Raw genomic sequence first — 109,446 nt, forward strand, 5'->3', positions numbered from 1 at the left:
ACTTTAGTCTGTCAACTGCTTAGCGGGCAGTTAATGTGATGGGTTAACAAACAGCTGTGGCGGGTATTATTTTTTTCGGTATTTGTGCTGTTAACGGTTAAATTGTATTTAACTTGTTGGACTGAAGTCCAACCTACAAGGGCCTATGGGTGTCATGTGGTGTTGGGCTTTTTTTTGTGATTTTTTTGTGATTTTTGTAGGACGGACTTTAGTCTGTCAACTGCTTAGCGGGCAGTTAATGTGATGGGTTAACAAACAGCTGTAGCAGGTATTGTTTTTTTTGGTATTTGTGCTGTCAACGGTTAAATTGCATTTAACTTGTTGGACTGAAGTCCAACCTACAAGGGCCTGCGGATGTTATGTGGTGTTGGGCTTTTTTTTATTATTTTTCTTATGTGCTTTTTGTAGGACGGACTTTAGTCTGTCAACTGCTTAGCGGGCAGTTAATGTGATGGGTTAACAAACAGCTGTCGCGGGTATTGATTTTTTCGGTATTTGTGCTGTTAACGGTTAAATTTCATTTAACTTGTTGGACTAAAGTCCAACCTACAAAGGGCCTGCGGGTGCTCATTTGGCGTTGGGTGATTTTTTTAGAACGGTATTTTTGTTGTTGACGGTTAAATTTCATTCAACTTGATTGCCTAAAGTCCCCCCCCCCTACAAAGTGCCTAGCGCTTTTTATTCCTACCTGTTTGCATGACTAATGTTAGAATAAGTTCTTTCCTTGTTTTCTCTCTCCAGTGTTAGGTTTTTGTTGTAAATGAAATATATCCCTTCAAGTATTTTTGGCCGTTTTATGGGTAAAAACACGACAATTAATATCAATGAAATTGGCTTGTCTTTTGATGTTGAAAACAGTTTAATTGAAATTAAATGGCAAGATCTTCTAGTCCCTCCAATGTTTTGTCTCAGTTTTTTTGGGCAAATCGTCACCTTAAAAACGGCCAATAAAAACTATGTTTTTACCATGCTAGCTTATAGTTCTAGGCTTATGCAGCAGGGCCATTGTCAGCAACTTTGGGTCGCGGCTAACATGCCACGGCTTGACACATTATTAAGTGCGATAAAAAAAATTACTCATGAGAAATATCTACGACAATCGACTATTAAACGCGTTCAATTAGCCGTTAATCAAGAGTTTACGCGTTGGTTTTCTTGGATCAACAAGAGTAAAGCAAAAGTAATGGTGACTGAAAAACTGCAATTGCTTAACCATTACCAACATTGGCAAGCGCAGGATATAGACGATTGTCGTGAACGCTATATCAAGCGGCAGCTGCAAGTTCATCAACACTTTTTTGATAATGTTGAGTCTAATCCTTTAACACTACATCAGCGCCGAGCTTGTATTATCGACAATGATAATAATTTGTTGCTAGCGGGCGCTGGCACGGGCAAAACCAGTGTTATGGTAGGACGCGCCGGTTATTTACTTAATAGCCAACAAGCGCAACCTAGTGAAATGTTATTACTGGCTTATGGCCGTAAAGCTGCTGACGAAATGGATGAAAGAATAAAAGACAAACTGGCGACCACTGAAATAAGTGCGACAACTTTTCATAGTTTAGGCCTAAATATTATTGCTCAGGTGGAGGGGGCTAAACCTAGCTTGTCGGTATTAGCCACAGATGAAAAAACTAAGGTTAAGTGGATCCAAAGCTGTTTTGAACGCTTAATTGATCAGCATGCTCAGTATCGATATTTGGTCATTGAATATTTCACTCAGTATTATTATGTTGAGCGAAACGATTTTGATTTTAATAGCTTAGGTGAGTACTACCAATATTTAACCGACAACGATATTCGTAGTTTAAAAGGCGATAAGGTTAAAAGCTTTGCTGATCTCACTATTGCCAATTGGTTATTTAATCACGGTATAGAATATCAATATGAGGCTAGCTATGCACACAAGCTAAAAACCATAGCGGGTAGGCAATATCAACCAAACTTTTTTCTGCCTGAATTGAATGTTTATATTGAATATTACGCTATAGATGAGCAAGGCAATACCGCGCCTTTTATTGATAAAAAGGCCTACCATGAGGCGATAACATGGAAGCGCAATACTCATCAGCATTATCAAACTCCTTGTCTTGAATTAAGCTACGCGCAGCATAAACAAGGGCGGTTACTTAGCACTTTAGAAGCGTTTTTTACTCGCCAAAAAATTGCCGTTGAATTACTGCCCGATGAAGCGATACTGGAAAGTTTAAAAGAAAGTGGACAAATAACCGCACTCGCTAGCTTGTTTTGTCAGTTAGTTGGGCTTTATAAAGCGGCTGATGTTGACTCTACCTTAGAGGCCGCGTTAGAGCATAGCTTAAAAGATAAGGTTATTGCCCATTCTGCTGATCCACAGCAAACCGCCAAGGCACTGGTGTTACTTAAGCCGATTTTAACTGCCTATGAGGCCCATTTAAAACGCCAAGCAGAAATTGATTTTGAAGATATGATCAATAAAGCGCTAGCGTATGTTCAAACGGGGCAATTTAAATCGCCGTGGCGTTATATTATGGTGGATGAATTTCAAGATATATCAGTGCCACGGGCGCGATTAGTTAAAGCATTACGTGATAATAATAAAGCCTGTTCAATTTTTGCCGTTGGTGACGACTGGCAAGCTATTTATCGTTTTAGTGGTGCAGACCTGAGGTTAACCACAGGTTTTGCTGATTTTTTTGGCGCCACCACGCAATCAGTATTAGATAAAACTTTTCGCTTTAATAATCAAATTAGCAAAGTCGCGACAAATTTTATTGGTAAAAATCCGGCACAAATTCATAAAAAAATTAACGCCTTTAAACAGGTTCAAGGCCCTGCGGTTTCACTGCTTAAACGTGAGAATGCTGCTTTTAATTCATCAAATAAAAATGTGATTGATGAGCTGGAAAATGGCGCGGTTGATGAGGCTTTAGCTGCTATTTCAGCTAAAGTATCTCAGCCAGTGAGCGTTTACTTACTGGCGCGTTTTTGGTTTCAGTTACCTAGTAAAGCAGCGTTAAAGCAGTTAAATAATCAATACTCGTTATTAAACATTGAAGCGCAATCTTTTCATGCTTCAAAAGGTAAAGAGGCTGATTATGTGATTATTATCGGACTGAAAAAAGGCGCGCATGGCTTTCCTTCTGAAAAAGCAACGCCCGCACTGCTTGATGCACTGCTCGCTAAAAAAGAAGCTTTTGCTTATGCAGAAGAGCGGCGATTATTTTATGTCGCGCTAACCAGGGCTAAAGACAGAGTTTATATTATTGCCGATATGAGCAATGCCAGCTGCTTTGTTCAAGAGCTTATCGACGAACATAGCCTTGATCTTGAGCTAGATGAATTTGGCAGTGCCACCAGCCAAGCATTTATTGACCAGCTAAACTGTCTGGTTTGTGAAACTGGCACATTAAAAAAACGTGCCAGTCAGTATGGCGCTTTTTATTCCTGTTCACACTTTCCGCGCTGCGAGCATACAGAACAACCGTGCGTTAAATGTGCAAGCCCCATGAGCCAAAAACGCCATAAAGGTTTTAAAGTTTGTTTAAATCCATCATGTCAAAATGTGATACCCACTTGTGAAAAATGTAATGCAGAAATGGTGTTACGTGCCAGTAAAAATGGCGAGTTTTGGGGCTGTAGAAACTATAAAGGTAATGATCCCTTGAGTTGTAAAAATGGTATTGATGGCTCAAAAATAAACTGGCCTAAAGTAGCAGCTGAATAAAGTTGGAAGCATCTCAATAAATATGGCAACACCCAATAGGTAAAATCAACTAACGTTGGAAGCTCACAATGCTATGTGTTGAGCGGAAGCTAGCTATCGATTGTTTCTTAGGTCAGCTGACTAAGGTTTATCACAATAAATAGTCGGCTTAGCAACCATATAGTTATGAGTTGAATTGGGATGACTTAAAGTGCGTAGTGGCTACATTAGTAGCGAGTTTTGGCTAACGTCCGCCCTAAACCATAATCGCCGTTCAGTCAGAGATGGCTAGTGAGCTTTTCACAACAAGTCTTTACGCTATAGTTACTTGGGCTGATTTTTTATCCGTCAAAGCTCTACTCCCCACCCCGCTACTGATTTTTACTTGATTAATGGCACGTAATGGGTAGGCCTCATCACATGAGCTAAGATGCCCCCTATTTTACCAAGATGATTAGATGGGGTCTCATTAATACGGCGCTTAATCAATTTATTTGTATTTAAAGTGCAAGTATAATGCATTACAAAGTGTAAGCTAATGTACTAAGAATGTAAGGTAATGTATTATATATAAAATGAAGGAGTGCAGTGCACAGTATAATATAAAGCTCCTAGTTTACTCTGCTTGCTGCAGGTCTTTAAAACGCAAACTCACGGATATATATTTATATATTTCAAGATAAGGCGTTACTGATAAATGTCGACATTAAATGAATTCCCTTTGCTCAATAGTGTCCCACCCCAAGTCTAGCCGACCTGTCGGTAGACCAAGGTATCACGACATTATTAGATACTATTTCGGCCATCACACTCGTAGATGCGACCTGGCACAAAGTCACTTTAATCAGACCCTTGCCATTCTTGAGGCATAGCCCAATAAGGTCTGGGGCAATTTACAATGGGGCAATTTACAATGGGGCAGTGATACCTAGAGTAGCGCTACCGAGTAGCAAGACAACGGCATGAAATTATAACCTAAAAAAATTAATTAACATTTAATGTCAGTCACACCAATAAGGTAAAAAGATGAAGAAAACACCGATAGGCATACCCGTCCTCGCTATTTTGAGTGTCTGTATCTCACTGGCAGTCACACCCGCTTTGGCCGGTGATTTAACGGTTTTTAGTAATGGTAGTGTCGCTAATGCCAACGATGTCAATGCTAACTTTAATGAGCTAGAAACACGCATTGAAACAATCAGTCTAACACCGGGTACTGCTGGAGCCACGGGTGCTCAAGGTATCCAAGGTGCTCAAGGCTTACCCGGTAATGCGGGTGCCGATGGGGCATTGGGTTTAGTGGGTGCGCAAGGTATACAGGGTGACGCCGGTACTACTGGCGCGCAGGGTGCTAAAGGTTTACCCGGTAATGCGGGTGCCGATGGGGCATTGGGTTTAGTGGGTGCGCAAGGTATACAGGGTGATGCCGGTGCTACTGGCGCGCAGGGTGTTCAAGGTTTATCCGGTAATGTGGGTGCCGATGGGGCATTGGGTTTAACGGGTGCGCAAGGTATACAGGGCGACGCCGGTGCTACTGGCGCGCAGGGTGTTCAAGGTTTATCCGGTAATACGGGAGCTACTGGCGCAACGGGTCTGCTGGGTTTAAAAGGTGCCGATGGTGCAATGGGTTCAGCGGGTGATCAAGGTATCCAGGGATTAGCTGGAGCTGATAGCATCGTTGCTGGCCCTGAAGGTATTCAGGGTGCCACTGGCGCGTCGGGTGTTCAAGGTCTAACCGGTAATACGGGTGCAGCTGGTGCTGATGGCATCATGTATAATGGTGCGTTTGAGGGTGATATGCAGTACTGGAACGGCAATGCTTGGATGATGATATCTGCTCCGGCTGAAGATGCCAGTAGTTTGTCATTCTGTGATGGTCAGCCTACCTGGACGCAAGGAGAATGCCCCGTGTTTTATGAAATAGGTGACGTAGGTCCTGCAGGCGGTTGGATATTTTATATTACCGATGGCGGGCTTCATGGAATAGAAGCGGCCCCCTTGGACCAGGATGAATATTATGGCACAGGTGCCGAATGGGGATGTTATGGTGAGATTGTGAGTGGGGCGTTTGGCACATCTGTAGGCGAGGGGAAGACTAACACAGCTACTATATTGGCTCACACATGCACTAACGAACCAGATATGGGGAATAAACCTCATAGGGCCGCGATATTGGCTAGTAGTCATAACTATAATGGCTTCGAAGGTTGGTTTCTCCCTTCAAAAGATGAGTTAAACTTGATGTACGAAAACTTACATATCAATGGGGTTGGCGGTTTTGCCGATACCAGCTATTGGAGTTCGTCGCAAATTAACAATAATTTTGCTTGGCAGCAGTACTTCACGAACGGGTCCATGGCTTCAAATGGTAAGGGTTATAGTCAAAGAGTGCGAGCCGTTAGGGTTTTTTAATTATATATTTATTTAACTGTGACTTTATCCGCGAAACGGTCGATTTTTATGGCGCTATATTATGATTTGCCGATGTACCAGGAAATTTTAGGGCGAACACAATACGATTTTGTTCGTCATTATCGCCCCCCTGGTAAGGTTAATCATAATGCCCGTTAAGCCTTTGGCAGCCCATTACTGCTAACGTTTTACATACCAACCTAAGGTCAAAACCATCTCATCTGAGGAGGGTTTTTTCATGTTTAGTTGCTCATAAGGCTGTCAGTAATGCAAAAGGTGTTTTTCTACCGTCTTTGCTGTCACGGTTAAGTGTTTGCTATCAAAATGGTAACCGAGAAAGTCCCAGCCCCGACTAATTTTATCGATAAAGGTTTTATCCGGTGCTTGGCTACTTTTAATTGATTATTTTGTTAACTCATCACGTTAATTGCACGTTAAGCAGTTGACGGACTAAAGTCGAACTTATATAGAGCCTAGCGCTTTTAATCCTGTCTGTTGATATGTCAAAATGCCATACCCACTTGTGAAAAATGTAATGCAGAGAGGGTGTTACGTTCCAGTAAAAATGGCGAGTTTTGGGGCTGTAGAAACTATAAAGGCAAGGATCCCTTGAGTTGTAAAAAGGGTCTTGATGGCTCAAAAATACACTGGCCTGAAGTAGCCGCTGAATAAAGTTGGAAACATCTAAATAAAGTTGGAAGCATCTCAATAAATATGGCAACACCCAATGGGCAAAATCAACTAATGTTGGAAGCTCACAATGCTATGTGTTGAGCGGAAGCTAGCTATCGATTTTTTCTTAGGTCAGTCGACTAAGGTTTATCACAATATATAGTCCGCTTATCCACTATATAGTCATTGAGTTACCATGAAGTCAAATGCCTGTTTGAATTACTGATGCTCGTTTTAAACACTATATTGCATTAAAAATATAACAGAGAATTAACTATCGTAATTTACCCACAACGCCCCCTCTGTTAGCTTTATTTTTGGCGACAAGTTGAAGTCAACCTCACTTGCTGGGGTTTTGGTGTGAGGTAAGCTATTTCATTCAGTATGTATTGTTCAGTATGTATCGCCGAGTTTTGAGTTAGGTATATTCCAAATATTTCTATGCTTAGTTGCTGTCTATTTTCATTTTTCTGATGGCTACACTACGGCAATGTTGCAAAAAGTATTACCAATGTCGTTTAAATGATTTAGATGTGTTAATGGCTCTTTTGATCTAAATCAATGATATATAAAAGTTTTAAGGTATGGTTACGACTTAGCGTTGATAAGAACGTAATTGATAATAAACCTCGGAGACATAATGATGAATCCTTTTAAAAAATTAGCCCTAAGTATCGCAGTTACTACAACACTGGTAGCCTTTTCGGCAGGGTCATATGCAGGTAAGACACTTGATACTGCTAAAGTAGGCATTGCATCACAAGCGCAAGGACTTGAGCGCGTAACACAAATATTAGTAGCACCACCATTTTTACCTAAGCATGAGCAAGTGGCTAAGGGTGGCCCTAAAATTATTGCTATGACTATGGAAGTGGTTGAAAAAGAGATTGAAATATCACCCGGCGCATTTGTCCAAGCAATGACCTTTGAAGGTTCAAACCCGGGTCCAATGATTGTCGCGCACGTAGGGGATTATGTAGAGCTAACCCTGAAAAATCCTAAAACAAATACACTTCTCCACAACATAGATTTTCATGCGGCAACAGGTGCTTTGGGTGGTGGTGCTTTAACCGATGTATCTCCTGGCGAACAAGTTGTACTTCGTTTTAAAGCCACTAAAGCCGGTGTGTTTGTTTATCATTGTGCACCCGGTGGTGTCATGATTCCATTCCACATTGTTTCAGGGATGAATGGCGCTATTATGATTTTACCCCGTGAAGGTTTAAAAGATGAAAAGGGTCAATCTGTAAGCTATGACAAAGCCTATTATATCGGCGAGCAAGATTGGTATGTGCCTAAAGATGACCATGGTAAATACAAACGTTATAACTCACCGGCAGAGGGCATGGCTGACACTATGGCTGTAATGCGAGGTTTAATTCCGACACATATTACCTTTAATGGCAAAGTGGGTGCTTTAACGGGTGAAAATGCCATGACAGCCAAAGTGGGTGAAACGGTTTTATTTCTACATTCAGAAGCAAATCGTGACACCCGTATCCATTTGATTGGTGGTCACGGTGATCTTGTATGGCCAGGTGGTTCATTTAATGACACACCGATCACTAATCAAGAAACATGGTCAGTACTTGGCGGCTCAGCTGTTGCAGCAATGTATACCTTTAAACAACCTGGTAGTTATGCTTATGTTAACCATAACTTAATTGAAGCTGTTATGTTGGGTGCTTTAGCGCATGTATCGGTAGAAGGAAAATGGAATAATGACTTAATGGAACAGGTTTCTAAGCCTAGTCCTATTAAATAAAACCTAGTAATGAAACTGAATAATAAGCTGTAGAAAAAGTCATGATGAAATCTATTTTAGTCATGACGCTATTTTCTTTAGGTGCTGCAAGTGCCACGTCCACAAAGTAGAACAACGAATTGCATACACCTGATGAATATATGTTTAAGCGGTAAATTTGTTAATTCACCGCTTTTTTAAACGATAGCTTTGTTAACCTATTAGTTTCTTAAGTTACTGGTTTTTAAGTTATAGGTTTGTTGCTACCAAACAGGCTTAAAGTGAATGTAAAAAATCATCGTGGCTTGGCATTGTTTCTACCGTACGATTGATTAATATTTTTAAGTTTTTCATTAAATCGTCCACCTGTTCTGTTGATAAGGTATCGACTAATGGGTGATGATCTTCAGGTATATTACCTTGACCTATCATGACTTGTTGCCATGCTGTTTCAGTAAATAAATCGTCAGGCTGACAAAATACTTTCCCTGTTTTTTTGAATAACTGAATTTTATTCATTAATGACTCAGGTACATCCATGCGCTGACAAGCCCGCCAAAATTCACTATCGCCGCGGTTATTAAGTTTGTAATGTAAAATAATGAAATCGCGAATACCTTCAGACTCCGTCTTTGATTGACGATTGAATTCGTTCACTTCTTCAAGGTTAATACCGTAGTGAGGAAAAAATTTAACTAAGCGCGTAGCAGCTGTTTGAATTAAATGAATATTAGTGGCTTCTAAGGGTTCAAAAAAGCCACTAGATAAACCAATGGCAATAACATTTTTATTCCATTGTTTACGGCGGCGACCGGTTTTAAATGAAATGATTTTTGGCTCGGCTAGCGCTTTACCGTCAATATTTTTGAGTAATAACGCTTTAGCCTCTTCATCACTCATGTGTTTACTGGCATAAACTAAGCCGTTTCCTGTTCTATGTTGCAGTGGAATGCGCCATTGCCAGCCAACTTTATGGGCAGTTGAGCGGGTGTAAGGTTCAATATGATCGGTTTTTTCACAGGGTACGGCGATGGCACGATCACAGGGCAACCAGTGAGAATAGTCGTCATAACCGGTACTGAGTGTTTTTTCTATTAAAATAGCCGCTAGGCCCGTACAGTCAATAAATAAATCACCGCTAATACTGGTGCCATCTTCAAGTGTTACGCTGTTGATATCGCCTGATTTATCATCTTGCGCTATGTCGGTAATCGTTCCTTCAATGCGCTTTACCCCTAAGCCCTCTGCGTGTTTACGTAAGAATTTAGCGTATAAACCAGCATCAAAATGATAAGCGTAGGCTAACCCAGGTAAATTGGTATTGGGAATTTGTTTAATTGGCGCGAACTTACCTTGCTTAGCGGCTTGGTAGTTTAAGGAATAATCCCAGAAACTGTTACCGTCAATATTGTCGCTGCCACTTTGTAATTGTTGATGTTTTTGCCAGAAATGATGAAAATCACAAAAAGGGAATTTTTTACCTATGCTGCCAAAAGCATGCATATAGCGCTCACCGTCTTTATGCCAGTGATTAAATTCTATCCCCAGTTTTATGGTGCCTTTAGTGGCTTTAATAAACGCTTTTTCGTCAATGCCAATAGCGCGGTTAAAGTTAACGATAGGAGGTATGGTGGCTTCACCAACACCCACAATGCCAATGTTATCTGATTCAACTAACGTAATATTGAGGGTTTTACCTAGTACTTTGGCGAGTAGTGAAGCTGTCATCCATCCAGCGGTACCACCACCCACAATAACGATATTTTTTATCTGACCTTGAGTGTTATTTTTATGCATAATATTTCTCGAGCGTGATACCAATGTAGGTTAAATAAAAAAGCCCTTGCAAGAGATTATCACAAGGGCTTTACTTTATCGCACTAGACTAAAAAATTACATTTTGTAGCTAAAGCCTAATAAATAAGAGCTTCCGTAGTCTTGGTAATCACGTACTTGTAGTGCATTTTCACCTTGTAATGAGGTGAATGGCTCTTCAGTTAAGTTATAACCTTGTAAGAAGATAGATAAACCTTCTAAGCTTTCAAAACCACCTTCAGCGAAGTCATAACCAATTTGTGCATCAACAATAGTTTCACCGACAATATCAACTTGTACTGTATTGAAACCTAGGCCGTAAACATCACCTTTAAAGGCATCACGCTTACGCATACTGGCACGAGCAGAGAAACCATTTTTGTCGTAATAAAAGGTTGCACTGGTAATAGTTTTAGATAAACCAGGTAACTCGTAGTCATTATCATTTTGATCTTTCATATCAGATTCAATGCCAGTATAACTCGCAATAATTCCGAAACCATCAAGATGTTCTGTTAGCATGTTAAGGGGTAAAGTGGCCGATAATTCATAACCCCAAAGCGTGCCTTCACCACCATTGACTTTACCATTACCAGTACCTGATGTGGTTGCCGGTATTTCACCTGTCGCTGGGTTTGCTACGCCAGTCATATCCACGGCGTAACTACCATCAAAGATCCAGTTTTGTAAATCTTTGTGGAAAAGTGCTACGGAAAAGTAACCTTCAGCACTGAAGTAATTTTCATAAGATAAATCAAGTCCAATGGCTTCTTTTGGTTCAAGTGAAGGGTTACCCCCTGAGACACTCCAGTAGTTACCTTCGGTATCGGGTTGTTGATTATATGAGGCGTTAAATGACGCATTCATTTCATCTAAACGCGCACGAGAAATAGTTTTTGCAGCACCAAAGCGTAATGTTTGAGTATCGTCAATTTGCATCGACAAGTTTACACTCGGTAAAAAGTGACTATAGTCATGGCTCACGTCAGTCGGTTGAGTAACCACTAAACCATCAACCGTGTTAAAAGCATTGCCTTGTGACGATTGGTCGGTATAAACATAACGCACACCAAAATTACCGGTTAAGGGCATACCCGCAATTTCAGAAGATATTTCAGCTTGTACAAAAGCAGACATTACTTTTTCATTGACCATCCAAGACTTGGTAGCATGCGTTGGGTTAGTTAAGCTTTCTTGCATTAGGTTATAATAACCATCTTTGATTAAGCCCATAGTGTCATAAGCGATCATATCGCCCATACCAATAAAGTCTAAATTAGCAGTGCCTTCACGGTATTCTTCTGGTACAACTTTCATGCCTGGATTATCAAGAGAAAAATCACTTAAGGTCATGAAATAACCTTCAGACTGCTTGGTTTTTTCACGTTCGCGATAAGCAACGCCGTAAGTTATTTCAGTGATGAAGTTAAAATCAAGTTCTTGGTTAGCAGCAAACTTTAATGACATTAGCTCATCATCAATGCTTGGGGTATTGATAAAGCCATCTTGTAATTGGTTTTCGTACTCAGTACCGGTAACGCCATACTGGTCATTTAATGCGCCACTCCAACCCCAACTTAATGGACCGCCGAGTTGCATTAGGTTGTAATCGCTATAATCTAAGCCGTGAGAGAAAGTAGCACCGGTATTGCCTGAGTTAAAAGTGTAACCTAAATCATCACCAGCACCTCGACTATCACCACGACCCGTACCAGCATAACTTTCAACACTGTAAACATCACGTTCAACTTTTGAATAAGCCACATCAAAATCTAATGTCCAACCATCCGTTACGGCCCAGTTAGTATTAAAACCCAATGACATTAATTGTGCTTCACGTTCTTCATAGTCATTACGTACTACAACGCGTTGATCTTGTGTGATTGCACTGGTAACAAAGCCTGTTGCCGCGTCAATTACCGCGGTATCAGCCGAAATAGAACCTTGACCCCATGCGAAAGGTATTTCAATACCACGTAAAATTTTGGTATCTAAAAAGTCGACATAAAGTGCATCAAAGGTCATTTTTATGTCGTCGGTTGGCGTAGCTTCAATCACTAACATAGCTGAGTCACGCTCTAAGTTAGATGAGCGAACGAATGGCTTAGCACCCCCTAAGATAGAACCTTTTGAGCCATCTTCATATTCAAACTCAGGATAACCCCATGAATTCCAACGTTTCTCTTGGTTAGGTGATGCCATGGTGGTGTAGGCAAAAGCTACACCTAAGGTATCATCAGCAAATTGATCCATATAGAAGAAGGTGCCTTTTAAACCATCATCATCACCATCAGGGTTTAATTTATCAAAACTGGTGTTTTCATAGGTACCATTAAATTGAATAACACGACCGTCTTGGTCTAACGGTTTAATGGTTTGTAAATCGATTACACCGGCAATACCTTCACCTTCAAGGCTAGCATTGGGTGTTTTATAAACGGTAACGCCGCTCATAATTTCAGAAGGGTACAGGTCAAATTCAACGCCGCGGTTATCACCAATGGACACTTGCTCACGACCATTTAAGGTGGTGCCACTTTCATTTTCGCCAAAACCACGAATACTGACTTTGCTCGCACGGCCATCAATACGCTGTGCTGCTAGGCCCGGTAAACGAGCAATGGATTCAGCAATTGAAGAATCTGGCAATTTACCTATATCTTCTGCTGAAATAGCTTCAACTACGTTTGATGAATAACGCTTAAGGTTGATAGATTCGACAATACTTTTACGAAAGCCACTAACTTCAATAACTTCAATTTCTTTTTCGTCAGTCTTTTTAGCTGCTGCAACTTCTTCAGCTGCAAACGTTGGTGTGCTTAAGGCGATAAGGCCACTTGAAATTAACGCTAACGTCATTTTACTTGGTTTAAAATTTAACATTGAAAGGTTCCCCTGGCTGATTTTTAATTAATTTTTATAAGCCATTTTCCCATTAGCTTAATAATTATATTTTTTATTAGTCTTGTCACGTCATCTTGCTAAATAAAGCTAAAAAGACGGTAAGTTGTGAACAACTTTAATATAAAGGGCAGACTGGCAGATGAATAGCGTATGCATACGTATTCACCCGATGTATTTATCCAAAAAATCGATTGAATACGTATGCAAGGATATTTATGAAAATAAGTAGGTCACTCTGTTGATGAGAATGTGATGAGAAAATCAATAACCAGGTATAAATTGTTCTAGTCCGATCAGAGACCGGTTTGAGCCAAACCATTTTATGGTTGCGTCAACGCCATAGCAATAAGCTAATTTAATTTACACAACTTTAATTTACACAGCTTTAACTAATACAGCTGAAATTATACTCCTCAAATTGACCTGACTGATTCAAGTTGAATAGAGCAGGTTCAATGATACTCAGTAGCTATATAGCAGCCATACAGTCGCCATACTAGCGGCTAATATTAAACTGAATACGTATGCAAAATAGCAAAATGGGTTTTTTTATATGCCCTTAACAAGTAAGTTAAGGGCAAGGAAAACTTACTAGATTGGCCACAATGAAAAAGCACCCTAGATCACTTTTTATTTATGCATCATGTTTTGCTGCGCTACTGTTAACGGCTTGCAGTGAACAGTCGAAAAAGAGCTATTCGCCTACAGCGGTAGCTGAAGCAAACTCACTTGTACCTGCTGAGCTAGTTGCCCAAGCGAGTGATAGTTCAGTTCACTGGCTAACGCCAAATTTATTGGTTATGCCTAAAGCTAACCAGCAGGTAGATTACCAGTTACTCAATTTAGCAAAAGCAGATATTGCGGCCCTTGATTTATTAGCGGTTAATTTGCCTGATTATTTAATGAAAAAATTTCCACATCTTGCTGACTTTAAAGCCTATAAAGTTGAGTTGTTACCTTCGCAAGCTAAAGCATGGTTAAAGCAGTCATTAGTGGTTGTTGGGCTGGCGCAAAGTAAGCAAATACAAGATGTACATTTTGTACAAACGGGCGCGGTGTTAGACGCCCTTTATACGAAAGGTGAAAATGACGCCAATGAAGAAACAAACTTAGGCACAAAAATCACTGAAAATGGTGTGAGCTTTAAGTTATGGGCTCCAACAGCGCAAAAGGTCAAATTATTACTTTTTAATGACGATTTATCTCCCTCATCAACCGCTAGCCTAACAATGCTTGAAGATACCAAGTCTGGTATTTGGTCTGTTGTGGGCGATAGCTCACTCGATGGCGCTTACTATCAATACCAAGTTACTGTTTATCATCCTCAATCAAAGCAAATAGAAACACTGATCACCACAGACCCATATTCACTCAGCTTGTCTGTTAATAGTCAATATTCACAGGTAGTTGATTTAAATGATGCTAGTACGCAACCGCTTAACTGGCAAAACCAGACTGTGCCTAAGGTTGCAAATATTGAAGATAATATATTTTATGAAACGCACATTAGAGACTTTAGTTCTGATGATAATGCGCTGTCGAATAATAAATTTCGAGGAAAATACAAAGCGTTTAGCGAGCAAAACTCCAGTGGTATACGCCATTTAAAGGCCCTGAAAAAAGCGGGCTTAAACAATATTCATTTACTGCCCACTTACGATTTAGCCTCTATTAATGAAGACGACAGTCAGTCGGTAGATATCAATGATACTCTTGCTCAAGTAAAGGTAAAAGTATGTGATATTGCGCCAACGAGCGATATTTGTAGTACTGACTTTTCTTATTTAAATGATTTCAGTGAAGAACAAAGCTTGAAATCACTACTGGCTAGTTTTGATGCTAGCAGTGCTCAAGCGCAAAAAATGGTGAGTGAACTGCGTCAATTTGATAATTTTAACTGGGGTTATGACCCTTTTCATTACACGGTACCCGAGGGGAGTTATGCACTCAGTCCAAAAGGTAAAAGCCGTTTAGTTGAGTTTCGTGAAATGGTGCAAAGTATTCACCGCCTAGGTTTTCGCGTCATTATGGATGTTGTTTATAATCATACTTATCAATTTGGTTTAAAAGAAAAGTCGGTGCTTGATAAAATTGTGCCGCATTATTATCACCGGCTTAATATCATCACAGGTGAAGTCGAACAGTCAACCTGTTACACCTGTGGCAATACCGCGACCGAGCGGGTGATGATGGCCAAGTTAATGTCAGATTCATTGGTGACTTGGGCGCGTGATTATAAAATAGATGGCTTTCGTTTTGATTTGATGGGTCATCAAACAAAAAGTGCCATGCTGGCAGCGCGAGAAGCGGTGCGAGCAGTGGATGCGGATACTTATTTTTATGGCGAAGGTTGGAACTTTGGTGAAGTTGCGAACAACACTCGCTTTGTTCAAGCCAGTCAACTAGAGCTAGGCGGCAGTGAAATTGGTACTTATAGCGACAGATTGCGTGATGCCGTGCGTGGCGGTGGTAATAATACGCGCGATTCACAAGGGCTAGGTAATGGTTTACTGATGCAGCCAAACGAACGTCAAACACAAAACATTTCAGCACAAAAAAATAATTTGCAAGCATACCATCTTCACATGGATCAGCTACGCATTGGTTTAACGGGGAATTTATCAAACTTTCCGCTTTATTTTATTGAGGGTAAAGCGATACTGGGTAAAGATATTCCTTATGGTGATCAGCCAACAGGCTACGCCTTAGACCCTGCGGATACTATTAATTATGTCTCCAAGCATGATAATCAAACACTGTGGGATAACAGCCAGTATCGTTTGGCTTTTGATGTATCAACCGCTGATCGCGTCAGAATGCATTTACAAAGCTTGTCGTTTGTTCTCTATGCTCAAGGTATTCCCTTTTTGCATATGGGCAGTGAATTTATGCGCTCAAAATCTTTTCTTAGAGACAGTTATGACTATGGCGATTGGTTTAATCGTGTTGATTTTACTCAGCATAAAAATTACTACCATGTTGGTTTGCCGCCCAGTGATAAAGACCAAGAGAACTGGCCGTTAATTAACCAAGTACGTAAAGGTCATCAAGGGCGAGATCAGGTTAGCGCTCAAGACATTAGCTTTAGCGCTAATATATTTGAAGAGATGATCGCGCTGCGCATGAGCTCGCCATTATTTAGATTAACAACCGCTGAGGATATTATCGCCAAGGTAAGTTTTCTTAACCTAAGTCAGCATTCAGTGGCTAATCACCCCTTAGGTTTGTTGGTAATGAAAATAGATGACACACTTGGCCAACGCGTTGATGCAAATGTTGAAGGTTTACTGGTGATTTTTAATACCAGTACTAAAGCACAAACATTCGCTTACCCTCAAGCTAAGGATTATCAACTGCATCCCATTCAACAAAATAGCGTGGATGGTGTGCTAAAGCAGAGTAAAGCCGATGAAAAAGGTTTTACTGTACCGGCATTATCAAGTGTGGTGTTTGTTAAGTACTAACGGTTGCTTTGGCAATGTGACAGGCTTTGTGGGCTTTGAATTGTTTGCTTTTGCTATGCTTATCAGCCGTATTGGTTTTGATCTTATAAAAATGTCCTTATTTGATAATTAAAGGTAACTAATCCTTTATCTTAAAAGGGAAAGCAATTAGAGTTGCATTATAAAAGACGGCAATAAAAACAAAGATAAAACAAAGAGATAGGTTTATGTATTTAGGAATCGATTTAGGAACTTCTGGCGTTAAAATTGTGATACTTGCAGAGAACGAGCAGCTTATTGGGCAAGCTTCGTCCTCATTAACCATATCTCGTCTAGAAAACTTATGGTCAGAGCAAGACCCTAAACATTGGTGGCAGGCAACAAACTTTGCCATGGCTCAATTAAAAGCTGAGCATGGTAAAGCGCTCTCTGACGTAAAGGCCATTGGCTTGTCGGGGCAAATGCACGGTGCAACCTTACTCGATGATAATGACCATATTATTCGTCCAGCCATTTTATGGAATGATGGTCGTAGTTATACTGAATGTGCTGAAATAGAGCAACGAATAACCCATAGTCGTGATATTACCGGCAACATTGCTATGCCAGGCTTTACAGCACCGAAACTGGCGTGGGTGAAAAAAAATGAACCTCATCTATTTGATAAAATTAAAAAAGTTCTCTTACCCAAAGACTACCTTCGTCTATTAATGACCGGTGATTATGCCTCAGATATGTCAGACAGCTCTGGCACGCTATGGCTAGATGTTGCAAATCGACAGTGGTCAGATGAAATGCTAACCGCAACTGATTTAGATAAGTCTCATATGCCTGAATTATTTGAAGGCACAGAAGTTACTGGAATATTGCGTGCTAGCGTAGCTAAGCAGTGGGGGGTTAAGCAGGTGCCGGTAGCGGCTGGTGCGGGTGATAATGCCGCTGGAGCAGCAGGTATTGGTGTGATTAATCCGAACGAAGCCTTTTTGTCTTTAGGCACGTCAGGCGTTTTCTTTGTCGCTAATAAAGACTATCAGTCGAACACCGATGGGGCAGTTCATACTTTCTGTCATTGTATTCCTGAAACTTGGCATCAAATGTCAGTTATTCTTAGCGCCGCGAGTTGTTTAACTTGGGTAACTAAACTGACCGGTGCCGCTAATGAAAAAGCCTTATTAGATGAAGTGGCAAATGAGGATTTTACTCAACCCTGTGCGGTTACTTTTTTACCCTATTTATCAGGTGAGCGTACGCCCCATAATAATCCTGATGCCAAAGGTGTATTTTTTGGTTTATCACATAACTCTACGCGCAGCACATTAGGGCGTGCCGTTTTAGAGGGCGTCGCATTTGCTTTTGCCGACGCACAGCAAGTGTTGTTGGACGGTGGTACTGAAATAGCTCAAGTGTCGGTAATTGGTGGTGGCGCCCGAAGCCAATTATGGGGAAAAATATTAGCAAGTGTACTTAATCAGCCACTGATATATCGAGAAGGGGGCGAAGTGGGTCCTGCTTTTGGTGCTGCGCGCTTAGCACGAATAGCTATATCAAAAGAGTCACCGCAAAGTGTTTGTCAGCCAGGCAAGATCACTAAAGTTATTGAGAGTGACAGTGCCATGTCTAGTTACTATCAGCCGCAATATCAAACATATCGCAAGCTTTACACTAGTTTGAAAGGTTATTTTTAACCAAGTAACTAGCCGGTAGTAAATAAAAAAACTTAGCGTTTGCTCAGTAAGGCTAGAAAAAAATTAGGGGATTGTCTTGAACTTAACTTCAAGACAATCTCGATGTTCATCCATCAATCCATTTATTTATTGTTTTTTTAGCTTAAGCTTTGTGCTTAACTGCTCTGTTAATTAATGATTAATACAGCCCTCTAATTGCACTATAATGGTGCGCGTGCATTAAGAGTAAGCATCAGATAAAAACTTAATACATAGACTTATTGCTATTTAGTGTTAACTTATTGAATTTAAATAATTAATTGCATAGCTTAGTGCGTTACTGGTGTGCTGCTTTTGTTTTTTTAGTGGCCTGTAATGTGCATGTAAGTTATCAGATAAATTTTTAATTTCTGATATAAATATTCAGGTTAATTTAAGGACTTAGATGGACTCCATACTTGTTATTATTGCTGTATCCTTGGCGCTGGCGAGCGTTATCAATATTGTATTAACCAAATTCTCTATTTCGCATATTATTGGTTATATTATTACTGGCACTATTGTTAGTAATTTTTTTGATTTTAATGGCAGCACCACACCTCACTCTCTTGAGCTGATTGGAGAGTTTGGTATTGTTTTTCTTATGTTTACTATTGGTTTAGAAATGTCATTTTCTAAGCTGGGTAAAATGAAAGAGCTGATATTTTTTAATGGTTTTATACAAGTTGCTTTTAGCTCTATTGTTATTTTTATTATTGCCTTTTATGGCTTTAATGTTGAACCCATATCGTCATTAATTATTGCGCTTTCATTTAGCTTATCCTCAACGGCTATCGTATTACCCTATTTGAAAAAATCAAAAGATATTGTTACCCCTTATGGTAAAAAGTCAGTTGCTATCTTAGTTTTTCAAGACTTGGCGGTGATCCCTATTTTATTATTAATGGGCTTCTTATCCAATAATGAATTATCCCTGGTTGATATTTTATTAAAAACGCTTTTGTATGCCAGCCTTATTATTATTTTCATGTTTACTATTGGCAAAAAAATCATTACTTGGTTACTGCATTTCTCAGCAAATGCCCGCATGGAAGAGCTGTTTTTAAGTTCGGTATTTACCATCGTTTTGGGTACTTCACTGATTGCTCATGAAATGGGCTTTACGTATTCTTTAGGCGCATTTATTGCGGGTATGATCATCGCAGAAACTAAATTTCACATAAAAGTAGAATCAGATATATCCTCATATAAAGATTTATTATTAGGGGCGTTTTTCTTTTCTATTGGCACAAAAATCGATGTGTTATTTTTTATCAGCAACTTACACTGGGTACTGGGTATATTAGCCTTGGTGATGATAATAAAAGCTATTATCGTTTATTTTCTAATGAGAGCAAAAGCGAATAAAAGTGAATCGATAAAATCGGCTATCGCTTTGTGCCAAGTTGGAGAGTTTTCTTTCGCTATTTTTGCCTTGGCGATCAGTCAAAATATTCTCTCAGAAAACTTAGGCAGTTTCCTCATATTGATCACAGTGTTATCTATGATATTAACGCCTTTTATGGTCAGCAATATTTATAAGTTAGCCGCCATTTTTGTGGTTGAATATTTTGAAGCAGACAAAATAACCGCGGTAGATGCCAGCAACCATACCATTGTTTGTGGTTTTGCTATTTTGGGCAGAATTGTTGCGAAAGAACTGACCAGTAAAGGTGTTGATTTTTTAATTATTTCTGATGATTTACAACATGTATTACTGGCAAGAAAGCGTGGTTATAACGCCTATTTTGGTCACTTAGACAAAAAGCCTGTATTAGAGTCATTAAAAGTAGAACAAAGCAGTAGCATTATTGTTACTGCTAATTCTTTGAGAAACAAACAAATTATTTGTGAGGCTGTGCTTAATTACTCTCCTAAGGCAAACTTAATAGTGAAAGTTAATACCTTAGAAGAAAAAAGCGAATTGGCGGGTATTAACATTAGCTCGTTTGTCTATGCACAACATGAAATAGCGGCGCTATTAGTTAAAAAAAGTATGTCTGCAAGTTAAGCGGCAGGTTATAAATAGTAATCGGCAGGTGTAACAGGGCAGGTATTACTGTAAATTAGGCACCTGCTTACTCTTTCATACGAGACATCATGACAAAAATTCGCTTGACTCAATACTCACACGGCGCAGGCTGTGGCTGCAAAATTTCACCATCGGTACTTGACGTGATGCTAAAGTCATCACTTACTTTGCCGGTGAATAACGCACTTTTGGTGGGTAATAGCACCAAAGATGACGCCGCTGTTTTCGATATTGGCAATGACCAAGCCGTGATCTCCACTACCGATTTTTTTATGCCTATTGTCGATGACCCCACTGACTTTGGTAAAATTTCTGCCTGTAACGCTATTAGCGATGTTTACGCCATGGGGGGTAAACCCCTGATGGCGATAGCTATTTTGGGTTGGCCGGTTAATCTTTTAGCACCAGAAATCGCCCAACAAGTACTAGATGGCGCTAGAGCTATTTGTGCTGAAGCCGGTATTCCATTAGCGGGCGGTCATTCCATTGATGCGCCAGAGCCTATTTTTGGCTTAGCGGTTACTGGCCTGATTAATAACGCGCAAATTAAGCGAAATAATACTGCCGAGGTTGGAGACCTTTTATATTTAACTAAACCCTTGGGTATTGGTATTTTAACCACGGCGGAAAAACAAGGTAAATTGTTACCTGAACATGCCGATATAGCGCCGCAAGTGATGAAAGCTTTAAATACTATTGGGCAAAAATTTGCAGCACTAGAGACAGTAACCGCTATGACAGATGTGACCGGTTTTGCGCTGTTAGGGCATCTTTTGGAAATGTGTCAAGGCAGCGAGGTTTCGGCTGTGATTGATTTTGAGCGAGTACCCCGTCTTGATTTTGTTGATGACTACATCGACCAAGGCTGTGTACCGGGTGGCTGTGAACGAAACTTTACCAGTTATGGCGAACATGTTGGGCCGTTAAGCCCCAAACAGAAAATACTCTTGTGCGATCCTCAAACCAGTGGCGGGTTACTCGTTGCCGTCAAGCCAGCAGGCAAGCAAGCTTTTGAAGCCTTATGTCAAGAAAATGGTTTGAACCTTCAAGCTATTGGCGAAGTTGTTACCGCCACTTCACCCACGGTAAGCTTATTGTAATGGCCATCAAGAGTTCAGCAACAGCGCGCGCCGATAGCGCTGATTTTCGCACTATTATTGCTAATAAACTGCCTTTAATGGATGTGCGCGCACCGATTGAATTTGAAAAGGGCGCTTTTGGTCAGTCGATTAATCATCCACTAATGAATAATGATGAACGCGCTGAAGTCGGTCTTTGTTATAAAAATAAAGGCCAAGCCGCCGCTATTGCTTTGGGTAATGCCCTTGTTTGTGGACAGAGCAAAGCAAGCCGACTAGCACACTGGCAAAACTTTGCCCAGGAAAACCCACAAGGTTATTTATATTGCTTTCGTGGTGGTTTACGTTCACAAACGGTACAAGGCTGGTTAAAAGAGTCAGGGGTTAACTACCCATTGATTACCGGAGGTTACAAAGCACTGCGTCAGTTTTTACTGAACGAATTGGAGCAACTTGCCTTACATCCCTTAACGATTTTAGCGGGTAATACCGGCAGTGGAAAAACGCCTTTTCTGGCCCATTGTGCGAACAGTTTAGATTTAGAAGGCGCAGCCGGTCATCGAGGCTCAAGTTTTGGCGGTTTTGTTACCGCGCAAGCCAATCAAATAAATTTTGAAAATAATTTGGCTGAACAATACATCCAAGGTAAGTTTTCTGTAGCGCAAAGGTTAGTCTTGGAAGATGAAGGCAGATTAATTGGTAGCGTACATTTACCTGAAAGTTTACGCCAAGCAATGACGTTAGCGCCAGTCGTGGTGATTGAAGAAAGTTTAGATTATCGACTTGAGCAGATATATCAAGAATATATCATCAAAATGACCGGCCAATACCAACTCGCCTATGGTGAAGAACAAGGTTTTGTTGCCTTTAGTGAGTATTTAGCCCAAGGTTTATTTAAAGTACGTAAACGCCTAGGCACAGAACGTTATGGCCAATTAAAGCAAATACAGAGTATGGCCTTATCTCAGCAGCAAAAAGGTCAACTAGCGTATCACTTAGATTGGTTAAAACCCTTGCTTAGTGAGTATTATGATCCTATGTACCAATATCAGTTAGGATTAAAAGCTGACCGAGTTATTTTTCAAGGTAACAACGCACAATGTTTAGCTTTTATACAGGATAAATAAAACTGTAATGGTCAACTAAATCTGGAGTGTACTTAAACCACTTTTTAACTCGTTTAATTTTTGATGCGGTGTTGTGTAATCAATAGCAGAATGTCGAGGTTTATAATTATAAAACTGAATGTAATTTTCACCTTCGCTCATCACCGCTCGAGAATTGATAAAAGTAATAGCATTCAGACATTCAGTTTTTAAACGTCTAAAAAATTGTTTCATTATTCCAAAAATTTCCTTGGCAGCTCACACTGGCCGTTATCTTAATTTTTTGCTAACGCATGTTTAAACTCAAAGGCAGAATATTGAACATCTTGATTTTAATGGAACATTAACAGGTTAGTCTTTGGCTGCTGACGCTTATCGCATTCATTAATGCCTCTTTTGCTAATTGAGCATTAGGTGATTGTGATATGGCATAACCAACAATTTTTTTGTTGATAGGTCAAGAACGCAGGCCAAATAACCCCAACCTTGATGTCTGGCAATATAAGTAATATCACCCACCCAATGCGTGTTGTGAGTGATAGAATTAAGTACGATTGAGGCTTTGTACCAAGGTGACTAACTTTAGTATTTAAAGTAAAACAGCAATAGGTTTGCTAGAGGTAGATGTGCAAAACCTTTAGTCATTTATTGTTGTAACTTAAGTTGTAATTTATAGCCTTAATTTATCATAGTCACTTATTATTTTTATCGGAAAAACAAAGTATTAGCAGTAAAGAAGATGTAGAGTAGTGCTGTTAAACTTGAACACTAGGAGATGGAGTAACTAATGATTTTTGATGTTTCAGTATTAGAAAACCAAGAAAAATATCGTCTACTCAATGGCGGCGTAACGCCCAGACCCATTGCATGGATTAGCACGCGCTCCCCCGAGGGTATTGATAACTTAGCACCTTATTCATTTTTCACTGTTGCCAGCTGTAATCCTCCTGTGCTGCTTTATACTGAGGTAACGCAGCGAAGTGGTATTGAAAAAGATACCTTACAAAACTTAATGGCAACCGGCGAATGTGTGGTCAATATAGTTAACTCCACTTTATTAGAAAAAATGAACCTGACCAGTGCCAGTCTTCATAAAGATGAAAGTGAATTTGATTTCGCTAACGTTGAGCGCTGCGCTAGTGAGCAAGTAATGCCTCGCTCAGTGAAAGACTCCCCCATACGTTACGAGTGTAGCTTAAGAGAAGTAATTCCGATTAGTGATTTGCCTACGGGCGGCACGGTTATTCTTTTGGATGTAAAGTGCATTTATGTCAGAGATGACTTATATGAAGATGGCAATATAAAGCAAAAATCAATTGATTCTGTTGGTAAAATGGGTGGAAATCACTTTAGCCTAACAGCTAAAAATATAGAGCTTAAGCGTCCTTAAAATGCTTACTGTCTATTGTTGTTACCTATTATTCGCTCTTGGCTGAGCTTTTTTAAGAACTATTTTGGAGAACTATTTTGGCAACTAAGCAAGAAATTGAAGATTTTATGAAAACAGAATTCCCTCAGGCTAAGTGCACTGTTGAAGCCGTTGGAGCGCAGTCAGCAACGGTAAGGCACACGGTTGGGTTTGATGAATTAAGGCCAGGTGGTACGGTGTCTGGTCCCGTTTTAATGACAGTTGCTGATTGTGGTTTATACGTCGCTATTCTAGGTGAAATAGGCATAGTTGCACTTGCGGTTACTACCAGCCTGACGATTAACTTTATGAGAAAACCCTCATCAACGAAAGATATTATTGCTAAATGTACTTTGTTAAAAGTAGGGAAGTCACTGATCGTTGGTGAAGTTTCTTTATATTCTGAAGGTGATGAAAAAGCGGTTGCACATGTGGTTGGCACATATTCAATACCAAAACTCAAATAAACCTTATCATAGTGAGCATTAGCTAGTTAATGTTCAGCACCTTTACATTCGCTAAATATAATAGATTAAATATGTGCGGTGATTAAAGTGTTGTAAGGGTTTTTATCCTTCTTTAATGACCTAGTAATTGAATGAACATTCCCTTTAAAAATTATATAGACCCACTATTTAGGTCACGGGTGAGCATGAAGTGGTCAAGTAAAATTGGTCAGGGTTTTGTAGTTTAGCCAGTACATTCGCCCTTATTCCTGTATTGACAGGGGTAGGTGTAGGAGAACAATAAAGTTATTTACCAACCCTGTAGTGAATAACTCTGTGCCAATAGCCGAGCAATAAAGTTCTTTACTATAAATCAAGGTTGGGGTCACTAATAATGACCATTGCCCCCTACGAAGTAAGGCTAACAATTACCATATTCGAGACATTAGCTTTTGTATCGGTAACGCCTTAATAGGAGCGTATTTTGTCCTTATTTAAAAGCTTGTATGGAGTACGTAGCTAAGGTGTTACTTCATGTTTTAATGATTTTAGGCCTAAGTAAGAAGCCAATAATACTACCAAAGAGATGCTTGTACATTGCTTCTATCTCTTCTTTACTGATACTGCCGCCAAATATAAGCATCTCAAGTTTTTCTCCGGGTTCTTTCACAATATAACCGGATGAACTAAAGCCATTTTTTTTATAAAAATCTTTACGCTTGATTCTTTGCTGGTAGTTTTTTTCATGCTCATCGATTTTTTCAATATTCAGTACAATTCTTTTTCCAGAGTGCATGATTTTTATTGAATCCATTACTTTACTGCCATATCCATCTGAGCGTATAGCTTCTGATATAGCTAAAAAGTGTACCAAAACAATGTCTTTAAACTCAGTGGTATATATAAGGCCAATCCATGTATCATCTGCATAAAGTACGTTAAAGCCTACCTTACCTTTTCTCAGTTTAAATCTGAGGACCCACGTTGGAATACGTTGAACTGTGGTAAACGCTTCCTGATACAGATCGATAACCTTCGAGTAGTTATTATCATTTTTATTTAGCGGTCGGAAATTAATGCTCAAATTCATTACTCATAGGCCTCACTAAGAGGCAAATAATAGTTGGTTAAAATAAGCGAAGAAGAAGCAAAAACCAACTGTTATTTGTCCTTTTGAGTGACTAAAGTTACGATATTAAAAATAGATAGCATAAAATTTGATACTAGTTTCTTTAATGCCCAGCTTGAAGCCATATTAATAAAAGTAGGTAAACGACTTAACGTGTGGCTCTTGGGTTGATCATGTTGAGGAACATCATAGTTGATAGGTTTATACCTACAACAAGCTAAAAGAGACATTCATTTTCTATTTTGTATGTTATTTCTAAGGCAATATCAATCTAGTGTACGAGATTCTTGTTAGGTAAGTTTTCTATTCTTTTTCCCTAAATATCTCATCGTATTTTCATGCCTTTGAGAACCTAATAACAGTGACACACTCTCAATTTTCTAGTCAGAACCAACATCTTTTCCGTATAAATTACTGATAACTCTAGGCGATTTGCGGTAGAAAAACATCAATACCATTCATACTTATTCTCTGCATCAGTTTTTTTTGATATCTATAGCAGTATAAGTGATGAATACTTCAAAAAACAACAACAACATTTAAATTTTTTATATAAACAACAATACCTTAGTATTTCAAGTTGTGGTTTTCCACATTTGCTTAGGTGTCATCACGAATAGTCTCGCCTGAGCACTTAGCCTAGAATAATGGTACACGCGTTTCTAAGCGTTATGTATTTTAATATTGAGAGCTTTCAAAGTCTTATTCGTTAACTAAGGGAATTATCATGGCTTATGCAACAACAAATCCATATACAGGAGAAGTGCTAAAAACTTTTCCTGATGCTACAGACGCTGACATTATCAAAGCGATAGAAAATTCCGACACAGCCTTTGCATCATGGAAACAAACGTCTTTTGCTTCTCGTGCCAAAATAATGCAAAAAGCGGCTGATTTATTACGTGAAGATTTAGCGGGTTATGCCAAATTATTAACGTTAGAGATGGGTAAAATAACATCAGAAGCAAAAGCTGAAGTTGAATTATCTGCGGCTATTTTAGAGTATTACGCTAACAATGCTGAGCGACTGCTGGCATCAGAAAAGTTAGTTGTTGCCGACCCGGCGGAAGGCGAAGCAATCATTGTGCACGACCCTCTTGGTGTATTGCTTGCGGTTGAGCCATGGAACTTTCCGTATTATCAAGTGGCGCGTATTATTGCGCCGCAATTATCAGCAGGTAATACCATGCTATTAAAGCATGCTGGTATTGTTCCACAATGTGCAGCAGCATTTGAAGCGCTGATGCTAGAAGCTGGACTACCTAAAGACGTTTTTCAAAATTTGTATGCCGCACATTCACAAACAGAAATGATCATCTCTCATCCGTTGGTTCGCGGTGTGGCACTGACTGGCTCTGAAGGTGCTGGTGCCATTGTTGCGTCTACCGCGGGTAAAGCACTTAAAAAATCGACATTAGAGCTTGGTGGAGCTGATGCCTTTGTTGTGCTTGCTGACGCTGAAATGGAAAAAACCGTTAATTGGGCTGTATTTGGTCGTCATTGGAACGGTGGACAAGTTTGCGTATCGTCTAAACGTATGATTATCGCAGATGAAGTTTATGATGACTTCCTTGAACAGTACACTGATGGTGTTGCTCAATTACAAGCAGGCGACCCATTTGATCCCGCAACAACATTAGCGCCATTGTCGTCACAAAGTGCAGCAGACGAGCTCAAAGTTAAAATTAATGACGCAATAGCACTTGGTGTAACCGCGACTGAAGTCGGCCCTAAAGTTCCTAGCCAAGGTGCTTTTGTACAACCCACCATTTTAACCAATATTAGTGAGGATAATCCGGCTCGCAATTGGGAGTTTTTTGGCCCAGTGTCTATGCTGTTTCGTGCAAAAGATGAAGCCGACGCCATTAGAATTGCCAACGACTCTCCATTTGGTTTAGGCGGCTCAGTATTTACCTCGGATCCGGAACATGGCTTAGAGGTTGCCAAACAAATATCTACGGGCATGATATTTATAAATCATCCAACCATGGTGAAAGCTGATTTACCTTTTGGTGGCGTTCGTCATTCTGGCTATGGTCGAGAGCTTATTGGTTTAGGCATTAAAGAGTTTGTTAACCATAAACTTATCAACGTTGTTGATATTGACGCACCATTTTAACTCGCCGTATTTTGGGCTGCTATGCGTTAAATAGCAGCCATTAAAGAACCGATAATTGAAAATAATGTATAGGAATAATGATGAGTAATAAAATGAAAGCCGCTGTTGTCGAGGAATTTGGCAAACCTTTAGTGATACGTGAATTAAATGTTCCATCGCCAGCTGCAGGACAAATATTAGTTAAAACAGAAGCTTGTGGTGTATGCCACACTGACTTACACGCTGCAAATGGTGATTGGCCATTAAAACCGACGCCGCCATTTACGCCAGGTCATGAAGGTATTGGACTTGTTACAGAAATTGGAGAAGGTGTTACCAGCGTAAAAGTGGGCGATAGAGTTGGTGTTCCATGGCTTTATTCCGCTTGTGGTCATTGTGAGTTTTGCTTAAGTGCTTATGAGCCAGTCTGTCCTGATGCTGAATTTGGCGGTTACACCAAAGACGGTGGCTTTGCTGAATATATTATTGCCGATCCAAATTATGTTGCTCATGTTCCTGCTGGCTTATCAGCAATACAAGCGGCCCCTATTATTTGTGCAGGTATTACAACCTATAAAGGCATTAAAGAAACCGAAGCTAAACCGGGTGAATGGGTTGCCATTTCAGGTTGTGGTGGCCTTGGCCATTTAGCGATTCAATACGCTAAAGCGATGGGACTTAAAGTCTGCGCGGTTGATATTGACGAGGGCAAGTTAGAACATGCTAAGGAAGTTGGTGCTGATGCCGTGGTTAACGCTAAAACAGAAAATGCTGCTGAAACGGTTAAAGAAATAACCGGTGGTGGCGCTCATGGTGTACTGATCACCGCACCTTCGCTACCGGCATTTGAGCAAGGGGTTAATATGACCCGCAAACATGGCACCTGTGTGTTAGTGGGTTTACCGCCAGGTGAGTTCCCAACGCCATTGTTTGATGTGGTCGCAAATTGCATCACAATTAAAGGTTCGTTTGTTGGTAACCGTAAAGACATGGCCGAAGCGCTTGCTTTTGCCGCGCAAGGTAAAGTTAAAGCGGATATTGAGTTACAACCTTTAAGCGCTATTAATGACATTTTAGAAAGACTTGAGCATGGCAAAGTACCATCGCGTGTGGTTATTGACTTCACGCTTTAGGTTGTCATAAGTTGTCACAGATACAATGGCTAATTGTTTGATTTTATGGGCTTATCTATAAAAAAAACGATGCCATTGTACCTTTCATTTTATTGTTTCTATTACCACGTCTAATAAATCTTGTTATACCAGTTTCATTAATTAAGTGATCTACTTTATACGCAGGGAAAATGACCAAAAACGAGGCGTTTGTTTTAATAACTAGTTGTTCTAATTATTAAATAAATAACGAAGTGGTTGGTTATTTTAACCGGTAGAAATGATTACATAGTTAGTGAGATGGGTATTACAAAGTGCTAGACCCTATTCCTGTCGTTAAAATTGGAGATTCTTAAATGAAAATCGGTGTTCCAAAAGAAATTCTCAAGGGCGAACGACGCGTTGCCACAACCCCTGATGTGGTAAAAAAATTAACTAAGCTTGGTTTTAATGTTGCCATTGAAACGGGAGCCGGAGACGCGGCTAATTACACTGATGACGCATACGCTCAAGCAGGTTGTGACATAGTGAACTCAGCAAAAGCGTTATGGCAGCAGTCTGATATTGTGCTTAAAGTACAAGCGCCAGAAGCTGAAGAACGTGCGTTATTAAAAAGCGGACAAACATTGGTTAGTTTTTTATGGCCAGCGCAAAATCCAGACATGCTAAAAGAATTAACGGAACGTGGCGTAACCGCCATCGCGATAGATAGCATTCCGCGTATTTCTCGTGCACAAAAAATGGATGCACGTAGTTCGATGGCTAATATTTCGGGTTATCGGGCAATAGTAGAAGCCGCACAACATTTTGACCGATTTTTTACCGGGCAAATTACTGCGGCTGGAAAAGTAGATCCCGCTAAAGTACTTGTTATTGGCGCGGGTGTTGCTGGGTTAGCGGCTATTGGCGCAGCAAAAAGTATGGGAGCGATTGTGCGCTCGTTTGATACCAGAGCGGAAGTTAAAGAACAAATTGAAAGTATGAACGCCGAGTTTTTAATGCTCGACTTTACAGATGAAGACGGCTCCGGCGAAGGTGGTTACGCCAAAGTCATGAGTGACGAATTTATCCAAGCCGAAATGGCCTTGTTTGCTGCGCAAGCTAAAGACGTGGATATTATTGTTACCACAGCACTCATTCCAGGAAAACCTGCCCCTAAGTTGATCACCCGCGACATGGTTGCCTCAATGAAAAAAGGCAGTGTTATTGTTGACCTTGCTGCAGAGCAGGGCGGTAATTGTGAATTAACTGTGCCTGGCAAAGTTGCGGTTGTTGATGGTGTATCTATTATTGGGTACACCGATTTACCCAGTCGTCTTGCCGCGCAGTCAAGCCAACTCTATAGCAACAATTTACACAATTTGTTAGCCGAAATGACACCTGAAAAAGATGGAAATCTGCTTGTTGATATGACAAATGACGTTGTCTTAGGGGCAACTATTTGTCTTGAAGGAAAAACAACTTGGCCGCCACCAGCACCTAAGCTTTCTGCTGCACCTAAAAAGCCTAAAGCTCAAAAAGCAGTCGCTATTCCGGTCGAGAAAAAGAAATCAATCGTTGGTCCTATTATTGGCGCTACCCTGGGTGCTTTAGCATTGCTTGGACTTGGCGGGTTTGCTCCGGCTAATTTTATGTCGCACTTTACTGTTTTTGTATTGGCTTGTTTTGTTGGCTATATGGTGATTTGGAGCGTATCGCCAGCATTGCATACGCCATTAATGAGTGTAACTAATGCTATTTCAAGCATCATTGTTATCGGTGCCTTGATTCAAATAAGTTCGACGGACGATACAATTAAATGGTTTGCCGTTTTTACGGTGTTAATTGCCAGCATTAATATTGTTGGCGGGTTTGCTGTAACACACCGCATACTTAAAATGTTCCGTAAGTGAGGTTGTCATGATTAGTACGGGTATTGTAACCGTGGCGTATATCGCTGCGATGGTTCTTTTTATTTTAGCTTTAAGCGGATTATCTAATCAAGAAACGGCTCGAAAGGGTAATTGGTATGGTATTGCGGGAATGGTTATTGCGTTTTTGGCAACCGTTTTAGGTGTGGTCAGCAATAATTATATTGAGTTGATGATGGCATTGTTGATTGGCGGTAGTATTGGCATGTTAGTCGCCAGACACGTGCAAATGACTGATATTCCAGAGCTTATTGCTATTTTACACAGCCTTATTGGGCTAGCGGCTATTATGGTGGGCTATGCTAATTTTGCTGATGCCTCAACTAGTTTTTCCGGTATTGATTTAACCATTCATGACATAGAAACCTATGTTGGCGTGTTGATAGGTGCGGTTACTTTCTCAGGTTCAATAACGGCTTACGGCAAGCTTTCAGGCCGAATAGGCAGCAAGCCATTGATGTTACCCGGACGGCATATATTTAACCTCGCCTTATTGGTTGCAGTGGTTTGGTTTGGTCAACAATTTGTTGCTCAGTCTGCCATTGGTGGTGGTCTGTTACCTTTAGTCATTATGATAGCGATTGCCTTAGTTTTTGGTATTCATATGGTTATGGCGATTGGCGGTGCTGATATGCCGGTGGTTATATCTATGCTAAACAGCTATTCAGGTTGGGCTGCAGCTGCCACAGGCTTTATGTTGAATAATGATCTGCTCATTGTTATTGGTGCACTCGTGGGTTCAAGTGGCGCTATTTTGAGTTACATTATGTGTAAAGCAATGAACCGAAACTTCTTATCTGTCATCGCTGGTGGTTTTGGTAGTGGCGCTAGCGTAAAAGCATCGCCTTCAGGCGAACAAGAGCAAGGTGAAGTGATAACAACGACAGCAATTGAAACCGCTGAACTGCTTAATAACGCCAAAGAAGTGATGATCATTCCAGGTTACGGCATGGCAGTGGCGAAAGCGCAGCAGATTGTCTTCGAGCTCACAGAGAAATTACGTGATAAAGGCGTTAATGTTCGTTTTGCAATACATCCAGTGGCAGGGCGTATGCCAGGGCAAATGAATGTGCTACTAGCTGAGGCAAATGTACCTTACGATATTGTGTTTGAAATGGATGAAGTAAACGATGACTTTGAGCAAGTTGATGTTTCCTTGATCATTGGTGCTAACGATATCGTTAATCCCTCAGCGCTTGATGAGCCAGACAGCCCAATAGCCGGTATGCCAGTACTTGAATGTTGGCATGGTAAAACAGCTATTGTGTTAAAACGCAGTATGGCAACGGGTTACGCTGGCGTACAAAACCCCTTGTTTTTTAAAGAGAATACACAAATGTTATTTGGTGATGCCAAAGCAACATTAACCGAGGTGGTTGCGGCGCTATAAAGGGTTACAAAAGGGCTATAAAAGAATATTTTATAGCCCGCAGCAATAACATCATAATCAATATGTAATTAAAGTAGAAAATATCTGCTGCTGAATTAATTCACGCAGCGGAAGTCGCTTAGCCAGAAAGAGCTTAATCAGTATGAGTTACTGACTAAGTAACAAATTGCTTGGCTTTAGCCTTTAATCATTCAAGAATGGCTTGGTTGTAATAGCAATCGTGTAAAGGCTATTACTTACTTTAATTCGGCTGTACGTTATGGTGCTATTGAATTTATTAGCACTCATTGATTACTTTATTCTTGCCACTAAAAAATCTACTGCTGCTTTTACTTTTGGTACTAAGTAGCGTTGTTTTTGATATAACAAATAAACGGCCATATCAGAATGTTGAGTTATCGCTAACTCATGTTCAAACTTAAGCTCTTGCAACTTGCCTGACTCAAGATAGGAAGATAACGCCCATCGCGTTGACATTAAAATGCCTTCACCGTCACACGCTTTTTTCGCTAACCAGGGGCCGTTATTTGAAATTGCTATCGCTGGCCCCGAAACATCATGCCATTGACCGTTCATATTGCATAACCAAGGCGTTGGTCCTGTTGGGGTTTTAAAATACACGCCATTATGTTCTTTTAGTTCCATTGCGTTACTAGGTACGCCGTGCTTTGCTAAATAACTTGGCGAAGCGACAGGAATAAAGCCATTGTCCATTAACCTTATGGCTAACACGCGCTCATTTGGCGCGTAACCACCGCGAATAGCAATATCGACATCATCACGCCCTAGTGTCGATAACTCGTCACTTAAACTAATATCTAAGACAATTTCAGGGTATAACGCACTGAATTCATCAAACAAAGGCAGTAATATTTTTTCGCCAAAACCGACCATTGAACTGATAGACAAACGACCCATGGGGGTTGTTTGATAACTACGAACCGTTTCATTGCTTTGTTCTAGTTGATTCAATATTTGCTGGACATCGTTATAATAAATTTGTCCTACTTCTGTCAGTTTAACGATTCGAGTTGAACGCTTTAATAGCGTTGCTCCTAAACTCTTTTCTAAATCAGCCACGCGTCTCGACAACGATGAGGGCGGCACATTTAAAGTATTCGCCGCTTTGGTAAAACTGCCCGTTTCGACGACCTTGCTGAAATAGCGTATTGCACGTAGTTGATCCAACTGGCTTCTCCATTAAATAAATACTGAATGCTTTTGCTTGATTGTTGCTTTAAAAGCAATAGTGATTCGCATTTTCCCTTATATATAACCAAATTAAAACAAGTAATAATACGTTTAACTTAAAGATTACCACCTTACTCTTATGGCAAGGTATTAAAAACAGAGGCTTTAATTGCACTTTCGGCAATTGAGCATAATTAAACAGAGCTAAACACAATTTTCACATTAATGACGGGACACTTACTTATGATAATTTTGCACGGTTTTGCCGCTAGTAACTACTACAACCTAGTGAAACATGTATTGCTACACAAAGAATTGCCATTTAAAGAAAACCTACTTTACGCGGGTAGTGAGGAATTACTCGCAATGAGTCCTGCTGGCAAAGTACCCGTTATCACAACGGCTGAAGGCCTTGAACTTTCAGAGTCGAGTGTTATTTGTGATTTTATCGAAGAGACTTACCCTGCAACTCCGCTATATCCTGAAAATGCAGGAGAGCGTGCTGTTGTCCGCCAAATGATGAAAATAGCAGAGCTTTATTTTGAACTGCCAAGCAGACGACTGATACCTTATGCATTTTCAGGCACAGCAGTGCCTGATGCTATTAAAGTTGAAGTACGTCAAGTATTAACGCGTGGCATTACAGCTTTAAGTCGCTTGTGTCAGTTTTCACCTTGGGTGGCAGGTGAACAATTAACCATGGCAGATATCTATCTTCATTATGTAAACACTATTGTTAGCGCTTTTGGCGCTAGCCAGCTTGAGTGGGATGTACTGGCAGAAGTACCAGGAATGAAAGAATGGAACAATGCCATGAGTCAATCTGCCATTGCCCAAAAAGTAGAGGCCGACCGTCAGGCAAACATGCCTGAGTTTATGCAAAAGGTGACCGCTCAAATTAAAGCGGCAAACGCCGGATAACATGTAGTTGCGATCAAAGCAGTCAATACCACATTTTTACGTGAATTCAATTACGAACAAAGTATAACCAATACAATAAAGTTATTGGTTGAAAAAATTTATTATTTGCAGGAGCAAACATTATGACAACGTCAAATATCCAACTTACTTCAACCATCAGTGAAGACAATAAATTAACACTTGCCTTAAAAAACATCGAAATACCACAACCTGGTGTCGATGAAGTGGTTATTCGTCTTGAAGCTGCACCATTAAACCCGTCTGATTTAGCCGTTCTTTTTAGCGCTGCAGATATGACAAGCGCGCAGCAATCAGGCACTGAACAAAGTCCAGTGATTACGGCAGATGTTCCCGCTAAGTTTATGCCTGCGGTTAAAGCGCGTGTTGGTAAAGCAATTCCTGTTGGTAATGAAGGCGCAGGAACCGTTATAGCGGCGGGTTCATCGCCTGCGGCACAAGCATTAATGGGTAAAACCGTTGCCGTTATTGGCGGTGGCACGTATCGTCAATTTATCTCCGCCAACGTACAAAGCTGCTTACCATTAAAAGAAGGTACTACAGCTAAAGAGGGCGCCTCTTCTTTTGTTAACCCACTTACGGCATTAGCTATGGTTGAAACTATGCGTGCTGAAGGTCATAAAGCCATTATTCATGCGGCGGCGGCGTCTAACCTTGGCCAAATGCTAAACCGTATTTGTATTGCTGATGGCGTTGATTTAATTAACATTGTCCGTAAAGCCGAACAAGAAACATTATTACGTGATATGGGCGCAAAATATATTGTTAATTCTAGTAGTGAGACTTTTCTTGCTGACTTAACGGCGGCAATTATTGAAACAGGCGCAACTATTGCGTTTGACCCTATTGGTGGTGGTAAGCTAACAAGTGACATTCTTAATTGTATGGAAGTTGCTGCGGTTCGTGATATGAAAGAACACAGCGTTTATGGCTCTGACACGTTCAAACAAGTGTACATTTATGGCGCATTAGACCGTGGCCCTGTAACACTCAATCGTAACTTCGGTTTTGCTTGGGCTGTCAATGGCTTCTTATTATTCAATGCGCTAGGTAAGTTAGGCACTAAAACGGTAATAGCGATGCGTAAACGTGTTGCAGATGAAATCACGACAACATTTGCTAGTCACTACACACATGAAGTGTCGTTGGCAGAAGTATTACAATTAAAATCGATGGCAGCTTATTCAAAACAAGCGACAGGTGAGAAGTTCTTAATCACGCCTCAAAAGTAATTGCCCCCAAAAGTAATTAATTTAACTGATTGATTGTAAAATATGTAAAAGCAGATACCGATGATGGTATCTGCTTTTTTATTTACTGGCTCGTTAGAGAAAGCATCAAGCTATACATTGTTTACGCTAATAGTAAATTCATTAGAAAATATATGGCAATATTTTTAGCTAGAATGTCAGGAATGCGCACAAAGCGCTCATTAAAATATTGTTAATAAAATTCCCCAAAATAAATAAAACAGCTTTAGTAAATAACTTTCTTGTTCTCCTACAGCAGGTCTATAATCTGCAAACTTGTCCCTGCGATTATGTTGTAAACCTAAGCGGACTTGTAGGTTTCATAATCAGTATAACCTTTAGCGCCGCCACCATACCAATCACTGGTATCGTCAGATGGCGCCAATGGCCAGTTATTAAGCATACGCTGAGGTAAATCGGGGTTAGCAATATAGGGGCGACCAAAAGCCACCAGATCAGCTTTGTCTGAACCAATTACCGCTTCAGCTTTTGCCTGGTCGTAGCCACAATTCCCTATAATAAGGCCATGATATAAACTTCTGAAATCTTCCAGTATCATTGGCTCTCCCAGTGCGTGAAAACCAAAAGCTAAGCCATCCATAATATGCGCAAAACCAAGCTGGTAATGAGTAAAACGCTGTATAACATGGGTATATAATTCTCTGTAGTCATCACAGCCCATATCATTGAATACGCCATTGGGCGAAATTCTGCTGCCAACATTTTCCGCAGGCCATACTGTTAATACCGCTTCAATTATTTCGTTTAAAAAGCGCGTACGATTTTCAATGCTACCGCCATATTCATCGTCACGCTGATTGGTGCTAGCATCAAGAAACTGATTAATGAGATAGCCGTTTGCGGCATGAACTTCAACGCCATCAAAGCCTGCTGCCTTGGCATTTTCAGCTGCTTTGCGAAAGTCTTCCACTGTTCTTTTGATATCTTGCACTGTCATAGCGCGTGGCACTTCGTAGTCTTTTTTAGCTTCAGGGGTATGAATTTGATCGCCATTAATTTTTAATGCTGAAGCTGATAGCGGCAATTCACCGTCATGAAAGTCACTATGAGATGCTCGTCCGGTATGCCAAAGCTGAAGAATAATTTGACTGTCTTGCTGATGCACGCGCTCAGTAATTTTTTTCCAACCCTCGACCATTTCCTGGCTATAAATACCGGGTGAGTTTACCCAACCATTGCCTTCTTCAGATATAGCGGTCGCTTCAGCAATTACTAAGCCAGCCGTACTGCGCTGCTGATAATACTCTGCCATTAATTCATTGGGGACGCGAGTTGGACCTGCACGACCGCGAGTTAACGGTGCAAGAACGAAACGATTTTTTAGGGGCTTTTTAGCGAATGTTGTTGTCGAAAAAAGTGTAGTTGTAGACACGTTATTGTTTCCTTATTCATTTATGAAGATAATTTATCTAGAAAGCTATTTCATAGGTCAGGTTAATAGGTCACTAGATGTAGATCTCAGTTATTAATATGATTGTCTCATATAATATAAATGTATTATTTTATATTTTGTAATAACTTGTAGTTATATGTAAATGTAGCATTCGTATTGAAATGTAATGTTAAGTGCGAGTTAAATTGACTAAGTCACTTTCATTTTACAATCAACTCTCACTCAATTTCAAAAGATACATTTTGGCTTTTGTATAGCTTGCTTTTAATTCATTTAAAAGCGGCTATCATCCTTTGCTTTTGAATATTAAGTTTCAAAAGTAAGGGTGGTAGCGTAAAACCACCCCCTCATTCATTGCTCAGTACAGCGATTTTGTAATAAACGCTTTTAACACTTAGAAAATTATTTATTGACCACTCAATCTTTTACCAAAAGAGATAGCATAAGCAGGTGAGCGCATTCTTAATATAGGATCAGCACTGGGTATAAAGCCTGCCGACATCACATTAGGATCAAAGTTAGTATTATTACAGGCATCGCCACCACTTGTTTTAACGGTTACCGTACCAAGCGTCACTTGAGGGCGTTCACTAGGCCATTGTTGTGAAGGGTCAATGTCGCTATCTTGTGCTTCACCTAAGCTCGCCATAATATTAAAACTAACGGTTTCATCTTTAAGTTGTTGCGCAAAAGTATCAGCTAAAAACTCAGTTGGCATGCTATCAGCCTCAGCTTTTTCTAGTGTTTTTACCCCTAAGCTTGGCTTGATATTCCAGCGAAACTTAGTTTGTTGTTTATTGGCTTGGTCAAAGTAAAAGGTGTGCAAACCAAAAAACTCAGTATTGGCGAATGACGCGGCTGTTTTAGCGTTTTGATTCCACATAACGTGAGCTTGTAAACTTGGGTTCTGCTGGACAAATGCCATGGTTTTAGCGGGGTCAGATTTACCATTTTCATCAGGCAGTAAAGTCGATAAGAAGCCATGAAAAATTTCTGGATTTTTGCCAGCAAATACGGGGAAGTTGTTACCGGTAAAAGTATGTAAAGCGCCATTAGGTAGTTGAATTTGCATGCCCATACCCCGCGTACCAGGGGCTTTCTCATTACTACTTGGGCTAGCACCACCGACTGAAAAGCGCATAGATACGGGTAATTCACCGTTTGATAACAAGGCGGCTCCGGTAAAGTATTTATTGGGCGCGGGCACAAAAGTGCCAGAGGCACATAGACCTTTAGCATGTGCTTTTCTATAGCCTGGATGTTTTCCTCCTAGCTTTTCGAATATTTCAACTAAATCATTTGCTTCAATTTTTTTGTCACTTGCACTTGCAGTCGAGGTTGCAGTAGCACCTATAATGAGAAAAAAAGCAGTAAGGCCTGAGGTAATGAGGTTATGCTTCATTTATATTTCTTTATTGTTATATCGATAGTTAAAGTTACGAAAAAATCTTTGCTAAGATCACTCTGTTGTTTAAAAAACCTGCGAAAGCGATTGAAAACCCGGATATCAGCTAAAGCTCTTATAAATAAATAAGGCATAGGCTGGAGGCTTAGCGTATATGTGCATTACTGTTGAGCTCTGGGTAATAAGCTCAGATTAAATGTAGATTAATAGCTATAAATTCAAGCCTTGTTATGAATTAATATTATTTTTTTATCATAAATATTGTTTTTTAGTATAGAAAGTCTCAAATAGCGCTCTCTGCTAAGCGATATAAAACCATTAAGCTTAATCCAAAGGCTCACCATTGAGCTTAAATAAGTCATAAAGGCCTTACTAGCTTGAGAAACATAATTATTTTTTCTACGCTAAACTAAATTTAATTTTTGGCTCAAAGGTATAGATGTTATCTGCTGCTCGTTTTGTAAAATACGCGATAAAAAAGTGTTAATAGCAACGCCATTGCGAACTAATGACTTTTGCAGCTCAATAAGATTATTTTCCATGCGAACATCTAATGCTAAGTAATTTTTTTGCATACTGACTAATAACGTCACGTAAAAAATATCCTTCATGAAATAATACCAGTGGCTGTTGGCAAGATTGTGCCAGTGATACTGTGCCAAATGATGGTTGATGATCTTTAAATGGTTTGGCTATAGATATTGCCAGTATCAACCAGTTGTTGTTAAAGAAAGCAGTAAAGCACTTGGTATCAAGTATCTACTCTGCTAGCTTTAAGGATGTCAAAATGTAACACCAGCTTGATACGAAGTGACACTAAATTCGAATGAAGGGGCGTAGAATAGTGGTATTTGTTAAGTGCTTAAAAATTGGATATTAAAAAAAGGAATAACATGAAAAACATATTTGTTAAGTTTACTGACAGCTCTGTTAGTTTGGTGAAGAATTGGCTTCCTGATCCATTTGTTTTTGCCGTTATATTGACCTTTGTTGTGTTTATTGCCGCTATACCTCTTACACAAAGCTCTCCTATGGATTTGGTCACAGCTTGGTATGGAGGTTTTTGGTCTATTTTGTCATTTGCAATGCAGATGGCAATGGTGCTGGTCACTGGGACCATATTAGCAACAACAGATGTGTTTAAAAAATATTTATCTAAACTCGCTGGATTTTCAAAAACACCAGGACAAGCGATACTTCTGGTCAGTTTTGTTGCATTAGTTGCCAGTTTTATTAACTGGGGCTTTGGTTTAGTTATTGGGGCAATTTTTGCGAGAGAAGTCGCTCATAAAGTAAAAGGGGTTCATTATCCATTATTAATCGCTTCTGCCTACGTTGGTTTTTTGATTTGGCATGCAGGTTTTTCAGGCTCTATTCCATTAACGATTGCCTCATCTACTGGTCTAGCAGAAATAACAAATGGGGCATTAACACAAGCTATTCCAACAAGCGAAACCATATTTTCGTCATATAATTTAATTATTGTCGCCATACTTGTGCTTACATTACCTTTTATTCTAAAGTTTATGCATCCTTCAAAAGAAAAAACCATTGAAGTGGATACCCGCTTATTTGAAGCTGAAATAGTAGAAACATTAGATAAAAATAATATGACGCCAGCCCAAAAGCTTGAAAATTCTAAATGGATAAATAGAGCACTGGGTGTTTTAGGATATAGTTTTATTTTCTCTTATTTTATCGAAAATGGATTTGCTTTAAATTTGAATATAATTAATTTTATCTTCTTATTTACTGCCATTATTTTACATGGCACTCCCATTAAAGTAGTACGTGCAGTGGCTGATGCGTCCAAAAATGTCGGGGGTATTTTACTACAATTCCCTTTTTATGCTGGAATAATGGGACTGATGAAATTTATGGGTCCAGATGGTGTTTCACTTGCTGGATATATTTCACAAGGTTTTGTTAATATTTCTACAGTAGATACTTTTCCTTTATTTACTTTTTTAAGTGCAGGCGTTGTGAACTTTTTTGTCCCCTCGGGTGGCGGACAGTGGGTTGTTCAAGCACCTATTATGATGCCAGCAGCCATTGAACTTGGCGTAGATACGGCCAGAACGGCAATGGCAATTGCCTGGGGAGATGCTTGGACAAACATGATACAACCATTTTGGGCTTTACCATTATTGGGAATTGCTAAACTTGGAGCAAGAGATATTATGGGCTATTGCTTAGTTATACTTGTCTATTCTGGCATTGTTATATCATTAGGATTGGTTTTTTTATAGTTTTTTATAAAGGGACCCTATAAACCGTTTCAAATTCGGTGTTAAGTCACCTGATGTAATATATGTTACAGCGCTAACTGGAAAACTGTCCTCATAAATATACCTACTTGAGGGCAGTTAGACACACAGCTATGAGCTTTTTGTTATTCAAGAAACGATATGCCTGCGTTTAGCGCTAACAATACAAGTGACATCAAAAAATATTTATACTATTTTTGTGCTTTATGATTAATCATCGGTAGGTAACGCTAATGAGGTGTTTAGGGCTAATCAATCTCATTTGGGGATAAACCACTTCACTAATGTATTAATATGTGAACTAAAAAAAGGGTTAAACGATAAATATCGTTTAACCCTTTTATAACCATTGATATATAGACTAACCATCGTTCAATGGTTAGAGCACCGCCTACTTAAAAAAACTAATGATTACTTTTCTGCCTTTATTTTCCTCGCTACCATTAAGTAACAAGTAATTAATTTTAATAGGGGCAGTTACACCTTGCTCAATTAACAAAGTCTTAATTTTATCAGCACGACTCGCGGCTAATTCAATTAACCCATGTTCATTACCAGGCGATTTTTCATAAGACATTAATTCAATATAGCTTAATGCAGATAGTTCTTGTGTTGCTAAACCTGCGTTAATCTTTGCTATATCATTTTGGCTAAGTTTATTTGAAAACAGATCAAAGTTGATGGCTATAGCTTCACTCGCAACCGATTGCTTATTCTCAGTATAAGTGAAACTGACATCTACTCGTTGTGATTTTATATTATTGGCCTGGTTATTATCACCATGGAAATCAACATTCATGCGTGATAATTCAACACCTGCTAAGTAAAGGTGCTTCTGCACATTATAAGCACGCCAATGAGAGAGTTGTGTGTTAAAGCTAGTATCGCCATTTTTTGAGGCATAACCATCAAGTGCTATTGAAATATCATTTCGCTCAGCCAATAAGTATTCAAGTTCACTTAGTTGCGTTAAAGCCTCTTGAGCAAGATTGTCTTTAGTCACGGCAAAGTAAATAGAGATTGGCTCAGGTAGCTCGATTAACGTGGGAATAACAACGTCTACTTCTTCTATCGCAGCAGTTTGAGTAGGTTCAATTTTTGTAAGAGCGTTACTATCAGATACGTTATCAGATACGTTTTTATTCGAGCCACCAGAGTAAGCGTTATTTGAAGCGTCACCGAAGAAATAACGAACACCCATCGAAAAGGTCGTGGTGGTATCACGTGATAATTTAAATTGAGCAACACTTAGATAGGCTTGAAAGTCATCTGACACTCGATAATTTAATTCTCCGGCGTACCAAATATCGTTACCTGACAGGGCATCTGAGCCGACATTTCCTGACATATTTGATAGGTCATAATCACCTTCCCAATCAAAGTATCCTAGACGACCTGCTAATTTTAATTTGTCTGTTAGCGGCCAACTGGCCGCTATATTTAAAGAAAAACCTTCACCACTTTGTGGATAAAAATGCTCTGAATTATCATGAAAAGCATCGATATCAAGGGTATTTCCTTTAAAAGTAACAGCGCGTTCTCCTAGACTTAAATAGCCAGCTTCAAGTCCTATATATGGGGTAAATTGATACCCTAAAAATAACCCTTGACTGAAGTCATTATCATCAACCGATAACGTACTGGCTTCTATACCATTTTGTTGATAAAACCCATCAAAATCGAGTTTATCAACATCCGTTGTACTGTAACCAAGCTCTCCAGCTAGGTACCAGCCTACTTGAGGGGCCTTTATTTCAATACCATCATCGTTAGCATTACCATTGCAACTAAGTATAGCGAGCGAGCCTAAGGCCAAAAATTTTGTGATGTTTATTGATGATATTGATTTACAACTATGACGACATTTACGCCTAAGCATGACTAAACCACCTAATAGTAAAGAGATCCAACCTGCACTACCACCTGATGCTTTAGTTTCTCCCACTGCCTGATAAGCATTAATTGTCACCGAAATAAGCCCTGTAGTTTGGCCTCCGTTACCGTCATCAATAGTATAAGTCACTGTATCTAAACCCCCATAACCAGTTAATGGCGTATATACCATCATGTTATTGCTAATGGTTACACTGCCTTGTATGGCACTGCCATCAATAAGGGTAAGCGTATCACCATCACCATCAGTATCATTTGCAAGTACATCAATAGTGATAGGGGTTCTGTCGTCTGTGCTTGCTGCATCCTCAACTGTTACAGGTTCTATATTTGCAACAACATCAACAGTGACATAGCCAAGACCACTACCGCCATTATTATCGCTGATACCGTAAGATATTGTCGCAATACCAAAGAAATTTTCATCTGGGGTATACAGTAACTGTTCATCAACAATGCTGACGTTGCCAAAATCTACCAATGCACTACTAATCACCAAGCTATCACCATCGGCATCACTGTCATTAATAAGCACATCAACGGTAACTGCATAGTTTTGTCTTGTGCTGACCATTTCTGAATTTACTTCAGGTAAGTTATTAGCGTTATCCCAAGTAGCAACACCACCGGGGTCTATTACTTGACCATTAACTTCGCCATCATCATCGTTAAGCCCACCATCTTCAATAGTGAGTTGCACACACCAATGTCCAGCTGTTAAGCCAATTCTCCATAGGTCACTATTGGGTGGAGGACAAAACCCTACCTCTCCTGCTGTCGATGATACGTAGTTGTTATTGTCTACCGTAAACTCCCCCCAACCAGTAGTAGGTCTGTATTTACGGTAAATAGCGCCTTCTGGAATAGGTAATACTTGAGGTAATACAATACTGACACTTTGTCCTGGTGTTGCCAGGCCATAAACAATAAAGTCAAATAAGCCACCAACGTTAATTGCTTCTTCGTCTGTAGCAAGTTCATAAGTATTTAACAGTATTGAACCTGACTCATTTTGAGCAACCGTTCCACCTTTACGCATACAGACACCTGCCTCTATTTCTGCTAAAAATAGTTGAGATTCACCAACTTGCTCTGGCATAACATTACAGCTGTTATTAGCATCTAAGTAATCAGGTATACCGTCGCCGTCACTATCACCGTAACCTTCGGCATCATCAGGGATCAGATCACCATCACTATCCAGACTAGTTAGTGCTGAGAGTTGACTCACAACCTCAAAGTAAATAACGGTTTCAGTCTTTAAAGCAATTTCGCCATTGTCTGTTACGGTTAATGCTAGGTCGTGACCACCTAATGCTAAGTTTGATGGGGAAAAGGTAAAGCGACTGACATCGTAATCTGTGTCGACTAAATTACCTGAGATATCAAACCAATTATAGCGTTGCGTATCTTGTGTATTAACATCAACAACATGGCTTTTAATTATTACATCACCACCTGAAATATCTATAAACACTCGTTTTTCACCATCTTGAGTGATGGTGTAACTCACTTCTGGCGCAATATTTTCCTCTGTTATGGTGAGCGTAAACTCTGACTTAGCGCCTAGATTTACATCATCAGACAAAGTGATGATAAGAGTTTCAGTATCTTCTGCGATATCATCGGCTAGTACATTAAACCCAATGTTAGCTGAGATACCTGATTCGATAACCACTTCACCAGACAGTAAGTCATGGTCACTGCTATCTGCATTACCACTTACGGTGTAAGTAACTGTGACAGGGTAAGTGGGTGACTCACCATTTAAGTAAACCCCTACCGTATAGTAATTACCTTCACTGCTTTTTCCATCTTTACCTATAGTGATCAATGGGTTTATAGCAACGTTTTGAGTAACCACTCTTTTAAGTCCATCGCTATCTTCTGCTTGCCAGTAGGCTAGGTTATTACCTGGAGGAAAGAAAGTTATGCCATCAACAAGTGAAACAGGAATACTTCTACCGTTATTATCTTTAGCTGTTGCTACGCCTAAGTTAATTTTTGTATAAAGTGCAGTGGCATCGGTACTAACATCATCAGGTAGTGTTATCACTGGTAGCAATGCATCAATATCACCACCAAATGCTACAACGACACTCGCTTGAGCATTGACGTTTCCTTCATTAGTGCGACCATCGCTAATGCCATATTCAAGCTCTAATAGCCCTTGAACAACACCTGACACAAGGTAGACCAATTGATTATCTTCAATAGTTACTGTACCAAGTGAAGCCTTGGCACTTACTATAGTTAATGTGTCACCATCAATATCACTATCGTTTGATATAACATCAAAGATGTAACGACCTTCACTATTATAGGTAAGCGTGAAATTATCGTCATTAGCGACAGGTGCGTTATTTATCCTTGTTTTACTACTATCAAGAGGGTAGTCATCTTCACCATCAGGGACGCCATCATTATCTGTGTCAGCTTCTGTTGGCTCTGTTCCCTCTACACCTTCTTTATAATCAGCTACACCGTCACCATCTGTGTCTTGCATACTAGCTGAATTATTTGGATCTGTATTTTGTTGTTGTTCAATAATATCAGGAACACCATCACCATCGGTATCTATAGATAAATCAGTACCATTGAATTTATCTGAACCAGCTTTGTCTTCAACATAATCAGGATCACCATCACCATCGGTATCAATATTATCAGTAGCATCTTCTGGATCTGTTCCATTTTCTCTTTCAACATAATCAGGCACACCATCACCATCACTATCTACAAGCTGATTAGCATCGCTTAGGTCTGTACCGTCACGCGCTTCTATGTAATCTGGAATACCATCGCCATCGGTATCTTTTTTATCTGCAGCATCGCTTGGGTCTGTATCGTCACGCGCTTCTATGTAATCAGGCACACCATCACCATCGGTATCTTTTTTATCTGCAGCATCGCTTAGGTCTGTACCGTCACGCGCTTCTATGTAATCAGGCACACCATCACCATCGGTGTCTTTTATATCTGCAGGGTCGGTTGGGTCTGTACCGTCACGCGCTTCTATGTAATCTGGAATACCATCGCCATCGGTATCTTTTATATCTGTAGCATCGCTTGGGTCTGTACCGTCACGCGCTTCTATGTAATCTGGAATACCATCGCCATCGGTGTCTTTTATATCTGTAGCATCACTTGGATCTGTACCGTCACGCGCTTCTATGTAATCTGGAATACCATCGCCATCGGTATCTTTTATATCTGTAGCATCGCTTGGGTCTGTATCGTCACGCGCTTCTATGTAATCTGGAATACCATCGCCATCGGTATCTTTTATATCTGTAGCATCGCTTGGGTCTGTACCGTCATGCGCTTCTATGTAATCAGGCACACCATCACCATCGGTGTCTTTTATATCTGTAGAGTCGGTTGGGTCAGTGCCTTCTTCTCGCTCTTTAACATCAGGAACACTATCCCCATCTGTGTCCACCGCCGTTAAAACGCTAATCGTAAAATCTAGTAGCTCGGCACTTTCATTTTGCGAATCAGTAACTGAGATCACAATACCAGCATAATCACCTACCTGAGCAACAGCTGGAATACCCGACAATTGTCCAGTTAAGGTATCAAAGGTTGCCCATACTGGTTTATTAACCATGCTAAATTTTAGGATATCATCCGTATCTACATCTGTTGCTAACGGTGTAAAGTCGTAGTTAACAAGCGCTCTTACTTCAAAAACTGGTGTACCTGAGATTACGGGGGCATCGTTTACGTTAGTCACTGTAATGGTAAAAGCGTTTAAGCTATCACTGACATTTGCTAGGTCAGTAACCGTGAGTACGATATTACTGGTTGTACCTACATCACTGTTAGTTGGCGTACCACTGAGCACACCTGTTGCTGAGTTAATGTTTAACCAGTTTGGTGCACCTGTGATTGAGTAGACTAAAATATCCCCGTTATCATCATCAGTTGCCGTTGCCGTAAAGCTATAAGGAGTGTCTTCAGCAATCGTTGTTGCTGGTGTACCTGCGATCACGGGTGCATCGTTTACGTTAGTCACTGTAATGGTAAAAGCGCTTAAGCTATCGCTCACATTGGCTAGGTCAGTAACCGTGAGTAGGATATTACTGGTTGTACCTACATCACTGTTGGTTGGCGTACCACTGAGCACACCTGTTGCTGAGTTAATGTTTAACCAGCTTGGCGCACCTGTCATTGAGTAGACTAGAGTATCCCCGTCATCATCAGTTGCCGTTGCCGTAAAGCTATAAGGAGTGTCTTCAGCAATCGTTGTTGCTGGTGTACCTGCGATCACGGGTGCATCGTTTACGTTAGTCACTATAATACTGACTGTTGTAGGTAATGATTCGCCAGTATCATCATCCGTTGCGCTATAAGTAAAGCTATCGATGCCTGAGAAATTAACATCAGGTGTGTAGGTTAGGTTTGGTGCGCTTCCCGTTAAAAGACCATTACTAGGAGAATTTACTGTATAACTGACGATTAAACCATCTGAATCAGTAGCAGCCAACACTATTGCAAGCGCATTGTCTTCCAGCGTATTGACTGATTGGCTTGAAACCGTTGGCAAGTCATTGATATCAGCAACAGTGATTGTAATGGTAGCAGTATTAGAATCTGCCGTACCATCGTTTACTTTAATGCTAAAACTGTCACTACCAAAATAATTGGCATTAGGTGTATAGGTTAAATTTGGTGCAGTTCCCGTTAAGGCCCCATTGGTAGGAGTAGAAACTATAGTATAAGTCAGCGCATCGTTATCAGCATCTGTTGCACTTAGTGTGATAGAGGTTGCGGTATCTTCATCGGTTAATACTCCAGTTTGCGGATTGGCAACAGGTGTTGCATTATCTAAAACATTAATAAAAAACGCAGATAAAGAAGCACTGTTAATACCATCGTTTACTGTAATTTGAATATCACTATATAAGCCAGCATCGGCCGCCGCAATAGTATTTGATGGATCAGTTATCGTAAGCTCACCAGTAGAGGCATTAAATGATGCCCAGTCAGGTTTATTTTCAATACTAAAGGTTAGCGCTGCATTTTCAGGATCTGTTGCCACTGGAGTAAAAGAGTAACTATCAGGAGTACGGGGATTAAGTGTATTTGTTGGATTTGTGCCTGAGATGCTTGGTGATTCATTTATATCTTGTAATAACACATTGACGGTCCGTACATCGGTACCTGACGAGCTACCTATTACAGTGACTTCTACAAGATACGAATGAGCATCTGTTTCATAGTCGGGCGCTGTGATAAAAGTCAAAGAGCCTGATGAAGCATTGATCGTAAAAGAGCTACTGTCTGCACCGCCTGTAATTGAGTATGTTGTCGAACCTGTAATATTAGCATTACTGATAATGCCAACGCCTATTTTATTTTCATAAATATTTAGGTTATCAATTGAGCCATTAGCAAAGTTAATAGCGGCTAAACTAGGACCAAATACATTTGAAGATGGATCCGTCACGGTTAATTGATAAGAGGGTATTGTACTGCTAGCATCATGCACAAATTGAATTAGGCCGTTATTAATATCTTTTTGTGTAAACGTAGTAATCTTAACACCGCCATTAGCGATATATTCAAATTGTCCGTGTGTTACAGCAGAAACGGTAATGATTAAATCCGCTGGAACGTTATCTGCATCAGCAAATTTGATGTTATTTGAAGCAATAGATTTTGACGCGCCACTTTCAATGGTCAACTTATTGTTAACTACAATAGGGGGACCAGTGGCGGGTCTATCTGGGTGGTCATTGACACTAACATTGATAGAATAACTAGTGTTTAAACCATCGCTATCCTCAATAATCAAGGACATACTGCGTTGCCCACTAGAGCGAATCACAAACGTATCGGCATAAGTTAAATTGCGCACTAAAGCTTGTACGGCATCTATAGAAGCAGTACCAAAGTCAATACGAAGAGCTTGGCCGATACCATCTTCAAGAGAGCTAACGTCACCTATTTTATTACCTTCATAAAAAACGTCATAATCTACACGACTAATTTGCCCTGTTCCTGTGCCATCAGATTTGATATCTAAAATTTCATACTGACCATCGACAGAAGTAATATTGAACTTTATAAAACCATTATTTAGATGGTTAACTGTATTGCTGTTGTTATCTAAATCGGTCACTACGGCATTAATGTCTTTATCTACCTGTTGAGCATAAGTAGACGAATAACTGGTTAAATCACCTTCAATATTGGTGATTTTAGGCCCATTAGGATCTGGTACAATGAAATTTAAAATTAAATAACTTGTAACAAAGGTATTGGTCGTATCACGCACTTCAAATGTAAGCGGATATGTTCCCGCCGTTAAATCAATAGCGTCGTCCACATTACCTGGAGTAAAAATGAAATTACCTTCGCTAGGCTCTGTTAATGCGCCATCTAATTGACCTAAACTGGTAACATCAACAGCGTTACCGGTAAGACTAAATGAATAGCTAGTACCTTTGGCGACAATAACATTTCGACTATCAGGGATTGATGCATCTGCGACATAAGTAACACCTTGTTTATTTTGTAGGTCTAAAATAAGATCGACATGACTTTTTGACTTAGCGTTACCACTGATATCTACATCTTCCGCGACAAACCCAGCACTATATAAGCCTTGTGGGCTCGCGGGTAAAGCGTTAAAATCCCACGTGACCACACCGGTATTAGCATTTATGGTCACGCCTAAAGGATTGGTGTAACCACTTCCTGTTCTACCCAGCTCATCTTCTGTAGCTAAACGGTAAACAATGGTATCTGCATTTGGATCAGTGGCACTAACAGGGAAAGAAAATGACGAGGCGGCATTGCCATTTTCATCTAACATAGGAATTTCATACAAAATGGGCAAATCAATTTTAGGGGCTAAATTGCCATCTTTCATTAAAATATTGCTTTGAATTTTCCATCTCCCCCCTGAATTGTTTTTTAAACCTATTCGGCAACAACTATCATAATAAACAAAATAAGTTGTATCAGGGTCGAGATCTTTGCCGGTGAAAGTTGTTTCTGCGAATATATAGTCTGTTAAGGTCGTTGTGACTGTGCCAGTGAGTGTTAAGGAAGAAATAGAATTTGGGTTAGTTAAAGTAGATGGCTCACATGATCTACCTAAAGCACAAGCGGTTTTAACCACAATTTCGACATCATTTTTTAAACCGTCATTATCGAGTTCTATTGCACTCCAAGAAATAGAGCCACCGCGCCAATGACTTAAGGTATATAAATAGCTATTTTGTACATTTTGAGCAATTAAAACCTCTTCTTCAACATGACCAACTTTATACTCTAAATCCCAGTCACCACCTAACGTACTATGACCGGTTTTATCTACAGAGGCGGCAACATCAGCGCCAGTTTTATCGGCAATTAACGATAATAATGACTTACCGCTATCTGTTGCGGCTAAATCACAGCCATAAAATAAAATATCCATTCCGGCACTGATATTTTCTTTGATTTTATTTAACGCATCGTCATATTTTTTGAGGTTACCTGCATCAATGCTCTCACCTGCTAAAGTTAGTGAGCCAGGCTCCGCATGAGAAAGAATATGAACACTATCAGCCTGTTTTTTATCTAACTGATTAGCTATTTGAATAAAGGCATTATCAGTGTAATTTAATACGATGTAATGAGTATCTTCAGGTAGGTTCGTAAGAAGCTGCTCAAAATCAGGTACCGTAGGATCTACGACTAACAGCTTAGAGTTGGCCATTACCGATTGGACATTTAATAAAAATAAAATAATAAAAGCTGCTTTTAAAGCATTTATTATTTTTATTTGGCTTTTTTTTATCATTCTTAATTTCCTCTTAGGCGGGTATAGGACCTAATTAATTTTTATGCTTACCGCCTGTTAATGGCTGGTGTTAATCGATATTTTAGTTTAATGACACTATTTTTAGTGTGTCGTTTAACAGGGCTAAATTGAAAACAATAAGTCCCTGGTTTATTGGTGATAATTTCACCCGTATTTTTTGCTATGGAGTCAGACTTTGAAAAATAGTCAGTTTGATATTCATTATTTTCATTATTAGGGTGAACATGAAAATCGAATTTCATCGAAACTTCACTTTCAAAGCTATAAGTCATTGTATTAACATCTAAAATGTCAATACAATGCTCCGTGGGCCAGTTATCATCCCACTGAACAGTTAAGTTTTTATGCTGCCACTGGCTTGAGGCAATAAATTTTTCGCCTTCATGGGCAAAAACAAGAAGAGAAAAAGAATATATGGCTAAATATATGGATAATTGTAACAATTTATTACACCTTTGTAGCATCTTACAGCATTTTGTAACATTTAATAGTGTTTTGTTACTATTTTGTTGTTTTCATTGAACTTACACTAAAGTAGTAAATGTAAACAGTCTTTATTTTGATTGTTTTATTAGCACTATTGATAAAAGCACCTTAAAGGTACTTTAAAATGTCTGAAAAACATTTAATATGGCTAATAAAAAGTGTCGTCTTGATTATGAACTTGGGGACCTTCAATGATATCTTTTAGTTAGACTTCAAAGTGTTTTCACTTTTTATAGTAGACATATAAAGAGTACGTGTTTAACCATCTATCCAAGTGACTATAGCAGTGCCTTTTTTACTGCCACATCTCATGCCGATACGTCTGTTATTAAACGCCATACCTCCTTTTTTTTCATTTATGCAACATACTAAAAATTTTCTGGTTAATAAAAAGTGTGAGTAAAATAATGCCTAAGGCAATGCTAATTCGAACCAATGTTGGCATCACGATTCCACATTAAAAAATTAATCAGAATTCCTGAGGGTATGAGTAGATTATTCATTACAGCTAGAGCCCCAACATTGACCTGTGTCGCTCCCTTGTTCAAAGCAAAATAGCCAACACCGGATGATACAATTCCCCAGTAAGTTAATATGCTCCACTGTAAAGTTGTTTGCGGTAACCTTGATACATCTTCAAATAATCTAAAGGAAACAGTAGCAACTAGAAAAGTACCAATGAAAAAATACAACAACAGTAGGTTGTGAAAGATTCGGCTCATTAGCCATTATTCACTTATAAAATACTCGCACACTTGCCACACATATCACTAAAAAAGTAGGCTATAACAAACTAAGTATTACCTACAGGGCAGGGGGGACAAGGGCACAAAACACCAGTCGATGACCTGGGCACAAAGACTTAAACGGGTTTTGGGATAGAAATAGAAACCTGTGAGGAATGCGGTGGTGCGGTTAAAATTATAGCGAGCATAGACAAATTGTCAGGAAAGAGGATTTGCACAGCGAGTGCGACCCGAAGGGTGAGACACAAGGATGTGTTTAATGAACACCCATTGATGCTCCAACAGATACTCAGCCACCTGAATACAAAAAATGACGAAGTCGTTGAATTATTGCTCTCATATAGCCCCCACAAAGTAGATCGCGGCCTCAGATAAGTCTGTTTGAATAAAAGCCGTTCATCATCATAAACAATATTCAGCACTGGTTTGCACAACAGCAGAAGGCGCTTGTTTTTAATTCTGTGAAAACCGTTGAGTCATAGGCGAAAAATAGCTGAATTTCACTCCCCTAAGGATGTGAGTTAGGTGTTATTACAGAAAATATAAGGCATGATGTATTTTCATTTTATGAAAAATGACGTTTTATTTTACCTATACACGCCCCCTGTCTCTGCTTGCGAGATACGTGAACGTTATTGGCTTATACTCATTGGTTGATATTCGAAAATTAAGCTAATGTTTTTGAACTGTATTAATCATAATCTTCAACCAACAGTGGCTCAAAATACATGCTAGTAGGTAATTTATTATTAGTTCTTGTCATATTATCAGCTAGTGTGCAGAACGCCTTCGCCACGACAAATGTTGATGCTATTATGGATAAGCTACGGAAAATCGATGCCAACGTACTATTGATGCGCCATGCTATTGCTCCGGGTTTTGGTGATCCCATTAATTTTGTTATTAACCAATGCAATACACAGCGAAATCTGGATGCCGTTGGTCGAAGTCAAGCTATCTCATTAGGGCAGAAGTTAAAGCAGTCGGCTATAGTAATTGATAAAATTTATTCAAGCTATTGGTGTCGTTGCCTCGAAACAGCCAAACTTTTACAACTTGGCGAAGTTGAACATTTTGCTGGTCTTAACTCATTTTTTGAAGGGCACGCTGATCGCAATGAAACACTTAAGTTACTGCAAGAAAAGCTTGCAGCGCTCAGCCCAAATAGTCTTACACTAATGGTCACCCATCAAGTGGTCATCCAGGCTGTGTCTGGAATTGGAGTTTCGTCCGGCGAGATTGTTGCCTACAACACACGAACACGCAAGGCGGTTCGAGTCGCGGTTGAATGACTGTCTACATGCGTTAACAATATTTTGAATGTCTATCAACACAGGGTCTATCTTCAATAATCAACAGGGTCAGAAACGTTAAAGTAGTGCGTTAACAACGTTCAACACTATGACCGCCCTTTGTCGACGAAAACTCCATCTACTGATCCTCACTGCTTAGTCTTGTATTCGTTATATTTTTCCAGGCAAAAATTTCATTGATTGGCTGTGGTTTGCCAATGTGATATCCCTGGGCAAAATCAATACCTATATCTTTTAATAACATCAATATATCAGCATTTTCAACAAACTCAGCAATAGTGATTTTTCCAGTTAAATGCGCAATTTGATTAATACTACGAACCATCGCACAATCAACTCTGTCGTTTGCCATATCTTTCACAAACTGTCCGTCAATTTTCAAATAATCAACCGCAAGTTTTTTAAGATAAGCCATCGATGACATACCACTGCCAAAATCATCAAGGGAGATTTTCGCACCGCGCTGATGAAGCATAGTAATAAACTCAGTGGCAATATCTAGGCAATCGATTGCTGCTGTTTCAGTAATTTCGAACGAAATTTTTTGTACCGGTACCTGAGCGTGATCCAATGCCTCGAGAAAAAAGTGATGAAAATCACGATCACCAACCGACTTTCCAGATAAGTTTACGGCGATTATATTAATTTTTTCCAACTCATGAGCATGGGATTTCATCCACTTTAATACGCTATTTACCACCCAATGATCGATTTGTGTGGCTAAGCCAAATCGTTCAGCGGAAGCCATAAATAACGCAGGCGAAACCAAGCCTCCATCGGTATCACGTAAGCGCAATAGCACTTCAAAATGTAGTCCTTTTTCTGCTTGTTCATCAAGTGCCATGATGGGTTGGGCAAAAAGTTCAAAGCGATTTTCATCAATGGCTTGTTGCAAGCGAGAAGCCCACTGCATCTGACCTCGCAGCTCCATTACAGTTAAATCTGTATCTGAATATATTTGCACACGACCGCCACCTTGATGTTTTGCAGCTAAACAGGCGCTAACGGCAGCCTGTTGCACTACCTGAGCATTTTCCCATTTTCCATCGAAAGCTACTACGCCTATGCTGGCACTTACGTGAACGAATTTACCTTTGTGATAAAAACGAATGTTCGCAATTTTTTCACAAGCCTGTTGTGCTATTCGTTGAGCCGCTTTGAGATCACAGCCCTCAAGTAAAAGAGAAAATTCATCCCCCCCGGTTCGCGCCACCAGATTTTTTTCAAACACGTTTAGAGTAAGTATCGCCGAAATCTCTTTTAATAGAGCGTCTCCAGCAGAATGTCCACAGCTGTCATTGATTATCTTAAACTGATCCAAATTGATGGAACACAATACATGTGCAACACCAGTAGAAATTGATGACTCAAATATTTCAAGTAATCTTCGCTCAAACTCTCTGCGGTTCGCCAGTCCAGTCAAATGATCATGACTGGCACGATGATGATCCACTTCCTCCCTCAGTCTTTTTTGGCCGGTTACATCACGAAAAACCATAACGACACCTGTTATCACATCACCAAGGGTAAAAATCGGTGCCGCAGAGCATTCCAGCGAATACTCACTACCATCCTTACTGAGCAACATTGTGTCGCGAGTCAGCCCAACAATGGCACCATCGTCCAAAACATGGGCAATGGGGCTCTTTGCCACCAGCCGAGTATCTTGATTAATGATGTTAAACACTCTCGTTACAGGTTGACCTATGGCATCGGCCAATTTCCAGCCAGTTAATTGCTCTGCAATGGGGTTGATGTATTCGACCACTTGGCGCTCATTGGTGGTAATAACCGCATCGCCGATGGAACTTAACGTCACTCGTGTGCGTTCAAATTCGTTGGACAACGAAAGTTCTAACGCTTTTCGCTCGGTAATATCGTTAATATAACCATGCCATACTATACTGCCATCGGTGCGGGCTTCAGGGGTGGCATTGCCCTCCAGCCAGCGGATGCCAGCTTTGGGTAAAATCACACGATATTGTTGATGCCATACAGTGAGGTTTTTGGCAGAATCTATAATTTCTCGTCTGATCACCTCTAAATCATCCAAGTGAATGCGTTTAAACGCTAAATCTGCGTCTTTTTTTAACTGTAGCGGGCTATACTCATAGATATTACGTATTCCCTCACTTGAGTAAGGAAAGCAGGCACTCCCGTCTGCAAAAAGCTGAAATTGATAAAGGGTACCGGGCACTTGTTCGGTTGCTTTTTTTATATTAAACAATTCATCTTCCAGACGTTTACGTTCGTTCATAGCCATGACCACACATTCGGTATAGGCACTCCCCTCAACTTCTCGTCGCACGGCATTAAAAATGACCGGGATCTCGATTCCCTTTGCGCCAGCCAGAGCCATGGAAATCTCTTCAATATGCCCCTGAAGATGCAATATTGGCATCACTTGCAGATGAAACTGCAAACGGTTGGATGATGTCAGCATGACATCCAAATTTTTACCCACTAAGTCTTGTATAGTAAGGTTAAGCATAGTGGCTAAGGTTTGATTAACCGTCATTACCCTTAAGCTGTCATCAAAGATAAACAAGCCGCAGGGTGCCTCCATAAGATTAAATTTTGAAATATCCACTCTAAATATTCACTCTTTAGTTCTGCTTTACATTACTGGCAAGGTATTCTTTGATCAATGTGATGGTTTCAAGCGGATGACTCATATGAGGACTGTGTCCGGTCGCTTTCATCTGCTGCAAGTCACTATTAAGCAAATGTTGATGTAAATAATCGCCTACGACATTCGGGGCAACTAAATCGTTCTGACACTGAAGGATCAAACAGGGCTTGTCAAAACCCACCAGATCAAAACGATTATCCGCCAAAAAAGTTGCTTTGGCAAAACGCTTAGCTATGGCGGGATCCATGGCACAAAAACTGACTTCCAGTTCTTCTGCCAATTCTGCTTGATCGGGGTTATTTACAACAATACCGGCGAGATGAGCTGCCCAACCTGGTTGATTGCGATCGATTGTATCGAGCAAACCCTCAATGTCGGCCTGTTCAAAGCCACCGATGTAATCGGGTCGGTCGTTCAAATAGCGTGGGGTTGGGCAAATCATGATCAACGTTGATATTCTATGGGGAATTTCGATTGCAGCTAACAAGCTAATCATACTGCTGACCGAATGCCCTACCAAGATCGCATCTTGCAAATCAAGTGCTGTACAAATCTCGACAATATCTTTGGCATAACCGGCCAAACTTGAATAACGCAGAGGATCATAAGCATCAGCATTAGACAAACCTACGCCGACATAGTCAAATAATACCACCTTATATTCATCTTCAAAGGACGGACTGACTCTACGCCACATAGCTTGATCACAACCATAGCCATGGGCAAAAACGATTGTTTTAGCGCCTTTACCGTATACTCTGACATTGTTCCTATTGATGATATTCATAGTGGTTTTTATCTCATTGTTGAAAGGAGCATAAACATCTATTTTTCAAATCGTTGGTCTCTAAGCTACATAAAAAATTAAGTGCGAAGGGTATTTTTTGGCTAAAATATATCGCGGTAAGTTGAGGTGGTTTTGCCATCCCGTGTGTGGGGCTATGGATGTAAAAATTATAGCGCAAATAATTAAAACACAAAACAACCAAAATATTTATTTTAAAAATCCTACAGGGCGTATGGGTAAAATAAAACGTTATTTTTCATAAATTAATAAAAAATATGATTCTTCATGCTTTCCATCTTGTCAGTGTCTGGACTAAAAGTACAAAATATTTTTATTGTTGGTGACCACAAATGGGGATTATCGTCTTATCAATGCACTATGATGAATTGTATGCAGCAAGAATATTACATTGTGCTGCGCTAAGTTATATCAATAAACAAGACTCAGCTCAAAAATTACTATTAACATACAGATGGTGACCGATAGAGAGCTACAGGTTTTTGAAGCAATTGGTCAAGGCATCACAACATATTCTTGCACTGCGTATTAATATTATTACTTTACAGTAGCACAACAATCACGACTCGCGGGAAACCGAACCCATTCGTTTCGCATATAGTAACAATTTAACCCATGACATGTGGCCATTTTACGCTATCCTAGGCGGCAGAATATTCATCATGAAGTCAGAGCATTAGATGTTTAAATTTTTTGAATCATTGACCCAAGCATTACCACAAGAAGAACCCACTCAACCACCTAACACCTTATATGCATTTTGCCGCCATTATACCCGCGGATTTGGTTTGCCATTAATTATCATGTCGGTACTTACGGCGGTACTCGCTATCTTAGAAGTGTCGCTGTTTGGTTTTATGGGCCAATTAGTAGATTTGTTAGTGACCAAAAATCCGCAAACATTGTGGCAAGATGAAGGCACAACCTTTATCACTATGTCGGTGATGGTATTAGTAGTCATTCCTGTGATTGTCTGGTTACATTCTTCTATCGTGCATCAAACGCTTTTGGGTAACTACCCCATGGCCATTCGCTGGCAAGCGCATCGTTATTTACTCAAGCAGAGTGTGTCATTCTATCAAGATGACTTTGCTGGCCGAATTGCCACAAAGGTTATGCAAACCTCGCTTGCGGTGCGTGAAACGGTGATGAAGTTACTGGATGTACTTATGTATATTCTAGTGTATTTCACTTCTATGCTGGTCATGATTGCCGCTGCTGATGTGCGTTTAATGTTACCCATGCTCGCGTGGCTCGTGGCATACGTATTGATCCAATGGAAATTAGTCCCCAAGCTAAAAGCGATATCTACAGAACAAGCCGATGCGCGTTCAAACATGACCGGCCGCATTGTTGACAGTTATAGCAATATATCAACGGTAAAACTATTCTCACATACCAGCCAAGAAGCTGACTACGCTCAAGACAGTATGATGCGTTTTTTAACAACCGTTTATGGCCAAATGCGCTTGGTCACTGTCATTAATGTCTTGGTGCAAATCATCAATTATCTTTTAGCATTTACCATTACCGCTGTGTCTATTTGGTTATGGGCTGACAGTGCGATTACTGTCGGTGCCATTGCTATTGCGGTTAGTTTAGCATTACGCCTAAACGGCATGTCACAATGGATCATGTGGGAAATTAGTTCACTGTTTGAAAATATAGGCACTGTGATAGATGGTATGAATACTCTGTCTAAACCCATTGCCATCCAAGACAAACCCGACGCCAAAGACATTATTGTTAATCAAGGCAAAATAGAATTTAATCAGGTTTGTTTTCATTATGGCGAAAAAGCGGGCGTCATTGAACAACTAGACCTGACTATTAAAGCAGGTGAAAAAGTGGGTCTTGTCGGGCGTTCCGGTGCAGGTAAGTCGACTTTAGTAAACTTATTAATGCGTTTTTATGACGTTGAAAAAGGTCAAATACTTATTGATAATCAAGCTATAACCGATATTACTCAAGATTCATTACGGGCAAATATTGGTATGGTGACTCAGGATACATCCTTGTTGCACCGTTCGATTCGTGAAAATATCCTTTACGGCGACCCAGATGCAAGTGATGAGCAATTAATGGCGGCAATCACTCAAGCACAAGCGGCTGGCTTTATTGAAAGTTTATCCGATCCCTTTGGTAATAAAGGGCTTGATGCTCAAGTCGGCGAACGTGGGGTAAAACTATCAGGTGGCCAACGTCAACGGATTGCCATTGCACGTGTGTTATTAAAAAATGCCCCTATTTTGTTATTAGATGAGGCCACTTCAGCATTAGATTCTGAAGTTGAAGCGGCGATCCAAGAGTCATTGTATGAATTAATGGAAGGTAAAACGGTGATAGCCATAGCTCATCGACTCTCGACCATTGCGGCCATGGATAGACTTATCGTATTAGATCAAGGCCGTATTGTTGAACAAGGAACCCATCAAGAGCTCATTAATGCCAGTGGGATCTATGCGCAACTCTGGGCTCACCAAACGGGTGGTTTTTTGGGATTAGATTAAAGCCAAATAGGTAAGCTTCAAATTAATGTCTGCTAACGAATGCCACTCACACAATGAGTGGCATTCATTGCTGTTTATCGAGATAACTGAATCTAACTTAAGCGACTATGCTAGAGACTTATCAAAGTTAGAAACTTATCAAATAGCAAAAAAATTGATAGACGTTATCGGAAAAATCAAGATGTTTTATCAGATGATTTGATGACATTGAGAGTAAAGCGAAATGGTGGTCGCTACAGGGCAAGATGGAAAATATTAGGCATGATGTATTTTAATCTTATGAAAAATAACATTTTATTTTACCTATACTCCAGTACTGCTTTTTACATGACTAATCTCTAGCAGCGACTATTGCCTTATACTAGAGGCATTAAGTTTGTGGTTTTGTTATGTGCAGGAAAAATAATGCAAGCGTAAGCGCTAGGCTGGCCAATACCTTGCTATTGGCCTTGCTATTACTACTACACATACCTAAATGAATCTAATCCACTTGCGTCAATATCAGGCTCATTGCCCGAGACTATATCGGCTAATAGTTTTGCCGAGCCACAAGCCATAGTCCAACCCAGGGTACCGTGCCCCGTATTGGTATATAAATTAGCTAGCTTAGTTTTACCAATAATAGGTGTGCCATCCGGCGTCATAGGGCGTAACCCCGTCCAAAACTCTGCCTGGGCTAAGTTACCTGCTTTAGGAAATAAGTCCTGAACCACCATAGCGATAGTGGCTTTTCTTTTTTCAGGTAGATCTAAATTAAAGCCGTTTAATTCTGCCGTACCTGCCACCCGAATTCGATTATCAAAACGTGTTATAGCCACCTTGTAAGTTTCATCCATCACAGTCGAAACAGGCGCAAATTGTTCATCCGTCATAGGAATAGTGAGTGAGTACCCCTTTACAGGGCAAACCGGTAATTTAATGCCTACTGGGTTCAATAAGTTCACCGAGTAACTCCCTAGAGCCACAACATAAGCATCGGCTTTAAGCTCTCCACTAGAGGTATCTACCCCAGTAATATTAGTCTTATCAAAGTGTAATTTATTTACCTGAACATTGAATTTAAACTCAACACCCGCCATTTTAGCCATGTCAGTAAGCTGCTGACAAAATTGGTAACAATCGCCCGTTTCATCATCGGGTAAGTGCAGGCCAGCAACAAGCTTATCTTTAACCAAAGCAAGGCCTGGTTCAGCTTTAACACACTCATCAACATTTAATAGATTAAATCGTACATCACTCTCGGCTAATAACTTCATATCTTTTTGCACCGCCTCAACTTGTGCATGGTGACGAAAAACTTGTAGCGTTCCCCGCTGACGACCTTGATATTTTATGGCATGATTTTTAGCTAAATCTGACAAGCATGCTCGACTGTAATTCGCCACGCGCAACATACGGTTTTTATTAATCTGGTAGTGACTCTCATTACAATTTTTTAGCATATTCATCATCCAAAGATAAAACATCGGTGAAGTACTTGGCTTTACAATAAGTGGCGAATGTTTATGGGTTAACCATTTTAACGCTTTTAGCGGAATACCCGGGGCAGCCCAAGGAGATGAATAACCATAAGATAATTGACCAGCATTGGCGAAACTGGTTTCTTCAGCACTTCGGATTTGGCGATCAACAATCGTTACCTGATGCCCTGCTTGAGCCAAATACCATGCGGAGGTTAGCCCGACTACGCCAGCGCCTAAAACGATAACTTTCATACTGATCACTTAAATGTTGTTAAATCATAAAATAGTTAACTACTATGTGAAAAATACCTATCTTCTACAATCGATATTAATTAATATCTGTGTTTAGTAATTCTAAAGGCTATGAGTATTGATGAAATTAAAAGGTAACATAGCATCGGGTTTAGTGACCTTTGAGGTAGCGGCCGAATTAGGCAGTTTTACTCAGGCTGCCATTTATTTAAATATTACAACAGGTGCGATAAGTCAGCAGATAAACTTGCTAGAAGAACAACTTTCAATAATCCTGTTTGAAAGGCACTCGCGAGGCGTTCGATTAACTCAAGCAGGCCAACAATTATATAAAGTAGTAAAAAGCAGTCTTGAAGATATAAGCGAGGTAATTGCAGCGTTACATCAAGAAGAAAATTTCGATGGCGAGGTAAGGTTAAAATTAACGCCTTCTTTTGCCTTCAAATGGTTAGTGCCTCGCCTTGAGAGATTCTACAATCGTTATCCCAATATTAGCATTCAAACATTTGCTGAAGGTGCGCTAGTTGACCATCAAAGCAATAACTTTGACTTAGCCATTGATTACAGCCAATCGGCTAATTTTCAGCAAAAAAGTGACTTATTTTTATCTGAACAATTGCTTCCTGTGATGAGTCCTGGATATTTTAAAACCTTTAACTGGCAAGACACCTCTGCTGAAAACCAACAAATTATTTGGCAGTCGGTCACCCTATTACATGATGCTCAGCCATGGCATGGCGCAAGCAAAAATACCGAGTGGCAATATTGGTTCAAGCACATGGGCATTACAGCAGACAGTCTTCAGGGGCATTATTTTAATCGAACTGATATGGCTATGGCGGCAGCCGAAGCAGGATTAGGGATAGCCATGGCTCGATATGCCTTAGTTGAAGAAGATTTTAAACAAGGAAAGTTAGTTTCGCCATTTAATCCCATAGAGGCAAATGCGGGTTATTACCTGATCCAACACCATTCTTCTTCAGCCATTAACTGCTTTAAGCAATGGTTATTAGATGAAAAACAAAACTTTATTAACTAACCAAAGCTCAAGCTAACTAATCAAAGTTCAGCTTAACTAAAAAATATAAGTAAAGAGTAGAAGAGACGACACAATGAATGAAACTAAAAAAATTACTAAAACGGTAGCCAAAAATAATAGCTATTCCATTGCTCAACTAGGCCATACGGTGTTAAGACAAAGAGCGGTTTAGCTTGATAATATACTTGCCGATGAATGCCAGCAGCGAATGCTGCCCTAAGGGTTAAACACAGAGGATGTATTTAATGAACATACATTGGTGATCCAAAAGATACCCAGTTAGCTGAAGACAAAAAATGACGAAGTCGTCGAATTATTGCCCCCACAAAGTAGATCGCCGCTTCAGATAAGTCTGTTTGAATAAAAGCCGTTCATCATCATAAACAATATTAAGCGTTGGTCTGCACAACAGCAGAAAACGCTTGTTGTTAATTCTGTGGAAACCATTGAGAAATAAAAGAAAAATAACTAAATTTCAATGTCTTAAGGATGTAAAGTCGATGTCAAGATGGAAAGTATTAGACATGATGTAATTTGATTTTATGAAAAATGGCGTTTTATTTTTAATATTATTCATAAAAAGAATATTTTAGCAGCTGTGGTTGTGTTGTTTTTCAAAGTTTTATGCCGAATCTGCACTTTTCTTAAGCGATGGATGTGTTTTTTGAGCTGGCAGGCATAAAAAAAGGTAACCGAAGTTACCCTTTTTACTGAAGAAAAAAATATTGAAGAAAAAATTTAAGCGGTGTTATTTAATAAATAATATTAACGTTATTAGAGACAGTCTTGGCATTATCAATGGCTTCTTCAACTGTTTCACCACGTGCAATTGCGACACCTAAACGCCGATGACCATTGATATCTGGTTTGGCAAATAATCGAATTTGCGCACCGGCGACGCTGCCGAGTGCTTTACCTAGGTTGGCAAACTTAATATCATCGGATACGCCATTGCCTAAAATAACACTCGATGCGCTTGGTCCATATTGAATAATACGACCAATAGGAAAACCTAAAATGGCACGAACATGCAAGGCAAATTCTGAAGCGTCTTGTGACACTAAGGTCACTAATCCGGTATCATGCGGGCGAGGGGAGACTTCGCTAAAATAAACCTGATCGCCTTTGACAAAAAACTCCATGCCGAATAAACCATATCCGCCCAGTTCAGTGACTACTTTTTTCGCGATATCCTGTGCTTGCTGCAGCGCCAGCGCTGACATTGCTTGTGGTTGCCAAGATTCGCGGTAATCGCCGTCTTCCTGACGGTGACCGATAGGGGCGCAGTAATGAATACCGTCAACGGCACTCACTGTTAATAGCGTTATTTCATAATCAAAGGGCACAAAACCCTCAATAATAATACGACCTTCACCGCTACGACCGCCAACTTGAGAATAGGCCCATGCGTTGTCTAAATCTGCATCGCTTTTTACAACACTTTGGCCCTTACCAGAGCTACTCATGACAGGTTTTATCACACAAGGTTTACCTATTTTGTCGACCGCGGATAAATATTCTTCTTTGCTGTCTGCGAATATATAGGGTGACGTTTTTATACCTAATGTTTCAGCTGCGAGGCGGCGAATACCTTCTCTGTCCATGGTGAGTTTTGCCGCACGGGCTGTGGGTACCACATTAAAACCTTCTGCTTCTAAGACAAGTAAGGTATCTGTGGCGATTGCTTCTACTTCCGGGATAATAAAATCAGGCTTTTCGGCGCGAATAATTTCGGCTAATTTTTCACCATCTAGCATACTGACAACATGGGACGAATGCGCGACTTGCATTGCCGGTGCGTTTTTATAGCTATCTGCCGCAATCACTTCAATACCGAAGCGTTGCAATTCAATCGCAACTTCTTTACCCAGTTCACCGGATCCTAAAAGAAGGGCTTTTGTCGCACTATTCGCTTTTGCACTGCCAAAAATTGAAACACTCATATTATTCGACTCATTAAAAATTTGAAGGGATGATGTGGCCAAAGATATTAACAGAATTTTTTTATGTTTTGAGGATCTAGGATAAAAAAACTCTGACTTTAATTCCTTCATATTTTTAAAGTAAAGTAAAGTTAGTTGGCAGCGTAACATTCTTAGTATTACGGCTATTTATTTATTTATTTATTTATTGAGCAAACACTAAAAGTAAAAATCTAGTCTGAAATGATAATCTTTGATCTCTAGTGCTCAGGTCTCGGTCGTAGCCGGACAGAAAAGTGATAACTTCAGCTTCAATGAAATAATGTATTTCGCTAGTATTTATGCTTCGCAAGCCAAAACGACCGCAACCCTGGCCTTTGAAAACCGCTAATAGCGCCTTTAAAAATGTGTACTCGCAGCTGAGTTGGCATTTTTACGCCTGTAATAAACAACAATGCTTTGCCTCTAGCTCTTTAACCCGGGATGACACCCGTTTTTTATTGCTACAAATGCGGGCCCCGGCACCATAAAGATAGGAAACACATAGAAAATCAAATGACGTCTCCTATCCTCCTATTTAATTGTGTTTTTAACGATCTGAGGAACAAAATGGAAACCGAAAAATTATTGGCTAAAAGGTTTTTTATTTACCATCTCATATTCAAGAAATCGATTATTTTGGTGTGAAAATATTAGACTAAAATCTAATGGACATAAGAGTTTAGTCTATTTAATACAATCAAATGCTAAGCATTGTTAGGCGTATAAAAGTCATAACTGTGATGGGTACTTGCTGCCTTGAGAATAGCTCCTTAATGAGATGTAAGTCAAAATATCTGATTATGCCTTTCATCAACTACTTACGACGGATAACGGACTGATCCATAACTTAATCGATTGATAACCAGCTAGTGATCGAACACTAAACCCCCGGCTACTGCCGCCATAGCATTACTACTTAGTAGTCATTTTATTTAACAACTAAATTTTTACTGTTTTTCTTTGTATATTTTGCGCACCACCTTTTCAATCTGTGAACTGAATGCTTGCTCTAAAATACTATTTTTTAAGTCGTATCGTCGCCATTTAAGCTAACGCTTTATCGTCATTTCTACAAGAGATAAGCATAAACAATATTGAGCAATAAAACATACATTTATAAAACATGGCAAACCTTGTTGTTAAATTGTTAATTTAGTTAATAAGTGGTTTCTTTAGTTAACAATTAGTTAAAGGTAAAGGTTACAGTTGAAAAATAGAAAAAAATGGTTATTATACAGTTCTGTATTTTCTGTATTTTCTGTATTTTCTGTATTTGTGGGGGGTAACCCTATATTATTAATTCACTAGCATGTCTTTAGATAAATAAAGGTAGATCTATGTATAAAAAAATACTGTTAACAAGTACCATCTTTGCCGTAATGCCACTTACAGCATTGGGTATTGTTCAACCATCGGCTTTGCCTGTAATAAGCTCAACCCCTATTACCAATACCAATGAAGATGCGCCTTATGCATATGCTGCGGCCGCATTTGACACAGATGCGGCAGACACCCTTAGTTGGGCAGTTAAGTCAGGTGAAACATTACCCGGTTGGCTGGCATTATCCAACGGTAGTAATAGTACAACTGATGTAGGTGGTGCTATTACCGGTCCAGGTGGTGTGGCAATAGATGCTGCAGGCAACATCTATGTTGCAGGATTATCTGGTCCGACCATTTTTAAAATCACGCCAGATGGTACGCAGACTTCATTTGCAACTGTTAATTCAAGCAGTAAATACGGCATGTTAGTCATAGGTAGTACCTTGTATGTGTCTTATTACAATTTAAATAAAATCACCAAAATCGATTTAAATAATCCTGGTGTTGGCGAATCTGACTGGATCAATCCCATTACAGATCCCCTAGCGATGCTTGAAAAGGATAACTTCATTTATGTGGCTCAATACTCTGCTAATAAAGTTAGTAAAATTGATTTGTCAGATGATTCTGTAACCGATGTTGTAACAGGCACACCGTATCCATTTGGTATTGGCTTTAGTAAAGACGGTACCTTATACATAGCAAGTTATAATAATAAATATATTTCTAGTTTTAAAGACGACGTATTATCGGCAAATATAAAATCATTTGGCAGTAGCCTTTCGGATATCAAAATAGATAATAATGATAATATTTATGTTAGCTCTTTTGGTAGCGGCGTTAAGAAAGTTAGCCCCGATTTATCAACTACAACTGATATCTCTACAACGGGACGTGTGTGGGGAATGAGTTTAGCGCCAAGTGGCGCATTGATTTGGGGTATTAATGATTTCAATAAAGTCGTTAAACTTGAGACGGGCACAATTTTAAGCGGAACCCCCACAAACGATGATGTGGGTGATCATGACATTTGCTTAACCGTGACGGATGCAACCAATAATGTTGATCAGTGTTTTACCTTGACAGTGAATAACGTTAATGATGCGCCAGTGGCAGCAAATAATACAGGTTTAAGCTTAGATGAGGGTGCAGCAGGCACTATTGGCCAAACTGAACTTGAGTTTAGTGATGTAGATGCAACCGATACCCCAAGTAATTTAACCTATACCTTAACCACAGTGCCTATTTATGGCAGCTTGAAGTTGAACGGTAATGCGCTGGCACTCAATGGAACCTTTAGCCAACAAGATATTAATAGCGCTCTGGTCAGTTACCAACACGATGACAGTGATAATTTGAGCGACAGTTTTGGCTTTAGTTTCGCCGACGGTTTAGAGGATGGTATTACCGCCATTACCGGGCAAACGTTTACTTTTACCCTAAATAATGTCAACGATAATCCAACCGTGAATAATGCACCTAGTGAACTCGTGCTAAGTGAAGATACCAATGGCCAGATCGACTTATCTGCCATGACATTGGCAGATACAGACAGCGCCAGTATTACCCTTACACTCACAATGAGTGGCGGTGTTTTCACTGCACCCGCAGATGGTTCAAGTATCGGTAGTGGAGTAACCGCCACGTTAGTGAATGCAACAGTTATCACTTTGACGGGAAGTGTTGCGGATATTAATGCCTATTTAGATAGCACTGCAAATATTCAATATACAGGCGCTAATAATGCATCGGGTGATAATGCAGCGACCTTAACACTTTCAGCCAATGATGGTTCGGCAGATGTTGCCCTGGGCAATGTTAGTTTAGATATTAGTCCCGTTAATGATGCACCAACGGGTATTGTATTATCGAGTCTTAGTGTTAACCAATCAACAGTCGGTTTATTAACGACAACTGATCCAGACAGTACTGATATACATAGCTACACTTTAGTAACCCCGAATTCAAGCGATAATAACACTTGTAACACCAGTGCTGATAATGCGTTATTTGAAATTGATGTCGATGCATTAAAGCCTAAAGTAGGGACAAATCCAGGTGTGTATGCGGTTTGTATACAAACCACTGATAGCCTTGTTAGTTATGAAGATGATTTTAGCATCACCGTCGTTGATGATATTGTCGAGTTGGTGATTACCCAAGGTGCTGCAGTATCTGTTACAATGAGCGAAGATAATGCACCTGAAGCCTTTGTATTATCACTGGATGTCACCGATGATAATCAAGATGACTTAACATGGAATATTGTAACTCAAGCCACGAATGGAGAAGCTTCTGTTAGCGGTAATGATAATTCAGTTAACATAAGTTATTCACCCAAGGCAAACCACAACGGGGTTGATAGTTTTAGTATTCAGGTAACTGACGGTGTTGAAACCGACAGCATACAAGTGAATGTTATTATTGCTGCGGTGAACGACCAACCTATATTACAAGGCGATAGTTTTGTATTCGCTAAAAATACAAATAATAGTTACTCACTGGATGTATTGGCCAACGATACTGATGTTGACGGTGACACCTTAATTATTGAGGGTGTTAACGCGAGTATTGGTGATGTGGATGTCGATAATGGCATTGTCGTTTACCAGGCTCCCGAGAACTATGTTGGTAATGTCACCTTTAACTACTCAGTACGAGATGGCCAAAAAGGTCGCGCTCAAGCCAGCGCTCAATTAGAAATTACCGGGGTACAAGAGGGGCAACCGCCCGTTATTACTTTACCTGGTGATGTCGAAGTTAATGCAACGGGTCTGTTTACTAAAATTGATTTAGGTGTGGCGACTGCGGTGGATGCCTTAGGTAATCCATTATCAGTTAGCTTAGTTGATGGTATTACCTTTTTTAAACCCGGTAATAATATTGCCTACTGGCAAGCCATTGACAATGCGGGGAATCAAACTATTGCAGAACAAAAAGTGGTTGTTCAACCCCTCATTTCAATTAGTAAAGATCAAGTGGTTGGCGAAGGTAGCACAGTCACGGTGCGGGTATTACTCAATGGCATGGCACCGCAATATCCACTCGATATTCCGTTTAGTGTTTCAGGCAGTGCGCTAGCGGATACCGATTACACCCTGGCACAAGGTAATCTGGTGATTACAAGTGGCACTCAAGCAGAGCTTGTGTTTGCTGTACTGACCGACGATGAAGTCGAAACCGATGAAACTGTGATAGTAAGTTTAAACAGCAACTTTAATTTAGGCGCTAAAAATAGCTCCACTATCCGGATCAGCGAAGCCAATATTGCACCAAGTATAAACTTACTCGTTCGTCAAAATGATGAAAACCGCTTTACTGTGAGTCAAGTCGACGGTCTGGTGCGGATCCAGGCGCAAGTTAGCGATCCTAACCCGAACGACCAACTTACAAATGTATGGGTGGCCGATCAAGCATTAGTCAATACCAGCAGCGATGCGCTTATATTTGAATTCGATCCTAGTGCGTTGTCCGCTGATGTTTATAAAGCGACCTTCACCACCACTGATACAGGCTTATTGTCAGACTCGCAAACCGTTTATATTAACCTGGTTAACAGCCTAGCTAGTTTAACGGCAATCGATACCGACGGTGACTTAATTCCAGATAACGAGGAAGGCTATGCAGACACAGACGGCGATGGTATTCCAGACTATTTAGATGCTATTAGTGAATGTAACGTTGTCCCAAGTCAAAGTGTGACACAAGACAGTTTCTTAGTAGAGGGAGAGCCAGGGGTTTGTTTACGCAAAGGTTCGCTTTCTATAGCTAGCCAAAGTGGTGGTTTACTCATTGATAATAGCCAAGCAGAAAATGATTTAACGGTAGATGAAGATGTCACCATAAGTGGCGACATTGTTGACTTTATTGCCTATGGTTTACCTGAAAAAGGACAAAACTATCGACTTGTTAATCCACAATCTCGTCCAATTCCACAAAATGCTATCTATCGTAAATATAGTCAAGCGAATGGTTGGTTCAACTTTGTAGAAGACGATCAAAACCAATTATCTAGCACAAAAGGGGAGCGTGGATATTGCCCATCACCTGGAGATATACGTTGGAGCGCAGGATTAACCGCAGGTGACTGGTGTGTTCAACTACAAATTGAAGATGGCGGACCAAACGATGATGACGGACAAGCCAATGGTGCGATTGTCGACCCAGGCGGGGTTGCTGTAGTCAACCAAGGTAACCAACTACCGGTTGCTAATAATGACACCGTAGAATTAGCTTGGAATATGATTATTACTATCGATGTGTTGAACAACGACACCGATGCAGACAATGATATGTTGGAAGTAAGCAGCGTAAATGCGAGCTTTGGTGAAGTGATAGTGAATAACGATAATACCATTACTTATACACCAAACTTAAATTATGCCGGCAAGGATACGATTAACTATGGTATTACAGACGGCCAAGGTGGTAGTGATTCTGCGCAAGTGATGGTAACCGTCCAACCTAATCGAGCGCCTGTTGCACAAAACGATGAAATCACTATAGACGGCAGCACCGCAGTTAATATTAATGTACTGAGCAACGACAGTGATATCGACGGTGACACACTGAGCATTGAACTTGCGACGGCTCAGTCGGGGCAAGTGACTGTAAATAACAATAGACTCACTTACACTGCAGGAGATTTTATAGGAGATGACATCATCAACTATACCATTAATGACGGACAAGGCAGTCAAGCAAATGGCATATTAACCGTGACAGTCACAGGGCCTAAAGCCGTTAAAGTGAACAATACTTCATCTGGCGGTGGTAGCGGCATCTGGAGTTTACTGACATTATTCGCGGCTCTGTTAATGAGACGACAATCCACTCAGACTGCTCAACAAGACAAAGGGGTAAAATAATGAATAGGTTTACGATTAAATTGACCCTGATATATAGACTGGTTATTTTATCGGTTAGCGTGAGCGTAAGCGCTTTAACACTAGCTGCAGAGCCCATGAGTATAGCGGTTTCTGTTGGACAATCTCAAGCTAACGTCCGGCAGAACCACGTTGATATTACTCATGTTGATGATACTGATAGCAGTTGGTCACTGGAGTTTGGCTACCAGCTTGAAAAAATAGCGATTAAAGTGGGTTACGTAGATTTAGGTGAGGCGAATGTTGAATTAAACGCTGAGTCCTATGTACCCCAGACCTATCATGAACAAGTGAAAGCAGTCGCGCCTATCTTGGCCGAAGGTTGGACGTTGGGCGTTGAAGTGCCTTTGTACCAATATGAGCAATGGTTTGTGGCCGGTCAAACAGGATTTTTATTTTGGGATAATAAAATTACTAGTCAAATTGATATAGGCGAAAGACTGACGACTAAGATAAGTGATACAGATATTTATTTTGGTGTGACTGCTAGTTATGCAGTATCAAAAAGCTGGTTAGTTGGGATCCAATACAGAAACTATATGTTGGATGAACCAGTTAGTGATGTAGCCATTAAGGTAAATTATCGATTTTAATGGATGATGATGCAGTTACATTGAATACTTAATGTCATGGCCAGTCGCTTTTATGCTGCTGGCCATTTTTTGGTTTCGCTTTGATTACCCGCTACGCGATACTAAAATTCAGCCCTACCACGACCAGGACTTTCCCGATTTTTACCTGTAAATTCTGAACTTATAAGGCTATGGCTGGCAAAAAATGTGCAACATCATAGCTGCATTAGTGATGTACTGGCCGACCCTACGCTGTATCCAAGTCTTGTAGTACAAAGAGTCAATAACTCGCTGGCAAGCTCCCCAAAAAAAGATAGCATTATGTATCATCACAATGCTGTGGATTTTATTTAAAACTATGGGTATTGATCATACGCCACCATTTAGCATACAGCTTTTTTTCCATGTCATCGTCAAGCTCGTTCTTTTTTAAAAACGGAAAAAAATCCCTGATAGTACTGATCTCAACAGAATTCAAATCCTGATAAAATGACTGGGCTGCAGTTGGCTGGTATGGGTAAAATCACTGGCTGATAAAATCTCTTTGAGGGTATGAATAGTACGATCATGAAATTTCTCCACCCGAACGACTTTTTCTGGCACGATCAATCCACGTTGACGGCCCTCGTCTTGTGTTGCCACTCCGGTGGGGTACTCCCCTGTGTGGCATTTCATTGATTGCACACACCCAACTGTAAACATAAATGCGCGGGCCAAATTACATCAGTCGGCACCCATGGCACAATTTTCTGCGATGTAAAACGTGCTGTGTACTTTGCCACTTGCCTTCTATTAAGTTTTTTATTTTGGATAACGCAAAATACCTTAACCATATTAGAGGTTTTTTTGACCTAGCGTTTTATCGAGTTAGTTTATAAACACCATGAGTCGAGTGTATGTTATAGACCTCACTAGTGTGGTTTTCAGACATAAAATGAGCTTGGCTCTTGCTATACAATATTTACTAATGCCACAAAACGCTTGGTTTTGTTATTTAACGTATCATGGCTAATGTTTACTTTGATATTAAGCAGAGGTTATAAATTTATTGCTATAAAGATGTCATATTTATAAAAATGGCAATTCAACCACTATTAATGGCTAAGTGCCAAAGGTGAAGTTAAGCGCATGATGGATAATTCGTTTTATTTAGCCTGATAAAATAACTAAGAATAATCAAAAGATGATTTTTATGTATTTGTAGCTCATGGTGGATTTAGCAGTAATGAGCGGTAAATTTACCGGCCATTACTTTAACATGAGGTGAATTATTCTTGTCCGGTATACCAATACTTAACAATATCCTCTGCCGGTTTACCGCGGATAGATTGAGAGATATTAGGGAAACCTTCAAAATTGGGGGTTAACGTGGGTGAAAGCCAATAACCGGTATGAATGTCGACGCTGTTAATCATAAAGGTATCTTGCTCTTCGATCGCTTGCATAATGCCTTCTATGCCCACTGATTGCACAGAAAAGTCAGTGACAAAACTCTCTTGAATACAACTAACTTCAGTCCCGTCTTCTAAACTTCCTGGAGTACAGAAACCATCTTCTTTCCAACCATTGAGAAAAAAGTCTTCACGACTTTGCACTTGAATAATAAGTGTTATCGGTAATTCTATATTTGACGTACCGTGCCAGCATGGTTGGTTAATATCACCACAATATATTTGCATATGCTGATTGGTCAGTGATTCAAAGGTTTTCTGCTTGATCAGTTCCGTTGTTAGCTTGGCATCTTCTTCGGCGTTAAATTGATTTCCGCAGCACTGTAACGCATTGATTAAAATACTATCTACTCTGGAAAATATTCGTTGATCATTAATTACAGTCCCTATTTGCCCCCAAGTAATCTCACCGTCAAAATTGGCTCTGATATCATCGATAATTTCGGCAAATCGCTCAATATAATATTCTTTTAATTCGTCGGTATGCAAGGTGATCCACATCGCGTTCCAGTCAGCAGAAATACCTTTTATAGCTATTTTCTGGGCATGTTTTGCCTGAATAATCATATTGTTTTGATGTGCATCCAATATGATTTTAAGCTTGTCCAAGGTGAGTTTCTCACCTTGCTCAACAATAATATCGCCATCGACATTGTTTTGAGTAAACTGCCAAGAAAAATAAATATCAATGTTGAGCAAACGTGCTTGCTCGACAATATATTCTATATATTTTTTAGGCGTATGATAATTAGCTTCGGCGACTACCCATGGTTCTTGGCTATCGTTCCACTGACCATAATTGTAAACCCAAACCCTTTGTGCACCAGAAGCATTCATTGCTTGTAATGCTTCAAGATACATCAGCTTTACATATTCATCTCTGGAACAATTATCGCGAGCAGACTGGGATAGGCCATCATAAATCCAACTAGGGGAGTAGTCTTTAAAACTAATACCTCTCACTATATGACTAGAAAGTTTACCTCTGGGGGATGGGGTTTCAAGTTTACCTTTATATGATTCAGGGTAGTCAGCAGAATGAGGGTTGACGCATGAAGTCGTTACAGGTGACGTGGCTACAGAGGTTGTTGTTACTGGTGATGGATTTGATACTGTATCGCTACTATCACCTCCGCCACAAGCACTTAGGAACAAAATAACAACGAATTGAATAAAATACTTATTTGAGAAAAACATTCACAACCTCTAATAAATGATGTAATTAATAAATCACGGTAAAGGTTGTAAAAATATCCATATAAATAGCAACCCCACGACCCTATGCAATGCACTTAGGCTGGTAGCTTTGCGTCTATTAATTTTCATTAATAGTTGCCAGTTATTTCACGAGTCTACTGTAAGGTAAGATAAAATCAAGGTAATTTATACACGTCATTAAAAGTAGTGGCTCTAGCGATTATAGAAAGAAAAAATTAGAGAATAGATTGTTAGCCATGGTTCAATTTCACAAAAGAGGTTGAGCGGATGATTGATCATGTTGATATGTTAGTGGTCAGTAAAATGACAACGAAGCAATAAATGCGGCCAAAATAAACTGTCATTTAACCTGTGTCTGGTCCGGTTTATCAATCAGTTATCATAGTTGTAGAAGCTAAAAAAAGATCAAAAAAACAGAGTTTCTGGGGCGTTTTCGTTTCTGCTTTGACTCGTTGACGAAATAGGTTTGAATACGACGGGGACGCGCAGCGAATACAGCTGGTTATTTGCCGGAGAAGAATACGGCATGTAACACGCCTGGGACCTTTTGAGTGTTGGCAGAAAAACCCGCAGCGGCTTTGTCGTTAATTTGCAGATTAAGGCACAATAGCTCTGACAAGAAATTGGATGTCTGGTGCTTACCGTTGCGTTATAATCAGCGCTAAATAATTCTATAATAACAAAGTTGAGCATATCTTTGTCCCACATGAGAAACTGCGAACGTTGCTATGATTCATACTTTTGCAACTATTCAGGCAACCTATGGGATCACTGTCCTGCTTGCCGTCGCAGCATATTGAACGAGCGAGACCGTCGGCATTATGATGCCGTGCAACAACAGCTACAGTACGCATATGGCTGGGGCCATAATATAGATTATGACGTTGCCCAATATGATTATGTTCTAAACGAAGATGGTAGCCTTACATATAGCTGTAGGCCTAGCCATAATTATCATGCCCAGGTAAGGCAGTTGATAATTGATGGTTTTCTTGCCCGAATCGCCCAAGAATATATCGAGGGTGCTACGTCGCAGTATATGCTCGATACGGCTTACGGCGCTGGAGTTGATGAAGCCTGCCACACATCTTTTTTCATTCGTCATGAAACAAAAGGATTTACCTTCACTTATAGAGCGGAACCGAAAGTGCATTTTGTCTTTAATGATAATGGCGAAGTCATCTCTAGGGCTTATGTCCCTTTTGAAGACAAAGAGATGCGAAAATCCTATGGACGTGGCTGCGCAGACTATATCCGTCAAAATCCAGATTTATGCCAAGAGCAAGCTCAAACCAGACAAAGGATCGCTTACGAGGCAAAAGTCCAAAGTGAGGAATGGGTTGACGAGCTTGCTGTTAGAAACATTAAGCGTTTAAAATATGTTGTATTAATACCCTGGATATTACTTCATGTAGTTGCAGCGAGCTTCTTATTGGTTTTGTCTTATCCCGAACCTGAAGGTTTTTGGGCTAGTAGCTGGCATAAGGCGAAATATTACGTCTTGATTCTCGGCATTTACTTTTCAGCATACATTCCTGGCTATGTCGCAAATTACAGAATTACAGGCGCGAATTGTAGGTACACCGAAAAAAAGCGAGATGAATTGCTGCAGGCTTTAGATGTGCCTCTGCAAGTAGTCGCCGTCAATAAAAATCCTCCCGAGCCATCCGGAACACAAATTGACTCACCTAAGTACTGGACGCTGTGGAGAATTTTTTTGGCTCTTGCAATCAATCTGGTTGGAATTCTATTAGCGGCTTATTTGTTCGAGACATATGTTTGGCCTATAGCCTAGCGGTGTTCCTTTTCGCTCAAAGCTGCTTTTGGCAAGTTTTCTGAAACGCTAACTTCTAGCACATTTGAGAGATTAATAATTGAGTTGATATTGCAGTCCAGATTAGACTTTTTGCGTCGGCCAAACTTAAAAAAATCATAGATAGGCATTTTGTATAGCTTTACCTGAGTAAAACGCATAAGTCTGTCAATATTTAGGAAACTTGTTACAATGCTATTTTTGATTTTAGGTGGTCTATGAATAACAGTAATGAGCCTCTACACGGCATTAAACTTGAACAAATTCTAACTGAGCTGGAGAAGGAAGTTGGTTGGGATAAGATGGGTGAATTACTTAATATTCGTTGTTTCACTAATAAACCACGTCTTAAATCAAGTTTGAAATTTCTTCGTACAACCCCTTGGGCACGTAGTAGAGTTGAAATTTTATACCTAAAAACATTTTGTAGTAAGCATAAAGCAACGGGGAAAGTAATCAGGGGGATACTCTCTCAGAAAACAGCCGTATCAGGAACGACTTCCACCAAGCCCGCTCCCTTTGTTTGGCCAACATAGGACAATTAATAGATGTGATTTAAAGGATTCGACTATCACTGTTTACAGCGCTAATAAGCAAAGCAGTAACGAGATAATCTACCCCTCATTTAGTCAGCGCTACTAAAGAGGTCCTATTCAGTATGTTGTTTTTGCGACAGTCCCGAAATTTCAGGGATTGTCTGTCATCGCCAATAAACCTGCGGGATCAGGTCTTTGATTTATGACCATCGATATTTCCCTTAGCGTTTAACGTTCATGACTGACAAATTATCACATTAGGATAAAGTACATATTCTATCTCGCATAAAAAACAAAGCATTAGAAAATTTATCGCTACGTTATCCCGACATTATAGCTGCTACCTTCCGCTTAACGCCCTGAGATCTTTAAAAAGCAATGCGCCACCATAAACCAAATAAACTCACATAACCTGTTGTGAAGTGAACGAGTTCACCTTGGTCAATCACCATTACTAATGGAGTAACTTGTACACCTAACGAGTTTGCTATGCGATTATTATCGTCGTTAATGACATTAAATTGATAACTTTCTATTTTCATATATGTTTTTAGTGTCTTATTATCACCAGATTGCATGGCAATACTGTAAACAGGGTAATGCTGTGAAATAGTATCTATAGAAGGGCTAACAAAGGAACAAACTGGACACCAAGTCCCCCAAAAGTACACTAAAATGGGTTGTTCAAAACTTAGCTCCTTTAAATTAATGGTTGTATTATAGATTGTCTTTCCTTGTAGATCGGGCAGCGATTGTCGATCAATCCCCCTCGTTCTCCACGTATCTACAGCAAAACTTGTGATGAGATAAACGATGATAATAAAAGAGATTTGTTTTAACCAGGACTTCATTTAATATCTCTCCTACAAGACTATTTTTTAATTATTTTCACTTTTTGTTGAGAATAATTACCATTAAGACTAACTATGCTAATGTCTTCAATGCGAACTGAAAAGTCGTTAGCAATAAATAATTATTAAGGCCAAATGGCAATTACTTGGAGGATTTGGCTTAACCGTCACTTATGCCACAGAGCAGTCGAGATTTTTGATTATAAACTCATCAAAATTATGCTAACTATCTCCAGTTGTAGCTGACATTAGCACAATATATCTATGGAGCTATCGCAAAAAGCAAGTTAAGGTGTTCTAAATCGAGCGGTGTAATTTATTTATTTTGGTTTACTTTCTCTCAGACTTTCCAAATCAGTCTTATCTATTGCTTTTAGAGTTTATAATAAAAATAAAAATTAAAATAAAAATAAACATAAAAATAATCGCGTTTCTTATGCAGCTAGTTGATTGGTTTTAAATTACGAGCTAAATGCATTTCGCATCATAAAGCGTTGAATTATAGTCATATTTTTATCCGCACCCCATATTTCCCTATCCAGTGTTTTTGCAATGTAATAATCTTTTATAAGCAAACATTCATTGGTGGTGTATGAACAAATACAAATTACTTTTTCTTTAGGATAATTAATGACACTTTTTTTCATTATATTAATTAAAATATTTCCACTGTATATAAACGTAATATTAGGTTTTTTATCTTCAAAATTTTTACATGTTCAAAGAGAATCAATAGCCGCTTTGCTCATTTATATTTTGGGTCCTATTGTAGTTTTTTCAGCAGTCATCACTGTAAAAATTGATTTTTCAGTTGCAATTTTACCGATATTTTTGTACGTTTTTTGTTCTGTCTTAGCTTTTTCTTCACTTTTTATTTGGGGGGAATCCTGGGATAATCCCACGGGAAATATTTTAGCATTCAGTGCAGGAACAGGAAACACAGGATATTTTGGTATTCCCTTGGCAATTATATTGTTTCCACCCACCTTGGCAGACATTTATATTTTTGCCGTTATAGCATCTCTTTTATATGAAAGCAGCACAGGTTTTTATGTCACTGCAAAGGGAAATTTTAGCGTGAAACAATCGCTGAAAAAAATATCGAGACTGCCAATACTTTATGCGTTTATCTTAGGAATTACTTGTAATTTGGCAGGCTTGAAAATACCAGAAGAAATCAGTGCTTATACTGCGCAGTTCAAAGGTGCATACGGAATACTGGGAATGATGATGTTGGGCATGGGACTATTGGGTTTAAAAAGCAATCCAGATAACGTTGATAAAAAATTCATAAGCATCACATTCATCATCAAATTTGTTTTTTGGCCACTTGCGATGTTGGGATTTATTTATGTCGATAAAACATATTTGCACTTTTTAAATGAAGACTTATATAAAGTACTTTTTTTATTCTCTATTGTACCACTGGCGGGCAATACGGTTACTTTGGCTGTATTACTTAATGCCAAACCTGAAAAAGCCAGTTTAGCAGTATTTTTATCTACGTTGGTTTCTATAATCTTCATTCCGCTAGCTATCTATTTATACGGCGGTTTTTGAGTTTGACTCAATATCAAGATACTTTTAATTTGGAGTAAAAGAATAATATATTACTTTATAATCCTTTGGCCTTCCAGGAACGAGAACGCCAATAAGGGTTATCCAATCTTGAAGTAATCAACAGGGGGAAGATAAAAATTGGATCTATCATTAAAAATAGTAATGACCAGCTTCATGGTTAAAGCAAACACTCTAAGGCGTTATAGGAGTATGAATTTTATGTCAGCTGTATGATCTTAAAGTTAACCTCTATGTTCTGAAGTGCTTTATGTCTTCACTACGCACAAATTTAGCATTAGCAGTTTTATGATGAACGACCGCTTTGGCTTAGTTGTCTCCTCTGTGTCAGTCTAGATGACTCAATGACAAAAATTCCATTAAAAAACATATATTTCAATCTATGGGTAACCTGGGCTATCAGGAGACTGTTAACTCAGTGTAGTTGTTCAGCTATGTCCACTCTAGATTAAAGTTAACTTAAATTTTTGAAAGGTATTTTCGTACCTAAACATAATAATTCCAGTTTTCGACTTTATTCAACTGTTTCCGACTTTATCTGGCACCCACAACAGTAGCAAAGATATGAGCTAGTTCACGTTGCAGCAAAGCAGTATGAGTCTTTCATTAGTTTCATGGTGTTAATGAGTACATTAGCTTCAGTACTTACGACTGCTTTTAAGATGAACTAAGTGATATAAAAACCGTTAAGCTTAATCCAAAGGCTCAACCGTTAAGCTTAAATAAGTCATAAAAGCCTTACTGGCTTGAGAAACAGAATGATTTTTTTTCCACGCTAAACTTAATTTAAATTCAATTTTTGGCTCAAAGGGTATGGAGGTCATCTGCTGCTCGTTTTGTAAAATACGCGCTAAACAAGTGGTAATACCAACGCCATTGCGAACCAATGACTTTTGCAGCTCAATAAGATTAGTTTCCATGCGAACATCTAATGCTAAGTGATGTTTTTTTGAATACTGACTAACCACTTCACGTAAAAAATAGCCTTCATGAAATAACACCAGTGGCTGTTGGCAAAACTGTGTAAGTGATAGGGTTTGCTCAGCAGCTAGTGGGTGCGATTTTGCCATACCGGCAACAACTTCCTCATTAATAAGCTCAGTGTAACGCAGTTGTGAATTTTCTAAATCACCACGTACCAAGGCTAAATCAAGTTCGCCGTTCAGCAACATTTTCTCCAGCGCTGCGGTACCTTGGTCAACCAAGTGTATTTTTATTTTTGGATGTTTTTGTTTAAATGCGGTTAATATTTGTGGGAAGTAGTAAGAACCCATCATGGCTGAAACGCCAAAACGAATGGTACCCCGTTCGAGATTTTTTAATTCTTCTAATTCTAATTCAACTTGTTTTACTTGGCTTAATAGTTGGGTCGACAGTTTATATAGCACTTCACCTTCAGCGGTTAATAAAGCGTTTTTTTCCGCACGGTTAATTAATTTGAGTCCAACTTCTTGTTCTAGCTTTTGAATAGCGATAGTCAATGCGGGTTGAGCAATGCCTATTTTATGTGCTGCCCGTGTAAAGTTGCCCAGTACGGCTAATTGACAAAAATATTCAAGACGTTTCAAATTCATATGAGTAAGCGCTATAAGTAAAAGTTATGAAAAATATAATAACTATATATTATATTTATTTATGCTTTAAGGATAGAGTAGAATAATAAATCAAACCATTACTGCAAAACACTGCATACAGGGTAATCCTATGAGTCAAAAATTAACTGCTTTTAACTGGCAAGATCCGATGTTTCTTGATAGTCAACTCACTGAAGAAGAGCGTATGATCCGCGATTCTGCCTATGACTATTGCCAAGATAAACTTCAACCACGTGTGCTTGAAGCCAATAGACATGAACACTTTGATCGCGAAATAATGCGTGAGTTAGGTCAGTTAGGCTTATTGGGTGCTACTTTACCCGCTCAATATGGTGGCAGTGAAGTCAATTATGTCAGCTATGGTTTAATTGCTCGTGAAGTAGAGCGCGTTGATAGTGGTTACCGCAGCGCGATGAGTGTGCAATCGTCATTGGTTATGCACCCGATCTATGCTTATGGCAGTGAAGAACAACGTATGAAGTATTTGCCTAAACTTGCTTCAGGTGAATGGGTTGGCTGTTTTGGTTTGACTGAGCCTAATTCAGGTAGCGATCCAGCTTCTATGACCACTCACGCTAAGAAAGTCGAGGGTGGTTACTGCGTAACGGGTAATAAAATGTGGATCACGAATTCACCTATCGCGGATGTTTTTGTGGTTTGGGCAAAACTTGAGGGTAAAATTCGTGGCTTTGTGCTTGAAAAAGGTATGAATGGTTTATCTGCGCCAAAAATTGAAGGTAAATTCTCTTTACGTGCTTCAATAACCGGCGAAATTGTTATGGATAACGTTTTTGTGCCTGCTGAAAATATGTTCCCTGAAATTACAGGGTTAGCTGGGCCTTTTGGTTGTTTAAACAAAGCGCGTTATGGTATTGCTTGGGGCTCATTAGGCGCGGCAGAGTTTTGCTTTAATTCAGCGAGAAACTACACCGCAGATCGCGAACAATTTGGTCGTCCTCTATCGGCTAATCAGCTCATTCAAAAGAAACTTGCTGATATGCAAACTGAGATATCGCTTGGTTTACAGGGCTGCTTACAAATGGGCCGTTTAATGGATGCGGATCAATGTCCGGTTGAATTAATCTCATTAATGAAACGTAATAACTGTGGTAAGTCACTTGATATAGCTCGTGTTGCTCGTGATATGCACGGTGGCAATGGTATTAGTGATGAATATGGCGTAATTCGTCATATGATGAACCTTGAAGCGGTTAATACTTACGAAGGTACACATGATGTTCATGCGCTAATTTTAGGTCGTGCCATTACAGGCCTTCAGGCTTTTTGTTAACGATTAGCGTATAAATAACAAAAATAGCCGTGCTAATTATTAAATAAATGACGCAGTAGTGGGTTATTTTAACCAGTAAAAATGATCAGATAATGAGTGAGATTGTTATAAGCATATCAGCTAGATAACAACGACCACAGAATAAGTTAAGGGCATGTCAATGAGAGTTGGCAGGCCCTTATTAATTTTATGACAATTAATACTTATAACCCTGCTTTTTTATGACCAGTAAACTATGTTTCAATATAAAAAATTTTTTGATATAAATTAGCGGTTTTATTACTGTACCTTTCACCTAAATCTACGCCTTTTAGTTACCTCATCATCAAAAATAATTAATTATATAAAAGGCTTAATACGCAATGTCGTAAGTCTTTTTAATACTGGGTTATTGATAAAACCTTTCTGTTTTTATTTATTTTTTTTATAGCATCTAAGAGTATTTATCTCTATTCAAAAGCGTTTAATAAGTCGATGGTGAAAAATGCGATTAAAAAGTTTGCTCACTTTATTTGACAATACAAATGATAATGATAATGATTATCATTTGTATTGTTGGTTGTTCGTAAGAATGACAATAAAAGATGAGAGATTAATGACTGAATTAAAGGAGCTGTCGTGGAGATAAGTAAACAACGCGTTGTTACAGATATCAAAAATATAAAGGATTCGCAAATGGAAGATAAACAGTGGCAATCATTATTACAACGGGGCAATGAGTCCTTTCATGATCAAGAGTGGAGCCAAGCAGAGTTGTTTTATAGTGAAGCCTATAATTTATTGGCGTTATCTTATCGTAATCATCCTATGTGCACCAAAACACTGATGGCTTGGATTTGCGCTTGTCATAATTTATCAGCTTTGTACGAGTCAACCAACCATTTGGAATTATCGTTGAAATTTCTAACAGTTCCACATGAATATTTACTCAATATAGCTAACTCAGAAAACGCAGAAGAAGATGCGAAAGTTACCGCTTTTAATGGCCTTAGGCTAACCTTATCACCTATTTTAATGTTTGCTAAAAAGTATCCTATCTGTGAGAGCTGCCTGGAGAACTTTACCTCATTAAAAGGTTTATTAAAACAACATGCAACAGCGATTCACTAACTGAAATAAGCTTTTAATCTGCTAGATGCAAAATGTTTTAGAGGCTTTTAAATAACCAATGATAGGGTTGTTATTAAAAATAATTTTTAAGTGAGATTACCAACAATATCAAGTGGTTGCTGGTAGGGTAAAGTAGCCAGTAAGACACAGGATATGATACTTAATGGCATAATAGAATCAATGAAAGTTATATTTTGTTGAACTATTCGTTAGGCTTACTGAGTTATAAACCTTTCAGCAGAGTTTATATGCTATAAAAATTTATTTATTTTGGCCTCGCTATATTCATCGCTTGAGCTATTTTTTTCACTGAACTGGTTTGAGAAAAATCCTCTAGCGCTATTGGTAATTTTTGTAACCAATTAGGGTGCTGATCAATGGTACCTGGAATATTCACTTGTTCAGATATTTCTAAGGCATCTTCCAATGGAATGAGTTGAAGATGACTTGGCGAAGCGGCTAAATATTTTTGCACAGCAATGCTCAGCTCGGTATTCATCAGAGCGGGTTCAAGTGGTGGCGCTTTGCTCATATCAATTACTTGCAGATCGTTTAAAGCTGCAAGCAGGTTTTCACGTTCACTGGCGCGTGCATCTCTATCAGCATGTCCGGCTTCATCATTAGGATAAAGCTTAAGTTGTTGACGCCATTGTAAATCTCGCCCTTGCCACCAACCCGTTAATGTTGCGGTGTCATGGGTGGCAACTGTTATCACTGATTGAGTGGGGAAATTTTCAGGGCGTTTGAATAAACCAGACTCCCAACGCTCAAAAAACAATACTTTGAAAGATAAAAGACCTGCATTTTGAATCGTTTCGCTAAACCCTTCAGGCACATTACCTAAGTCTTCGCCAATCACAACGCAATGATTACGACGAGACTCTAAGGCGATCACCCGTAAAATATCATCCCAAGGAAAGTTAATATAAACACCTTCATTTGCTGCCATGCCTGGCGCTACCCAATATTGTCGCATTAAGCCTAAAATATGATCAATACGTAAAGCACCGGCATATTGCATACTACTACGAAGTGCTTTTACTAATGACTGATAGCCCTGTTTTTGTAATGCGACAGGGTTAATCGGTGTTAATCCCCAATTTTGTCCAAGCGGGTTCATACCATCAGGTGGTGCGCCGATTGAAGCACCAGTAACATAAAGTTCTTTATCAGACCAAACATCAAAGCCTGAGCCATCACAGCCTACCGCTAAGTCAAGATATAAGCCAATGGCCATATCTTTGTCGATTGTATATTGAGTGACGGCACTCAATTGTTGATGTGCTATCCATTGCAAGAAACAAAAGTACTCAATGCGTGCAGCATGAGCAAGTTGAAATCTATACACCTCTTCACTATCTGGATCTTGAAAGCTAGTTGGCCAATCTTGCCAACCATAAGCATTTTTATCCGCGATATTAAAATACTCATACAAAGTATCGAAGGTGGCAAAACGTTGTAATTTTTGACCATTTATTTTTTTAAAATGATCAAACTCGACTGACATTTTTTTATAACAATCGGTTTTATTAGCACTGGTATCGTAGTGATAAAAATCTTCGAACAACAACTCGGTGATTTCAAACTTAAGTTTTGCAACCGCAGAGTAATCAATCAAATCACTTGCTTTAGCATCGGTAATGTTTTGCTTAAAGGCTTTAGTTTTTACTTTTATTTGTGCAAGTTCACAGTATTCGAAGTTGGCTACCTTGGTGACATCTATATAGAGTGGATTTAAAAAGCAACGACTTGATGGTGAATAAGGGCTACGATGGCCAGGATTTTGTTGATAAAGCGGATGCAATGGATTTAATCCAACAGCAGAGGCCTGTTGCTGCGCTGAGGTTTCAACCAGTTTAGCTAAATCAGTAAAGTCACCTATGCCCCAATTATTTTTACTACGCAGTGAATACAGCTGTGCAGTGTAGCCCCATATTTTATTCACTGAAGCTTCTTGAGCGCTGTAACAGTTTTTAGGTGCATAGAGCAGTGGACAACTCGCTTGAACATCACCAAAGCTTATAGTTAGTTGGTAATAACCTTGCTCAACCTTAGGTAAAACTAATAAATATTGGTAATATTGTGTTTCAGCTATTTTTTGCTCAGCAATAATTTGCATGTCGTCAACGTTAATCGAGCCTATGACTTCACTGGCTATTTTGCTCTCTATTTCACTGCCTACCTCAGGTGTTACCTTCCAATTGAGTAATAACTTGCCCATTTTAGGCAGACTGACTTTAATCACATGTTGCTGTTCTTCAAGTTTAGCAATATGAACAACAGGTAATATATTAAGCCATTGACTTTGCTTTAAAAAAGCGATTGATTCAGTTAATGACTTGTCATCCAATTCAAAACCCATTGCTTTTAACAACGCCCGTTTCGCTTGGTCTTTAGCATACACTTGATCGCCAAATGTCCCGGTGTAACTTGAGTGAAAACCCACTAAATCGGCTAATTGTTCGATGAGACTCATGTAAACTCTCTTTTTTATTATGAAATAAAATTACATTTTGTTGTAATTTTAACAATTTATAGTTTAGAATTACAGCAATAAAAGCTTTTAACAGTACTTTTTTAGCTGTTAACTTATTAAATGTAATTTTTTTACATAATTTTACAACAAAATAAAATTACATCATAAGCAAAATAGTAAAATCACTTTAATGATGCTGGTTAGTTTTTATAATTGACTCGATTTATACTGTTCTATCATGGCGATATATAAATGACTATTGCAACCGACAACGCGCATTATGGGCAATTAGTCGTAAAATTTAGCACTTAAATAAAGCGAAATCACTGATTTCAGATCAATTAGTGCATTATTTATGGAGAATAACAATGCTAACTAAGAAATTTTTTAAAACTAAAGATGAAACTGAAGTCACTTTTGAATTTAATAGAAGTGACGTAACAACAGCCGCACTCGTGGGTGATTTTAATGACTGGCAAGCTATTGAAATGAAGTTTAATAAAAAAACACAGAGTTTTAAAACCAAGCTGAGATTACCTAAAGGGGGCATTTTTCATTTTCGTTACCTTTTAAATGCTACTGAGTGGGAAAATGATTATCAAGCTGACCAATACTTACCCAATGAATTTGGCAGTGAAAATAGTGTCGTAGTCACTACGCCTTAAAATGTAACTGAAACAATGGTTATGTTGGGCAAGTATTGAATAAAGCCTTTGTCTTTTATTTTATAAACGATGAACACTATTTTAATGGACTAAAATCGAAAGCAAATGTTTACTTCAAGTTTAGCTTTTGATGATTTAATTTATAACAAACTTTAATTTATTACTCTAATTTATTACTTTAATTAAGATGGCACTCTGTATAAATTAAACGATAGTCATCTGTCTTACGTTACTGGAGCAACATGGAACATTATAGAATGGAGCCCGGCAGTGTCTATCCAATAGGCGCCACTGTTACTGAAACTGGGGTTAATTTTGCTATTTTTTCAGCTCATGCGGAAAAAATTGAACTGTGTATTTTTGACCAATATGGCAACAAAGAATTAAAACGTTTTGTTTTACCCCAGCGTGAACATGATATTTGGCATGGCTTTCTTAAAGGCGCTAAAGCCGGGTTAGTTTATGGTTATCGCGTTTATGGGCCTTATAATCCAGAGTTTGGTCATCGCTTTAATCATCATAAATTATTGTTAGATCCCTATGCAAAAGCATTAACAGGTAACTTTTCATGGTCAGAGCGTCACTTTGCTTATAATGTAAATGATCCTAAAAAAGATTTATCGTTTGATGCTAGAGATAATGCCGATGTAATGCTCAAAGCTGTGGTTACTGACGTCTCTGCAACGCTTGTACAAAGAAAGCCCATCGCGTGGAAAAACACCGTTATTTACGAAGGTCATGTTAAAGGCCTAACGGCACTTAACCCTCAAGTACCTGAACACTTACGCGGTTCTTTTTTAGGTATTAGTCATCCGGCGATGATCGCTCATTATCGTGCTATTGGTATCACAACGATAGAATTACTACCGGTACAGCAATTCATTTCAGAGCAATTTTTAACTGACAAAAAATTGTCTAATTATTGGGGCTATAACTCACTGGCGTTTTTTGTGCCCCATCAAGATTACTTAAACCATAATCAAATACTTGATTTTCAACGCATGGTTGATGAACTGCATCAGGCGGGTTTTGAAGTGTTAATTGATGTGGTTTACAACCATACGTGTGAGGGGAATAGATTAGGGCCAACGTTAAGCTTTAGAGGCATAGATAACCTTTCTTACTATCGCTTAAATTCTGCTGAACCCCGATATTACATTAACGACACTGGCTGTGGAAATACCCTGAACATTAGTCATCCCCGTGTATTGCAAATGGTGATGGACAGTTTACGTTATTGGGTTCAGGTGATGGGTGTTGACGGCTTTAGGTTTGATTTAGCCACTATTTTAGGGCGAGAGCTACATGGTTTTGATAAAAGTAATGGCTTTTTAGACGCTGTTTTACAAGATCCCATTCTCAATAGTGTAAAAATGATTGCCGAGCCATGGGATATTGGTCCCGGAGGCTACCAATTAGGCGGGTTTCCATCGCCGTGGTCTGAATGGAACGACCGTTATCGAGATACCATGAGACGTTATTGGCGAGGCGATAAAGGCTTGTTGCCTGAGTTTGCCCGCAGAATTCATGGCTCAAGTGATATTTTTGAACACAGTGGTCGCCAACCCTTTGCTAGCATCAATTTTCTTTGCAGTCATGATGGTAATACTTTACGTGATTTAGTCAGTTATCAAGACCGTCATAATGAAGCCAACGGTGAAAACAATCGCGATGGTCATTCCGATAATTTTGCTCATAATTACGGCATAGAAGGTGAAACTAGTGATGAGGAAATTTTGTCGCTTAGATTACGGCAAATAAAAAACATGATGGCAACGCTCATGTTGTCTCAAGGCGTACCTATGCTACTGGCAGGAGATGAAATAGGGCGTAGTCAACAGGGCAATAACAATGCTTATTGCCAAGACAATGAAATAAATTGGTTAGATTGGGATGAAAACGCGCTTTATGCGCAAGAACTTAAATTATTTACCGCGAGCTTGACTGAACTCAGAAAACGCTTTTCTATCTTAACCCATGATCGTTTTATTCATAAAGATGATGAGAAATCTGCCGTGGATATCACTTGGTTCCATCCGTCAGGATTCGAAATGCAAAAAGATCATTGGCATTCTCATCATGCGGCAACATTAGGTTATTTAATACAAGAGAAAGCGCCAGATACGCCGGTTATTCTCTGCCTTTTTCATGCCGGTTCAGAGCCGATAGAATTTCAATTGCCAGAGATTGATACCGTAAAGCACTGGCAAGTTATGATTGATACAACGTCGAGCAGTGAGCAAGCAGAAGTACGAAATATACCGGCAGAACGACTGATTACCATGGCACCATTTTCAACAATTGTTTTATTAAATAATTGATTATAAAAATAAATAGGATGTACTGATTGATGAATAAAAAAAATACTCAATGCGAAATTACTGCATCAGATGGGAGTGTTCTGATGAATGAGCACACCTTTTCAGAAGACTTAGCTCGACATTTTCATTTTTCATTAGGTCGTGACAAAATGCAAAAGTCTCACTTATACCTTTATAACGCGCTCGCCATCACTATTCGTGATCGTTTAGTTGCACAATGGCGAGAAACTAGGGAATCTCGAGGTCATCAGCGTCGTGTGGGTTATATTTCATTAGAATTTTTAATGGGTCGCACACTGAATAACGCTATTTTAAATTTAGATTTAGATGATACCGTTCGTGATGCTTTAAAAGGTTATTGCTGTGAGTTAGAAGATGTTGAACAAGCAGAACATGACGCTGGCCTAGGTAATGGTGGTCTAGGACGTTTAGCGGCCTGTTTCTTAGATAGCTGTGCAAGTTTGTCTTTACCCGTCATAGGCTACGGTATTCGTTATGAATACGGCATGTTCAATCAAGAAATTAAAAATGGCGCGCAAGTTGAGCATCCTGATAATTGGTTACGTAATGGTAATCCATGGGAAATAGCCGCACCTGAAAAAACTATCAGAGTTAAATTTTTTGGTCATGTTGATGTGATTAAAGAGCGCAATGGGCAACAGCATCGCCAATGGAATAATACTCAAGACGTGCTTGCCGTGCCTTATGATATGCCGATTCCTGGCTATCAAAATGGTATTGTTAATACCTTAAGATTATGGAAGTCTGAAGCGACAGATGAATTTGATTTAGATGAATTTAACGCCGGTAGTTATACTGAATCGGTCGCTAAAAAAAATCTAGCTGAACAAATCACTATGGTACTTTATCCAAACGACAGTAGTGAAAATGGCAAAGAACTGCGCCTAAGACAACAATACTTTTTATCTTCAGCATCTCTGCAAGATACGATTAATAGTTATGTTGAAAATTGTGGTGACAACTTTGATCAATTTGTTGAACTGAATAGTTTTCAGCTCAACGATACCCATCCAAGCATTGCTGTTGCTGAATTAATGCGTATTTTGATTGATGACTATTTTATGTCATGGGATGACGCATGGAATATTACTTCACAAACAATGGCCTACACCAATCATACGCTATTACCTGAAGCGTTAGAGAAGTGGCCTGTTAGTTTATTCGCTAAGCTAATACCGCGTATTTTAGAAATTATTTATGAAATTAATGCCCGCTTTCTTCAACAGGTTGCTGTTGCATGGCCTGGAAATACCAGTAAGCAACAAGCATTGTCATTAATTGAAGAAGGCCATGAACCACAGGTACGTATGGCACACTTAGCGATTGTGGGTAGTTATTCAGTTAATGGTGTGGCGGCTTTGCATACTAAACTGTTAAAAGCCGGATTATTTAATAACTTTTACCAACTTTGGCCTGAAAAATTCAATAATAAAACTAATGGTGTTACTCCACGCCGTTGGTTATCTCATTGCAATACCAGTTTAGCTAAACTTATCTCAAGTAAAATTGATAAAGGCTGGGTTGCTGATTTTGCTCATGTTGCTCAATTAAGTAAATTTGCAGAAGAGCATGCTTTTCAAGAAAAATGGCGAGCAAGTAAACAGGCCAATAAAGCCGTTTTAGCTGACTATGTAGAACAAGCAACAGGCGTTAAGTTTGGTGTTGATATGATGTTTGATGTGCAAGTTAAACGTATTCATGAATACAAACGCCAACTACTGAATATTTTACATGTTATTGGCTTGTATGATCGTATTCGTAAAGGCGATACCGCAGATATTACCCCGCGTTGCGTACTTATTGGCGGTAAAGCGGCTCCAGGCTATGTGATGGCGAAGGAGATTATTAAACTGATTAATAATGTCGCTGACACCATCAATTTAGACCCTAAAGCGGCTAAGTACTTAAAAGTTGCTTTTGTACCGAACTACAATGTTTCTGCGATGGAAATTATTTGCCCTGCAACTGATTTGTCTGAGCAAATATCAACGGCAGGTAAAGAAGCCTCAGGTACGGGTAACATGAAGTTTATGATGAATGGTGCGCTAACCATAGGGACATTAGATGGCGCAAACATTGAAATTAGAGATGCCGTTGGCGCAGAAAACTTTTTCTTATTCGGCGCTCAAGCTCACGAAATTTCAGATATTCGAGCAAATTATCAACCTAACGACATTATCGCTAATTCTGCAACGTTATCGGCGGTAATGCACTTGTTAGAAAGTGGTCACTTTAATTTATTTGAACCCTGTATTTTCGATTCAATTATTAATGCTATTCGTAATCCAGATGATATGTGGTTAACCGCTTATGATTTTGACAGTTATTTTCAAGCTCAACGCCTTGTTGATAAAGCTTATAACGATCAAACCTTGTGGACCAAAATGAGTATTTTAAACACTGCAGCTAGTGGTGTATTTTCGAGCGATCATACGATCAGGCAATATCGAGATGAAATATGGAAGCTTTAGTCATTTACTTAGTTAAAAAGTAAAACGCTATTTTTTGAACGTTACTTAATGTTTTATAGAGGATAAGTTATGCCCAATTATGTAGAAAGAAGAATAAGTAGTTTAACAAAAGAAACTTATGCGTTGGTTTTGGCGGGGGGCCGAGGTTCACGATTGTATGAACTAACAGACAAAAGAGCTAAGCCGGCAACGTTTTTTGGTGGTAAATTTAGGATCATCGATTTTCCTTTATCTAACTGTATTAATTCAGGTATTAGACGCGTTGGTATTGCAACTCAGTATAAATCACACTCGCTGATTCGTCATATCAGCCGTGGCTGGGGACACTTTAAAAAAGAATTAGGTGAGTCAATTGAAATTTTACCGGCATCACAGCAAAAAGGCGAAGGTTGGTATCTAGGCACGGCAGATGCTGTTTTTCAAAACATTGATATTATCAGACATGAATTGCCAAAATACGTCATGATTTTATCAGGTGATCATGTTTATCGTATGGATTATGGTCCATTACTGGCGCAGCATGTTGCTAGTGAAGCTGATATGACCGTTTGTTGTATTGAAACCTCGGTTGAAGAAGCGGCGGGTCAGTTCGGTGTAATGACCGTTGATGAAGACAGTCGTGTTTGTCGATTTGATGAAAAACCGGCCAATCCATCTGAAGTGCCTGGTAAACCTGGCGTTACACTAGCGTCAATGGGTAACTATGTTTTTAATACTGAGTTTTTATTTGAGCAACTAGAAAAAGATGCCGCAGAAGAAGGCTCAAGTGGCGATTTTGGTAATGACATTATTCCTAAAATAATCAAATCTCATCGGGTATTTGCCTTTCCATTTAAAGACCCTGATAGCGAAAAACAACCTTATTGGCGCGATGTGGGTACTTTAGATTCTTTCTGGGAAGCTAATATGGAATTAGTTGCTCCAGAGCCGCAACTGAATATGTATGATGAAAATTGGCCTATTTGGACTTACCAAGAACAAACTGCCCCGGCTAAATTTGTTTTTGACCAAGACAATCGTCGCGGTATAGCGATTGACTCTACAGTATCTGGCGGCGTTGTTGTCTCGGGTTCTACAGTGAAACGCTCTTTGTTATTTTCAAAAGTAAGAGTTAACTCTTATTGTGATATTGATGAATCCGTTGTTTTACCTGGGGTTATTATTAATCGTAACAGTAAAATTAAAAAAGCTATTATCGATCGAAGTTGTGTTATTCCAGAAGGTATGGAAATTGGCATAAATCATGATGATGACCGTGCGAATGGCTTTAGGGTTACTAGTAAAGGCGTGGTTTTAGTCACTAGAGATATGCTTGAAAAACTAGAGAAGCCTACTAACTAGTTAGTGATAAGTATTATTAATTTAACGGGTAATTTCGAATGTTGATGAAATTACCTACGTTATTATCAATTTTACTTAACTTTTATAGCAGTTTACAAAGGTTAGTTTGTCATGAACTATCGTGAGTAAATCTTTAGGTTTTATTTTGATTAATTACAATTAATCTTTTGTTTTTAATGATTTATTTTAAAGTCATGAATTCTAGGTTGGTAAAAGTAATCACATAAAGAGTTAACGATATACTAGGAAGACACAATGAATAACCTAGCAAAAAGCTTGTTAGATAACGAATCGGTTAAAGCAATAGTTAATCTGCAACATCAAGATGTTTTTTCTGTCTTAGGCATGCATAATCACCCAACAGCGAGCGGGTTAATTGTGCGAGCTTTTTTACCTGAGGCACTCAGTGTCGAAGTAATCGATAGCAAAAATGATAAATTGGTGGCAACACTCAATAGCGTTGATCAAGCTGGACTTTTTGAAGGAAAATTAGGCCGAAGAAGAAATGCATTTGATTACCGTTTACGCGTTTATTATAAAAACGAAAGCGTTATTGTTGATGACCCATATCGTTATCCCTCTTTATTAACGCATCAAGACTTATACCTTTTTTGTGAAGGTACTGACGAACAAACCTATCAATGGATGGGCTCGCATGAAGTGACAGTAGGTAATGTCCAAGGAACGCATTTTGTTTTGTGGGCGCCTAACGCGTCTCGTGTTTCTGTAGTAGGCGATTTTAACTTTTGGGATGGTCGACGTCATGTCATGCGCAAACATCAAGGCTCTGGCGTTTGGGAAATATTTCTCCCTAATGTTGCTGCTAGTGCCAGTTATAAATACGAAATAGCCGATCAAAACTTTCAAATTCAACCTTTAAAAGCTGATCCCTATACTTTTTCTATGCAACTTGCCCCTGAAACTGCGTCTAAAGTTATGCAAAACAGTGACTATCAATGGCAAGACCAGCAGTGGATAAATGAACGCGACAGGTCATCTAATCATTATAATGGCGCGGTTTCTATTTACGAAGTGCATTTAGGATCTTGGAAAAGAAACCAAGAAAATAATGCCGATCATATTCACGCACCAAGTTATTTAACTTACCGTGAATTAGCTGAGCAATTAGTCCCTTATGCCGTAGAAATGGGCTTTACCCATCTGCAACTTATGCCAGTAAGTGAATACCCTTTTGACGGTTCATGGGGTTATCAACCGATTGGACTTTTCGCACCTACGGCACGTTTTGGTAGTAGTGATGACTTTAAATTTTTTGTTGATTGTTGTCACCGCTCTGGTATTGGTTTACTACTGGATTGGGTACCGGGACATTTTCCAACGGATAAGCATGGTACGGGTAACTTTGATGGCACTTGTCTTTATGAACACGAAGATGTTCGCAAAGGTTTTCATCCCGATTGGCAGACCCTTATTTATAACTACGGTCGCGCAGAAGTACAAAGCTATTTGATCAGTAATGCTATTTATTGGCTAGACCAATTCCATATCGATGGCTTACGCGTTGATGCCGTTGCCTCTATGTTGTATTTAGATTACAGCCGAGAAGCGGGCGAGTGGTTACCTAATATTCATGGCGGCAGAGAAAACTTAGAAGCGATTGAATTATTACAACAGGTTAATACTCGCTCTTATGCAAAACATCCTGGTGTTATGATGATTGCTGAAGAATCAACCGCTTGGCCCGGTGTGTCTAAACCGGTTGACGCTGGTGGTTTAGGCTTTGGCTTTAAATGGAACATGGGTTGGATGAATGACACGTTAAAGTTTATGGCGCGTGATCCCATTCATCGTCAACATCATCACAGCGAAATGACCTTCGGTTTAGTTTACAGTTTTAGTGAGAACTTTGTTTTGCCTATTAGTCATGATGAAGTCGTGCATGGTAAAGGTTCACTACTGAATAAAATGCCGGGCGATGATTGGCAAAAGTTTGCCAACTTACGCGCGTATTACGGCTTTATGTGGACTCATCCCGGGAAAAAGTTATTGTTTATGGGCTGTGAATTTGCTCAACGTGAAGAATGGAATCATGACCAAAGTTTAGATTGGCATTTACTTGAGCATGCTAATCATAAAGGCGTACAAACGCTGATTAAAGATCTTAATCACACTTATCGAAATATCCCAGCGTTATATGAGCTTGACTGCGATAATAGTGGTTTTGAATGGCTAGACTCACAAAATAATAAACAATCAATATTGATTTATTTAAGAAAAGGGCAAGCAGGCACGGCACCCGCTTTGGTTGTTGTTAATTTGACACCAAGCAGCTACGAAAATTTTTGTGTCGGAGTGCCTTTGTCTGGTTTTTATCGAGAATGTTTAAATACTGACAGCAGCAACTATGGCGGTAGTAATATCGGCAATGGCGGCGGTGTCTACTCGGTAAATGAGCCTTACGCAGGTCAAGAAAACCTAGTTATTATGTCTGTTCCTCCTTTAGCGACCATGATTTTTGAATGGCAAGCAAAAGACTAAGTTGCAGTCATAAATTGCCGTCATAAATTGATCGGCAGTTAGCATTATCTTTCTAGTGATTAGGAGTGATAATGCGGCGTTGGGCAAGTGTTTTGTAGATCGGACTTCAGTCCGTCAAACGTTAAGCAGGCCATTAATGTGCTGGGCCAAAAAAATTACAGCGTTTTTTTGACCAGCATTTTCGACCAGGATTGATAGCAGAGCAGTTAAATTTTATTTAACCTGATGGACTAAAGTTCAACCTACAGGTGACTCTAGTTAAAGACAGATTATTTTTAAGGGTAAGTTATGACCACTGAGCAAGTGAAGCAAGTGCAGCAAAGCAAGAAAATAAAGACTCAAGCATTTACCGATCAAAAACCTGGTACTTCGGGCCTAAGAAAGAAAGTGACGCAGTTCCAGCAAACAGGTTACTTGGAAAATTTTGTACAAGCAGTTTTTAATACCATTGCGCCTTGTACCGGCAAAAAACTGGTATTAGGCGGAGATGGACGATTTTATAACCGCGAAGCGATACAAGTGATTATCCGCATGGCGGTTGCCAATGGATTTACTCATATTTTGGTCGGTCAGGGTGGCATATTATCAACACCGGCAGCCTCTTGTGTGATCAGAAAAAACCAAGCTTGTGGTGGTATTATTTTATCCGCTAGTCATAACCCTGGAGGACCAGATGAAGACTTTGGGATTAAATTCAATGGCGAAAATGGTGGACCTGCGCCTGAAAAATTAACCGATGCAATTTTTCAACAAACCTTATCTATGGAGCAATACCTGAGTATTGATGCTAATGATGTTGAACTTGACCAACTCGGTACAGTGCAAATAGCACAGTGTAAAATTGATATTATTGATCCCGTTAATGATTATGCCAATTTGATGGAGTCGATGTTTGATTTTATGGCTATGAAGCGCTTGCTTGCACAAGGCGATTTTCGTCTATGTTTCGATGCTATGCATGCAGTTAACGGCCCTTATGCCAAAGAAATACTTGAAAAACGCTTAGGTGCGCCAGCTGGCTCTGTGATTAATGGTGTGCCATTAACCGACTTTGGTGGTGGTCATCCCGATCCTAACCTAGTGCATGCTCATGAGCTTGTGGCTTTATTATATGGTGATGATCCCTTTGATTTTGGCGCCGCCTCAGATGGTGATGGCGATCGCAATATGGTATTGGGTAAGCAGTTCTATATTAATCCGTGCGATAGTTTGGCGATATTAACCGCCAATGCTGATTTAATACCGGCTTACGCTGACGGTATTGCGGGTGTTGCTCGTTCAATGCCAACCAGTAGAGCGGTTGATCGAGTAGCCAAAGCGATGAATATACCCTGTTATGAAACACCAACCGGTTGGAAGTTCTTCGGTAATTTATTAGATGCAGGTAAAATCACCTTATGCGGCGAAGAAAGCTTCGGTACGGGTTCTGATCATATCAGAGAAAAAGATGGTTTATGGGCGGTATTGTTTTGGCTGAACTTAATCGCAGTAAAAAAACAGCCGGTCAGTGAAATTGTTAAAAACCATTGGTTGCAATATGGCCGTGATTATTTTACTCGCCATGATTATGAAGCGGTTGACAGTGACAATGCACAAAGCATGATCGGTCAATTAAAAGCAAAACTTGCTTCGTTACCAGGCCAGGTCATTGCGGGTGTTAAAATAACTTCTGCAGATGACTTTCAATATATTGATCCCGTTGATAAGAGTAAAACTACTGAACAAGGCGTTCGACTTTATTTAGACAATGGTGGACGTATTGTTTTCAGGCTTTCAGGTACAGGTACGCAAGGGGCAACGTTAAGAGTTTACTTAGATTGTTACCAGCAGGATCCAGCGCTGTTAGCACAAGAAACACAGCAAGCCCTTAGTGAGTTAATTCAAGTAGCAGAAACGGTAGCAGGCATTAAACAATTTACCGGCAGAGAAAAGCCTGACGTGATCACATAACGCTGATAATGTGATGGCAATGGCCTACTAAAATTAGCTTTATAATGAGTTTGTTAGGCTATTTTTTAAGTATAGCGCTATAAGCATACTGCTGAAAAAACAACCAACAATATAAGAACAGATGAAAGGTATTGAAATGAAAATATTAATGGCGGCGGCAGAAAATGACGCTTTACCGCGCGGAAAAGTTGGTGGTATTGGTGACGTAGTTCGAGATATTCCACTCGCTTTAGCCAAAATAGGTCAAGAGGTTGATGTGGTCATGCCAGGTTATGGTAGCTTTTCTAAGCTTGCCGGTGCCCAACATGTGACAGCATTAGAGGTTATGTTTGGTGGACAAGCGCAAACTGTTGATATTTTCAAAATTTCATTAACACCATCGTCAACGATTTCATCAGGCTCTTTATCAGACACGTCAGCAAAAAAAGTGACGCAATGGGTCATTGAACATCCTTTGTTTGCCATTGGTGGCATAGGTGAAATTTACTGTGATGACCCCAGTAATCGACCTTTTGCCTCTGACGCCAGCAAGTTTGCCTTATTTAGCGCCGCGGTGGCTAAAGCGGTTATCAGTGATGTTTTTGGTAAAATTGACGTAATACACTTACACGACTGGCATACCGCTATGGTGTCAGTATTGCGCGCATACGATCCCCAATATCAAGCCTTAAAAGCCATTAAAACCGTTTACACCATTCACAATATAGCACTGCAAGGTATTAGACCCCTTGATGGCGATGAATCATCATTAAAGGCTTGGTTTCCTGACTTAGCTTTCGATGAAAACCAAATCAAGGATCCTAGATACCACAACTGTTATAACCCGATGCGTTCTGGCATTAATTTGTCAGATAAAGTCCACGCAGTGTCACCGACTTACGCCAAAGAAATATTATTACCCAGTAATGACCAACATGGCTATTATGGCGGTGAAGGTTTAGAAAATGACTTGCGCCATGCCGCTGCTACAGGACGCTTGCACGGTATATTGAATGGTTGCGAATACCCAGATAAAGTCAATGTTCGCCTTAACTTAACAGATTTAATGACGCTTTGTGAACAGGAAGTTATTAAGTGGCTAGCCGATAAGCCTTTAGTTGATAACGCACATTTAATCGCGATAACGCGCTTAAAACAACTGGCCACGAAAAAGCATAAAAAACCGCCTTTAGTGTTAACGTCAGTTGGACGCATTACCGATCAAAAGGTACGGATTTTTCAACAAGTAATGGCCAATGGCGAAACCGCGTTAGAGCAGTTATTAACACTATTGTCCGATAAGGGGGTTTTTATCTTATTAGGCAGTGGCGATAATAAGCTAGAAGAATTTTTAGCCCAGGTAGCCTCGAAGCATAGTAATTTTATTTTCTTAAAAGGCTACTCAGAAGCGTTATCGTTCAGTATGTATAATTCTGGCGATTTATTCTTAATGCCAAGCTCATTTGAACCTTGTGGTATCAGTCAAATGTTGGCAATGCGAGCAGGACAACCCTGTTTAGCGCACAGCGTAGGTGGCTTGAGTGACACAATAAGCGATAATAAAAACGGTTTTACCTTCAATGGCGATAATCCGCTACAACAAGCTGAAAATATGCTCAGCCGTTTTCAGTCGGTATTAGCAATAAAACAAAAAAGCCCAAAAAGTTGGACTAAAATCTCAACTAATGCTTTTAAATCAAGGTATTTGTGGAGTGATGTTGCACATGACTACCTTAAATGTTTATACAGTAACTAAGGCTGTTATTACGCCTTAATCTACTTTCTTTACTTAGCGCTGAAACGGTATAGTGAAGGGGTTATATATTATATACATAGCCACTTCACTAAGTGCTTTCTGTGGCAATAGGTTAAAGCACTGAATGTCAGCTAAAAATTTTTATAGCTTTTAGTTTTAGCGACAAGTTATGGGGTCAGAAGGGCATTCAACTGATATTTTATAAATTTCATCGATAAATTCGCTAGTTAGGCTATTTTTCGCGTAATATTTTCGTTAAGTCGACACACTTAACTTCTGAGCTTAATTCAGACTCATGAACGAGAAATAATATGCTAAAAAAATGCTCCCCATTACTTTTTTCACTCCTGATCAGCTTTGTTTGCTCGTTTACACTTTTAGCCAATAGTGCCGAACAGATGTGGCCTGGCAGTGAATATGATAACTCAATACCCACTTTTACCGACGTTTTAGGTTATGACGTTGGCGAAAAAATTACTCATTATGGTGATATGCTGCGCTACTTTGAAGCGCTTGAACGTGCAGCGCCCAAGCAAATTAAATTATTTGAGTACGGTCGTACATGGGAAGGCCGTAAGCTTATTTATGTCGCTATTGGTAAAAGTGATGTTATTGATAATTTAGATGATTTTGCCAATAAAATGCAAAAGCTTTCTGATCCACGCATCACCGATAAAGAGGCGGCAAAACAGTTAATTGCTCAACTGCCTGCTTCAGTATGGTTAGGCTATGGCGTTCATGGCAATGAAATTAGTAGCACGGATGCAGCGATGATGACCGCTTATCATTTATTAGCCGCGCCCAATGAAGCGACTAATCGTAAAATTTTAAAAAACACCATCGTTTTTATTGATCCTTTACAAAATCCAGATGGGCGCAGCCGATTTACCAGTCGCTATTACGCCACCGTAGGCATGGAACACAGTGCCGACAGATTAAGCGCTGAGCATAACGAACCTTGGCCAAGTGGCCGTTCAAACCATTATCTATTTGACATGAACAGAGATTGGTTAGCGATAACACAACCTGAAACCGCAGGCCGTATTCGTGTGATGAATCATTATCGGCCATTAGTGGTGATTGATTTACATGAAATGGGCGGTGACAGCAGTTATTACTTTTCACCCGCAGCACAGCCTTTTAACCCGCACATGACACAAACTCAAATTGATAACATGACCGCTATTGGTAAAAACCATGGCAAACATTTTGACCGTCTAGGTTTTGATTATTTTACTCGTGAAGTCTTTGACGCTTTTTATCCAGGTTATGGTGATAGTTGGCCAACATTTTATGGTGCATCTGCGTCAACCTATGAGGTTTCTTCTGCAAGAGGTGAGATCTTTAAAAAGCAGACCGGTGAAACGTTAACCTATAAAGATACCGTTCAACGACATTTTGTTGCTTCAATTTCTACAGCGGAAGGTGTTGCTGACCGTCACGATAAATTACTTAATGACTATTACCATTATCAAACCAGCGCGATTGCAGCGGGTAAAAAAAATAAAAAAGAACGGGTCTATATTTTACCTAACCGCAGAAACGTCGCAGGAGGTCATCGCCTTGCCACACTGATGGCGCAGCATGGCGTTGAAGTAAAACAATCCGAAAAGGCCTTTAAACAATGTGGTAAAAGCTATCAAGCCGGTGCTTATTTTATTGATACAGCTCAGCCTAAAGGTCGTTTTGTTACCACCACCTTTACCAAGCAAGTTGATATGGCACCTGCCTTTGTTAAAGAGCAAGAGCGTCGACGCGCAAGAAAATTAGCCGATGAAATCTATGATGTTACGGGTTGGTCATTACCGTTAATGTTCGATGTTGATGTTGACGCCTGTTCGAAAGCCGTGAAAGTAGCAAGCCATAGAGTTAAAAGTGATGACCCACTTATCGGCAAGGTGATTAATCCTGACGCTAGCGTTGCCTATTTGGTGTCTTGGGGCGATATGGCCGCTGGTCGATTTTTAACCGCAGCACTGCAGCAAAACATTATTGTTAAAAGCGCGGATAAAGCTTTTACCTTAGCTGAAAAAACATACAATGCCGGTACCTTGATCATCGAAAAGCGAACTAATGACGATGACTTAGCGACGAAAGTAATGAAAATAGCCAAAGCTTCAGGCGCGCAAGTGCAAGGGGTTAATTCAAGTTGGGTTACTCAAGGCCCCAGTTTTGGTAGTAGCAATACCGTTACCATGACAGCACCCAATATTGCTATGGCATGGGACGAACCCGTGAGTTCGCTAAGTGCAGGTAATACTCGCTTCGTTATTGAACGTCAGTTTAATTACCCCGTGACGGCAATACGGACCAACACGCTTAAAAGTGCCAATCTATCGAATTACCAAGTGCTTATTTTACCCTCGGGCGACTATAAAGAGTTGCTGGGCATCAGTGGCGCTGAAAATATCAAGCAATGGGTAAAGCGTGGTGGTGTATTGATCACACTGGGTAGTGCAACGCAATTTGCTGCAGAGCATGATATTGCCTTGTTAGATGTTAAAAGAGAGCGCGCGTTTAAAGACAATAAAGACGATAAATCAAACGCAGCTAAAGAGGTTAAAGAAGTTGAAGGCGAGTCCATGGTTGACGGGCAGTTATTTAGCACTAAAAAGGCGCTAGTGTCAGCCAGTGAAAACCCAAAAGAAAAACCTGACTTTGTTGCCGGCGTTTTGGCTAATATTGAAGTTGATCAAGAACATTGGCTAACGGTTGGGGTACATAACAAGCTGACCGCTATTGCCTATGGCAGCGATATATATGCGCCGATAAAACTAGCGTCAGGTAAAAACCTTGCTTGGTTTACTGATGCAGAAAATGTGTTAGCCAGTGGTTATTTATGGGCAGAAAATAAAAAGCAATTGGCTTATAAACCTTACCTTATTCATCAACCTATGGAACAAGGCATGGTGATCGCTTTTACCCAAGAGCCCACCACTAGGGCATATTTAGATGGACTAAATATTATGTTAATGAATACTATTTTCAGAGCCGCAGCCCACGCTAGGCCATTGAGATAACAGCTAAGCTAATGGGTTCTATAGCGAGTACAGCTATAGAGCCCATGTATTTACCCCTTAGCGAGGTTAAGTAGGGCTTACTAAAATATCAACAACCTTATATCCAAGTAAATTTTATTAAAGCGACGAAAGTCGCTTTTTTTCACCCTGATTCTTACGTTATATTACCTGCGATACACTTGAGTTAGTCACTCAGTTTCAAGTTATAAAGACTTGTTTAAAACTTGAGACTGCTGTCCTTTATTCTGGATTAGTATTAACTACTGATTAACTACTGATTAACCACTGATTAACTACTGATTAACTTTAAACCATTACGCTATGTAAACACCGCCTAGTGTAAAGCTAAATAAAGATCGAAACAAAAACTCTATGCAAGCCTATTCATACCGTTGAGCATAAATGGGCTTTTGTGAATAAAAATAGCAACAAATTTAGCGGTAAGTTTTATTTATTCAAAAAGTACCAAAAAGACTCCAAATAAAGTTGAAACCTGATTTATTGGTACGCTATGGGAAGTTAGCAACTCGTTAACCCTAACGTCCGCTTCAAGTTCAAATCCATCGATAGCTTTTTGTCTCTGAATGCTAAAAAATGCTAGATTCGAGACATTAGCTTTTAAAGACACTTAACACTGTGGATTAGGTTTTGTATCGGTAACGAGCTTGTAGAATAACTCGTTTATTATGAATTCCCTCTGAAAATCGGGGTGAAAAATGCATTACCTATATCGAGTAAATCGTCTAAAGCGCGATACAGGAACACAAAAATTTAGTGATTTTGGCTGAATTAGTTATTCTACAGCCTCAACGCCTCACTAAGAGGCAAATAATAGTTGGTTAAAATAGGCGACGAAAGAGCAAAAACCAACTGTTATTTGTCCTTTAGAGTGTTGTTAGCCGTTTTTACAGCAAATTAATTTATTAATAAAGTCCTGATATGCTTTTATTGCTTTGTCTTTTCTCATTGTTTCGCCATGCTCAGTATTGGGTATGATAGCCAAAACCTTAATCTGACTTGAAGATATATTGTAAAGTTCTTTCGAGTTTATCACTGGAGTAGTTGAGTCATCTTCACCAATCAAGAAAAGTAATGGTTTATTATATTCTTTAATGAAATCGACATTATTTATTTCCGCTAATTCAGGTGACAAATTAACGGAATAAAATGGTTTTGACCAAGTTGGCATCAAGTTATCTACTAATTCTGGAACTGTACTAATGGCACCATCAAGAATTAACGCATCTATTTTTTTATTAACAGCAACATAACTTGCAACTAAAGACCCCATTGATAACCCATGGATAGTTATTGGTAAATTAGTAGGAAATTCATCTTTCGAAAAATCAAAGATTTTTAATGCATCTGTTCGTAAGCTATTAAGAGATAGGTTCTCTTTTTTATCACTGACTCCCATCCCTCGATAATCAAACCAAATCACATTTGCGGGTAACAGCGAAAATTTATTTAATATTTTTGATGACATGCTAACTTTCATACCATTTGCACTGAAAAAAACAATATTCACCAAAGCATCTTTGTTTATTAATTTAACACCTCTAAGCGTAATACCATCCTCAGCTGTTAAACTGACAGCTGATACAACAGCTGAGATATTAGCTTTATTAAGTTCAGTTTGAATTTTAGTGATATTGAGTTGTTTTTCTGGTTGTTCATCTTGGTAAACAAATGATTCAGTTGTATAGTTTGAAGAACACCCTGAAAGTAGTAAAAAAAATAATATTGCGACTGTTTTCATATCGAACGACACTCCTTGTTGGTTTAACGGCTAACGAGCTTGTAGAATAACTCGTTTATTATGAACTCCCCCCTAAAAAGCGGAGTAACAAATGCATTACCTATACCGAGTAAATTGTCTACAGCGCGATATAGGAATACAAAAATTTAGTGATTTTGGCTGAATTAGTTATTCTATAGCTTCAACGCCCCATTAAGAGGTATTTAATTATCGGCTAGAATGTGAGCAAAGCGGAACCAACCAACTGTTAAAAGTCCTGCTTGAATGGCTGTTATGTGTTGATTACACAGTTATATTCAAACGAGCTAGAATAAGTAAATCGACAAATTTTCCAGCCTTAAAATTACAACATTTTTTTTCACCCTCTACTATAAAACCAAACTTTTGATAGAGGGATAACGCCGCTTTATTATCAGGATAAACTTCTAATTCTAAGCGTAATATATTTAACCAATTGTCAGCTTGATTAATAGCCTCTGCGAGTAACTGTTTCCCAACACCTTTGCCATGACTATCTGGATGGACAGCAATAGCTAACGATGCTGAATGTTTTTCTCTTGGTTTATTTGACAAAATAATACTTACATGTCCAATCACTTTATCATCTAATTCAGCGATCAATATGTAATCCGTTGGGCTTTGAAAAAATTTATCTACATCACGAGAACTTAAAAATGGAACTTGAGACGTGTTCTCTGTTACAGAAGCATAACTATAAATTTTTGCTAAATCCTTAATATCTGATTGTTCAAAATGTCTAATATTTAATTTCAAGTTAACACCTTAATTTTTAAAAACCAACGCCCATTCAAGGGGCAAAAAATAGTTGGCTAAAGTAAGTGCACGGAGTGAACAAAAAGCCAACTTTTTTTTGTCCCTCTTTAAATTCTTGTTATGCTTTAGCAGCTTAAGTTGTGTTCTGACCAGTGCAGAGTATTACCCACTAAAACTATACTACCTGAAATAATATAACTAGCCGAACCAATTATGCCAATAATGACAAGACACTCACCTAGAGTCTTGTCATTACATTCATCTAAATCCTCAAGCTGAGTTGATTCTAAAGTTAGTTTTTTAGTCAACATATCACAGTTATTATAATAAGGTTGCTTAGTTGCTATAGCCGGAATAAATGTACATGAAGCTAAAAATATTGGGATCAAAAAACTAGAAAGGAGACTTTTAAAACTCATAATGATTGAATATCCACATAAAACTAATGCCTCATTAAGAGGCAAATAATATGTCGGCTAAAATAAGCGACGTAGGAGCAAAAGCCAACTGTTATTTGTCCTGCTTCATTAACTTATAGTTGGTAAAGCAGGACTAAAACTGCTTGAAATTACTATAATCCGCTATACTTTTTATATCCCAACTCATAAATAATATGCTAACTTCAGCCTCGACTATGGTTCTTACTGGAATTAGTTTTTCCTTCTGATATAAAAAGTATGAAGTGTAATTTTTATCGTCTAGAGCAAAGTTAATAGTAACTTTTTCATTCTCTATTTCAATATTCTCACATGTAAAATCAGATATTAGGAAGTGCTCTGTATTATCTTCTTCATATTTAAAATCTTTAGCGACAAATAACACATCTTCCTTTGAGTGACTTAATGAACCATGATTATATTCAATAAAATTTGTAAGTTTTATTTTATTTTCATTATCCATACTTAAAGAAAAATTTTTATTTACGGAAAAATTTGATTCTAATAATTTGTCATGTGCAATTTTTATTTCTTCACACGCAAAACTACCCAATGAAAAAGTTAATAATGTTGTTAATAATAGATACTTCAACCTAACCTCCTTGTCGCCAACTAACGCGGCTAATAATAGCTGGCTAAAATGTGTGAGACACGAACAACAGCCAGCCGTTACTTGTCCGTTTAAACACCTTATAGCAGTATATTACTCAGTGTTAGTAAACTTTGCATAATCAGTAGTAATTCTAGTGCTATTTGCCGTTTTAGTAATCGTTGCTTTATCAATAAAAACAACGTAATGCTCAAGATGAATTTTTACACTACTGCTAGCATTATCTATATAGAGTAAATTGTCTGCAGCGCGATACAGGAACACAAAAATTTAGTGATTTTGGCTGAATTAGTTATTCAACACCCTCAACCCCCCCCCAATAAAAGGCTAAAATTTTTTGCTAAAATGTGAAGTGGAGCCGAGCAAACTGTTTTAGCCCTGCTTGATTAGCTTAGCTTTCGTTGATGCACGTAATTTTTCTAATGATAATTCAGCTTTATCAACAAGAGTAAAATAACCGTCTGTAGATGAAAACTGTATATCAATAGAAACTTCTATATTTTCTGCTGTAGTAGGGAAACTGCGAAGCTTTGGCACAACCCTAATAGCTATATCATCAACTGTGCTCTTCGACAAAAAACCTTGTAACTGATCAAATTTAGCTCTTGAGGATTTATCAAACCGAAGGCTATATACAGTAACCTTTTTATTAGTTAAGAAATGACGTTGCGTCTCTGAATAGGGGCTTTCAAACTGCTCTAGATTAAATACTCCGTCATGAGTACCTGCAGATGAATTAATATCAATACCAATCCAGCTTTCCTCTGAATTAAGCACAAAGCCGTCAGGAACTGTGATTTTTACTTTTACTTCTTCAGAGTTAATAGCTTGAAAATCTTCCCAACCAAAAGTGCTCATTTTAGCAATGGTACTTATAGGTATTGACGTACAGCTACATAGAGATAAAAAAAGGATACATAATAATATTTTATTCATAGTTTTCGATTACCTGGATTGTGAAAGCCCCAACGCTTTGCTAAGCGGAAAATAACGGTAGGCTAAAATCGCGAAGCGATGGCCAACTGTTATTTTTCCGTTTAGCACCTTATTGGGTTTTATGCTGGCACACCAGATTTAGGGTTAACACCATAATCATTTGCATCATGGCTATCTTGAGCTAAGAAAACGATTAAAACGATAAAGCCAATAATAGGAATTAATACTATTAACTGCCACCATCCTGAACGGCCAGTATCATGTAATCTTCTTGCTGCAATGCTAATACTTGGGACGAGTAATCCAATAGCGACTAACCCTGAAAGAATATCTAAACCAAGTACAGCTAAAGTAATATTGATAATGAAATAAATAAGTATAAACATCCAATATTCTTTTCTGCGTGCTCGACCTGTGAAATCAGCATATTTTTTTAGTGCGCCTGTAAAGTAATCCATTTTCGACTCTCCTTGTTGTTGATAAAACTTTTTAAAACCTAACGAGCTTGTAGAATAACTCGTTTATTATGAATTTCCCCTAAAAATTGGGGTAACAAATGCATTACCTATATCGAGTAAATCTTCTACAGCGCGATACAGGAACACAAAAACCTAGTGATTTTGGCTGAATTAGTTATTCTACAGCCTCAACGCCACGTTAAGTGGCAAATAATAGTTGGCTAAAATAGAGCAAAGGCCAGCTTTTTTTAGTCCTTTGGAATGATTCATAACGAATTCTACGCAAAGATACCAAGAAAAATAATTACTAAAACGTCCATTATCATAAAATAATAAATATAATGTTTACCTGCTAAAATAATGATTGCGAAAGTTCAGCAGCACCTAACTAGGATTATAAGAGATAACAATGGTCGTTGTTTTTTGACCTTTTCCGCCCAAGCTATAAATTTCAACATGTGGTAAAAAATATAGAGGTAAGTTTTCCATATCTAAGGACTGTTGAAGTAGATTATCAGGGATATCTTTTATGAAATAATAGAAGTTGTTACTCTCTGATATTTTAAAATCGGAGAGTGACTCTTTATAAAATTTAACAATGGTTTCGACACTATCTTCTGAAGTAAATGTTGCTACAGGCAATGTTAGTTTACCTTTGCTATTCTGCATCCCTTTAATATAGTTCGATATTAAGGTACTCGGTCTGTATACAGGTAAAGTAATTTTACCTTCCGTTCCTTCACTCATTTTTTTTACTGAAGTGATTAGTGAATCAAGGCTAGCTATACTTTCAGCTCGTCGTTTTTCTTCGAGTGCAACTATTTCTATATTGGATAATTGAGAATAATCTATATATTTTTCTTGTTCAATCGTCTCATCGTCATCACTGGTGCATGCCATGAACTTATCTTTTGAGACTGAAAAAAACTTCGGCGCTAACGTTTCCATACATTGTCCCTCTAAACCATCTTTTGGTATACATGTTGTTACCGTTTTTTTATATGCCTCGATAAGTTCTTTTTCCGTTATTCCTAAGCAGCTACTCAGGCTGTTGACTTGGCCTGACTGTTTTAACATATTAATTTGGGTTTCTACTATTACTTCGGTTTCAGAGGCTTTAACTGTTAGTGATAAATTTAGTAATGTAGTTATAACTATTACAGAGATTATTTTTTTCATTGGTAATTAATTCCATTTAAAGTTTTGTTAAAATACTGTTAACTTATTGTAAGGGTTTTAAGGGAAAAATATATACTTTAGTTTCAGGTATATTTTTGGTGAGCGTGAATTTCAAGTTCTGACTAACTTTACGAAGTAAGTCTACTTCGTAAAGTTGAAAGCTACATATTCGTTATAACGCTTTGCCAAGGGGCAAATGCAAACGTTGTTGAGTTTTGCCCGGTGAGTATTTGTCCCAGCCGCGCTTTTTGCGGCGAACTTAGGCAACTTGTTATGTGAATTTTTTATTTAGATGCTCACAGAGACCATCTAAATCTGGAAAAAGAGTACTTTTATTAATGCCGCATCGATCTAAGCTATTGAGAACTTAAACCTTAAATTTTTTGGGTATGATGTATTCACAAAGAAAAAATTCTTTCTGATCACACAGTCAAAGAGGTTGAAATTCACCTTCAGAATAGTTCAGAATAGTTGTGAATAGTAAGCCAACCATGTTGAGCGCTAACTCTAGGGATTTCAAAACTCGGCTGAAGAATACAAATACGCTGCTGCTCAAACGGTGATTTCTTTCTATCTGGTATAGCTGCATTATCAGCCGTTAGCATATAGACATAAGAATCTATATCAGGACTATCTGCACACGCTAACCAAAGTGCAACCATTGGGTTTGATGTCCAATCCAGACAACGTGTTTTTAAACCATGATGCTGTGCTATTAACAATAGCGTTCAAATAATCATCGTCGCGAGAACTGAGAAAATCAGAGCCTAGCAACCGCATTTGATCAAGTGAATCTTTTTCTAATTCCACAGTGTTTTTGGAATTATCATTACGCGCTACATTTGGTAGTAAGTTTCTTTTGACAGATTGACCTCTAAATAAAACCTTACTACCAAACAAAGCCGCTATTTCCAGAGCTTTAATGAACCCAGATAAGCTATTGATTTCTTCTACTTCAATCACCAAACTTTCCAATTCACATAGACACGTTAAGAGGCAAATAATATGTTGGCTAAAATAAGCGACGCAGGAGCAAAAGCCAACCGTTATTTATCCTGTTTTAACGTGTTAAAGTGATTTTACTGATGCTAAAAATTTCTTATAAATTAACAACTCTCTAGAGTTTTCAAGCATATTTCCATGATTAGCATTTTCCACTACCAGTAGTTCTTTATTACTTGATTTGCTTGAGTTAAATAATAATTCAGACAACTCTACAGGTACTTGTTCATCATTTTCTGCTCCAATAACAAATAACGGACCTTTATAATAGTCAGAAACAACAATTCGATTATCAATTGACTTAAATACTTCATCGATCTCAATTGTTAGAAATGGCTTGGTGTACCATGGGACTGATTTATCAATCCAGTCATCTACGTTAGTTGCAGACCCCTGAAGAACTAACGCATCAATAGGCTTATTCTTCGCAAGTTGCCCTGCAATAAAGCTACCCAATGAAAAACCATGAACAATAACTGCACTCGCATGCAATTCATTTTTAATAAATAGGTATTGTTCAATTGAATCATCAATAAGAGATGATATTGTTGCTTTTCCTCCACTTGCGCCTAAGCCTCTTCGATCAAAAATAACGATACTTCTTTCTAGCTTAGCCATAGTTCGAAGAGCATCAATCCCTCCCTCACTAATTTTCATACCATTTCCAGGAATAAAAAAAATAACATCTTGAGATTTATTATGCTCTAAATAGAGGCCTTGCAACATAATAGAGTCATTTTTAGTTAATAACTTTAAAGGTTTGAGCTTATGTTCAGGAAATAACTTTTTCCATTCTTCTATATCTGAACTTAAATAATTTGTAACTTCCTTATCTTGAGCAATAAATGAACTTTCTCGGATATACCCTGAACAACCGCACAAAAAACTTAATGTGAACACCAAAATCATTTTTTTTAACATTTAATTATTTCCTTATATTATTTAAATATCACCATAGAACTATGCTGCTTTAACACCTCGTTTAGAGGCAAAAAATTGTTGGCTAAAATTAGCGACGAAGGAGCAAAAGCCAACTGTTTTTGTCCTTTAAACGACTTATAGTTTTATGCCACCTCATCTAACTCACACGCCAATATTTTCGGTTGTTGTACATCGAGAATATCACGAAGCTTTGATTGGTATTCTGTCTCATTTTTTAGATGGAAAAACTTACCCTTAAATAAAGTCTTATTTTTTGGGGTCGGATTCCAGTGTGCGTATATATGATATTTACCTGCGGCTATATACCCGCTAACCTTGCAAAGTCGTTCGGGGTTTTGTTCTTCAGATTCATGTAATTGCTCATGATAGACTTCGATTGCAAGTTTATTAGCTGAAGGCCATTTAACTTTCCATGATTTACCTGATTGATCATATATTTCGACTTTGACAATTTCGGGAATAGTTAAACCATTGGGCATACATATGCCAATATCTTCTTTCTGTCCTTCCGTTATTTGCATTGTTGTTCTTGGTTTATCATCGTACACCCATCGGCTTTTACTCCAAGACCTCTGTCGAAATAATGACTGCCAGAATTCTTTGGGCTTTATGAAATAGCGAACATAATCAATCGTTACTGGTTTTTTCCCTACAGATCTGAGAGTTAATTTATGTTTTGCTTGAACCGTCCCCGAAGAATGCTCGAATGAAAAATTAGAAGAGCACAACAGATTAGGCTGATCTTTTTTATGCTGTTTAAGCCTAAGGATCAGATTTGCTATTCCAGCTATAGTTCCAATACTACCAGTTACAGCCCCCCATATAGCGAGAGTTTGTGTTAGTGAATCTGCTTCCATACATCCTCAAAAATATAACGAGCTTGTAGAATAACTCGTTTATTATGAATTCCCCCCAAAAATAGGGATACCAAATCCATTGCCTATATCGAATAAATCGTTTACAGCGCGATACAAAAACACAAAATCCAGTGATTTTGGCTGAATTAGTTATTCTACAGCCTCAACGCTTAATTAAACTGCAAAAATAGTTGGATTGGTTTTTGCGCCTTTTGCAAAAAACGAGACAAGCTATATTTGTCAGATTGAATTACCTTGTTATTTGATGGTAGCGTGAGAACACTAACGAT

65 protein-coding genes, 3 pseudogenes and 1 riboswitch are annotated in these 109,446 nt (G+C 39.1%); of the genes and pseudogenes, 38 read left to right on the forward strand and 30 right to left on the reverse strand.

Annotated features, from left to right (window positions below):
* The first annotated feature begins 760 nt into the window (after positions 1-760).
* The 4 genes from H4J59_RS07870 to nirK all read left to right on the forward strand — a co-directional run bounded on the left by H4J59_RS07870 (position 761) and on the right by nirK (position 8,537).
* Positions 761-3,709: a UvrD-helicase domain-containing protein gene (locus tag H4J59_RS07870; RefSeq protein ID WP_182238301.1), complete on the forward strand. Its 2,949-nt coding sequence runs from the start codon at positions 761-763 to the stop codon at positions 3,707-3,709.
* Positions 3,710-4,714: 1,005 nt separating this feature from the next.
* Positions 4,715-6,100 (forward strand): DUF1566 domain-containing protein, encoded by a 1,386-nt coding sequence (locus tag H4J59_RS07875; RefSeq protein WP_182238303.1) that lies wholly within the window; start codon positions 4,715-4,717, stop codon positions 6,098-6,100.
* A gap of 495 nt (positions 6,101-6,595) precedes the next feature.
* Complete coding sequence (locus H4J59_RS19795) at positions 6,596-6,772, forward strand: topoisomerase DNA-binding C4 zinc finger domain-containing protein (RefSeq protein ID WP_404852010.1); 177 nt, start codon at positions 6,596-6,598, stop codon at positions 6,770-6,772.
* A 640-nt stretch (positions 6,773-7,412) separates the two neighbouring features.
* Positions 7,413-8,537 carry a copper-containing nitrite reductase gene (gene nirK / locus H4J59_RS07885; protein WP_220469759.1) on the forward strand — a complete coding sequence of 375 codons (1,125 nt, stop codon included), beginning with the start codon at positions 7,413-7,415 and terminating at the stop codon, positions 8,535-8,537.
* Between the two features lie 255 nt (positions 8,538-8,792).
* Here the strand turns inward: nirK and H4J59_RS07890 are convergent, their stop codons facing one another.
* The gene (locus H4J59_RS07890) at positions 8,793-10,313 is read right to left on the reverse strand and encodes a tryptophan halogenase family protein (protein ID WP_182238307.1); all 1,521 of its coding nucleotides are present in this window, start codon (positions 10,311-10,313) and stop codon (positions 8,793-8,795) included.
* A 96-nt stretch (positions 10,314-10,409) separates the two neighbouring features.
* Positions 10,410-13,214 (reverse strand): TonB-dependent receptor, encoded by a 2,805-nt coding sequence (locus H4J59_RS07895; protein ID WP_182238309.1) that lies wholly within the window; start codon positions 13,212-13,214, stop codon positions 10,410-10,412.
* A 626-nt stretch (positions 13,215-13,840) separates the two neighbouring features.
* Here H4J59_RS07895 and pulA point away from each other — a divergent pair.
* The 5 genes from pulA (at position 13,841) to mnmH (ending at position 22,619) form a co-directional block, all read left to right on the forward strand.
* The gene (gene pulA, locus H4J59_RS07900; protein WP_182238311.1) at positions 13,841-16,699 is read left to right on the forward strand and encodes a pullulanase-type alpha-1,6-glucosidase; all 2,859 of its coding nucleotides are present in this window, start codon (positions 13,841-13,843) and stop codon (positions 16,697-16,699) included.
* Positions 16,700-16,905: 206 nt separating this feature from the next.
* Entirely contained in the window at positions 16,906-18,363 is a 1,458-nt protein-coding gene (gene xylB, locus H4J59_RS07905) for a xylulokinase (protein ID WP_182238313.1), read from the forward strand.
* 424 nt (positions 18,364-18,787) lie between these two features.
* Positions 18,788-20,392 (forward strand): cation:proton antiporter, encoded by a 1,605-nt coding sequence (locus H4J59_RS07910; protein ID WP_182238315.1) that lies wholly within the window; start codon positions 18,788-18,790, stop codon positions 20,390-20,392.
* Between the two features lie 86 nt (positions 20,393-20,478).
* Positions 20,479-21,513: a selenide, water dikinase SelD gene (selD, locus tag H4J59_RS07915; RefSeq protein ID WP_310733177.1), complete on the forward strand. Its 1,035-nt coding sequence runs from the start codon at positions 20,479-20,481 to the stop codon at positions 21,511-21,513.
* The gene (mnmH, locus tag H4J59_RS07920; RefSeq protein ID WP_182238319.1) at positions 21,513-22,619 is read left to right on the forward strand and encodes a tRNA 2-selenouridine(34) synthase MnmH; all 1,107 of its coding nucleotides are present in this window, start codon (positions 21,513-21,515) and stop codon (positions 22,617-22,619) included. Before selD ends, mnmH begins: the two co-directional genes overlap by 1 nt.
* A gap of 15 nt (positions 22,620-22,634) precedes the next feature.
* Here mnmH and H4J59_RS19385 read toward each other — a convergent pair.
* Positions 22,635-23,144 (reverse strand): annotated as a pseudogene (locus tag H4J59_RS19385) (transposase); the annotation flags it as partial.
* 241 nt (positions 23,145-23,385) lie between these two features.
* On the opposite strand from H4J59_RS19385, the gene H4J59_RS07930 reads away from it, so the two are divergent.
* Together H4J59_RS07930 and H4J59_RS07935 are read left to right on the forward strand one after the other, a co-directional pair.
* Positions 23,386-23,988: a flavin reductase family protein gene (locus tag H4J59_RS07930; protein WP_182238323.1), complete on the forward strand. Its 603-nt coding sequence runs from the start codon at positions 23,386-23,388 to the stop codon at positions 23,986-23,988.
* 74 nt (positions 23,989-24,062) lie between these two features.
* Entirely contained in the window at positions 24,063-24,473 is a 411-nt protein-coding gene (locus tag H4J59_RS07935) for a PaaI family thioesterase (protein ID WP_182238412.1), read from the forward strand.
* A gap of 511 nt (positions 24,474-24,984) precedes the next feature.
* Here the strand turns inward: H4J59_RS07935 and H4J59_RS07940 are convergent.
* Positions 24,985-25,542: a GNAT family N-acetyltransferase gene (locus H4J59_RS07940; RefSeq protein WP_259369443.1), complete on the reverse strand. Its 558-nt coding sequence runs from the start codon at positions 25,540-25,542 to the stop codon at positions 24,985-24,987.
* Positions 25,543-26,308: 766 nt separating this feature from the next.
* On the opposite strand from H4J59_RS07940, the gene H4J59_RS07945 reads away from it, so the two are divergent.
* The 4 genes from H4J59_RS07945 to pntB all read left to right on the forward strand — a co-directional run bounded on the left by H4J59_RS07945 (position 26,309) and on the right by pntB (position 32,091).
* Positions 26,309-27,700, forward strand: a complete 1,392-nt coding sequence (locus H4J59_RS07945; protein ID WP_182238325.1) for an NAD-dependent succinate-semialdehyde dehydrogenase — start codon at positions 26,309-26,311, stop codon at positions 27,698-27,700.
* A 92-nt stretch (positions 27,701-27,792) separates the two neighbouring features.
* Entirely contained in the window at positions 27,793-28,812 is a 1,020-nt protein-coding gene (adhP, locus tag H4J59_RS07950; RefSeq protein WP_220469765.1) for an alcohol dehydrogenase AdhP, read from the forward strand.
* A 335-nt stretch (positions 28,813-29,147) separates the two neighbouring features.
* A complete protein-coding gene (locus H4J59_RS07955) occupies positions 29,148-30,683 on the forward strand; it encodes a Re/Si-specific NAD(P)(+) transhydrogenase subunit alpha (RefSeq protein ID WP_182238329.1) in 1,536 nt (511 codons plus the stop codon).
* 10 nt (positions 30,684-30,693) lie between these two features.
* On the forward strand, positions 30,694-32,091 hold the full coding sequence (gene pntB, locus H4J59_RS07960) for a Re/Si-specific NAD(P)(+) transhydrogenase subunit beta (RefSeq protein WP_182238416.1): 1,398 nt from the start codon (positions 30,694-30,696) through the stop codon (positions 32,089-32,091).
* Positions 32,092-32,382: 291 nt separating this feature from the next.
* Here the strand turns inward: pntB and H4J59_RS07965 are convergent, their stop codons facing one another.
* Entirely contained in the window at positions 32,383-33,279 is an 897-nt protein-coding gene (locus H4J59_RS07965) for a LysR family transcriptional regulator (protein WP_182238331.1), read from the reverse strand.
* Between the two features lie 246 nt (positions 33,280-33,525).
* On the opposite strand from H4J59_RS07965, the gene H4J59_RS07970 reads away from it, so the two are divergent.
* Together H4J59_RS07970 and H4J59_RS07975 are read left to right on the forward strand one after the other, a co-directional pair.
* Positions 33,526-34,203, forward strand: a complete 678-nt coding sequence (locus H4J59_RS07970; protein ID WP_182238333.1) for a glutathione S-transferase family protein — start codon at positions 33,526-33,528, stop codon at positions 34,201-34,203.
* Positions 34,204-34,325: 122 nt separating this feature from the next.
* A complete protein-coding gene (locus H4J59_RS07975; RefSeq protein WP_182238335.1) occupies positions 34,326-35,453 on the forward strand; it encodes a zinc-binding dehydrogenase in 1,128 nt (375 codons plus the stop codon).
* Positions 35,454-35,772: 319 nt separating this feature from the next.
* Here H4J59_RS07975 and H4J59_RS07980 read toward each other — a convergent pair whose 3' ends face one another.
* From H4J59_RS07980 to H4J59_RS19800, 3 genes and pseudogenes are all read right to left on the reverse strand, one after another.
* Positions 35,773-36,864 carry an alkene reductase gene (locus H4J59_RS07980; protein WP_182238337.1) on the reverse strand — a complete coding sequence of 364 codons (1,092 nt, stop codon included), beginning with the start codon at positions 36,862-36,864 and terminating at the stop codon, positions 35,773-35,775.
* A 427-nt stretch (positions 36,865-37,291) separates the two neighbouring features.
* Positions 37,292-38,287 (reverse strand): catalase family peroxidase, encoded by a 996-nt coding sequence (locus tag H4J59_RS07985; RefSeq protein ID WP_182238339.1) that lies wholly within the window; start codon positions 38,285-38,287, stop codon positions 37,292-37,294.
* Positions 38,288-38,628: 341 nt separating this feature from the next.
* Positions 38,629-38,947: pseudogene (locus tag H4J59_RS19800) on the reverse strand (LysR family transcriptional regulator substrate-binding protein); the annotation flags it as partial.
* A gap of 245 nt (positions 38,948-39,192) precedes the next feature.
* On the opposite strand from H4J59_RS19800, the gene H4J59_RS07995 reads away from it, so the two are divergent.
* Entirely contained in the window at positions 39,193-40,539 is a 1,347-nt protein-coding gene (locus H4J59_RS07995) for a short-chain fatty acid transporter (RefSeq protein ID WP_404852012.1), read from the forward strand.
* A 409-nt stretch (positions 40,540-40,948) separates the two neighbouring features.
* Here H4J59_RS07995 and H4J59_RS08000 read toward each other — a convergent pair whose 3' ends face one another.
* Complete coding sequence (locus tag H4J59_RS08000) at positions 40,949-50,248, reverse strand: Ig-like domain-containing protein (RefSeq protein ID WP_182238343.1); 9,300 nt, start codon at positions 50,246-50,248, stop codon at positions 40,949-40,951.
* Between the two features lie 47 nt (positions 50,249-50,295).
* Positions 50,296-50,712 carry a hypothetical protein gene (locus H4J59_RS08005; RefSeq protein WP_182238345.1) on the reverse strand — a complete coding sequence of 139 codons (417 nt, stop codon included), beginning with the start codon at positions 50,710-50,712 and terminating at the stop codon, positions 50,296-50,298.
* Positions 50,713-51,562: 850 nt separating this feature from the next.
* On the opposite strand from H4J59_RS08005, the pseudogene H4J59_RS19805 reads away from it, so the two are divergent.
* Both H4J59_RS19805 and H4J59_RS08015 read left to right on the forward strand, forming a co-directional pair.
* Positions 51,563-51,810: pseudogene (locus H4J59_RS19805) on the forward strand (hypothetical protein); the annotation flags it as partial.
* Positions 51,811-52,229: 419 nt separating this feature from the next.
* A complete protein-coding gene (locus H4J59_RS08015) occupies positions 52,230-52,793 on the forward strand; it encodes a histidine phosphatase family protein (RefSeq protein WP_182238347.1) in 564 nt (187 codons plus the stop codon).
* 139 nt (positions 52,794-52,932) lie between these two features.
* On the opposite strand, the gene H4J59_RS08020 is transcribed toward H4J59_RS08015, so the two are convergent.
* Together H4J59_RS08020 and H4J59_RS08025 are read right to left on the reverse strand one after the other, a co-directional pair.
* Positions 52,933-55,404, reverse strand: a complete 2,472-nt coding sequence (locus H4J59_RS08020) for an EAL domain-containing protein (protein ID WP_310733176.1) — start codon at positions 55,402-55,404, stop codon at positions 52,933-52,935.
* Positions 55,405-55,420: 16 nt separating this feature from the next.
* Positions 55,421-56,233 (reverse strand): alpha/beta fold hydrolase, encoded by an 813-nt coding sequence (locus H4J59_RS08025; RefSeq protein ID WP_182238349.1) that lies wholly within the window; start codon positions 56,231-56,233, stop codon positions 55,421-55,423.
* A 97-nt stretch (positions 56,234-56,330) separates the two neighbouring features.
* On the opposite strand from H4J59_RS08025, the gene H4J59_RS08030 reads away from it, so the two are divergent.
* Complete coding sequence (locus tag H4J59_RS08030; RefSeq protein ID WP_182238350.1) at positions 56,331-56,495, forward strand: hypothetical protein; 165 nt, start codon at positions 56,331-56,333, stop codon at positions 56,493-56,495.
* 436 nt (positions 56,496-56,931) lie between these two features.
* Entirely contained in the window at positions 56,932-58,761 is a 1,830-nt protein-coding gene (locus H4J59_RS08035) for an ABC transporter ATP-binding protein (RefSeq protein WP_182238352.1), read from the forward strand.
* A gap of 461 nt (positions 58,762-59,222) precedes the next feature.
* Here the strand turns inward: H4J59_RS08035 and H4J59_RS08040 are convergent, their stop codons facing one another.
* On the reverse strand, positions 59,223-60,476 hold the full coding sequence (locus H4J59_RS08040) for a D-amino acid dehydrogenase (RefSeq protein WP_182238354.1): 1,254 nt from the start codon (positions 60,474-60,476) through the stop codon (positions 59,223-59,225).
* Positions 60,477-60,597: 121 nt separating this feature from the next.
* On the opposite strand from H4J59_RS08040, the gene H4J59_RS08045 reads away from it, so the two are divergent.
* Positions 60,598-61,515: a LysR substrate-binding domain-containing protein gene (locus tag H4J59_RS08045; RefSeq protein ID WP_182238419.1), complete on the forward strand. Its 918-nt coding sequence runs from the start codon at positions 60,598-60,600 to the stop codon at positions 61,513-61,515.
* A 752-nt stretch (positions 61,516-62,267) separates the two neighbouring features.
* Here the strand turns inward: H4J59_RS08045 and purT are convergent.
* A complete protein-coding gene (purT, locus tag H4J59_RS08050; RefSeq protein WP_220469763.1) occupies positions 62,268-63,458 on the reverse strand; it encodes a formate-dependent phosphoribosylglycinamide formyltransferase in 1,191 nt (396 codons plus the stop codon).
* Between the two features lie 1,358 nt (positions 63,459-64,816).
* Here purT and H4J59_RS08055 point away from each other — a divergent pair.
* Positions 64,817-69,670, forward strand: a complete 4,854-nt coding sequence (locus H4J59_RS08055; protein WP_182238356.1) for an Ig-like domain-containing protein — start codon at positions 64,817-64,819, stop codon at positions 69,668-69,670.
* The gene (locus H4J59_RS08060; RefSeq protein WP_182238358.1) at positions 69,670-70,281 is read left to right on the forward strand and encodes an outer membrane beta-barrel protein; all 612 of its coding nucleotides are present in this window, start codon (positions 69,670-69,672) and stop codon (positions 70,279-70,281) included. The genes H4J59_RS08055 and H4J59_RS08060 overlap by 1 nt, the downstream gene beginning before the upstream one ends.
* Positions 70,282-70,734: 453 nt before the next feature.
* On the opposite strand, the gene H4J59_RS19810 is transcribed toward H4J59_RS08060, so the two are convergent.
* Positions 70,735-70,977, reverse strand: a complete 243-nt coding sequence (locus H4J59_RS19810; protein ID WP_404852011.1) for a glutamate synthase-related protein — start codon at positions 70,975-70,977, stop codon at positions 70,735-70,737.
* A 551-nt stretch (positions 70,978-71,528) separates the two neighbouring features.
* Positions 71,529-72,908, reverse strand: coding sequence for a hypothetical protein (locus tag H4J59_RS08070; protein ID WP_182238362.1), 1,380 nt, complete (start codon positions 72,906-72,908; stop codon positions 71,529-71,531).
* 64 nt (positions 72,909-72,972) lie between these two features.
* A riboswitch (cyclic di-GMP riboswitch) is annotated at positions 72,973-73,058 on the reverse strand.
* Positions 73,059-73,902: 844 nt separating this feature from the next.
* Here H4J59_RS08070 and H4J59_RS08075 point away from each other — a divergent pair.
* The gene (locus tag H4J59_RS08075; protein ID WP_182238364.1) at positions 73,903-74,724 is read left to right on the forward strand and encodes a hypothetical protein; all 822 of its coding nucleotides are present in this window, start codon (positions 73,903-73,905) and stop codon (positions 74,722-74,724) included.
* A 236-nt stretch (positions 74,725-74,960) separates the two neighbouring features.
* Entirely contained in the window at positions 74,961-75,278 is a 318-nt protein-coding gene (locus H4J59_RS08080; RefSeq protein ID WP_182238366.1) for a VF530 family DNA-binding protein, read from the forward strand.
* Between the two features lie 368 nt (positions 75,279-75,646).
* Here H4J59_RS08080 and H4J59_RS08085 read toward each other — a convergent pair whose 3' ends face one another.
* Entirely contained in the window at positions 75,647-76,129 is a 483-nt protein-coding gene (locus H4J59_RS08085) for a protein disulfide oxidoreductase (RefSeq protein ID WP_182238368.1), read from the reverse strand.
* Positions 76,130-76,759: 630 nt separating this feature from the next.
* Here H4J59_RS08085 and H4J59_RS08090 point away from each other — a divergent pair.
* Entirely contained in the window at positions 76,760-77,689 is a 930-nt protein-coding gene (locus H4J59_RS08090) for an AEC family transporter (RefSeq protein WP_182238370.1), read from the forward strand.
* Between the two features lie 710 nt (positions 77,690-78,399).
* Here H4J59_RS08090 and H4J59_RS08095 read toward each other — a convergent pair.
* Positions 78,400-79,281: a LysR family transcriptional regulator gene (locus tag H4J59_RS08095; RefSeq protein ID WP_182238372.1), complete on the reverse strand. Its 882-nt coding sequence runs from the start codon at positions 79,279-79,281 to the stop codon at positions 78,400-78,402.
* A 130-nt stretch (positions 79,282-79,411) separates the two neighbouring features.
* On the opposite strand from H4J59_RS08095, the gene H4J59_RS08100 reads away from it, so the two are divergent.
* Both H4J59_RS08100 and H4J59_RS08105 read left to right on the forward strand, forming a co-directional pair.
* Positions 79,412-80,593 carry an acyl-CoA dehydrogenase gene (locus tag H4J59_RS08100; RefSeq protein ID WP_182238374.1) on the forward strand — a complete coding sequence of 394 codons (1,182 nt, stop codon included), beginning with the start codon at positions 79,412-79,414 and terminating at the stop codon, positions 80,591-80,593.
* 618 nt (positions 80,594-81,211) lie between these two features.
* The gene (locus H4J59_RS08105; RefSeq protein ID WP_182238376.1) at positions 81,212-81,703 is read left to right on the forward strand and encodes a hypothetical protein; all 492 of its coding nucleotides are present in this window, start codon (positions 81,212-81,214) and stop codon (positions 81,701-81,703) included.
* Positions 81,704-81,968: 265 nt separating this feature from the next.
* Here the strand turns inward: H4J59_RS08105 and malQ are convergent, their stop codons facing one another.
* The gene (malQ, locus tag H4J59_RS08110) at positions 81,969-84,179 is read right to left on the reverse strand and encodes a 4-alpha-glucanotransferase (protein ID WP_182238378.1); all 2,211 of its coding nucleotides are present in this window, start codon (positions 84,177-84,179) and stop codon (positions 81,969-81,971) included.
* Positions 84,180-84,547: 368 nt separating this feature from the next.
* Between malQ and H4J59_RS08115 the strand changes: the two genes are divergently transcribed.
* The 8 genes from H4J59_RS08115 to H4J59_RS08150 all read left to right on the forward strand — a co-directional run bounded on the left by H4J59_RS08115 (position 84,548) and on the right by H4J59_RS08150 (position 100,202).
* A complete protein-coding gene (locus H4J59_RS08115) occupies positions 84,548-84,844 on the forward strand; it encodes an isoamylase early set domain-containing protein (RefSeq protein WP_182184714.1) in 297 nt (98 codons plus the stop codon).
* 242 nt (positions 84,845-85,086) lie between these two features.
* Positions 85,087-87,165, forward strand: a complete 2,079-nt coding sequence (gene glgX, locus H4J59_RS08120; protein WP_182238380.1) for a glycogen debranching protein GlgX — start codon at positions 85,087-85,089, stop codon at positions 87,163-87,165.
* Between the two features lie 29 nt (positions 87,166-87,194).
* Positions 87,195-89,657 (forward strand): glycogen/starch/alpha-glucan phosphorylase, encoded by a 2,463-nt coding sequence (locus tag H4J59_RS08125; RefSeq protein WP_182238382.1) that lies wholly within the window; start codon positions 87,195-87,197, stop codon positions 89,655-89,657.
* A gap of 69 nt (positions 89,658-89,726) precedes the next feature.
* A complete protein-coding gene (glgC, locus tag H4J59_RS08130; protein ID WP_182238384.1) occupies positions 89,727-90,998 on the forward strand; it encodes a glucose-1-phosphate adenylyltransferase in 1,272 nt (423 codons plus the stop codon).
* A 255-nt stretch (positions 90,999-91,253) separates the two neighbouring features.
* The gene (gene glgB / locus H4J59_RS08135; RefSeq protein WP_182238386.1) at positions 91,254-93,497 is read left to right on the forward strand and encodes a 1,4-alpha-glucan branching protein GlgB; all 2,244 of its coding nucleotides are present in this window, start codon (positions 91,254-91,256) and stop codon (positions 93,495-93,497) included.
* A gap of 288 nt (positions 93,498-93,785) precedes the next feature.
* Positions 93,786-95,447, forward strand: a complete 1,662-nt coding sequence (locus H4J59_RS08140; RefSeq protein WP_182238387.1) for an alpha-D-glucose phosphate-specific phosphoglucomutase — start codon at positions 93,786-93,788, stop codon at positions 95,445-95,447.
* Between the two features lie 136 nt (positions 95,448-95,583).
* On the forward strand, positions 95,584-97,182 hold the full coding sequence (locus H4J59_RS08145; protein WP_182238389.1) for a glycogen synthase: 1,599 nt from the start codon (positions 95,584-95,586) through the stop codon (positions 97,180-97,182).
* 311 nt (positions 97,183-97,493) lie between these two features.
* On the forward strand, positions 97,494-100,202 hold the full coding sequence (locus H4J59_RS08150; protein ID WP_182238391.1) for a M14 metallopeptidase family protein: 2,709 nt from the start codon (positions 97,494-97,496) through the stop codon (positions 100,200-100,202).
* 895 nt (positions 100,203-101,097) lie between these two features.
* On the opposite strand, the gene H4J59_RS08155 is transcribed toward H4J59_RS08150, so the two are convergent.
* The 11 genes from H4J59_RS08155 to H4J59_RS08200 all read right to left on the reverse strand — a co-directional run bounded on the left by H4J59_RS08155 (position 101,098) and on the right by H4J59_RS08200 (position 109,156).
* Positions 101,098-101,961, reverse strand: a complete 864-nt coding sequence (locus H4J59_RS08155; RefSeq protein ID WP_182238393.1) for an alpha/beta hydrolase — start codon at positions 101,959-101,961, stop codon at positions 101,098-101,100.
* Positions 101,962-102,243: 282 nt separating this feature from the next.
* Positions 102,244-102,735 carry a GNAT family N-acetyltransferase gene (locus H4J59_RS08160; protein ID WP_182238395.1) on the reverse strand — a complete coding sequence of 164 codons (492 nt, stop codon included), beginning with the start codon at positions 102,733-102,735 and terminating at the stop codon, positions 102,244-102,246.
* 125 nt (positions 102,736-102,860) lie between these two features.
* The gene (locus H4J59_RS08165; protein WP_182238396.1) at positions 102,861-103,154 is read right to left on the reverse strand and encodes a hypothetical protein; all 294 of its coding nucleotides are present in this window, start codon (positions 103,152-103,154) and stop codon (positions 102,861-102,863) included.
* Positions 103,155-103,287: 133 nt separating this feature from the next.
* A complete protein-coding gene (locus H4J59_RS08170) occupies positions 103,288-103,764 on the reverse strand; it encodes a hypothetical protein (RefSeq protein WP_182238398.1) in 477 nt (158 codons plus the stop codon).
* Positions 103,765-104,154: 390 nt separating this feature from the next.
* Positions 104,155-104,718 carry a hypothetical protein gene (locus H4J59_RS08175; RefSeq protein WP_182238400.1) on the reverse strand — a complete coding sequence of 188 codons (564 nt, stop codon included), beginning with the start codon at positions 104,716-104,718 and terminating at the stop codon, positions 104,155-104,157.
* 119 nt (positions 104,719-104,837) lie between these two features.
* Positions 104,838-105,176, reverse strand: coding sequence for a DUF805 domain-containing protein (locus H4J59_RS08180; RefSeq protein ID WP_182238402.1), 339 nt, complete (start codon positions 105,174-105,176; stop codon positions 104,838-104,840).
* A gap of 384 nt (positions 105,177-105,560) precedes the next feature.
* Positions 105,561-106,355, reverse strand: a complete 795-nt coding sequence (locus tag H4J59_RS08185) for a hypothetical protein (protein WP_182238404.1) — start codon at positions 106,353-106,355, stop codon at positions 105,561-105,563.
* Positions 106,356-106,807: 452 nt separating this feature from the next.
* On the reverse strand, positions 106,808-107,077 hold the full coding sequence (locus tag H4J59_RS19815) for an FRG domain-containing protein (protein WP_220469764.1): 270 nt from the start codon (positions 107,075-107,077) through the stop codon (positions 106,808-106,810).
* Positions 106,986-107,318 (reverse strand): hypothetical protein, encoded by a 333-nt coding sequence (locus H4J59_RS19650; RefSeq protein WP_220469766.1) that lies wholly within the window; start codon positions 107,316-107,318, stop codon positions 106,986-106,988. Before H4J59_RS19650 ends, H4J59_RS19815 begins: the two co-directional genes overlap by 92 nt.
* 105 nt (positions 107,319-107,423) lie before the next feature.
* Positions 107,424-108,278: an alpha/beta hydrolase gene (locus H4J59_RS08195; RefSeq protein ID WP_182238405.1), complete on the reverse strand. Its 855-nt coding sequence runs from the start codon at positions 108,276-108,278 to the stop codon at positions 107,424-107,426.
* A 143-nt stretch (positions 108,279-108,421) separates the two neighbouring features.
* Complete coding sequence (locus H4J59_RS08200; RefSeq protein ID WP_182238407.1) at positions 108,422-109,156, reverse strand: hypothetical protein; 735 nt, start codon at positions 109,154-109,156, stop codon at positions 108,422-108,424.
* Positions 109,157-109,446 lie beyond the last annotated feature (290 nt).

This window comes from Colwellia sp. MB02u-10 (assembly GCF_014077185.1).
Classification (GTDB): Bacteria; Pseudomonadota; Gammaproteobacteria; order Enterobacterales; family Alteromonadaceae; genus Cognaticolwellia.

Excerpts from the sequence above, each read along its gene's own strand:
- mnmH (WP_182238319.1), top strand. The coding sequence starts at position 21,513 with ATGGCCATCAAGAGTTCAGCAACAGCGCGCGCCGATAGCGCTGATTTT.
- H4J59_RS07910 (WP_182238315.1), top strand. The coding sequence starts at position 18,788 with ATGGACTCCATACTTGTTATTATTGCTGTATCCTTGGCGCTGGCGAGC.
- H4J59_RS08035 (WP_182238352.1), top strand. The coding sequence starts at position 56,932 with ATGTTTAAATTTTTTGAATCATTGACCCAAGCATTACCACAAGAAGAA.
- H4J59_RS08115 (WP_182184714.1), top strand. The coding sequence starts at position 84,548 with ATGCTAACTAAGAAATTTTTTAAAACTAAAGATGAAACTGAAGTCACT.
- purT (WP_220469763.1), bottom strand. The coding sequence starts at position 63,458 with ATGAGTGTTTCAATTTTTGGCAGTGCAAAAGCGAATAGTGCGACAAAA.
- H4J59_RS08140 (WP_182238387.1), top strand. The coding sequence starts at position 93,786 with ATGACCACTGAGCAAGTGAAGCAAGTGCAGCAAAGCAAGAAAATAAAG.
- H4J59_RS07895 (WP_182238309.1), bottom strand. The coding sequence starts at position 13,214 with ATGTTAAATTTTAAACCAAGTAAAATGACGTTAGCGTTAATTTCAAGT.
- H4J59_RS08095 (WP_182238372.1), bottom strand. The coding sequence starts at position 79,281 with ATGAATTTGAAACGTCTTGAATATTTTTGTCAATTAGCCGTACTGGGC.
- H4J59_RS08015 (WP_182238347.1), top strand. The coding sequence starts at position 52,230 with ATGCTAGTAGGTAATTTATTATTAGTTCTTGTCATATTATCAGCTAGT.
- glgC (WP_182238384.1), top strand. The coding sequence starts at position 89,727 with ATGCCCAATTATGTAGAAAGAAGAATAAGTAGTTTAACAAAAGAAACT.
- xylB (WP_182238313.1), top strand. The coding sequence starts at position 16,906 with ATGTATTTAGGAATCGATTTAGGAACTTCTGGCGTTAAAATTGTGATA.
- H4J59_RS08090 (WP_182238370.1), top strand. The coding sequence starts at position 76,760 with ATGACACTTTTTTTCATTATATTAATTAAAATATTTCCACTGTATATA.
- H4J59_RS08155 (WP_182238393.1), bottom strand. The coding sequence starts at position 101,961 with ATGAAAACAGTCGCAATATTATTTTTTTTACTACTTTCAGGGTGTTCT.
- H4J59_RS08200 (WP_182238407.1), bottom strand. The coding sequence starts at position 109,156 with ATGGAAGCAGATTCACTAACACAAACTCTCGCTATATGGGGGGCTGTA.
- H4J59_RS08165 (WP_182238396.1), bottom strand. The coding sequence starts at position 103,154 with ATGAGTTTTAAAAGTCTCCTTTCTAGTTTTTTGATCCCAATATTTTTA.
- H4J59_RS08070 (WP_182238362.1), bottom strand. The coding sequence starts at position 72,908 with ATGTTTTTCTCAAATAAGTATTTTATTCAATTCGTTGTTATTTTGTTC.
- adhP (WP_220469765.1), top strand. The coding sequence starts at position 27,793 with ATGAAAGCCGCTGTTGTCGAGGAATTTGGCAAACCTTTAGTGATACGT.
- glgB (WP_182238386.1), top strand. The coding sequence starts at position 91,254 with ATGAATAACCTAGCAAAAAGCTTGTTAGATAACGAATCGGTTAAAGCA.
- glgX (WP_182238380.1), top strand. The coding sequence starts at position 85,087 with ATGGAACATTATAGAATGGAGCCCGGCAGTGTCTATCCAATAGGCGCC.
- H4J59_RS08175 (WP_182238400.1), bottom strand. The coding sequence starts at position 104,718 with ATGAATAAAATATTATTATGTATCCTTTTTTTATCTCTATGTAGCTGT.
- H4J59_RS08180 (WP_182238402.1), bottom strand. The coding sequence starts at position 105,176 with ATGGATTACTTTACAGGCGCACTAAAAAAATATGCTGATTTCACAGGT.
- H4J59_RS07940 (WP_259369443.1), bottom strand. The coding sequence starts at position 25,542 with ATGAATTTGAGCATTAATTTCCGACCGCTAAATAAAAATGATAATAAC.
- H4J59_RS08045 (WP_182238419.1), top strand. The coding sequence starts at position 60,598 with ATGAAATTAAAAGGTAACATAGCATCGGGTTTAGTGACCTTTGAGGTA.
- H4J59_RS08150 (WP_182238391.1), top strand. The coding sequence starts at position 97,494 with ATGCTAAAAAAATGCTCCCCATTACTTTTTTCACTCCTGATCAGCTTT.
- H4J59_RS07930 (WP_182238323.1), top strand. The coding sequence starts at position 23,386 with ATGATTTTTGATGTTTCAGTATTAGAAAACCAAGAAAAATATCGTCTA.
- H4J59_RS07975 (WP_182238335.1), top strand. The coding sequence starts at position 34,326 with ATGACAACGTCAAATATCCAACTTACTTCAACCATCAGTGAAGACAAT.
- H4J59_RS07945 (WP_182238325.1), top strand. The coding sequence starts at position 26,309 with ATGGCTTATGCAACAACAAATCCATATACAGGAGAAGTGCTAAAAACT.
- H4J59_RS08100 (WP_182238374.1), top strand. The coding sequence starts at position 79,412 with ATGAGTCAAAAATTAACTGCTTTTAACTGGCAAGATCCGATGTTTCTT.
- H4J59_RS08195 (WP_182238405.1), bottom strand. The coding sequence starts at position 108,278 with ATGTTAAAAAAAATGATTTTGGTGTTCACATTAAGTTTTTTGTGCGGT.
- H4J59_RS08000 (WP_182238343.1), bottom strand. The coding sequence starts at position 50,248 with ATGATAAAAAAAAGCCAAATAAAAATAATAAATGCTTTAAAAGCAGCT.
- H4J59_RS08185 (WP_182238404.1), bottom strand. The coding sequence starts at position 106,355 with ATGAAAAAAATAATCTCTGTAATAGTTATAACTACATTACTAAATTTA.
- H4J59_RS07970 (WP_182238333.1), top strand. The coding sequence starts at position 33,526 with ATGATAATTTTGCACGGTTTTGCCGCTAGTAACTACTACAACCTAGTG.
- H4J59_RS08055 (WP_182238356.1), top strand. The coding sequence starts at position 64,817 with ATGTATAAAAAAATACTGTTAACAAGTACCATCTTTGCCGTAATGCCA.
- H4J59_RS08060 (WP_182238358.1), top strand. The coding sequence starts at position 69,670 with ATGAATAGGTTTACGATTAAATTGACCCTGATATATAGACTGGTTATT.
- H4J59_RS08145 (WP_182238389.1), top strand. The coding sequence starts at position 95,584 with ATGAAAATATTAATGGCGGCGGCAGAAAATGACGCTTTACCGCGCGGA.
- H4J59_RS08025 (WP_182238349.1), bottom strand. The coding sequence starts at position 56,233 with ATGAATATCATCAATAGGAACAATGTCAGAGTATACGGTAAAGGCGCT.
- pulA (WP_182238311.1), top strand. The coding sequence starts at position 13,841 with ATGAAAAAGCACCCTAGATCACTTTTTATTTATGCATCATGTTTTGCT.
- H4J59_RS07890 (WP_182238307.1), bottom strand. The coding sequence starts at position 10,313 with ATGCATAAAAATAACACTCAAGGTCAGATAAAAAATATCGTTATTGTG.
- H4J59_RS07985 (WP_182238339.1), bottom strand. The coding sequence starts at position 38,287 with ATGAAGCATAACCTCATTACCTCAGGCCTTACTGCTTTTTTTCTCATT.
- H4J59_RS08085 (WP_182238368.1), bottom strand. The coding sequence starts at position 76,129 with ATGAAGTCCTGGTTAAAACAAATCTCTTTTATTATCATCGTTTATCTC.
- H4J59_RS08125 (WP_182238382.1), top strand. The coding sequence starts at position 87,195 with ATGAATAAAAAAAATACTCAATGCGAAATTACTGCATCAGATGGGAGT.
- H4J59_RS08040 (WP_182238354.1), bottom strand. The coding sequence starts at position 60,476 with ATGAAAGTTATCGTTTTAGGCGCTGGCGTAGTCGGGCTAACCTCCGCA.
- malQ (WP_182238378.1), bottom strand. The coding sequence starts at position 84,179 with ATGAGTCTCATCGAACAATTAGCCGATTTAGTGGGTTTTCACTCAAGT.
- H4J59_RS07875 (WP_182238303.1), top strand. The coding sequence starts at position 4,715 with ATGAAGAAAACACCGATAGGCATACCCGTCCTCGCTATTTTGAGTGTC.
- nirK (WP_220469759.1), top strand. The coding sequence starts at position 7,413 with ATGATGAATCCTTTTAAAAAATTAGCCCTAAGTATCGCAGTTACTACA.
- H4J59_RS07955 (WP_182238329.1), top strand. The coding sequence starts at position 29,148 with ATGAAAATCGGTGTTCCAAAAGAAATTCTCAAGGGCGAACGACGCGTT.
- H4J59_RS08080 (WP_182238366.1), top strand. The coding sequence starts at position 74,961 with ATGAATAACAGTAATGAGCCTCTACACGGCATTAAACTTGAACAAATT.
- H4J59_RS07870 (WP_182238301.1), top strand. The coding sequence starts at position 761 with ATGAAATATATCCCTTCAAGTATTTTTGGCCGTTTTATGGGTAAAAAC.